Consider the following 115,343-nt stretch of genomic DNA (forward strand, 5'->3'; position numbering starts at 1 on the left):
GACCATCCAAGCAATACGATGAAGTTCAACAAGGCCTCAGGTAGGTAGCCCAAAGAACGGTATTGTTCGATGAATTGCAAAACTGTTTCGTCACGCTTCGACAACTTTTTACCAGTATCACCGTTAATAATCAATGTCATATGCCCAAAGATTGGTGCTTCCCAACCAAAGGCCTCATAAATCATTAATTGCTTAGGAGTATTCGATACGTGATCATCCCCACGCAATACATGAGAAATCTCCATCATGTGGTCATCAACAACAACCGCAAAATTGTATGTTGGCATACCATCAGCTTTTTGAATGACCCAATCACCACCCACAGTTGATGAATTAATTGAAATTTGACCCTTAACAATATCATTCCAAGCATAATCTTTATCCTCAGGGACACGGAAACGAACAACATAAGGCAAGCCTTTTGCTTCAGCATCAGCTTGGAATGCAGCTATTTCTTCATCAGACATATCTGCATATTCATAAACATAGTGTGGTGCTTCCTTTGCAGCAACTTGTGCCTCACGTTCTGCAGCCAATTCTTCTGAGGTTTTAAATGAACGATATGCTAGCCCACGATCCAACAAGTCTTGAATAAGTGGCTTGTAAATTGACAAACGTTCAGATTGACGATAAGGACCATACTTTCCTGGATTAGCTGGCGATTCATCCCAGTCTAAACCAAGCCAAGCTAAATTATCTAACTGTGACTTTTCACCATCAGCAATATTACGCGTCTGGTCTGTATCCTCAATACGGATGATAAATTCACCCTTATGGTGACGGGCAAATAACCAGTTAAATAATGCAGTACGGGCATTTCCAATATGCAAATGTCCAGTTGGTGATGGTGCGTAACGCACTCGAATTTTCTTTTCGGTAGTCTCAGCCATGCTAATCGACACTCCTCTTTATCTTATATTTCTAAATATATACCGACTACTAATATACCGCGCTTTCTCGCACGATTCAATGTGTTCTATTGATTAAATGTTTAATTTTTTTAAATTAACTGTTATTTTTCAATAACCGTACCAAAAATCATACGGCCTGCATCTGTCTGCAAGGCCGATGTCACTTCAACTGTCACTGTTTTTTGTAGATACTTGCGTCCTTCTTCAGCAACAACCATTGTACCATCATCAAGGTATCCAACAGCTTGCTGGCGTTCGGTACCATTTTTTACCAACAAAACAGATAAATGATCACCCACGGCCACACGTGGACGTAGTGCACCAGCTAATTCGTTAATATTCAAAACTTGCACATTTTGAAACTTGGTAACCTTATTTAAATTATAATCATTAGTAACTAAAACACCATTGATATCTTCTGCTAAACGAATTAATTTTTCATCAACTTCAGAAATATCTTCATAGTCACCTTCCCACATTTCAAGTGGCACATTATTGTTTTCACGTAACTCATTTAGAACATCAAGTCCTCTACGACCACGCACCCGCTTTAATGATTCACCTGCATCAGCAATATACTGTAGCTCATAAAGTACAAAGTTTGGTACTAATAGCGTTCCCTCAATAAAGCCAGTTTTAACAAGATCAAGGATACGACCATCTATCAAAATATTGGTATCCAAAATTTTGTAATGATGGTAATTTGTCTCAACCTCCGTCAAAACATCGCCACGACTGATTTCATCTTGTGGACGTACCTTTTTTGTTCGTCCCGTTAGCGTTGGCAACAATTTTCGCCATTCATCAATTCTTGTCGTACCTAATCGGAACCCTAAATACCCCAGTAATGCCATAACGATAACTGGTACCACGCCACTTAAGAAAAAGTTATTCATATGCTGTAAAGGCACAGTGATTACAACCGCAATAACCAATCCAATTAAAGTTGTTAATGAACCAATTAGTAATAATAGTGGCGATTGCTTGTTCAAATAATTTTCAATACGATGAATCATCTGATCAACTGGTCGCCATAGTGGCAAACTTAATAAATAAAAAATAATAGCACCTAGAATAAAATTGACAATAACGTTATTAATCCATACATGGTCCGCTAAATTAAAAATACGCCATACCACTGGAAGTAATGTGATAGCAATTGCCCCACCAGCAAGTAAAAAAATTCCCTGAATGATTCGTTTCCGTAACATATCATACTCCTTTCTGCATTATCCCAATGCGTTTTGTAATGCCTCTGACAAAGTCTTAGTTGGCATAATTTGAATGCCATCAATTCCTGCTAATTGTTCTGACACATGTTGTGGAACAAAAACTCGTTTAAATCCCAGCTTTTTGGCCTCATTTACACGTTCAACAACATTAGGTACGCGTCTAACTTCACCAGTTAGTCCAATCTCACCAATAAACGCATCTGTTGATCGTGTCTCAACATCATTGTAGCTTGAAGCAATCGCAATTGCGACAGCTAAGTCAATTGCTGGTTCATCAAGTTTAACACCACCGGCAGCTCGTACATAGGCATCTTGATTCTGTAGCAACAAGTTAGCTCGCTTTTCTAAGACTGCCATTAACAATGATACACGATTCCGGTCAATTCCTGAAGCTGTCCGTTGTGCATTGCCGAACACGGTTGGCGTCACCAATGCTTGTACCTCAACTAAAATTGGCCGTGTTCCTTCCATGGCCACAACGACTGCTGAGCCACTCGCATCTGCCAAGCGTTCTTCTAGAAAGAGATCAGATGGGTTCGATACTTCAACTAAACCGCCATGTTGCATATCAAAGACACCTAACTCATTGGTTGATCCAAATCGATTTTTAACGGCACGTAGTAATCTAAAGCTTCGCTGATTGTCACCCTCAAAATATAGAACAGTATCGACCATATGCTCTAAAATTTTTGGTCCGGCAATCGCACCTTCTTTGGTAACATGACCAACAATAAAAATTGTAATGTTATTTGTCTTTGCAATTTGCAATAATTCTGCGGTCGTCTCACGGATTTGGGCAACTGAACCAACTGATGAACTGATATCCGGCTCTTGCATTGTTTGTATTGAATCAATGACAACAAATTCTGGCTTAGCTTCATCAATCGCCTGTCTGATTTGCTTCATATCTGTCTCTGGAAACAATAAAAAGTCTGAATCACCACGAACACCTAATCGTTCTGCACGTAATTTAATTTGTGACGCACTCTCTTCACCTGCAATATATAGGACTTTATTTCCCATATTAGCTAGCTGACCAGAAATCTGTAGTAACAATGTTGATTTTCCTATTCCAGGATCACCACCAATCAGTACCATGGAACCAGGGACAATGCCACCACCAAGCACGCGGTTAAATTCCTCATTATCTGTCTTAATACGTGGTGTTTCTTCAATGTTGATTTCATTCAGTCGTTCAACCTTGGCTACTTGACCAGCTAGATTGATTCGTGACTTACGATCCACCTTTTCCGGTTGCATAACTTCTTCGACAAATGTTCCCCATGCACCACAATTAGCACATCGTCCCATGTATCGCTGTGAGACAAAACCACAATTTGAACAAACGAATTGGGTTTTTGTTTTTGCCATAATTCACCCCTTAGTTAATACCAGAGCTACCAAAGCCACCCTGGCGTGTTTTTTTAATCTGTTTTTGGTCATCGTCTGTAACCAGAAATGGCATAAAAATGCCTTGACCAATCCGTTCACCCTTTTTAATTGTCACGTCATGTAGGCCAAAATTAATCATTTGAATAAAAATTTCACCTTCATTTTTAGGATTATCAACATAATCAGCATCAATGATGCCAACCCCATTTGGTAAAATTAATCCTCGCTTCAACGGATTTGATGAACGATTAGCAATCATCAAATACTCATCATCACCCATATAGGCTTTAATACCAGTTGGTACTAGTAATGGCTTGATAATTTTTGATGCTTGTTCGTCACTTTCAGACGTGACGACATTATTATGTCTTATCTGCCATAAAACTTTCAAAAATGGCATCCGCCAAATAGACGGTAATATAAAGTCCTCTGCTGCTTGAAAATCATATCCTGCAGCATGTTCTGTACTTCGACTTGGCAAACTCAAATTAGCGTTTGCATACTTATTAACGACAGCAAATCCTCGTTTCATCACAATTCCTCTCAAATAAATACTTAAGACTAAGTATAACTTAATTTCAAGGAAATTAAAAAGCACCCGTCGAAATAACGCGTGCTTTCAAAACAAACTTAAACTTTATAAGCTATTTTTTGATATTCTGGATTTCTAAAAAAGGCTTGTCGCGCGTAAGTACATACTGGTTTTAATTGTACATTAGCCTTTGTTGCACGATCAACGACTTCTGCCAACATTTGACCTGCAATGCCTTGTCCCCGAAGTTCTGGATCAACATACGTATGATCTATTGACCAAACTGCACCACCCAAAATTTCAGGAAATAATATTTCGGCATCAACAATGCCATCAGTTTCATGAAATAAGCGACCAGGTTCATAAGTAAATTCCATATTGAAACCTCCTGTCCTTATTATAACTGAAAAATGACTACATGACTGTTTTAACTACCTTATCGCACCAACAAAATCCGGTAACCATTTTCTTGAAATAGATTTAATTGTTACCTTTTCTGTAAATACGTCCACTGTCACATACTTACCACCGCCAATGTAAATACCAGCTGTTGTAGGCAACAACGCACTTCCCCAGACTAATAAATCACCTGGTAAGGTCTCAGAAACCTGAAATTGTGTAACAGATTTCATTTGTTCACCAACTTCATGTGGAAACCCTACACCAACGACTTTGTTAAACATGTACTGAATTAAACCACCCGTATCGAATCCTTTATCGACGCTTTGCCCATCCTTTAAGTATGGCACATCAAGTACTTCTTCTAAAACCACCGTCAAACGCTCACAAATATTTTCCATAATCATCTGGAGCATTGTTCTTTGAATACGAGCTCCTGTTGTTTTACGAGCAAAATTAGAAGCAGTAATTTGTACTGGTTTATCTGCAACTGGTGGCTCAAATAAAATCTCTGCATCAGCTTGATCAAAATCATTAAAATGAACGACCCGTCCAGGTTCAATCTTAAATGGCATTTGTCTTTCACTCCTTTAATTATATAAAAAAAGACCCGCTAACGAGTCTCCTTAAATAATGGCTTTTATTGGTGAATGAATCCTGAAACTGATGACGTAGAAATTGTACGTGAATTGTACAACTTACCTGCATAGTTTGCTTCTGAAATTGTGATCGTACCATCTGAATTTACAGAATCAACAACAGCAACGTGACCGTAAGCGCTAGCGCCACCAACACCAGGTGCGAAATATGCTACAGCTCCAACTGACGCTGTACTATTTACAGTATGACCAGCTGCAGTTGCTGATGATGGCCATGCTGAAGCATTACCCCAGTGATTACCGACCCAGCTTAAATCACCCTTAACGTACCACGTGCATTGTCCATATGGATATGTGTTACCAGTTGTATCTGCTGAAACAACATTGTTACTTGCTGTAGAAGTAGCAACCTTTTGTGGTTGAGCTGCGGCTGAACTTGCTGCAGCTAATGATGCGTTTGCTGCTGACGTTGCAGCTGATTGTGCGGCTGCTGAGCTTGCTGCGGCCAATGATGCATTTGCTGCTGACGTTGCAGCTGATTGTGCAGCTGCTGAGCTTGCTGCGGCCAATGATGCGTTTGCTGCTGACGTTGCAGCTGATTGTGCAGCAGCTGAGTTAGCTGCGGCCAATGATGCGTTTGCTGCTGATGTTGCAGCTGATTGTGCGGCTGCTGAGCTTGCTGCAGCTAATGATGCATTTGCTGTTGACGTTGCAGCTGATTGTGCAGCAGCTGAGTTAGCTGCGGCTAATGATGCATTTGCTGTTGACGTTGCAGCTGATTGTGCGGCTGCTGAACTTGCTGCAGCTAATGATGCATTTGCTGTTGACGTTGCAGCTGATTGTGCAGCAGCTGAATTAGCTGCGGCCAATGATGCATTTGCTGCTGATGTCGCAGCTGATTGTGCAGCCACTGAGCTTGCTGCAGCCAATGATGCGTTTGCTGTTGACGTTGCAGCTGCTGAACTTGCTGCTGGGGCACTACTTGCCTGAGTTGCTGAAGCTGTAAGGTTAATTGAATCACCAACATAGATAATTGATGAGGCTTGCAAACCTTGGTTAGCTGACAACAATTCTGACAAAGTCAAACCATTAGCATTAGCAATTGCCCACAAAGTATCACCAGACTTTACAGTGTATGATGTTCCCTTTGCGGCTGGCTTTGTTGCAGCTGAAGATGCTGTTGATTGAGCTGACGTTGCTGATGAACCTGGTAATTCAATCTTTTGACCAGTAAGGATTAGATTTGCGTTAGCAATCTTGTTTGCTGAAACTAATTCGTCAACAGTCACGTGATGTGCGGCTGCTAAAGCATATAGCGTATCTCCAGATTTAACAGTAATAGAGTCAGCTGAAGCAACAACTGAACTTCCAGCCAATGCAGCTGCAGCTCCGGCGGTTGCTAATAGCGTATTTTTTACAGATGCGTGCATATTAAGTACCCCTTCAAACTAATTATTTGTTGTCTATATATTAAATAAGATTTGCCCACGAGAACATTTCTTAAGATTTTCTTTATTTTTACTACAAGCACTATTGTACGTTAGAGACTTTTCAAAAAGTTGCATTTAATGTTTCATTTATGTTACACAACACAAAAAGCTTAATTTCTGCTTTAATTTATGAACTTTGCCCACTCAAAAAATTTCAACGACCTTGTCATTGTACAAAAAAAGACAGCGTTTGTAGTCGCTGTCTATATGATATTTATCTTTTTTTAAACATATTATGAATTTTATAGGGTACTTTTTGTGCCATCTTCAATCTGGATATTGTCATTCACTAGCTTAGTGGTTAATTGCTTAACATCTGGATTATCGAGATAAAAGTCTGCAATTTGATCTTCTAATTGTTCTTGAATAACACGACGTAGTGGTCTTGCTCCCATTTCTGGGTTATATCCCAAATCAACGATCTTTTGCTTAACATCACTAGTAACATCAATGTGCAGTCCTTTTTCTGCAATTGCCGCATTCATGTCAGTAATCATTAAATCAACAATCTTCAACAGATTTTCTTTAGATAACGCATTAAATTCAACAATACCATCAAAACGGTTCAAGAACTCGGGCTTAAAGTATGGTGCTAGACGCTCTAATAGTTGTGATGAACCATGCTTATTTTCTGGATCAAAGCCAACCTTAGTATCCTTAACTCCGGTACCAGCATTCGATGTCATAATAATAATTGTATCTTTGAATGAAACAATATGACCTTGTGCATCTGTTAGACGACCATCGTCAAGAATTTGTAGGAACATATTCATAACATCTGGATGTGCTTTTTCAACCTCATCTAACAAAATCAATGAGTATGGGCGCCGGCGAACTGCTTCTGTCAATTGACCAGCCTCTTCATAACCAACGTACCCTGCCGGAGCACCAATCAACTTTGAGACAGAATGCTTTTCCATATACTCTGACATATCGAAACGAATCATACTATCAGTTGTGCCGAATAATTCTTTTGCCAATTGCTTTGCTGTTTCAGTCTTTCCAACACCTGTTGGTCCAACAAACAAGAAACTACCAATTGGTCGTCCCGTTTTATTAAAGCCAACACGATTACGACGAATAGCACGTGCAATCTTTTCTGTTGCCTCATCTTGGCCAATCACATGCTCTGCCAAATTATCACCTAAATGACGTAACTGTGTTTGCTCTGACTCAGCCAGTTCACCAACCGGAATACCTGTTTTCTCTTCAACGATTTTTTGAATATCCCCCACCGTTACCGTTTGGGCTGCTTCATTTTGTGGTGCCTGTTGCTTAACTGCCTGTAGCTGTAACTCTAAATTATTTACCTGATCACGTAATTGACTTGCTTTTTCATAATCTTCACGTTCGATTGCAGATTGCTTTTGCGCTTCTGTTGAGTGAATTTTATTTTCTAATTCCTTCGGATCTGCAATTTTTACGGACAAATTCTTTTTTGAACCTGCCTCATCAATTAAATCAATCGCCTTATCAGGCAAGAAACGATCTGAAATGTATCGATTTGAAAGGTTCACAGCGGCTTCTAACGCTTCATCCGCATACTTAACCTTGTGATAATCCTCATATCGTGAACGAATACCCTTTAAAATTTGCAGTGCTTCGTCTGTTGAAGGTTCATCAACTTGAACTGTTTGGAATCGACGAGCAATCGCTGCATCCTTCTCAATCTTACGGTATTCATTTAATGTAGTTGCTCCAATTAATTGGAATTCACCACGAGCTAACGCTGGCTTTAAGATGTTACCTGCGTCCATTGAACCTTCACCAGCAGTTCCGGCACCCATAATTTCATGAATTTCATCAATAAAGAGGATAACATCTTCACGCTTCGAAACTTCGTCCATCAATTGTTGCATACGCTCTTCGAATTGTCCACGTACACCCGTTCCTTGAACAAGTGATACCACATCCAATCGAATAACTTCCTTACCTTGTAACTTGCCTGGTACTTTAGCGTTGACGATTGCCTGTGCTAATCCTTCAACAACCGCCGTCTTTCCAACACCAGCCTCTCCTATCAAAACTGGATTATTCTTAGTACGACGATTTAGTACTTCAATAACACGTGCAATTTCATCATCTCGACCAATCACCGGATCAAACTTGCCCTTGCGTGCCATCTCAGTTAGGTTAATACCATATTGGTCAAGTAAACCATTGCCTTGTCCGCTATCGTTTCCACCGTTCCCACGTCCCATCTGTGTACGCGGTCCTTGCTGTGAACGCTGTGCTTGTTGTGTCCTTGCTGCTTCATTGTTCATCATACGAAAAATATCATCAAAACTTGAAAAACCAAATGGATCTTGTGCCATAATTACGGCCTCCTTACAATCTTTTTTATATTCATTACTCCCAGTAGGTCAACATCGCATCTCTTTTGACCTTTATTGACCTTGCTTACATTATCTATATTAGCACTCTAACACCGAGAGTGCAAATATTTTTTATCGTTTTTTAGACAAAAAAAGAATGAATTTTAGTTTGCATTAAAAATTCATTCTCTATCATTATTTTGTTCATTGATTAATATTTAATAACTAATTTACCCAACATATTACCAGCAGAAACTTTTTGTTGCGCATCCTCTACAGTGGCGACTGATAGCCCATCAAGCGTTTGTGAAATGGTTGATTTAACAACTCCTAACGTGACTAGATTTGACAATAATGCCAGAGCATCCCCTTGACTGGCAATATCTTGGCGAGCATTCGTTTTTGCAAACATAAATTCCCAATCTAACGATGCTGCCTTGTTTTTAATTAGACCTACCGGCAAAGGTTGTGTCGATTGTACAATGGCCCCAATATGGCCATAAGTACCAACCAACTCTGCTGCTGCCTCAAAATGTTGATCAAGCGAATGCAGCACAGCAATATAAGGGACTTCATCGAATCCTAAGCGTTTCACTTCAGCCACATAATCTTTACGATGATTAACGACAAAATCAGCGCCCAATTGGTGCACCCATTCAATCGTTTCATCACGTGAAGCACTAGCGATCACAGTCATTCCCAACCACTTGGCTAATTGAATCATAATCGAACCTACACCACCGGCACCGTTAATAATAAGTAGTGCCTTACCAGTTGCAGACCCAGCTGTCATCTTAATACCAAATTTGTCAGCAAGCATTTCATAAGCCGTTAAAAACGTTAAAGGTAATGCGGCTGCTTCGACATCCGATAAATTATCCGGTGCTTTAGCAATTAAGTTCTCATTAACTGCTTCATACTCAGCATTAGATCCGGTACGCCCTAGTTCGCCTGCAAAAAAGACCCGGTCACCAACTTTGTACTTTTTCACCTCACTACCAATTGAAACCACTGCACCTACGGCATCAAAGCCAAGAACACGCTCTTCTTTTGCTGCCATAGCTAACTCAAGCTGTTTAACATCAACTGGATTAACACTAGCAGCAGCCACCTTCACAAGAACATCATAGTTGCCAACACTAGGTAACGGTACGTTCTTTTCCGACAATGGCTCATTTTCGTCAATTGTTGTAACGACCGCCTTCATTAATTCTGTCATATTCATACTCCCTCAATGATAAATATTGAAATTTCTTTACGTACATCATACTATGAACGCCAAAAAATAGCGATAACAACACATTTGAGTATTGTTATCGCTAAATAATGATTAATCTTGTGATCCCTCTGCTGCGGCAACCCCTTCTTTTAGGCCATCCATATCAACATGGTGTTCACGGAATTCTTTATTATTAATTGGTAGATGCAATTCATAATTATCAAAGATTGTTAAATCTCCCTCAAGCTTATCAGCATCAAAACCAAGAACGTGACCACCAAAGGTACGATCATCACTTAGGAAATGCACGTGCCATCCAGCTGCAACAGTTCCTTGGTATAGCTCTGGTGAATAATAACCAATCAATGTACCACTAATATTTGTTTCTTCAAATTCACGTTGTGTTTTTGTAATTTCAGACAATGATGGATATGGGCGTTCCGATTTCGGTGCCGAACGAACTTTCATATAAGCAAAGCTACCTTGCAAAATAACACCAGAAAATGTGTTTTCCAGTTCACGATCATCAATCAATGAGACCATTTCTTTCATATTACCAGCACTAAACTTCACTTTTTCTGAAGAATCACTAGCATGGTGTACTGTTGCAAATGGTACCGTTTTTGCCATATCAGTCACATGATGAATGGTTCCTTCACCATCCATATAATAAACCTCACCATTGGCCATGATCATTTCACCATCAAGACCATCAAATGTACCAATTCCTGTATCCCCATGTTCCTTTAGCTCGGCCAAGGTTGCTGAACCTCCAAGAACCTTGCCCATTAAAGCTGCTAATGTACTATGTTGATATACCGTCGACATTTCTTTGCTTCCTTTCCTTTTCTCAAGAAAAAACGTCCAGAAATCTGGACGCTTTTATTTTTTATTCTGCGTCATCAATTAATTGTGACATCAATTCATAATTATGTGAGTAATCTACTGGAATCTCAACAACAACTGGTCCTTCAGTTGCAAATGCTTCATCCAACACGGCATCCAATTGATCAGGTGTATCTACACGTAATCCCTTAGCCCCAGCTGATTCAGCAAATTTAACAATATCGATATCAGAGAACTTGACACCAGCTGATTCACCACCGTATTTCACTTCTTCTTGGAATTTAACCATATCATAGTGATAATTATCTTGCCAAACGATATGAACTGTATTTAGCTTCAATTGAACTGCTGTGGCCAATTCCATTCCTGAGAAGAAGAAACCACCATCACCAGATACAGAAACTGACTTAGCATTTGGACGAACCATTGCAGCAGCCATAGCCCATGGTAATCCAACACCTAAGGTTTGCATACCATTTGAAATCAAGAAATGACGAGGAACGTATGACTTAAAGTGACGTCCTAACCACAAATAGTGTGAACCAATATCTGATGATAAGGTCATTTCATCTGTCATGTGCGCTTGCAATGACTTAATAATACTCAATGGGTGATTCAAATCTGGTTGAGCAGGTGTATAAGTTGGTTCTGCTGCTGCACGTAAATCAGCCTTTAATGTTGCCAACGTATCTTGAGACTTTGCAGGTAATTCATAACCCTTAATTTGCTCTTTCAAAGCACTTAATGTGTCTGCCAATGTACCAACCAATTGGCGTTCAGGCGTAAAGTGGTTATCAATTTGAACGGCTTGTGTGTCAATCGCTGCAATACGTAGGTTAGCATTCTTGTTCCAGTTACGTGGTTCATATTCAATGGCATCATATCCAACTGTAATAACCAAATCAGATTGTGCCAATAAACGGTCACCAACCTGATTACGGAAGAACCCAATACGACCAAAGAATGTCTGCTCTTCTAATTCACGAGAGATGACACCAGCACCTTGGTATGTTTCCACAACTGGCAAAGTTGTTTGTTCTAGCAATGCATGCAATGCGTGAGTTGTTGCATCATCTGATCCGCGAGCACCAACTAACAAAACCGGTAACTCCGCAGCCTTAACTTGCTCAGCTAACCAAGCAATGTCATCAGTAGCCGCCGCACCAAATGTCGCTGGCTTAACAGCTGGTAATGCATCAATAGCAACTTCAGCTTCATCAACATCTTGTGGCAATGAAACGAAGGCTGCCCCTGGTTTAGGACCATTTGCAGCAGCGAAGGCATTAGAAATGATTTCTGAAATATTATTTGGATCTTGAATTTCAACTGAGTAATTTGTAATTGGCGCAAATAAAGTTGCTGAAGGCGTACTTTGATGCGTTAATCGATACAAATCCTTACGCTGTACCTGACCACCAATCGCCAATACAGGATCATTTTCAGCAGTTGCTGTCATCAATCCAGAAGCCAAGTTACCCACACCTGGACCTGAAGTAACAGCAACGACACCGGTCTTACCAGTGATACGTGAAAATGCTTGTGCCATGAACACAGCATTTTGCTCATGACGAGTAACAATCAACTTAGGTGCTTTGCTCCCCTCTGCTGGATGATCTAGTTTTTCAAACAAACGATCAATCTTAGCCCCAGGAATTCCAAACACCAAGTCAACGCCATGGTTGTTTAAACTGTCGACAACTAAATCGGCACCGGTTTTCTTCTCTTCAGACATGTACTCTACCTCTTTAAATATATTGCAATAAGCATCAATGGTTACATTGTAGCGCGTTCTTAACGTATTTAGTAGTAAAAAACCCGCACTAATTCAGTAGGAATATTAGTTCATATTTTCACAATCCTTACGGTATATGACAATATAACGCTTACACACTTAACGATATTTTATTTAATTTTTTTCAACATGCAAAAAAGCGTTAGACATTTTAAAAAAATGACTAACGCTTTCCGCATCTGTAAACTGGGCATACTGGATTCGAACCAGTGCATGATGGCACCAGAAACCATTGCCTTACCGCTTGGCTAATGCCCAAAAACAACTATTCCATCATACAACATACCCTAAACAAATACAAGCCCAATAATATGAAAAAGTATTTTTTAAAACACAAATCAAAAATGTTTTCAAAAACTACCGTCAATAGTGTTGCATTATATTTTTTGTCAGTGCTTTTTCATCAAATTTAATCATATATTTGAGTATTTCTGTCGCTCGCTCTTCACCTAGTGAAATTAACCAACTATCAAAACGACATTCAATACGGTCTGTTAGCTCCCGCTCGACTTCTTGCCCACGTTTCGTTAAATGCAATAACATTCGGCGACGGTCAGTCACGTCTGCTTCCTGCCAAATATATTGTTTTCGCAACAACATTCGAATTTGTCGTGAAACTGCAGCCCGTGTAACTTGACGCTTTGCCACAATATCAGTCAACGTTAATCCATCATGCTGCGCAATACCTTGCATAATTAAATATTGTTCAAAGGACAAATCATATTGTGCAGCCGGAACCGCTACCATTTCATTTAGGTATTTTATAGTTGATAAATAAGCATTAATGTATTTTGCTACTAAAGGCATTTTTCTTCTCCAAAAGAGTATTTTCGTACTATAAGTTATATTTTATAAAATAAGCAATACTCTTTCAGACTAATTTTTTTAAAAAAAGAGATTAGCACGCGAATTGCCAATCTCTAATGAATTTATTTTATTATTAGCGGACAATCATGACCGTTACTGGTGCATTATTTGCCACGTAACTTGATTGCGAACCAAAATATTTTTCAGTACCTTGCTGTGAATGAGAACCAATCACAACCATATCTGGTTTAACTGCTGGAATAACATCCTTTACAATGACTTCCCCCGGCTTACCTTCAGCAATACGTGTGTCCACATCAGTCACACCGTTTTCAAGTGCCATTTCACGATAACGCTTTAAAGCACGTTGCACATCATCTTCAGCTGCCGTCGTACTCTCTTTTGAGAAAAAGTCAAAAACATTTAATTGACCTTTTTCAAAAATAGAAATAATCGTTAACTTTGCATTGTCCTCTCTTGCTTGATGAATACCGTTAACTAATGCCATTTGGCCAAGATTTGAATCATCAACAGCTACAAGAATATGTTTGAATTGTTTTCCTAATGCCATCTATACACTCCTATTCATATATGATCGTCAAAACAATCAAGCATATTGACTGTTTTGACGTTTACCGATAAATTCCCCGATCATCAGCCTGTTTAATCCACCCAAATTCTTAGCTAGTAAAACCGCCAAACTTGGACCATCACTTTGCTGCAACGGATCCTCTACTGAAAATAACACCATCAGTAAATATGCCTCCTTGTTTTTTGGTACACCTAATTATCTATCTAGCCTCATAAAAAGTAAAGTTATTATCAGGCTTTTATTTCATGGATAATCCTTATACAAAAAGGGTATGGCTTGACAAACAGCTAAAAATAATGTAATTTAGAACAGTTGAAAAAATTAGATTATTACACACTGCCTTCTTTCTAACACGGCGGTGTAAGGGAGGATATAACTATGGCAGTTCCTGCACGTAAAGTTTCAAAGCACGCAAAGCGCACTCGTCGCGGCGGTCAAGGCGGATTAAAGACGCCAGCTATTCACATGAACGAAAATGGTGTTTACGTACGTAACCACCACGTTGCTGCTGATGGCACTTACAATGGTAAGCAAGTTGTTTCACCTAAGTAAGCTCATTTATTAATCTATTTTAAAATAGATAAAAATAAACGATTATTAAGACAGAGAATGGTTCTAACCATTCCCTGTTTTTTTATTTTACCCACTTTTAAGACGCTTCTTCAACTTACTGTAAATAATACCACCCTACCGGCATTAACGCTTAAATCACGTCTTTAACGCCTCTCACAAAGATTATAAATTGCGTGTCATCGAAACTTCAGACTTTTATCTCTATTATATAAAAAACACACGCTAATAATTATTAGCATGTGTTTACTTGATTATCATATTAAATTTCTTGCTTAAAGTCTTCTGGCTTGTATAACTTAAATACCTTAGTAAATAACAAGTCAACAACAATTCCAGCGATGATTGGCACGATTGCCCAAACCAAGATAGCTGGGATAACACCAATTGTGTTCGTTTGGAATGCTTTATCGGCAACGTCACGGACAACAGACTGAATTGGTGAAACAAATCCAATCCAACCAAATCCGGCTGACGTTGGTGTTCCTTGAACATTCAAGAAACTAATTGGCAATGCTGAAATTGCAGCAGCAACCATAAATGAGAATAACATAACTGGCTTCTTAAATACTGAAGGCATCATTCCCTTCATGGCACCTAAGAAGATGGCAACAGTTGTTCCAACTTTGTTAACACGAATTGAGTTAACTAATAGCACAACAGTTGTTGCAACGATACCGACACCAGCGGCTGCAGAACCTAATCCTGACAATGTAATTGCTAAAGCAATACCAACTGTTGAAACAGGTGTAACAATAATAACTGCGAAAGCCATCGCAATAATAATTGTCATTGGTAATGGTTGCAAATCAGTTGCTAATTGCACCATCTTACCAATCCAAGTAGTTACCTCACCAACATAAGGTGCGATTTCCTTACCAATTAAGCCAACGCCACCACCGACAACAATAGGGCTTAAGATAATAGCTAATGAACCAAATCCTCCTAGATATTTAGCAATAAGCCAAATAACGAGAACTCCGATTGCCGCAACGATCATTGCGTTGATAACATCTCCAGCTCCAGCTGCCATATATACAGTACTTGGAGACGTAGTAGTGACACCAGTTATCGGATTCTTAAATCCTGCTGGCACTGAAGCCCACTTGATTGATCCGCAGGCAACGCCAACAGCAATTGCCATAACACCAACGTCTAGTGACTTCATGTTAAATTGCATGGCAATTGCCAAACCAATCAACATTGGAATAAGTGATGAGAATAGCGTCAAAATCGCACTCAGGTCAACAGCCAAACCCATTCCACTTTGTACAAACGGACGAATAACGTACTTCAAAACAGCTGATGGCAAAACACCAATCAAAATACCTTGAGCAGAACCAGACAATACCTTAAAGAAAAAATCTTTAAACTTTAGTTCGTACGAACCGTCAAAAACTGCGCTAGCCATAATATTCAATTACCTTTCTAATGTGACTATGCCACATACCCACTCACAGTAACAAAATCCCACAATCATTACTGTAAAACTAATGATTAATACTTAACTTGGTTTGGTGTCTCTTCACCCTTAATAAAGGCAAGTGAGGCATCCATTGATTGTGTAACCATCTCATAGACAGCCTTAGTTGTATAGAAGGCTGTGTGAGGTGTTACCAAAACATTGTCGCGAGCAATTAAATCTGCAATCTTAGCATCTGGGAATTCTTTACCTGACCAGTCACTGTTAAACAAGCCAACTTCGTTCTCATACACATCCATTGCAAGACCAAAAATCTTACCTGAATTCAAACCATCGATAACAGCATCAATATCCATCAAATCACCACGAGAAACGTTGATCAATACAACATCGTCCTTCATCTTTGCAATTGATTCTGCATTAATCATGTGGTAGTTTTCTGGCAAACTTGGTACATGAAGTGAAATCGCATCAGCTTGTGCGTATAATTCATCTAATGTATCAACGTAAATACCTTCTGCTTCAAGCTCAGGGTTACGGTATACATCATAAGCAACGATTTTAGCTCCGAAGCCCTTCAAGATGTCGATCAACACACGACCAATGTGTCCAGTACCGATAATTCCGAATGTTTGCATGCGAACCTCACGACCAATTGTTGGTGCCCAACGCAAGTCATGGTTAGCAATCTTGTTATCTAATGCTTTTGTTTGACGTAGCACGCGTGCCCCTTGAATAGCTGCGTGTTCAGCAATCGCATTAGGTGAATAAACAGCAACGTTTGAGATTGAGAAGTCAAAACGACGAGCAGTCTCAAAGTCAATGTTATCTGTACCTACATTACGTAGTGACATTTTATTAATGCCCAATTCATGCAAAGCGGTCAACGTTTCAGGTGTGTATGATAGTTGTTGGTAAACATCAACTGCATCTGCGCCTTCAGCTAACTTAGCAGTTTCTGGATCCAATAACTTATCAGTAAAGTCTACTTCTACTTCTGGGTGGTTTGACATCCACTCACGTAGTGCGGCTTGCTCATCTTCTCGAATACCATATGCAAAAATTTTCATTGTTCTTTTCCTCCAAAGCATGTCTTAACACTCTTAATTATAAATACATTTGTGAAGTATTCAACATAATAAACACAAAATCTTCAAATTTGGCGTTTCAATATGGGACAAATCACTTTATTTCTAGTTAAACTATAATATATATTTTTAATTTAAAGCGCTTACACAATGTGCATAGGTTCACAATAAGGAAGTATTAGCTTTTGATATCAAAGCACTTCCCAAGTACAATGATACGGTGTAAATGACTGTTCTGTCAACAAAGAAAGCGCTTACTTAAACTTTGTGAAAAAAGAGGACCTAACCCTGTTAAAAAACAGGGTAAAAGTCCTCTTTGTCAACATTAAATTTTATTTCAAGAGCAAAATTTTCTATGCTTTATCCTTAGCGCTAGTCATAATTTTGTCAATCAAACCATATTCAAGTGACTCTTCAGCATCCAACCAGTGATCACGCTCAGTATCTTTTTCAACTTCTTCAAATGGCTTACCAGTATTATCTGCCAAAATTTGGTTCAACTTCTTACGAGTCTTCAAAATTTCTTCAGCGGCAATGGCAATCTCAGTTTGTTGTCCTTGTGCACCACCTGATGGTTGGTGAATCATAAACTGTGAGTTAGGCAAGATAAAGCGCTTGCCTTTGGCTCCTGATGAAGCTAATACCGAAGCCATTGATGCTGCTAATCCGATCGTAATTGTCTGCACATCGGCACTAATGAAATTCATGGTATCGTAAATTGCCATACCGGCATTAACTTCCCCACCTGGAGAGTTAATATACATATAAATGTCCTTATCTGGATCTTGGGCATCTAAGAATAACAACTGTGCAATAATTGCCGTTGCCATTTGTGATTCAATTTCACCATTAACCATGATAATACGGTCAATTAACAAACGTGAAAAAATATCATAAGAACGCTCACCATGTGATGATTGCTCAATAACATATGGAATTGGTGTCATTTTTTATTTCCTCCTAGTGTTCAAACTCAAGAACATAATATCATTTTATCATTTCGTCAAGAATGGTCAAACTTTATTTAACTAATTACACTATCCTCTTTGGATCTCTTTCGGAATTTGTCCAGTATCCCTAATTTCATCAGCCATTTTTGTCAACTTTCGCAAACGATGATTGACACCTGATTTCGAAATCTCGCCAGACGGGACATATTGTCCAAGTGCAGATAACGGTTCTTCACGGTGAGCCAAACGAACTTCAGCAATTTCACGTAGTTTTTCAGGCAGACGTCCCAGACCAATTTCCTCATCCAAAAACAAAATGTCATCAATTTGTTTTTGACTTGCATTAACCGTCTTATCCAAATTTGCATTTTCAGCATTTACTAATCGATTGACGGAATTGCGCATATCACGAATGATCCGCACGTCTTCCATACGGAACATCGCATTTGTTGCACCAATCACCTTCATCATATCGCCGATCTTTTCTGCTTCTTTTAGATATACGATAAAGCCTGAGCGACGTTCAACCACCTTCGCATTCAAATCAAAACGATTCATCAAGTTCGCTAATTGTGTCGCTTGTTCTTCATATAAAGAGTATATTTCCAAATGATAGCGACTAGTTTCTGGATTATTAACGGATCCTGCCGCCAAAAAAGCGCCCCGTAAATAAGAACGGGCTTTACCTTCTGGCTCTAACCATTCATCAGGTACAGTGGGCAATAGTTCAAAATCTTCGAAGATGTGTAAGTCATCAAGTAATTCACTAACACCTTGCGTAATACGAACAACATACAAATTATTTTTCTTTAATTTCATTTGACGGCGTACAGATATTTCTGATGGCAAACGATAGAATTGCTGCAATAATCCTAATATTCGTCGCGCAGTTGCCGCATTTTCAGTTTGCACATTGAGCGTAAAATGTTGATTTGTTAATCCCAGCGAACCATTCATACGTAACAAAGCTGACAACTCAGCTTTAGCATTATCTGGATTGCTAATTTCTAAGGTGGTTAATTCTTTTTTAACGTCACTTGCAAATGACATTATCGCCACCTCCTCATTCATTTTTTCTATTGTTTTTTCACTAATTGCATAATTAATTGTGCAACCGCATCCCCATCATGGAATGCACCATCATCACGCAAGGCTAGTAAGTCACCCAAAACTGGCTCAGCTCCCAGTGCTTGCACAGCCTCTGGATCTGAATGTACCTGGTATGAAATCTCATTCCAACGTTGCCAATCAATATAGTCCTCAGGCACTGTGCCAGTATTCATAATCACGGCATCAACAATGCGTTCTCCAACATGCTTATTAATCGCCTCAACATGATCCGCATCCGTAAAATTATCTGTCTCACCTTTTTGGGTCATGATATTCGCAATGTACACTACCTTAGCCCGCGTTGCTCGTAACGCCTCGGCAACATTCGGTACCATTAAATTAGGCAACACGCTAGTAAATAAACTGCCTGGTCCAAGCACCACAATATCAGCCTCTAAAATAGCGTTCACAACTTGACTAGGTGATTGTACAGTATGTGCAGAAGATGTTTCTTGAGACGTCACCCAAATATGGTCAATCGCCTTATGTGCTGCTGTTATTTCAGCCTCGCCTGCTAGTTTGGTGCCATCCGAAAAAGCAGCATGTAGTACTAGTGGTTCATTAGCAACTGGATATACATGGCCTTGAACTTGCATGATTTTTGTTAATAACTGTATCCCATCAAAAATATCATGTTCTTTTTCAGCCATCGCCGCAATAATCAAATTTCCTAAGGAGTGATGTGCCAGCATATCATCTTCTGGCTTGAAGCGATATTGGAAGATATCAATTAAACTGGCTGGTAAGTTTGATAATGTCGCAATCACATTTCTAATATCTCCAGGTGGCACCATTTTTAGATAATCACGTAAGGTTCCTGACGAACCACCATCATCAGCGACTGTGATAATCGCCGTTAAATCAGTATCATATTTTTTCAATCCATTTAAAACAACGGGCTGACCGGAACCACCACCAATCACAACGATTTTAGGGACACGTTTAACTGTATATTTTTCTGTCATGATCGGTTACTACTCTCCTTTCGGCGTTCGATATCACGGTGTCGCTCATTGACAACCCAATCCTTCGCTAAATCTTCATGTAAACAATGTGCAAAAGCAACCGAGCGATGTTGCCCCCCGGTACAACCAAATGCCACAGTCAAAGTACTCTTTCCCTCAGCTTTATATTTTGGTAATAGCCACTTTATTTGCTCACTAATGCGTTCATAAAATTCCTTTGCATCATCTGTGTGCCAAACATAATCAGCTACTGCTTTATCTAAACCGGTTAGTTGCCGCAAATCTTCTTGGTAATAAGGATTAGGCAAGAATCTCACATCTAAGACTAAATCAGCATCAACCGCAATACCATATTTAAAGCCAAAGCTCATGACCTGAATTGAAAACGTTCCCGCCTGGTCAGTTTCTGAACCAAAGTGCGCTTGAATATAATTTCGTAATTGTCGTGGTGCGTAATCATCAGTATGAATGATCTCACTTGCTAAGTCACGAATTTTCGCCAGTTTCTCGCGCTCTAATTGGATACCATATAAGGTACCACCTTCACCAGATAAAGGATGTGAGCGTCGTGTTTCTTTATAACGGGCAACTAGTTCACCATCAGAAGCATCGATATAAACAATTTTCAAATCATACTTGTCATAACTATTTTTTCTTAGTTCCCGAACTTCGTGATCTAAGTCAGCAAAAAAACTTTGTGATCGTAAATCAATCATGACAGCTGCACGTTGGATATTTTCTTCATCTGAAATCATTTGCCAAAATTTTGGTAACATTGCAGGTGGTAAATTCTGAACTGTAAAATAACCAAGATCTTCAAATGCCTGAATGGCAACCGTTTTGCCAGCTCCACTCATACCAGTGACTATAACTAATTCTTTTTTGTCCATCTGGTTATCCTCCTCTTAATTTATCTTGTCCATTGTATCATTTTTAAGATACACCCGGGTATTCTCATTAATGAAAAAACTGGTTCCCAAATCTTGAGAACCAGTCAAATACTGTTATTTTTTAGTTGTTTGTCGACTTGCTTCGTGCAATGCTTTCAGTGCACGCTTACGAGTCTTGATATTAGGACTCTTCATTTTACGTCTAGCTGACGCAACATCTAACTTCTCTGCCATGATTGTTACCTCTCAATACATTGAATTTAACTTACAAAATATAAGTATAATACTTAGTGATAAAATTGCAAGCCAAACCTAATTTATTTCTTTTGCTCGTTGCCGATCTCGAACCATAATTGGCCCTAAATATTGTCCAGTGTATGAAGTTGGGGTTGCAGCAATTTTTTCTGGCGTTCCTGTTACCAAGACATTACCACCGCCTTCACCACCTTCAGGTCCCATATCGATCAACCAATCAGCTGTTTTGATGACATCTAAATTATGTTCAATAATCAAGACTGAATTACCACCATCAACAAGCCGTTGCAGAACCTCTAACAACCTAGAAATATCTGCCACGTGCAACCCAGTTGTTGGCTCATCTAGTATATAGAATGTTTTCCCTGTTGATCGACGTTGCAATTCAGATGCCAACTTCATTCGTTGTGCCTCACCACCTGACAAGGTTGTTGCGGATTGACCCAACTTCACATATCCTAGACCCACATCAACCATTGTTTGCAACTTACGGTGAATTTTTGGAATAGCAGCGAAAAAGTCGACCGCTTGCTCCGCAGTTAAGTTCAATACATCCGCAATTGTTAAGCCACGATAAGTCACTTCAAGAGTTTCAGAATTATAACGGGTACCACCACAAACTTCACAAGTCACATATACATCTGGCAAAAAGTTCATTTCAATTTTAATAACGCCATCGCCTTTACATGCTTCACACCGACCACCTTTCGTATTAAATGAAAAGCGTCCTTTCTTGTATCCGCGCATTTTGGCTTCGTTTGTCTGAGCAAATAGTTCTCGAATATCGTCAAAGACCCCTGTGTAGGTCGCTGGATTTGAGCGTGGTGTACGACCAATTGGGCTCTGGTCAATATCAACAATTTTATCAATATTTTCATAACCCGTTATTTTACGGTACTTACCAGGTTTCTCCGAATTATGATTAAGTTCCATTTTCAACGCCCGTTTAAGGATCGTATTAACTAAGGTTGACTTACCTGATCCTGATACCCCAGTCACTACGGTAAACTTACCTAATGGGAAATCAACTTTAATATTTTTTAGATTGTTTTCGGCAGCTCCTGAAATCGTAATCTTCTGTCCATTACCTGGACGACGTGTTTCTGGCACTGGAATAAATTTTTTCCCAGCAAGGTACTGTCCCGTTAACGACTGTGGATTTTCTTCAATTTCAACCGGTGTCCCGGTAGCCATAATTTCACCACCATGTTCACCAGCACCAGGTCCCACATCAATAATGTAATCAGCTGCACGCATGGTATCTTCATCATGTTCGACCACAATCAATGTATTGCCTAAGTCACGCATTTGATGCAACGAATGAATCAAGCGATCATTATCGCGTTGATGTAATCCAATTGATGGTTCATCAAGAACATACATAACACCAGACAAATTTGATCCGATTTGTGTTGCTAAACGAATTCGTTGTGCTTCACCACCTGACAAGGTTCGAGCTGAACGTGACAACGTCAAATATTCTAGCCCAACGTTTTTCAAGAAACGTAATCGATCTTTAATCTCCTTAACAATTGGTGATGCAACTTCTTGATCCTGTTGCCCAAATGACAACTGTTCAAAAAATGATAGCTCATGATCTACTGATTGTTCAGAAACCTGACCAATATTTTGACCACCAATTTTCACAGACAATGCGCCCTCATTTAACCGATAGCCATGACATGCTTGACATGGTAACTCATCCATATAGCTACGCATTTGCTCACGTGTAAAATCAGAATTTGATTCACGATAACGCCGATTAATGTTATTCATCACACCTTCAAAGACAACGTCAACGTCACGCACACCACCAAAATCATTTTCATAATGGAAATGGAATGTTTTTTCTCCCGATCCATATAAAATAAGTTCACGCTGTTCATCCGTTAACTCATCAAAAGGTACATCCATTGGAATATTCCTTGAATCAGCAAATTGACGAAGCATTTCAGGATAATATGATGAAGAAATTGGATTCCAAGCGTCAATTGCTCCCTCAGCTAAAGTCTTACTCTGATCGGGCACAACGCGATCAATATCAACTTCCAATGTGATACCTAAGCCACCACATACTGGACAAGCTCCCAAAGGTGCATTGAATGAAAATAGCTGTGGTTCAAGTTTACCCACTGCAAAGTTTTTTAAGGGTCCAGTGTAGTGGTCTGAATACGTCAACTGTTGTTCTTCTCCTCTAACAACATCCACTGTTACCAAACCTTCTGCTAGCCGCATTGCAGATTCAAAAGATTCAAAAAGTCGTGCCCGTGAACTCTCACGGAGGATAATTCGATCGACAACAATCGCAATATCATGATATTTATTCTTGTTTAAATCAATATCATCAGTCACCTCATGCATTTCACCGTCAACAATAAATCGAACAAACCCCTCCTTTTGAATTCTTTCAAAAGCAGTAGCATGTGAACCACGTTTATGGCGAATAATTGGCGCCAATATTTGTAATCGACTCCCTTCAGGCAATCGTTCTGAAAGATCATTTAACATCTGATCGATCGACTTTTTAACAATCGTACCATCTGCCGCAGGATCTGGTTTGCCAACACGTGCAAATAGTAAACGATAGTAATCATTAATTTCCGTAACGGTTCCTACCGTTGATCGCGGATTTTTTGATGTCGTTTTTTGATCAATTGAGATAGCTGGACTTAATCCATCAATTGCATCAACATCTGGTTTGTCCATTTGTCCCAAAAATTGACGTGCATACGCCGATAAGCTTTCAACATATCGTCTTTGCCCCTCAGCATACAACGTGTCAAATGCTAACGAACTTTTTCCAGAACCTGATAATCCTGTCATGACAACAAACTTATCTCTTGGGATATCCACATCTACGTTTTTTAAATTATGAGCGCGTGCGCCATGAATTTTAATCCAATCATTGACCATAAAACGTCTCCTTTAATCTCGATTATGCTAACTGTATTATACCCCTTTTGACAACCGTATTGTTAATTAAAACTTAATAATACATCATGCCATTAATTTTAACAAAATTTTATTTTATAATTTGCGATATTTTTTACGTTTTTTGGCCACCGACCTTAATTTCACGTATAATGGAGCTTAGTATTAACTATTGGAGGTTGTCAACTCATGAATCACAAGACTGCCAAAGCATGGTCTTTGCGCTGGATTGCACAGCATCTTGCATCTTTTATCCTATTGATTGGTGCTGTACTTGCTGCTGCTGCTGCACTAACAGTGCTAGTTATTGCGGTTGAAGAGGTTATCGCACTTGTCTTTGCACAACGTTTAATTAACACTTACACCAATGTGTATGGCAATGCCTGTACAACTATCGCTTGGCACTTTGTTATCGTATTTTCTCTGGTCACTTTTTGGTCAGCAGTCGATACATTCATTCCAGAACCAACAGAAGAATAATGATAAAAAGCCTATGGAGTTGAAATGCATTCTCCATAGGCTTTTTCATTATCATTTTAAACTAGAAAAACTGTGGTGTTGTTGTCTGATGATTCATTTCTGAAATAAATAAAATATCAAGTTCTTTTGGTGGTACAAAATTATTGCCTGCCAGTAATGCCTGACCGACATTTTGATGAGCTATTTGTTGGCTATAACTTTGCAACGCAGGTAATTGTTCTAATTCACGACTTGTATTTAATTGATGAACCAAATAATGCCCAAACTGACCTAATAATTCAACAGGTAAATCAAGTGGACTTTGCGTGGTCAACATTAAGAACAAACCCACTTTACGCCCTTCTCGAGCAATTCGAAAAATACCATTTGTTGCTAGGTATTCCGTCATTAAGTAACGATGGGCCTCATCAATCAACAAGGTAACTGGCACACTTTGCCGCAATTGTTGCTTTTCACGTAATAATGCCGTTGTTAACAGTGATACAATCACCTGCCCAATTTCTAGGTCATCAGCAAATGAAGAACAGTCAATGACTAAAATTTTGTGGTCACTACGATGACTAGCAAACAATCGTAATAGGTACATTACATCTGTTTGCATATGGGTTGGTTCAATTTCATCCTCTAACGAAGGCATATGAAAGAGCTGTCGGAAACGCCTTTGACTGGTTAACCGTTTAATACGCCGAACTAATGGTAAACATTTTGCAAAACCTGTCTCATCAATCTTTTGACCAATTAAATCAAAATTATCCACTGGCACGGCATATTCCTGTCTTAGTTGCTCAGGAAGCGCTTCTAAATCAACTGGCTGTGGATAGTGATAGAGGCTACGCATGTCCTTTTCAAAAGTGTTCCAAGGACGATCTACCTTTTTGTATATGCCATTTTCATGGACAATATTTTTTTGTATTTTTAAACTGTCCAATGCATCGGACAATTTTTCTTGTATATCATGGTCTGTTACACCAAATAATAAACTCAAATCCTGTCCGGTTAATTTTTCGTAATCAATATATGCGTTATAGCCTAATTTGGCCACAACAGCATTCGGAAGGTGTGTATATTCTCCAGTTGGGTCAATAATCATGGCGGTTTGATTTTGATCCATTAGACCATGCAAAATCGTCATGGCACTTGTTGATTTACCACTGCCAGTTGCCCCTACGATCAATAGATGTTGTTGTAATAGTTTATCTGCTGATACTGTTAGTTCTGCTGATAATGGTATTGATATCATATTTTCACCCTTCTTTGTCATATTAAATCAAACGAATTAAATCCCAAATAACGTTTATCAACCAGATAGCTGCTGTCGCAAAATATAGCCATTTTTCTTTTGTGCGGACACTAAAACCAATAATGCCAAATAAAACAACGACTACCAAGTGGTACCAAATAACCTGATTTATAAACACATCAAATAATGAATAAATCCCCAAAAGTATCATCATCAATGCAAATATGACCAGTACCCACTTACCAATGTTAAATCCTTTTTTCACGCTTTACATTCCTCCAATAAAATCACTAACCTTATGTTACCGTTAGTTACAAAATAATGCGATAGCAACTACTTGCAAATTATTATTTTAAATGCGAAAGTAGGTTTATATTACTAAGGAGGTTTTTTATGTCGATTCCAAATATTACATTAAATGATGGTCACCAGTTACCTAACTTAGGACTTGGAACTTATCAACTAAAAGGAGGCGCAGGATTCCAACAAATTCTCGCAGCAATTAAAAGCGGTTATCGTCTAATTGACTCAGCTACTAACTATGATAATGAAGGAATTGTTGGTAAAGCAATTCGTCATTCTGGCGTACCACGTTCAGAATTCTTCATTACATCAAAGCTACCTGGTAAATATCATGACTATGAAAGCGCGCGGGACGCTATTCAAGAATCACTAGCCCGCATGGGAATTGATTATTTCGATTTATTTATCATTCACTGGCCATTGCCAAAACGCGGTTTATACGTTGAAGCTTGGCAAGCTTTGGTAGATGCACAAAAGCAAGGTCTCATTCGTTCAATCGGTGTATCGAATTTCGAACCTGAGCATCTAGATCGAATTATTGAGGAAACTGGAGTTAAACCTGCTGTCAACCAAATTGAAATTCATCCTTATTGGGTACAAGAAGACAATGTCTTGGAAAACCTACGCCGTGGTATTAAGGTTGAGGCTTGGAGCCCACTTGGCCGTGGTAGCGCAGCTTTGAAGGAACCAGTTATCCAGAAAATTGCCGAAAAATATGGTAAATCAACAAGCCAAATCATTACTCGTTGGCATATTGACCGTGGTATTATCCCGGTTTTGCGCTCATCTAACCCTGCCCACCAACGTGAAGATCTTGATGTCTTTGATTTTGAACTAGAAAATAATGAAATTGCCGCAATCAACGACCTAAATCGCGAAGACGGTCGAATTGATGGTCAAGACCCAAATGAATACGAAGAGTTTGAATGATAAAAAGAGCTGATAAATTTTTGTTTTTGGAAGTGAATATAAGGCGTAAACTCGACGTATTCGCCGTAGCGACTGCGTAGGCGTGTGACATATTGATTGCTTATTTTTGACGGACTGGTAGCTTATCGCGTTTATAAAAAAGCTGATTTGCTGACGTTTTGGAGTCCAATAACTTTTCATTGAAGCTAATAAAAGCACAGATGTTTTGCACCTGTGCTTTTACTTTGCAATTTTACTTTTCATTCATCAACTCACGTACTCGAGCTTGTAATCTTGGTACAATTTCAGCTTCAAACCAAGGATTTTTGCACAACCAGATATTATTTCTTGGTGATGGATGAACGATTGGCATAAATTTAGGTTCAAATTCTTGTGACCGTTTAATAACCGCTGTCATAGTTTCAGATTTTTTAATTGGTAAATAGAAACGTTGTGCATAAGCACCGACCAAAATAATCAATGAAACTTTTGGCATATCCGCTAGCATTTTAGGATGCCATTTTTCAGCAAATCCCTTACGTGGTGGCAAATCACCGCTTTTGCCTTTACCAGGAAAATAGAAATCTAGTGGTAAATTACCAACTTTTCCACTATTGTAAAATTCATCTGAGGTAATACCCATCCATTCTCGTAACCGGTCACCACTTTGATCATTGAACGGAATACCCGTTTGTTCCACTTTTGCACCAGGTGCTTGACCAATAATCAATATACGAACGTCTGGCCCTACTTGATAAACTGGTCCAATGCCCCGTTCAGTGTAGGTCTGATTTTGTTCATCAGCCATAATGGCCTGTTTGATATCCAAAAAATCACTCATTCGTCTAATCCTCTTCTGACATATTTTTTAAATCATCTTCACTATATGGACTCATTCTAGCACGTTGATTAATTCAATGCACTTGACCTACAAATTACAAAAAGTGTCCGTTTACCTCATGCCAAATTATCTTTACTTAACGCCAGTTTAACCAAATCGGATTTGTTATAATAGGAAACAAAGTAACGAAAACAGGAGTAATTTATTATGACTGAAACTATGAATTATTGGATTAAAAATCTCCATCTTGAACCACATCCAGAGGGTGGCTATTTTGTTGAAACTACCCGCAGTAATGAATCACTCGACTTGCCACAAGGAAGCCGTCCACTATTTACCTCAATTATTTTTTTATTGACCGCTGATAATCCTTCACACTTTCATCGTTTATCTTCAGATGAAACTTGGTTTTACCATGCTGGTTCACCACTAATGGTACACTGTATTTTCCCAGATGGTCATTATGAGGCAATTAAAATTGGCCCAAACCTTACAAACGGTGAATGCCTTTCATATACTGTACCTAAGGGCACAATCTTTGGTTCAAGTGTTAGCGATGGTTTCAGCGTTGTCAGCTGTGTGGTAACCCCTGGGTTTGATTACAATGATTTTGAACTTTTTACCCAGTCAACATTAATTAATAAATATCCAGAACATACATCAGTTATTAAACAATTAGCTTATGAAGAGATTCCAAAACAATAAAAAAACAATCAGTGGCTTCTTATTACCACTGATTGTTTTTGTTAGCATCCAGCTGACTTCAACACGCCCGCTGTCTCATTAACTTATAGTTTTGCTTCAATTTCATCAAAAACCTTTTGCGTACCAACACCAGTTAGCAAGGCAACCCCATTGATAACCTTATCTTTAATTGCACTTGGCACCATCGTTGTTGAAACCACAATATCATAATCATCATTTTCGATCGCACTAACTTCATCAGCAATTTTTGACTGCAAGAATTTTACCTGATCAGTCTTGCCAACTGATTCAAGATAATCCTTAATTTTACCTGTTGCAACTGTTGAAGTTGCGATACCTGTTCCACAAACGACCATTAATGACTTTGCCATAATTATATCTCCTTTTTACGAGTAACTTTTTATTCTTCTACTTTTGCAGTTTTCTTGAACTTGTTTAGCCAAATCATCAAACCAAGAACAATGACAAAGACGATAGCCATACCGCTCCATGACATTAGTTTTCCTAAGCCAACAATTAGCAATGTCGTCCAGGCACCACCATCTGACAAAACTGAAATTGATGATGCGCCGTTCATTGCAAAATGCGCTGATTTTGCTGCAGTTGTTAGAAGTGGGGCAATCCAAGATGCAATATACAATGATACGGCAATGTCGATAATCCCACCAACAACAATTCGGAACACGTTACCACCGAATACAGCGGCCATGACAGCTAACATAAATGGAATCGTTGCTAAATCTCCGAATGGTAAGACACGATTTCCTGGTAAGATAACCGCAATTAGTAATGAAACGGGTACCAAAATCAATGAAGCTGACAGTACGGCTTCTTGACCAACAGCCAAGGCTGAATCCATTCCAATATACAAATTACGTCCTGGGAAGTGCTTTTGTACCATGGTGTTTGCTGCTTCTGATATTGGTGACAAACCTTCCATCAAGATAGCTACCATACGTGGCATCAAAATCAAAACAGCAGATGTTGTAATTCCTAAGTTTAATATCTTAGTTAAATCATATTGTGCCAGAGCACCAATAACAATTCCAATAATCAGTCCCATGACAGCTGAATCACCAAAGACACCAAGTTTCTTTTGAATCGTTTCTGGCGTCCAATGAATATTCTTTACACCAGGAATACGATCTAGGATCCAATTAATTGGTAGAGCCAATACGAATCCTGGGGCAGAAGCTCCTTGCGGAAATGAAATTCCCTCTAATCCATAATGTTTTTGAATAGTTGGCGCAGCCAAATCTGCTAAGAAGTAAATCCACATAGCGTGTACAATCATCGTGAACAGACCTAAACCAAAATTATTTGTTGCTGCATAGACTAATGATCCTGAAAATGCAATGTGCCAATAATTCCACAAATCGACATCCAATGTTTTAGTCAGACCAATCACTAACAAGACAACATTCAAAGCAACACCAATTGGAATAGCTAAACTTCCCAATGTTGTCCCATATGAAATAGCTGAAGCTGCTGGCCAACCAACATCAATCGAGTTTAATGATAGACCAAAATTTTTAACCATTGCCTGGGCTGCTGGACCTAAGTTATCCGTCAATAATTTAATAACTAAGTTCAATCCAGTAAAACCAATACCAACCATCAAAGCAGATTTAAAAGCCTTGCCTGGTTTAATACGTAATGCTAGTCCAAAAATAAATAGTAATAGTGGTAAGAATACTGTTGGGCCAGCATCTAATAACCATTTAATCACTCCCATAATTTTCCCTCTCTACTTTATTCCTGCGTTCTTTAATGTTTCAATAATTTCTTCTGCATTTTTTGCTAATAACAATTGCTGTATTTTTGATTCATTTTGAATCAAAGCAACTAAGGTTTGTAGCATACCTAGTTGTGCATGTGCTTCCTTTAGCGCTAACATAAATACAAATTTAACTGGAACTTTTTCACCATCCCCCATTTGTAAAAATGTCACTGGGTCTCGTAATCGTAAGACACCAATTTGATCATAATTAACATGCTCTGCATCTGTATGCGGTATTGCGATACCAATCTTATCTGTTGCCAGCCCAGTTGGAAAGTCAATCTCACGTTGTAAAATGGCTGGTTTGTAAGAGGCTTTAACCGCCCCACTTTCAATTAATCGATCCGCTAATTTTGCGAGTGCTTCTTGATCATCCGTAGCACTTTCGTCAAGTAAAACGATTTTATCTGATAACATTCAAACTCACCTCCTTGATAAATTTTTCTAATGCTTGTTGCGATGTAACTTGTTTTAATTTGATTAGCATTTCTGACTGTAAAAGCTCACCCAATATGCCAGTCAATTGATTATCAGGGTTTTGACTATCAATAACTAAAATTAACGCATATTTTGATTGGGCATTAATAAATGATAATCCTTGGACAGCAAGATTTGGCAGTTCAACATGTGGCATAATCATATCTTCTGCAATCGCTGTACTCCCTAATGCTTCACGTGCCTGCATCACAGCTAACACATCTTTATTATTTAGATTGAATTGGTCAGCAATAATTTCTGCCATTGCAGGTATCGTTGGTAATGTCGCCATTGATAAAAATTTAATTTTAACCATATAACATCTCCTCAACTTTGCGACGATCGCTCTCGTTAAATAATGCACTGACCTGAATAACTGGCGATGCTGGTTGAAAATGAATAGCAACAGTTGAAATAACTAAATCAATCTGCTCAAATTTTTTGAGATTTAACTCATAATCTCGAGCTGAAATTGTGCCAACAATATCAAAATCAGGAAATGCCCGTCGCACCTTAGTCTGCAATAACTGTGCCGTGCCAATTCCTGTGGAACACATCAATAGCACACGTTTTTTCACGCTGGCCTCTTCTAATGCTCTCACAACATATAATGTTAAAAAGCCAATTTCATCTTCCGAGACATCGTACTGTGTTTGTTGCAAAACCTGTTGCACCTGAGAAAATGTTTCTTCATAACTAAAACGAATATCATTCAAAATTGGATTAACGATCAGCATATCTTCCTTCATACGATGAATCATCGGTCGAACATGTCCAATCAGTGCATTACGTAAATTTTCGATATTAACGTGAGCAGGTAAAGGCAATCCATGAATCAAATAATCCACTAACTGACGTGCCTCGTCTTCTTGGCTGTTGTCCAATGTACGATCATATCGTAATCCGACTAAATATAGCATCAGGTTCTCAATTTCCTGACTGTTAATTTCAACATGAGCATATTCACTGATGTTATTAATAACCTGTCGCGCAACCCGTAATAGTAACTCATCATAATGATGATTTATCTCAGTTGGAGTCGCCAATTCAACATTATGCGTCCTAACTCTATCTAATAAAATGTAGAGATGTGAAAAAATATTAACCGTATATGGATCCAAAATCTCAACATCAAGCTCTTTTTCAATCAATGTCATTTGCGAGCTAATAAACGTTTGATCAGTTTTTGAAATATCTGGAAAAATGCCAGCCAACCCTTCAACAACTTGTTGCGTAACGGTATTCTCTAACAAAAAATAATTTAACGCTTTGCGAACTTGTATCTCAGTCCCCACAACTTTTGCTTCACCAGCAGATCGATCAATACTAATGTGAAACGAATGCAACATTTCATTTAAAATGCTTAAATCACGTTGCAATGTTGATTCTGAAATATACAATTTTTCTAACAAATGCCATCGATTTAACCCGTGCGGAAACGAATGCAACAAATTAATCGCTAAATCAAATTGCCGTTGTTCATCTTGCTCAGTTGTCGGCGTTGAAGGGCGATTCTCTCGTAAACGGTATCCACGACCACGTTGTGATTCAACCACTTCCTCTTCTTGATTTAACTTGTTAATCATGCGATATACGGTCTTTTTTGACACATCAAAAGTCTGTGAAATCGCTTGGGCATCAACAAAATCCGTTTGTTGACCCAAAAACATCAATATTTTACTTTCTAAATTATTGGTGCTCATTTTTTCACTTCCCTTCTACAATTTATATTCTATCGTTTATCTGAAAGCGTTTTCTTAATTAAATGGCCATTGCAATGGCCATTTAGTATTGGCTACATTTTAACAAAAATTTGAGCCAAAAAAATAGCATGGCATTTAATCTGCCATGCTATACATTTTACTTTCTTCTTAACGCTAACAAATCATGTGACAACTTAGCTGTTTGACCATATATCTGCTTGTATAATTCATAATATTCATGATACTTTGCAACATTTTCTGGGATTGGTTCATAAGTTTGACCAAAACTCGTAAATGTATTAGCAGCCTCTTGCACACTATCAAACCAACCAAGACCAACAGCTGCTAAGATAGCTGCTCCCATACCAGGACCTTGCTCATTCTGGAGTGCCACAACTTTCGTATCAAAAATATCTGCCTGTATTTGTAACCAAAGCGGCGATTTTGCGCCACCACCAATGGCGACAACTGTATCAAAATTAGCCCCGGCTGCTTCATAAATTTCAAACAAATCTTTGAATGAGTAAATAATTCCTTCCAGCACTGCACGCACAAAATCCGCCCGATTCTGTGTGCCATCAACGCCAATAAAGGCACCACGAATATCGCCGTCACCACGTTCACCAACAATATATGGTGTAAACAATAAGCCATTAGCCCCAATCGTTGATGACTGTGCTGAATCAACCATTTCATTAAATGTTATTTCACTCGCAAAATTCTTCTTAAACCAAGATAGTGAGTAACCTGCTGCTAAAGTCACACCCATTGAATAGAATTTATTTGGAATTGCATGATTAAAGAAAGTTACCTTGCCGTGATAGTTAACATCCGCAGTATCTTCATACTTTAAAACCACGCCTGATGTACCGATTGATGACATCACCATATTGGGCTTTAAAATGGCAGCTCCAATGGCACCCGCTGCATTATCAGCGGCGCCACCAACTACCTGTGTATCAGTTGATAAACCAGAAAATTCTGCATAAGCTGCTGAAATTGCGCCAACGTTATCTATTGATTGAATAATTTCTGGGAACATTGTTGCCGGCAAATCAAACACTTCTTGAACTCGCTTCGACCAGGTTCCTGCAGCTACATCTAATGCGACTGTTCCCGCAGCATCAGATATCTCCATTTGTAATTTACCAGTCATACGATAACGTAAATAATCTTTTGGTGTCACGATTTTATCAATTCGCGCAAATGACTCTGGTTCGTTCTCTTTCAACCACAAGATAGCTGGAAGTGTAAATCCTTCTTGCGCACGATTACGGGTAATATTAATAAATTCATCACCCATTTTTTCATTGATCTCACGTGTTTGTTTAGATGATCGCGTATCGTTCCACAGAATTGCTGGTCGAATGATTTTGCCAGATTTATCCAATGTCACTAATCCGTGCATTTGCCCAGAAAATGAAATGCCTTTAATTTGGTCAGGACTTAAGTGGTCATTCAGAATCAAGCGGACAATAGCGACCGTTGTACCACTCACCCATTCTTCTGGATTTTGCTCACTATATCCTGGCGCAGGTTGTGATAACGGATAATCATATGCCTCTTGTGCAACAATTGTTCCTTGGCGGTCAACAGCGGATACCTTAACTGCCGATGTTCCTAAATCGACACCTAATACAACTTCTTTTGTCATAATTTTTTCCCTATCTTTTTATATAAATAAAACGCTCCAATCAATAATTAGATTGAGGCGTTTTGTCCTGATATTCTGCTCAAATTACTTAAAAGTTGAACCCAAAACAGAATAAATATAGTTATTTAACGTTGCCTTAATTGCCTCAAGGTGTTGTGATTCAACTTTATCAAAGATTTCATCATTCGTCTTATTCAAAATGTAATCTTCAAATGTCTTCAAAGAACCTTTACCATTTTCAAAGTCGGCAAAAATACCCTCATCGAATGAAGCATAGCGATCACGCTTGATGTTCTCTAGGAAGCCATCTTCGTACATCTTCATGGCAACACGGAATCCTGCTGCATATGTGTCCATTCCTGCCATATGTGCATAGAATAAATCTTCAGGCTTAAATGATGCACGACGTACCTTAGCATCAAAGTTCAAACCACCATTTGGTAAACCACCGTTCAAAATAAATTCATACATAACCAAGGTTGATTCATAGATATCATTAGGGAATTCATCAATATCCCAACCTGTTTGCTTATCACCCATGTTGGCATCAAGTGACCCTAACAAACCTGCTTCACGAGCAAAACGTGCTTCGTGTTCATACTTATGACCAGCCAAGTAAGCATGATTACCTTCAATGTTTAACTTAAAGTCCTTTTCCAAACCATATGTTTGTAGGAATGAAATAGTTGTTTGAACATCAGTATCATATTGGTGATCAGTTGGTTCCTTTGGCTTTGGTTCCAACAACAATTGTCCAGTATAACCAATTTCCTTAGCATAATCACGAGCCATCTTAAAGAATGCAGCGATATGGTCTAGTTCACGCTTTGTGTCAGTATTTAGTAGTGATTCGTAACCTTCACGACCACCCCAGAAGACGTATGATTGTGATCCCAAACGCTTAGCAATTTCTAGTGAGTGCTTGATTTGCGCTGCTGAGTAAGCAAAGACATCAGCAAATGGTGTCGTTGCACCACCGGCTAAGAAACGCTTATCTGTGAACAATGATGAGGTGTTCCAAAGTAATTTCTTACCAGTTTCCTTCATCTTTTGTTCAATCTTATCAACCACTTTATCCAAATTAGCATTTGTTTCAGCTAATGTGTTTCCTTGTGGTGCCAAATCACGATCATGGAATGCAAAATATTCTAGTCCCAACTTGTCCATAAATTCAAACAAGTAGTCAACCTTTGCTAAAGCGTGATCCATGTCTTCCATGTCATCAACACCATCAACATCCCATGGACGAACTGCAGTTCCTTCACCGAATGGATCAACTAAGCGCTGATCCATTGTGTGCCAGTATGCAACTGAGAACTTCAACCAGTCCTTCATTGGCTTTGTTTCACCGTTAATTGTAAATTCTTCATCTGGATTGTAAAAGTTATAGCCTTTTGTTGATAAGAAATCCAATCCTTTGTTTCCCCCAACGTAATTTACTTTTGGAAAATCAAATAATTCAGTCATTTTTTCACCCCTGTAATGAATATCTAACTCTTATTTGAGTTAGTCTGTTTTTTGTACCAACCAACTTACAAAGACTATTTTAAACGCGAAGTTATATTTTGGCAACTATTTTCTACAAAAATAATCAACTTGTTTTTGTAAATAAAAAAGCTAACAATTGCATCTCGTTCTACGAGGTTCTAGCAATCGTTAGTTTGTTTAGTTATTATCATTACCTGAAAATACCAAATTGTAGTCATCCAATCCCAATACATGATGGGTTATCATTGAACATGCACCAAGTAAAGTTGCATAATTTGAACGTTTCGTCAGATACAATTCTGGTACCATATCCAGGCTCTTTGTCGTTGTTTGAATTGCTGTAAAAATCTCAGGAATATCTTCCATTAACTTTGAATTAATAAATATTTTCTCTGGTGAAAATGATACGGATGCATTATAAATCACACGTGAAATAGCAGCAATAAACAGATCAACTACCTTCTGGGCATCCTTATCATCATCACGAAGTAATTTTTCAAGTCCCTCACGATCTAGTCCAGTAATATTTTTTTGACGCTGAATACTATCAATAATGGCATCTTCAGAACAGTAATTTTCAACTTTATCAAAATTATATTGATTTTGCTCATCAATATCCGTAAACATCAGTGAACTACCAATTTCACCAGCTGCTCCCTTGAATCCATGGTATAAGTTACGATCCAAAATAATTCCTGCCCCAATACCTTTATGGATACTAACACTTAAAATGTTTTTTTCATTCTGCGCAGCGTTAAAATCACGTTCATAGACAGCAGATAGGTTCGCTTCATTTTCAAGGATAACGGGCACTTGATACTTATCTTCAAATATTTGTTTTAAATCAACATCTTTGACATCCCAAAATGGTGATTTGCTAATTTTATTCTCGTAAACTACCCCATGGATAGAAAATGCAATACCTAATAAGCCATTTTCGGTATCCATGTCAGCATCAATGGTTTGAATTTGTTTATTAATAATGTCGACGATATCAAGAATATCACGACTGTTAATTTCAATCCGTTCGTAGCCTATACTCTCACCATTCAGCAAGTTGGACATAATATGCAAATGACGATAACCTAAATCAACGCTGACTGTGTAACCATACTTATCGTTGATAGTTACTAGAGTTGGCTTGCGTCCGCCCATTTTTGACGCTTCACCACTACCAATTTCTTTTAAATAACCCATCTCATCAACTTCATTATATAAAGTTGTGATAGATGATTTGTTCATCCCCAAATTTCGAGCAATTTCAATTCTAGAAATTGGTGCATTATTAATAACCTGTTGGAGCACTAACCTTAAATTTCCTTGATGAAATGTTTCTTTTTTTGTACCTTCATTCATTATATTTTCTCGTTTCTAACTATTCTAATTCGCTTCATTATATAACTTTATCATACTTCCTAAAAAGAAAAGCTATTAAAAAAGCCAGTGATGAACTGGCTTAAAATTTTTAAATTTGTGATTGATGTTCTTGAGGTACATCAACGACATCAGCACGTTCACGCATTGATTCCTCAATCTCTTCCAAACTACGATTCCGTGTTTCAAAGACATATCTTTGTACAAACCAAATAGCTAGGAAGCAAAGAGCACCATAAATTAAGAATAGACTTCCCGTACCAAAGAAATCAAGTAATGATGGGAACGTTAATGACACCAACGTATTAGCCGACCAATTGATAACACTCGCAAACGAATTACCTAATCCACGAATGTTCAATGGGAATACCTCACCAATCATAACCCACATAACAGGTCCCCAAGTTCCCGAGAAGAATGCGATATAAACGGTTAGTGCAATAACACAGATAACTGCGGCTGTCTGTGAACCACCTGAGAATTTCATTGCAATACTCATAACGACTAACGAAATTCCCATTCCTACCGAACCTATATTCAACATTTTCTTACGATCAATTTTATCCATGATCATAACTGCAACTGCTGTTACAATCACGTTAAAAATTCCAATACCAATGTGAGCAATCAACGCTGCAGATACACCAAATCCAACATCAGTAAAAATCGTCGGTGCATAATACAAGACTGTATTACATCCCATAACTTGTTGGAAAATAGCCAATCCAATCCCAATAATTAAAGCTGGTCTGGTCATCTTACCAAATAGCTCTGCCCATCCACCACTTTTAATATTTGCTGCTTCATGAATATTCACCAATTCCTTATCAACAGCTTGTTGATTCCCTTTGTTCATATTCAACAAAACTTCTTCAGCCTTATCAGCTTGATTTATCTTTACTAAGAAGCGAGGACTTTCAGGTAGTAATAATCCACCAAGGAAAAGAATCACAGCTGGAATAGCTGCAAATCCGAGCATCCAACGCCATCCAGTATATATACCAGAGAACCCATAATTTGTCACGTATGCCACAAATATACCAGTCATAACCATTAACTGGAATAAACTTGAGACAGTTCCACGTTTATCAGCAGGTGAAAGTTCTGCAAGATAAGTTGGAATTAATGCTGATGCAGCCCCAACTGCCATTCCTAAAATAATTCTGGAAATAACTAACGTCCAAAATTCTGGTGAAAATGCTGAGCCAAGTGCCCCAATGAAGAAAATAATTGATGATAGAAGCAGTAACTTTTTTCGACCAAACTTATCAGAAGACGGTCCAATAATTGCTGCACCAAGAACAGCTCCAATTAACACAGCACTAACAACCCAGCCCTGTTGCCAGGAGTTCAATGCCATCTGCTTTTGAATAAATAAAATAGCTCCAGAAATAACACCAGTGTCATATCCAAACAATAGGCCACCTAAGGCACCAAAGAAATAGATAAACCCTGTAGAAATACGTCTCATATTTCCATCCCTCTCTTTTTCGATAGCTAGCAATTTTTTATTTAAGTAAGTTGGTTTTGTACACCAACTATTATAACATTACCGTTAACGATTGCAAGAATACTGATGTAATCGCTTCCAAAAATAAAAACATTTACTCTTATTCTTTATCAAAACAAAGTAGTGTAGAATAGGTCTAACAACATTAGTTAGAATATAACGAAAGGTGTGATATCCATCATGGGAAAACTACAAGTCATTGGTCGATTAGCACGTGTTGCGGCAGCTGCGCTTACTCCTGTCGCTCTAGATGAGGCTACCAAAATTATTAATCGCCATCTCGATAAAAGAAAAGATTATGTCAAAATACCAGATGTGAAATCATTATCTTTAGACGAAGCGACGAAAGTACTTGAACAGTATGAATTCAATTACGCACTGGTTAAAGTGAAGGCTGACGTGAAATATGCCTACAATGATAGTGATACTGTGCTACGTATCCTGCCCAAGGGTGGTGCAAGCGTTGATCCAACCACTTTTGTAAAGATTTACTATGCAGATGAAGAAACAATCCAACAAAGTAATGTTCTATTTAAAAATATGATGGATCAAAAAGTTGATAAGCAGGAAAAACGTCAACAAGCTGTCCGTGACTTGACTGATAAAACAAAACAAGTTGCAACAGATGTTAGTGGTAAATTAGGGCTAACAAAAAAAGACAAGAATAGTGATATTTAAAATTAAAAATAAAGAGACTGACAGCTAAGAATTCCATCTTAACTGTCAGTCTCTTTCAATTACCCAATTTTACGATTAAATTTCTTGAATTCAAATAACTCGTCTATTTGCTTCAAATACTCTGTTGGTATTGTCACATTCAAAGCCTTTAAATTATTTTGTAACTGTTCTGGCTTACTTGCACCAGTAATAACACTGGTAATACGATGATCACGTAAGTCCCAAGCCAACGCTAGGCTAGCTAAATCAGTCCCCAATTCATCAGCGATATTGATTAATTTTTCAACCTTTTCTAGATTCTGTGTTGTCAACAATGCTTGAATTTGATCTTGATAAGTTGCGCGCGATCCAGCCGGAATCTCTTGATGCAATCGATACTTTCAGGTCAACAATCCTTGCGATAATGGTGAAAATGGCACAATACCTAGACCTAGTTTTTCACAAACATCCATCAATTCGTGTTCAATATAACGATCAAACATATTATATTGTGGTTGAACAACTGACATTGGGTGTAAACCACGTGCTTGAATCACTAACTGTGCTTCTAAAATTTGTACGGGTGTCCACTCGCTGACACCATAATATAAAATCTTTCCCTGGTCTACTAAATCACTCAATGCCTGGAGCGTTTCTTCTAAAGGTGTTTCAGGGTCAAAACGATGACAAAAATATAGATCCAAGTAATCTGTTTGCAAGTTCTTTAATGACTGATCAATTGATTCAAAAATATGTTTTCTTGATAATCCACGATCATTAACACCAGATCCAGTTGGAAAATAAACCTTACTTGATATAATCAATTCTTTTCTAGGCAAAGTTTTTAAAGTATTCCCCAAGAATCTTTCTGCTGCACCGCCACTATAAGCATCCGCACAATCAAAAAAATTTACACCATTTTCATACGCTAATTGAATACTTTCAGCGGCTAGCTTCTGGTGATTTTCATCACTGACATCTGTCATCCAACTGCCTAAAGCAATTTCGCTAACTTTCAAACCACTGCTACCTAGGTTGCGATATTTCATGTTTATTTTCTCCCCCGTACTTAACTGTATTGATTGTTCACTTTGGCACTAGTGTAATCTTATATGAACAATTCTACAAGAATAACTCATTATCAACTGATGGATTAATTTTACAGTTTAGTGGTTAAACTTTTCGTATAAATTTATAAAATTTTCGTCTATAACCCTCTTGCGGCTATCATGCAACAAGAGGGTTATTATATTATAATGGTTTCTACATACATAAATTTAATTTCGATAAAAAACATACCGCCACTCAAAGTTATTTCGAGGCAAACTATGACACAAACACAAGCAAAATATCGTAATATCGCAAATAAAATTCTTGCTAGCATTCAAGATGGTACCTATCCTTTGAATAGTTTCATCCCCAAAGAGATGGACTTAGTCGAGCAATTTCAAGTGAGCAGACCAACCATTCGCCAAGCTATCCAAGTACTAGTGAACGAAGGCTATTTAGCACGGCGTAAAAAATTGGGCACTTGGGTAAAAGCAACTAAAATTGAACAAGGCTTCACCCACGTCATTAAAAGCTATTCTGATGAGATGGGAGAGAAAGGCGTTATTCCAAAAACCAAGGTTATTAGTTTGACTAAAATGCCGGTCACACCGGAAATTCAATCCGAGTTACAGCTAACTGACAAGGATACCGTTTTTGCACTAACTCGTTTGCGCTATGCAGATGACAAGCCCATTTTGTTGACAACCTCATATATTCCAACAAAATATATTCCTGATTTTGACCAACACGATTTTGAAAAAGAGTCCGTGCTACACACGTTTGAAAATCATAATCTTTATATGACCCATGCTTCACGAGAATTGGAGCTACTTCGTGCTGACGAAACAACTGCTGCACTATTAGAAATTCCATTAGATGATCCGCTGTTCTACTTCCATACGATTACTTATACAAATCAAGATATTCCTGTAGAATATGCCCTTTCAAAATATCGTGGTGATATTAGTTCTTTTAAGATTGAAATTAATCAATAAAAAAGAGGCCGGTGCGTAGCTAGCTATTATAGACTAAAAGGGGCAATAATCTACCTATTTGATTTCGGTAGATTATTGCCCCTTAAACGTCTTTTGTCACACTCTATTTATCTAAGCCTTAAAAGCTTCATCAATTGCCTTATACTCATCTTCTGTCAGATGAACATCAATTGACTTTGCTAAATCAGTTGCTTGCTCAGCATTACGGGCACCAGGAATAACTAAACCAATATTTGGATTTGCCATATACCATGCCAAAACGGCATGTGTTAGTGTCGCTTCATGTGCTTCAGCAACTTGCTTTAAGACATCAAGACCTTTAATAATTTGATCAAACTTTGCGTCATCTAAACGATCAAACTTGTCACGATCTGCTGCACCATAACGTCCTGTCAACAATCCTGACTCTAGTGGGAAGTAAGGTACGAAACCAATACCATTCTCACGAAGATATGCAAAGCGCTCTTGCTCCTCATCACGATGTGCCAAACTGTAGTAGTCCTCATCAAAGTCAACTTTACCAGTAGCGTTAGCTTCCTTTAATTGATCAAAACTAAAGTTTGAAACACCAATGGCCCGAATCTTACCCGCTTGCTTCAACTTATCAAGCGCTTCTACTGCTGCTAACTTATCAGATGTTTCATCTGGAAAATGAATATAGAAGATGTCAATGTAGTCAGTCTTCAAACGCTTCAAAGATTCCTCAACTGTTTTAACCAAGAACTCAGGACTATTATCTGGCTTATAGTCATTATCTGGATTCTGAGCACCCTTCGTTGCAATAATAATCTTGCTTCGATCATAATCTTGGATAACATCCCCAATAATTTCCTCAGAACGTCCTAAACCATAGACAAAAGCTGTATCCAATACGTTAATCCCTGCATCTAATGCTGCACGAACCAAATCATAACCATCTTGCTCATCTAGATCTTTAAATAAATTGTGTCCACCAACTTTATTAGTCCCCAAACCTAACTTATGTGCAAATTCTAATGTCATATTTGTACTCCCTCTATTCTTATGATTGTGTCATGAAACAAGTGCTTCATTTCACTTACATGTTAACATACTTTTCTTAAGTTAGTAAAAAGAGAGCGTGACAAGAGACGTTTTGAATCCGGTTGTAACGAAGATACCACCGTTTTTGATCGTAGCAAAGCGGCGATCAGGAAGGGTGATATCTCGTTACATTAAGGATTCAGTCTCTTGGAGCGCGTTTATGGAGAGCATGACAACAAGCGCTTAACATTCCGGTCCTACTCTTGAAAGTCTGCCTCTTCCAAAGTTAATAAGGCTTTTTTTCGCGCCAATCCTCCGGCATAACCGGTGAGTGACCCGTCACTACCTACCACACGATGACAAGGAATAAAAATCATAAATGGATTGGCACCAATTGCATGACCGACTGCACGTGATAAGTTTTTTGCTCGTTGTTCATCATCTGTTATCAGACGACAAATCTGTTGATAAGTTACAGTATGACCATAAGGTAATTGCTGTAACGATTGTAACACCTGCTGTTGAAATGGTGTTACTTTAAGTTTAATTGGCAATGTTGCAATATCTGGTGCCTTACCCGCAAAATAATCTGTTAACCACTGCTTGGCTTTTTGTAGCACCAGTGTATCTGATTCTTCTGCCTTGGTTAGGTCGTACTTACCGCCAAAGTGCTTTTGGTTTTCAAACCAGCAGCCTAAAAAAGATTGACCATCACTTAATAATGTTACTTTTCCCAACGGCGTTTGCATGACTTGAAAATATTCCATCCCCGATTACCTCGCTATCTGTTTATTGTTTCTCTTCAATCCGCTGCATTAAATATGCAATAACCTTTCGCACCATTTTTTTGGTTCCCGCATCCAATGAATATGTTAATAGACCTTCAAGTTTAAGAATAACCCACCAGTTAATTAAACGCACGTGATCAACATGTTGACTGACTTGCTCTGGCCAACTAATACATGGTAATAGCATTTTATCAAATCGATCACCGTGTCCAAAAGTATATTGTGTCATCCATAAACTGACAATCTTTGTCGCTACCAATTGTTTAATAAATTTATCTTTATGCTTTGCAATTTGCACCACCGTCCCATCACGAAGCACGACACATGTTCGCATACCTCGTGTTTGGACATTAACAATTTGACGAGCATTAATCCATGTCGTTGGACCACTTTTATAACTAGTGACTGGCACAAATGCATGATTCTGCATCACCCAGCTCCGCATTTGACCACGCAATGCTGGTGGCAATAAACAATAATAAGCTTCTACCTGGTCATGTCGTTTATAGCCTGTTGTTTTTTCTAATTGATCCATTAATCGATTCGTAGAGACTAATGTGCCAACAATCATACCATCTGCATAATAGATTCGTGAAACTGAACGCTGATAGCGATCACGAGCCGCAACGATTAACATCGTCTCATGTGGACAAATATCACTAGCTTCTGAAAGTTGCGACAAAACATCCTGAGAGTAACCTTTTTCTGAAATGATGATTGAATTTGGCATAATTATATGTTCCTTTATTGAAAATCTATGCAATATGATTTATTGATCATTTGCCGTAATAATTTTAAGTGGCGATAATATGTCATACGATGAATTTCCAGACGAATACACCGTTTTGTAACTAAATCATCTGAATATTTCATAAAATCTAATAATAACTGTCTGATTTTTTGCTGGCACACTGATTGATTCAATAGATTTTCAATAATTACCTTTAATTCAGTATTTTCGAATGCTTGTTCCATTTGTACAACTTCAGGTGGTGTAATTATAAAATCATGGCGCTCTTCATATTTTTGATTACTTCGTTGTATATCCCTTAGTCGCCACAATAACCAGCGAAATAAATTTGAATTATTGGTTGGTGCTAACTGATCACCTGCTAATAAGCGCTGTAAAATCAATAATCGCAATTCCTGCCGATAATCATCAAAATTTACATTCCGCCAATCGATATGCCCCATTTTTAAAACACCACCAATGATAGGTTCATATTGCTCCCATCGATTAATAACTTCTGTCGTCATTTGAAACTCCTTTGGTTATATTTTTTGATACCATACCACCCAAGTCGTTCGCCTATCACCAGAGAAAATCCATAAATGACCATAGTACTTAATCAATTACTTATAATGACAACGTTTGGTAATCTCTAATCACCAGATTTTTAGTCCTTTTTACTAGAAAAAAGGGGTAGACAAATAAAAAAACCTCATTTCGTAAAAAATATGACGGATACACATGAAAGTCTATCCGTCATATCATATTTTATTATGAGTTAATCTAGATCCAAAACCGCTTCTAGACTGTAATTATCGTTACCACGAAGTAGCTGTGATACACAGCAACGATTTTCAACTTCTGATACCAATGCACGGGTTTGTGACAATGTCTGCCCTGGAACAGCAACCTGTGCATGAACTAAAAATTCATTATGTCCCTTTCCTCGAACGTATGAAATCTTTGCATGTGCTCTTGGTTCCACATCAATTTTATGTTCTTTCAGAATAACTTCCATTGTCCCTACTAAACAAGTACACAATGACATCCCCAATAATTGTTCTGGATTTGTCCCCGGATTATCATTTAATGGGCTACTTGTCTGCACCTCAATGCTATTTTTAGCATAAGCATGACCATCTAAACCTTCTATATTATACGTATCTGTCGTATATAATGCCTTATCCCAACGCACATCATTTTTCATCTGACTTCTCCCCTTTTATAAAGCATATTACCATTGTAAGCGTTTTCGACAGATAAAACACCTATCAATTAATCAAAATGAAAAAGGTACAACCCTCACCGGAGTTGCACCTCATTAAATGTGTTTTATTGTCTACTTCTTTGTGACATCTCCATTGGCATTCTTAGTAACCTTCATCTCGTTTACTGGAATGTATCCCAACTTCTTTACTGTACTCTTCATTGAATTAGACTTCACAAACTTGATAAATTTTGTTGTGTTCTTGTCAGGTTTCTTGGTCGTATACATATGCTCATATGCCCAGATCGACCACTTATTATCCTTAACGTTCTTCACAGTTGGCTTAACTTTATCAATGGCAAGTGGCTTCAAATTTTTAGCTTGGTCACCAGTTGTATATGAAAACGCTAAGTATGAAATAGCACCTGGTGTCTTAGAAACAATCTTTTGCACCGCACCATTATCATCTTGTTCCTGTGAAGTTTTTGTTGCTTGACCGTCCATCACTTCTTTTTCAAAAGTGAAGCGGGTTCCAGAACCTTGGGCACGATTTACCAGTGAAATGTCTTGATCTTGACCACCAACATCTTTCCAGTTAGTAATTTTACCAGTGAAGATATCACGAAGTTGTGACATCGTTAATGATGACACTTTTACATCAGCATTAACCACTGGTGCAATACCAACAACCGCAACTTTATTATCCTTTAATTTATTTGCCTTGATACCATCTTTTTGTTCAGCAAAAATATCTGAATCACCGATAGTCACATTTCCCTTACCAACCTGGCTAAGGCCGGCACCAGAACCACCACCTTGCACATTCACTGTCACACCTGGGTTTTTATTCCCAAATTCATCAGCTGCCTGTGCTGCTAAAGGTTGTAACGCAGTTGAACCAACAGCAGTTACCTGCTTTGATGAGTCAGCATACACGTTACCGCCCAATAATCCTCCAGCAAAAACAAGTCCCGCTGTACTCATCAAAAATAATCCTTTTTTCATCACAAACTCCTTCTATTGTGGTTTATGTTTATAGTAGTCGCAAAGAGCAGGGTTCACTCACAATTGGCTTTTGGTCATAGCATCGGCGTGTTACTCCTTACGACACTTATTATTTTATAAAAAGAATGTATCGATTTTGCTTGGACTTCATGTGCCTTTCATGTGTATTACGTAAATAATAACGTTACAAACATTTTTTTATGTAAATATAGGCAGATTAAAAATCTCTAAATTTAATTTTTCACACCCCATTTCAAGTTATCACATGGCATAATAGAATAGTTAATAAATAAATTTTTGGGAGTATAGATATGTTAAGTATGGACGAATTGATTCAACAATTAGAAGACATCCGTGATGCCACCTCAGATGTCAAGAAAGTACCCGGTGCACGGACCATCTATTTGGGTGCTGGTTGGTTTTCTGATCGCCAAATAGAAACTTTGTTAGCATCTTACAAAGCTTTGAACAATAATCCAACAATTAGTTATGTTCATGTGCCTTTGTTGAACCAATTTGGTGGTCAAGCGTTTGACGAAAATGGTGATTTTAACCCTGATTTTACGTGGGCAGTGGCAACTTATAATGCTGATATTACTGCTATTCAAAATACAGATGTCACTTTAGGGGTCATTACCGCTGGTAACGAAGATAGTGGTACTGCATTTGAATTGGGCTATGCTGCTGCTTTGGGTCGTCCATCAGTTGCATTCTTTGACGGTGATTGGGAAGCTAAGCCAATCAATTTGATGCCTGCTATTGGACCATCTTCATACGTTCGTTCAACTGATGAATTGGCAACCTTTAACTTTATGAGCATTGCGACTCGTGTTTACGAAGGTAAAATTATTTAATTAGTTATATCCATTTAAAAACATCCCCACGTTGGTAAAAGACGTGGGGATGTTTTTTGGAGAGTATGTTTTATGTCTGTTTTACACTGATATGCTATCAATCACCTACCTAGTTATTTATCAGTTTTCTTACCATTGATAATTTGTTTGATCTTGACGACCTTTGCCAGTTGCTTTATCTAATAGCACACGTTGTTCAAAGTGAGCGACATTATGCTTCGTTGTCTTAACCATGTCGGGGTTAACGGATACATAATCAATACCTTGTTGAATTAGGAATTCCGTAAATTCTGGGTATTGTGATGGCGCTTGACCACAAATTGAAACAGTCTTGCCATCTTTATGAGCGGCTGTAATCAAATGGGCAATCGCACGTTTAACAGTCAAATTACGTTCATCAAATAATGATGCGACAGTATCATTGTTACGATCTAACCCAAGTAATAGCATGGTTAAATCATTTGAGCCAATTGAGTACCCATCAATAAATTGATTAAACTGGTCAGCTAAAATAATGTTAGCTGGAATTTCAGCCATCATATAAAATTTAAAGTCAGCTGAACGTACTAGACCGGCGTCTGCCATAATGTCTGTCACCTTTTTGGCTTCAGAAACCGTTCGTACAAATGGCAACATGACATTCAAGTTAGTTAGACCAAATTCTTCACGCACCTTTTTCACAGCAGCTAGCTCAAGTTTGAAAGCTTCAATAAAGTTAGGGTCGTAGTAACGTGATGCACCACGCCAACCTAATAGATCCGCTGGTTCATGTGGTTCAAACTCTTCACCACCCTTTAGATTACGGTATTCACTAGACTTGAAATCTGATAAACGTAATACAACTGGCCGTGGGTTCATAGCACGTGCTACTTTACTGATACCTTCAGCTAACATATCAATAACTTGTTCAGACTTGCCTTGCTTAATCAAATATAGTGGATGCTCGTGAATGTAGCTTGTCCAAATAAACTCTTCACGCATCAAGCCAACCCCATCAGCAGGTAAGTCAGCATATTTTTCTGCTAAGTCAGGATCACCCAAGTTCATCATGACCTGAGTTGCTGTTGGTGCAAAATATTCAGCTGGTGCTGCGCCTTCGCTAGCAACAGCAGTTTGTTGAGCTGGTGCCAAAATTGATTGCACTTCACCTTCATAAACAATGCCGTTCTTAGCATCGACCGTAATAACATCACCAGTCTTTAATACATCCATTGCCGCAACACCACGACTGGTGGTACCAACAAGACAAGGAATTTGCATTTCGCGTGAAACAATAGCTGCATGACAAGTCCGACCACCATTATTTGTAATAATCGCTTTAGCTTTCTTCATGACAGGGACCCAATCAGGTGACGTCATTGCTGTTACCAAAATTTCACCAGGTTGGAATTGATCAATATCTGCTGGATTTTCAATAACATGAACTTTACCAGTTGCTACACCTGGACTAGCTGGTAACCCTTTAACAAGCACTGTTTGATTTTCATTGGCAGCCATATGTTGTTCCTCTTTCTCTATTGATTGATTTTTGTTTTTCTGTGACCAAACCGTCTCTGGACGTGCTTGAACTAGCCACAATTTATTTGTTTTTTCATCTAACGCAAATTCCATATCCATGTAGCAACCGTAATGCTTTTCAATGGCTTTGGCGTAACCTGCTAACTCCACAACTTGGTCATCGGTTAATGAAGGTTGGTTAGCTTGTTCTGTTGGAATTGTTTGCTCTGCAACACCACCATCAGGTAAACGTTTCAAGGCAATATTTTTAGTGGTCACATCTTTAGAAACAATCTCCAGCGTTTCCTTATCCACAATGAAATCATCCGGCGTTACTGTTCCCTGAACAAGATATTCACCTAATCCCCAAACACTGTCGACAATAATTTTGGTATCATCCCCAGTACCAACATTCACTGAGAACATAACCCCTGATGCTTTAGAAAATACCATCATTTGAATCGTTGCAGATAAAGCAACTTGGTCATGTGGGAAATTCTGCTTATGGCGATAATAGGTTGCACGTTCTGTATATAGTGAGGCAAAACACTCTTTAATTTTTTGTACGACGTCATCTGCACCCTGAATGTTCAAGTATGACTCTTGTTGACCAGCAAAAGATGCGTCCGGTAGATCTTCAGCGGTTGCACTTGAACGAATGGCAACGAATGGTTGTGCCTCACCAACTTTTTCTGCTAATTCAGCGTAAGCTTGTTGAATTTCATCAACTAAGTCTGTTGGCATGTCGCTATCAATAATGATCTGGCGAATCTTAGCACAGACCTCGTGTAATTCTCTAGAATTTTCATAATCATGAATACTGTCTAGGAGTGCTTTAATTTTATCAGTTGCCCCTGTCCGATTCATGAAGTCACGATACGCATGGGTCGTTGTTGCAAAACCATACGGTACCGGAACGTCCGTCGCAGAAGTCAGTTCACCTAAAGAAGAAGACTTTCCGCCAACTAAATCCACATCAGTACGATGTAATTGATCAAACCATAAAATATTAGCAGTTTCTCTATTTTCCATGAAAATATCTCCTTAATAGCTAAATATGCAACCGCTTACTTAGCAATTTAAATTAAAAGGTCGTTTTACCGACCTACTTCGTACTTGATGAAGTTCTTTACTTTCAACTTTTTATCTGTTCACTTGAGATAATCATTTATGAATCCGCTTACCACTCATGAACAAATTTATTGTAACGGAGGTTTGAACAAATGTAAACACATTATTTGCACTTTTGTTCAAACAATTAAGAAAATGCTCCAAATTGTGATATAATTTACATAAATTCAACGGGGAGCATCTAATCAATATGGTCAATACAGCAACTACCAATAAAACGCAGACAGCATTAGAAATTTGCCATTTATACTATGAAGATGGCTTAAGTCAAAATGAAATTGCTAAAAAATTAAAAATTTCACGACCAACAATTTCTCGGTTTTTAACTTACGCCAAGGAAAATGGACTGGTCCAAATAAAAATTATGGATCCTAAACAAGATTTAAGTTTGTTACAAATGCAACTTAAGAAAAAATATCAGTTAAAAGACGTTTTGGTAGCTGAAAACTTCATTGACGATACCCAAATCATCAATGAAAAAATCGGAAAATTAACTGCTGAATACCTTAATCACATCGTTCAGGACAACGATATTATCGGCATCAGTTGGGGACGTACTTTAAACGCCGTTGCCGCTAATCTCATTCCAAATGAACATCATAATGTGAAGGTCGTGCAGCTTAAAGGTGGTATGTCAGAGTCAGACCTTAGTGACTACGCCAACGATATTAATCGTAAATTCGCCCAAGCATTTCATACAAACACGATTAATTTACCCCTACCAACATTTCTCGACAATGCAATCACCAAAGATATTGTCATTAAAGATAAATTTATTCATCAAATTTATGAAACGGGGATGCAAAGCAATATTGCTATTTATACGACTGGAACCGTTCAAGATCACGAAGAATTATTCGGTCTTGGCTATCTAAACCATCCTGAAATTGATTCACTACATCAACGGGCAGTTGGTGATATCGTATCGCGTTTTATTGATGAAGAAGGACATATTGTTAATCCTGAGTTGGATGATCGGACAATTGGCATTGACTTGGAAAACTTGCGTCAAAAAGATTATTCAATTTTAGTTGCTGGCGCTAAAAAGAAATTGATTTCTATTCATGGTGCCTTAACTGGTCGCTACGCCAACGTCCTGATTACAGATAAACAAACAGCTGTCGACTTATTAGATAAATATTGACCATATAAAAACAGCGTCGTTGTGGCAAACTACGACGCTGTTTTTATGTTATCTATCTTGATTACTTAAACTAAATCATCTACCTTATAAGTCACATATCCTTCATAATAATAGGACTGATCGATGCCTTTTAAGAAAACCTCTCGCTCATCAACTTTATCGGTCAATGCATGTTTAATGATGTATTTCAATTCAATATCTTTAATTGGGCTACGAGCCATTGCCAATAAGTAATCTTCTTTTTCAATCTTTGACCAATCAACAACTTTTGATAATGTTTGACGTAAGATAAGATCTAGCCAAATTCGCATACTTCGACCGTTTCCCTCTCTAAACGGGTGAGCCACATTCATTTCAACATACTTTTCAATAATCTCATCAAACATTGTTTGGGGAAGTTTATCAATATATGCCAATGCTGGTCGCAAGTACATGACAGGTGCAAATGCAAAACTATCCTTTGCTAAATTTACCTGGCGAACCTCCCCTGCAAACTCATAAATATCTTTAAATAAATACTTATGAATTGCTGCAAGGCCATTAAAAGTTCCCACTTCAATTTTGCTAATATCGCCCTGATCATATAATTGTTTTGCTGCCTTTTTGGTAATTTTTTCCTCAACTCTAGCTAGTTCAGCAGAGTTGGTAATGCCTAATTTATTTTTCATCACCATTTGAGAGCTCCATTTTTCTACTAACAAATCACACATTCAATACAGTCTTCTAACGATATTATACATGATTAGGGTAACATCCTGGCTTACACAAAAACAGCGTTACCACAAAAAGCAACGCTGTTTTCTATTTCAATTTTTATTTTAATAATGTAGTCATATAGTTCATAAAACGCTCTAAGTAGAAAGGTACATCAACATCAATTGCTGCATAATTGTTAATATGTTCATCCTTCAACTTATCTAGATCACCAATCGTGCGACCATCGTCAGGGGTTACTGTCATATTAAGTGGCAACAAAGTGACAAATTTTGGATCAACCGCAACACCGACTGCTAACGGATCGTGTAAAGCAGCCCCGTTTTTATTAATATCAAGGTCGTAATAGGCATCGATATAATAATCAAAGATGTCAGCCAAGACACGACCTTTTTCCGTTCCCAAATCACGCCACTGCTGTGTTTCTTTTTTGGTCAATAGCGTTCTCAGTGTAACATCTAATCCCACCATCACAAGGTGCTTTGCATGTTTAAATACATAATCTGCGGCCGCCACATCTTGATTAATATTTGCCTCAGTATATGGTGTCACATTACCAGGGACAGTTAATGCACCACCCATTAATGTGATATTACCAATCAATTGTTCAATTTCTGGGTCTTTTTTAAAAGCAGCCGCAAGATTGGTTAGCGGACCAGTCGGTACCATGACTAAATCATCTTGATACTGATGAGCAGCTTCAATAATGAAATCTACGGCATGTTGCTTTTCAACAGAGCGAGATGCTTTTGGCACATCAACATTACCAACACCATTTTCACCATGGATGGCTTTTGAAATTGCCATTGTTTCAAAAGAATCCGTAGTTGATGAATGTGCTTCACCCAGAAAAACTGGTACTTCTGGTGCATCTAACAAAGCTAGTAAATTCAAGCTATTTTGTGCTGAATTTTCAACTAATGTATTGCCATATGAAGAAACAATACCAATCAAATCAGCATCTGGCGTTGCCAACGCATAAGCAATAGCCAATGCATCATCGACGCCAGTATCCAAATCTAGGATCATCTTTTTCTTTGCCATGTTTTTCCCCTTTACTTTGGCATTCTTGCAACTTGCTTAATAAACCACTCATTAAACATCTTTGCATCAATATCAACACCCACATTTGCATTGTGGGTACCTGGCTCATGCCATCTGTTTTGAATATCTGCAACTGTAGCCCCGATGGCTGGTCCGTCGGTTGCCACTTCGATATTCATTGGTTCTGTCGTAATTAATTCTGGATCAAGCGCATAAAGTATCGTGTTCACATCATGCATTGGCTTGCCACCTTCATGCACATCCCCATAAGCAGAAATAATCTTATAAAGCATGTCACCCGACTTACCCATTTCCTTGATTTTTCCTACTGTTTCAGCAGTAATTAATGCTTTTAAAGTCACATCCAGACCAATCATCGTTTTTTCAATTGGTGCTGCAAAAACAATTTTAGCGGCATCCGGATCAGTGAACACATTAAACTCAGCGACCGAACTACAATTTCCACCTGAAATACTACCACCCATCAAAATCAAATGTTCAATTTTATCTAAATCATTTGGATATTTTTGAATAAACTGGGCAATATTTGTATACGATCCGGTGGCAATCAAGGTTATTTTTTCAGCTGACTGATTAATCGTTTGATGAATCGCTTCAACAGCTGGTAAATCAATGGGTTTCATTTGCGGTTCTGGAAAATCATAACCAGGCATTCCCGAACTACCATGGATTGCTGATGCATCAGCAAATGCCTTTTTTAATGGGGCTTTTGCACCCATGGCAACTGGAATATCCTTATTAAAAAAGGTCAATAACTTCAGCGTGTTGTTCGTTGTCTTATCTACTGAGACATTACCAGCAACCGTTGTGATCAATTTAACATCTAAATCTGGATGATTAATGGCAACTGCAATCGCTGCTGCATCATCAATTCCTGGATCCATATCTAATATGACAGATAGCATGACAAGTTTCCCCCTTGAATAATTTATTATACTAACTGATGATTACCAAACAAACATACCAGCTGTAGCAGCTGAAAGTAATGAAACTAGCACACCAGACAACAGCATGTATCCAACACGTGAGCTGATGTATTCGTTCTTTTCTTTGTTGACCAACCCCTTAAAGGCACCAAGAATCATACCAATTGTACCGAAGTTAGCAAAACTCGTTAGGAACACTGTCATAACAATTCTTGCGTGTTCGCTAGAGAACAATCCTTTGTTGGCCATAATTGACTTTGAAACCTCACCCATAACAACGAATTCGTTGGTAACCAACTTAGTTCCCATAAATTGTGCAATATGGAATGCGTCCTGAACATTGAAGCCTAACAACCAAGCAAATGGGAACATGATAACCCCAAAAATATTCTCAAGTGTCAACCAGTGGAATCCAGTTAAACTGAATAGTTGGTCAATCAATGCGGCAAGGGCAACGAAGGCAATAACTGTTGCGGTAATGATCAAGATCAACTTACCAGCACCAAGAATTGAATCACCTAAGAATGAGAAGAATGGCTCTTTCTTACCATTTTCTGAATCGACCTTAACAATGACATCATCTTCAGGTGCAACCTTTGTTGGATTTAAAATAGCTGAAATAACAATTGCGCCTAAAATATTAAGCGGAACAGCTGTCAAAACATATTGACCTGGCACCATTTGTGTATATGAACCAATAATGGCTGAAGTCACACAGCTCATCGACATCATCGCTAACGTAAAATTACGACGTGCTGACATGCTCTCTAATTGATTCTTTGAAACAGCCAATACCTCTGTATTACCAAGAAACATCATTTCAATTGAGAAGAATGCCTCAAACTTTGGTTGACCAGTAATAAAGGTCAAAGCCTTTCCAATCCACTTAATGATCCAAGGTAGAATTCCAAAATAAGTTAAAATATCAAACAATGGCACAACTAACAAAATAGGTAGCAATGCCGATGTTACGAAATTAGGACCACCATTATTTGCGGTTAGCCAATCTGGCAAAGCAAACGCAATTCCCTTTGAAGCAACAGAAACTAACCAATTAAAGCCATCGGCTGCTCCTTGGACGGCAATTTGTCCTGCTTTGAATTGGGTAAAGAACCAGGCTAAGAATACCTCTAGCACAAGAACAATACTAACGGACTTCCATTGAATGTTCTTTTTATCATTAGAAAATAGATAGGCAACCCCGACAAAAACAAGGATACCTAACATGTTAATAGCAATTAACATTTTGTTTACCTCACAAAATTAATTTTTCTTTATTAAAACATTTAACTATGATAATATGATACCTGTGAATGAGTAAAACGTTTTACCAAGTATTAGTATAACAGCGTCTCGTTATTTTTGAAAGCGCTTTCTGTCGTTATTTGTTTTTTGGTGGTCAATCATACCACTAAAAAATGCTTTCAAAATATACGCGAACGCAAGCTATTCAACAATACTTGGGTTTTGATACCATAATTGCCCAACTATTTTTTAGTAAAAGATAATTTTTAAATTCTTTAAATATAGAGGGATAGAAAAATGCAAAATGTTGTTATTATTGGCAGTTTAAACATTGACGTATTACAAAAACTAGATCGCTTACCTACTGTTGGTGAAACACTCAGCATTAACAGTAAATCAACTAACTTTGGTGGCAAGGGAGCAAATCAGGCAGTTGCTGCCGCTCGCCAAGGTGCAACCGTGTCCTTCATTGGAGGTGTCGGCGAGGACCCAGAAGGCCGCTCATATATTGACCTACTCAATGAAGAAGGTATTCATACCGATGCCATTTACACGAAATCAGTACCCACCGGTACCGCCTATATCATGCTCGAAAAAAATGGCCATAACACAATTTTGGTATACGGTGGCGCAAACATGGCACTATCCATGACAGATATTGATCAGGCACAAGATTTAATTAAACATGCTGATGTCGTGGTCGCACAATTAGAAGTTCCACAAGACGCTATCAAAAGGGGGTTTGAATTAGCGCATCAATATGGAGCAAAAACAATCCTAAATCCTGCACCTGTCACAGATTATGTTGATCCTGACATTTTAAAAAACACTGATTTATTGGTACCGAATGAGACTGAAGCAGCTGCCCTACTTGGCTTAGAGCCAACAACAGACTATGAAGAGCTAGTTGATCGGACATCATTATTCAAAGATAAATTGGCAATAGAAAATGTCATTATTACCCTTGGCGAACACGGTGCCTTCTATGCAATCCATGGTAAGCCAGGGCTAATCAAAAGTTTTAAAGCTGATGCAATTGATACGACAGCCGCTGGTGACACTTTCATTGGTACAATTGCTACCACACTAGCTGCCGACCTATCTAATATTGAAGAGACTTTAAAAAAAGCTAGCATTGCAAGTAGTATTGTCGTTTCACGACCTGGTGCCATTCCTGCCATTCCTTATCAAGATGAAATTGTCGCGAAATTATCATCAAATAACTAAGGAAGTATATAGACATGAATATTAATTTACAGAAAAAGAGCGCTGCACAAGCAGCTGTTGACTATATTGATGATGGCATGATCGTTGGACTAGGTACGGGTAGCACGGCAAACTACTTTATTGAAGCTTTAAGTAAAAAAATACAAGCCGCCAACTGGCACTTAACTTGTGTGACAACTTCTACAAAGTCACAACAACTTGCTGAATCCTTGGGCATACACGTTGTTAGTATTGATGATATTGATCACATTGATGTAACCGTCGATGGTGTTGATGAATTTGATCCACAATTAAATGGCATCAAAGGCGGCGGTGCAGCACTTTTGTTTGAAAAAATTGTTGCACTAAACTCTAAAAAAAATATCTGGATAGTTGATACCTCCAAAAAAAGTGATAAATTAGGTAGCTTTTTACTCCCTATAGAAATTATACCATTTGGTTCTGTGCAACTGTTTACAAAGCTAAGTCAAATGAACTTACAACCACAATTCAGATTGGACGATCAAAACCAGAAAGTGTTAACTGATTCCAAAAATTATATTATCGATGTTGACATCAGTCATGTCACCGATATTCACAAATTAGCTGATACCCTCAAATCATTGACAGGCATCGTAGAAAACGGTCTATTCCTTGATCTTTGTCATACAGTGATTATTGGTGGCAAGCATATTGAGAAGATTGACAGGTAAATTATGCTATATATTTTAAGTCTGTTCGCTGGACTTGTTTTAGCTGTCCAGAATCCTTATAATGTCAATCTTGGTAAACAATTAAACTCCCCTATTCTTGCGGGATTCATGACATACATCATTGGTACTATTGAATTTCTTATCGCTCTGTTTGTACTAAGAATTAATGTTATCTCTGTTTTGTCAGAAACTTTTCAGAAGGGATTTCCATGGTTTATTGGTGGTGTCCTAGGGGCAATTTATATTACAAGTATCATTATCCTTTTCCCAAAATTAGGTCCAATTAAAGCAGTGATTTATCCAACCCTTGGTCAAGTCACTTCTGGTATTTTAATTGATGCAATGGGTTGGTTTAATGTCCAACAAAGCCCACTAAATATGGTTAAAATCATTGGCCTTGTGCTACTCATTATTGGTGTGATTTTGAGTGCCTATACTCCCAAGGTAAATAAGTTAAAAGATGTTAATTCTAACAATTGGTTACTCTGCATTTGGGGATTCGTTGCTGGTATCCTATCAACAATTCAAGGAATATTTAATGGTAATCTTGGGACGTTACTCCATGAAACAGCTGAATTCCAAAATTCAGCTGCATTGACCGCCTCAATTGCATCATCGTTTATCGCATTCTTATTTGGTACATTATTACTCTTAATCGTTGTTAGCGTAAATCGAGAACTCACACCTGGTAAATTTATATCCGGGGTTCGGTCTGGTACAGCATGGGCCGCATCTTCAATGGGCGCATTTTTTGTCCTATGCATGACTATTTTAAATCCAACAATTGGACCCGGTTTAACAGTCAGTTTGAGTATTATTGGACTAATGATTGGTTCAATCATCATTGAACATAACGGTTTGTTCCAAGTTTCCAAAAATAAAACAACCCGACTGAAAATAATCAGTGTCGCAGTCTTCACTATCGGTATCATCATCATTAAAGTTGTTGGTTGATGGTTATTTAAAATGCTCCATAATTGTTAGACAAAAAGCCTAACAATTATAGAGCATTTTTTTATTTCTCTAAATGTGAATGTTTTGAAGTTTCGAGCATGCGAATGTAAACCAATAAACTGACTAAAATTGCGAAGGAAACATAGAAAAAGAAAATATTTTCGTGACCGATACTCTTCGTCCATAGCGCAACATATTCAACAGTGCCTCCAAAGATGGCAACAGTTAAACCATAAGGTAAGCCAACACCTAACGCTCGAATTTCAGTTGGAAACATCTCTGCCTTTACTATGGCATTGATTGATGTATAACCACTAACAATCAACAATCCGCCCAGCATCAATAGAAAAGCCATTATCGGACTTGAAAAATATTTCAAACCAATAAAGATTGGCACCGTTAGCAAAGTTCCCAAAATACCAAACCAATATAACAACGGCTTACGTCCGATTTTATCCGAGATAGCACCAAACAATGGTTGGATTGCCATAAAGATTAGCAAGGCCAAAAAATTGATTGCTGTCACTATTCGATTTGATAAACCAAGAGAATTAATCATGTACTTTTGCATATAGGTAGTGTACGTATAAAAGGCAATCGTACCACCAAAGGTCAGACCAACAACCGTTAACACTTGCCCCGGATATTGCATGAGTATTCGTAATGAACCACGTGACGACTTATCCTTTTGCTTCGCCGTATTTTTAAATTGTTGCGTTTCATTCATTGATAAACGAAGATAAAGCACTAAGATTGCTCCCAATGCCCCAATCACAAATGGAATTCGCCAGCCCCAAGCTTGTAGCGCTGATTCATTTAAGAAAAATTGCAAAAGGCCTTGAATAGCAAGGGCTGCAAGTTGGCCACTAATTAATGTGACATATTGGAAAGATGCGTAATAACCACGCCGGTTTGACGAGGCCATTTCTGATAGATAGGTTGCTGAAATACCATACTCCCCACCTAGTGAGAGTCCTTGGATCATACGTACCAAAATTAAAATTGCGGGTGCAAAAATACCAATCGTTTTATAACTAGGAATCAGTGCAATAATCATGGAACATGTTGCCATAATTGTTACTGATAACGTTAGCGCTGCACGTCGCCCACGAACATCAGCATACTTTCCCATGAACAGGCTTCCTAATGGGCGCATTAAGAAACCAACAGCAAAGACGCCTGCCGCACTCAATAGTTCCGCAGTCTGATTAGTACTTGGAAAAAAAGATGGTGCGAAATAAACTGTAAATGATGCGTAAATGTACCAATCGAACCATTCAATCATATTACCTAAGGAACCTTTGATGATATTAGCAGTGATTTGCCGTTGGCTAAAGTTTTGCATGTCTGGTCGCTCTCTTTCTCATATAATTAATTTGTTTTTAATAATAGTCACATATAAACGCGGTGTCAACCAAGTTATAAGACTTATTAATATCATATTTCATTAATAATAAATTCAAAAAACCACCGTATAATCATGAGCACTTTTCGCGCTGTTGATTATACGGTGGTTTAAATTAACCTTTTCGACCATCTGCAATTGTGTCTAAAATATGTGAATTACTATTTAATACCACATTAATTTTGTCTGCTAATAAAGGTATATCAGTTGTCGCCGTTTCCCAGATATCTATTGGTGACATGGTGCCATAAGCATGTGCAAAAAGATTCCGCATACCACGTATGGCATGCCAACAAATATCCCCAAATAATTCTTTAGCATCTTCTGATAAATTTAAAGTCTGCTCAGCAAATTGATAGATAGGCATCGATAAAGCATTGAAGAAAACAAAATCATGTATAAACTGATTATAATCATTTCCAAATCGTTCTATGGTTACTGCTACTTCATTAGCATATTGAGTTAATAAATTCATGACATCACGGTTTGTTATTCGATTATTATGCACCATAAAGCATAACCTCTGTTGAATGAACATTATCAATGTATTTTTGATTTCGTTCCTTTACAATTGGCACATCAAAGCTTTCTAACGGTACAATATCGACTTTCTTATTCAAGGCACGTTCCAAATCTAATTTAAAAGAAGACATTCGAAGCAACCCATGAACAGTTGATCCCTCACGTTTATAAACAATATCAATGTCGCTATCTTCATTTGCCTCTTGTCGAGCATATGATCCATACAGATAAACTTCAGAAACTTGATATTTCTCAGCAATTGGCTTGACTAATTCAGCAATTTGTTCGATTGAATAAATCATCCTTCTCTCCTTACTGGGGCAATGTCATCATAAATCTAAATGTTTCATCCTAATTATCACATAAACATTAATTTTATCCCACTGCAAAATGCTAAATCATTTTATCTAAAATTTAAATTATTCTATTGCAAAAATTCACGGGCAATTTTTTGATAAATTTCAATCAACGCTAGGTAACTACTAATGGTCGTGTATTCATTGAGTTGGTGTGAAGATTTGTCTCCATCAGCACCCAAAATCACTGTTGGCAGACCTGGATTATTCTTCACAAAAACACTGGCATCAGTTGCACCATTCATCGTCAATAAATCAACTTGACGGTCTGTAAACGTTTCTTGTGCTGCTTGTTTGACGATTTGAATAAAACCATTATCACTTGCTGTTTCGACTGGTTCAAAATTATGAATAATTTCCAAAGATAGTTGGGCATCATATTGCTGATTTAGTTCGGCCACAGCTGCTTCAATTTGCGCAATTACCTGTTGATTATCAAACGCTTGAGTGGGACGAATATTACCTAATAATTCAGCAGTAGCTGGGATAGTGTTAACCTGCTCACCACCGTGAATGACTGTAATACTGTGCTGTACCCGTCCCAAGTAAGGATCTTCTGGAGTATCTGCAAAAAGATCTTTTTCTAAATTAATATAATTTACCAAACCTTGAATGGCATTAATCCCCTGGGCTGGTCGTGAGCTATGCGCCGCTTGACCACGACTTGTAATGCGGTAATTAAAACTTCCTGAATGAGCAAAAATAATTTGACCATCTGTAGGCTCACCAATCACCAGTGCATCAGCATCATCAATGACGTGTTGCTCATTTAAACGATATGCACCAGGCGTACCAAACTCTTCGCCTGCTGTCGCAATAAAACGCAGGGTCCCATTTAATTCAACAGCAGGGTTTTCAGCTAATTCAATTAAGGCGATCACTTCAGCGGCCAAGCCACTCTTCATATCCGCTGCCCCACGTCCATAAAGTTTATCACCAATTATCTGTGCACCAAATGGTGGTTGTTTCCAAGCTGATTCATCATCAATTGACACCGTGTCTTGGTGGCCCGAGAATACCAAAACCTTCTGATCAGCATTTTTACTGCCAATTTCAGCTTGTAGATTTGCTCGTTTATCGCCAAATTCATCAATGGTTGCCTTAATGCCATGTTCAGCAAATACCTGTTGTAGATATGTCGCAACTGCTAACTCATTACCATTGACGGTATTGATACTAACCAAATCCTGCAAGATTTTAATTTTATCTGCTTTTTCCATAATGACATCCCCCATTAATTACATCTGTTTCACTACTAGATATTTTCCAAACAAAAAAGCCTCCGCCCCTTATTCAAGGACGAAAGCTTCGCGTTACCACCTTAATTTGTACTCTTTTTACAAACAGTACCTCAATCACTTACTCAGTTAGCAAGTGAGACTATAACGAGTCTACCCGTAACCATTGCTTGCACAATGATTAATGCTCAGAGCTCATCTTCGTTTCTTTTCATTTGCGGTCTTTTCAGCTAACGACCTTCTCTGGACAAATTACTTAGAAAGTACTCTTCTCTTCATCACAATTTTCTAATAATTATCTAATAAAGAAATTACTCTCTTTGGCGGTTGTTTGCAAGTGGTTTTTATAATTAACACAAACTAATTTCGTCAAAACACACCTTATCGATACGCATTAAGTAGATTCTGCAATTCTGCTTGTGCAGCCTGGTCTTCTGACACTTTAAAAGTATACGATGGACCGTATGGATTTTTTTGTCCGTCATCGGTATATTCAGCGAACCCAGCTGCTAAACTTGCATCCCCTTCAGCCAATTTTAGTTCATATACCTTGCCGTTATCACCAAGCATATACTTCGTAATTGGCTTACTCATTTCAGCTTTGTCACCATAACCACCAGCGATCGACACTACGACATCATCTTGCCGACCAGTAGATCCATCCTTCATTGTTAGGAAAACACAGCCACCGATTGCATGGATTGGAAAGGCTGACGGACCTGGATTATTTTGATCTTGTACTTGAATCTCACCATCCGTTGTATTAGCGTACCAATCTCCTGTCCCGGCTGCACCATGATCAAAATACCAATCGGTCACTGCCATATTGCCAACCTTTGCACGTCCAGCTGCCCAATTCAAAAAGGCTGCATTAACAGCCTGCTTCTGTGCTGTCGTTAATTGAACTGGTTCATTAGTCGTTGGTTCTTCAGAACTGGAAGAAGCCGAAGATGTTGTCGATGATTCACTCACACTTGAGGATGTTTGGTGTGAACTAGACTTTTTCTCGCTAGTTGCTTTCTTTTTATCTGCACTATCCATTTTTTTAGATAGTGAACTATTTTTAGCTCGTTCTTCCTTTAGGTCTCTATCTTGTGACTGTTGGTTAACGTACAACATACCACCTGCCCCGAGACCAATAGCTACTATGACAATAATCGTTCCTATCCAAGCGCCCTTACTCATTTGAAATCTCCCCTTTGATTACAATGGTATATGAAAATTATAGCATTATATAGGCAATTCCTTTATTTGGAGGGTCTATGGGTAATACGCTTTAAAACTGTCCATAATAAAAAGCCACCAAATATATCAAAAAATTTAGTAGCTAATATTGTTTGATAATTATTGCAGAGATGTAATCTAGTTTTCCCAGATTAACTAACTCGCTCTAACAAGTCCTTTTTAATTTGAGCTTCTTTTTTCTCAAACTTTGAATAAGTTAACATGATGGCAGCACCAATCATAAAGCAGATTGCTGGTAACCAAATAAATGAGAACTTAATACCTGCTAATGCAGATGCAGTTTGTTGTTTATGAGCAACATAACCAGCAGCGGCCATAATCTTAGAAGGTAAGAAACCTCCTAGTCCTGATCCCATCTTGATGCAGAAAGCACTACCGATTGCTGTCAAGAAGCCCGCTGAACGGATACCGTTCTTCCATTCACCATAGTCAACTGTATCTGACAACATAGCAAATGGCATTGATACAGCGATTCCCGTACCGATTGAAGTGAAAATCCATGCAGCCGCAATTAACGCAAAATTGCTACCAACAAATCCCATTAGAATTTGACCAAGCGATGCGATTGAAAAACCAATAATCAAAGTTTGTCCCTTTGAGAATTTTCTAACCATAAATGGAATCAAAATGTTTCCAACGACTTGGAACAGAACCAATCCATTTAGTAATGATGCATAATTTAGATGTCCTAAATTATATTGTGCATAATAGATAACTGTTGATGTACGTACTGTATTTCCCAACCAGTACATCACATTGGCCAAAACAATAATAACCCATGGCCAATTCCCACGCATTGCCTTAAAACTGTCTTTGATTGGAATACTTTGTACTTCTTGAGGACCTGAATTAACTTCTTGTGTCTTTGCAAAAGCGAAGATGAACATCAATAGTCCAATGACAGAGTAGACAGCAGCTGTAATTGCAAACCCTTTTTGGTCATTACCACCACCAAAGAAAGCAACCAATGGTAAAGTAAATGAAGCTGTCACGAAGTAACCAATATTACCACCAACCATACGGTAAGAATTCAATTTCACTCGTTCATCTGAATCATTACTCAAATTAGGTAAAATTGAAGTAATTGGTGTTGAAATACCTGTATAAATAATTTCCGTGATTAAATATGTTACCAAGGCATAGATACCTTTTTGTGCCGCAGATAAATCTGGTGACAAAAATGATAGCGTCAAAAAGATTGCAAATGGTGCAGCAAGCCACAAAAACCATGGGCGACTTTGCCCATACTTAGAATGTGTATGATCAATAATCAATCCCCAAATTGGTGCATCTAATGAATCAATCACTCGCGCAACCAGTAAAATCGTTCCAGCTGCACCGACAGAAATACCAAACACATCAGTATAGAAGTATAAAATGAAACTTGTTAGTGTACAGTAAAGCAAATTTCCTGCCGTGTCAGTACTGGCATAAGCTAGGATATTTGTCAGGCTTAATTTTTTTTGCATTATGTTTCCCCAAAATTATTTTTTATAAGTGGCGCGATATGTCTTAGGCGACATCCCCGTCATTTTTTTAAACTGATTTGTAAAAGAGATATAGTTTTCAAATCCGACTAATTCGGCAATATTCTTAATCAACTTGTTAGTGTGAATCAAATATTGTTTGGCCGTTTCAATACGAATTTCTTCTAAAAGTTCTATTGCCGTTTTCCCATAGACTTTAGTCATCACACGGGCAATATAGTTAACATGCAGATGAAATTCATCAGATAAGCGATTATTATCAATATGTTCAGCTAAATGTTCAGCCAAGAATAGGTGAACTTTTTCTGCTAGCATGGTGACACGATCTTTTGAAATACCACGAGTATCAATATATTTAAGAAATTTTAAAAATAATTCTTCTGTATACCAGATACTGTCAATTCGACTACTTTCGGTACTGTTTTGAATTTCATTTAGTAAATCAAAAATCAAATTTGGCTCAGTAATTTCACCTAGTTTTGGTAATTGCAATGTATAGGATTTTTGATGAAAATGTAATTCTGGAATCGGCAATTCAGATACAAAGCGCATTGGAAAATTACTTTGTTGCCATCTTGAAGTCGTATAGATATGCATCCAGAAAAAACTTGTTTCCTCTTCGCAAGGTTGCCAAGAATCGTGTTCACCATTTGGTAGAAGGATAAACATTTCATTTGCATGAATTGTGTACTTTTTGCCATCTTCACGTAAAAATAACGCACCTTTCTTGACGAAAATTAAATCAAAGAAGCCAATATTATATCGATGATCATGGCTTTGTCCTGCTTTAAACGTAATATAATTTCCTTCGATAAAACTAGGAAATGGTGGCATTGAAATCGAAATAATTTGTTGATCCATCCTTTTTCCTCCGATACATCACCAAAATTAGTCACTGACTCATTATTTATTTATATCAAATAAGTAATTATCAGCCGAAGTTACTTCTGATAACTGTCGTGTACCAGTCTCATCAATCAACCAAAATTCCTTTTGATATGGTGCAAAACTAATAATGTTAATCTGATCTCCAACTTTCTCATAGGTACCATTAATGACTGACCAACTATCATTTTGATGAATCAAATAAGTTCTTTGACCGATACCATCTAGGTAAGCGACTAGTTCCTCACCCATATCCCAATCTGGTGTTTCGTTCGCACTGTTAAATAACTTAGCAAAGATACCACCATCTGAATAGAATGTTGATTGACCAAAACGGTTACGTGATAGATCAGGTCGATTAAGGTGCGGACCGGCAACTGCATATGTTGATGCAGCCATCCCCTCGCTTAACTTTGTCGTGGCCACTGAGTTTGTATCATAGCAATACATAATGGCCGCTGTTGCACGATAACTAGCATCCAAATATGCCGTATCTTTTAGTGCTTCATAAACTTTAAAGGTTGCTGCAGCTGTTACGCCACCCCAGAGCGAATGAATCATATAAGCTAATGCTTCCCACCAGCGATCTGGATTTTGTGCTCTAAAATCATTTGAATAACCAATGTTTGCTAATAGTAATTGACCATATGTCTCAGCACCATTAACAAAGCCAGCTTCACTTAAAGCACCAGCAGTTGGACCAAAGCCAGCATTATCAAAGTAGTGCTCAGTAATCGCTGCTTGATAGCCTAAACGATCATCGTCTAACTTTTTGGTCACTTGCTGCCATAGGTTATTGATTTTGTCATAATAATCAGTTAACCCATGCGACTTTAACTTTTTAAGCAAATCCTGAATGTATAGGAAGTAAACTCCTAACATTTGTGCTTCTTCTTTACCACGCGCTGTTTCATGCAAATCAGGATTGACCCGTAACATAAAGACATCGGCTGCCCATTGTAGATACTCTTCTGATGAATTCAGTAATAGCGTCTCATCATCAAACTCTGATAATAGCAGGAATAAATGCGCAATGTATTCAAAATCCATGCAGCGATAGAAATCACCATACAAATTACTTGGTTGTCTGAAATTACCATCTGTGAACCATTTTGGTCGGACATAGTTCACCGCACTTGCTTCAACTTGTCTGACTTGTTGCTGGTCTAAAGCACCCATCAAGTTTTTCTTCAAAACTAAACTTAACTTACCTAATGATTCACCCTGATTCGAAATCGGCGTAAATGCATATGGTACTTCTCCACCTGCGCCTTGGTAAAGTTCTTCCGAAATATACTGCACACGGCGATCAATAACTTCATTTAATGGCGTCATCACGTTCAGCACAACTGCATCTTGCGTACCATCTGCAAAATCAAAAGTAATCTGATGCTCGCCCAAAACCGTTGGTTTAAAATCTACTTGATAGTGATCTGATGATTGTTGGAATTTTAGTTCAGTTGTTTGTTGCCCGTTTTCACCAGCAATGGCTGTTACGCCAACTAATTCATGACCGTTGCCTGCAATGGTCAAATAACTTGGTTGATTAACAACATTTAGCGGTTGATATGAAATAGTTGGTTGTCCAACTTCACGTGCTTTTTGATAAAAATCTTTCTTAGAATCGTTTGGTTGCATGACATAATGCCACAATTTCGTTTCATTTGCTTTGATGATGATTGGATTTTTGTCATAAATCCAATCATTATTTTCAAAATCTTCATCATAACCACCAGCTAGGATTAACTGATGGAATAACATACCATCCAAAGACGGTGAAACATTTTCAAAAAACAAATTGTTATAAGCCGCATAGGTTCCAACTGATAATGTTTTTCCTGCTGTTTGGTAAATACCCAAATTACCTGATTGATTGTCACGCCGTACTGCATTGATTTTTGTAAAATCACGCGAAATTGATGGGTAAACTGCCGCCGACTCATGAATATTTTTGGCAACATTTTTGGCACGGAACATCACATAAGCAAGTGATAACCAGACACCGAAGTTATTAATTGTTAGTTCGTCAGTTGTTAGATTTTTTAGACTGATTTCCCAATCTAACTGATTATCATCAGCTAAATCATAGATAAAAATAACTTGTACTTTTTGCTGTAAATTATAGGTAACGACTGCCCGACTTGAATCACTTGTTATTGTTGGTTCTAAATCATGACTATTAATTTTTTGTCCATTGATAGTAATCGTAAACTCACCAAATAATTTATCTGATTCATCAAAATCTGTTTGTTTCAGATATTGATTATCAATAACCCAATTCATTTGATAAGGATCATCTTTCATGACTAATGATTCTACATAACCGCGGGGATGCACCTGCAATCGCAGTTTATTATTCTCCATTGTTTAACTCCTTAAGCCTTTTTAACTAAGCTACCCTTGTAGTTTAACACGTGAATGAGACCGCTTACATTACCTATATACAACTAAAAGTTATAGAATTTCACACAAAAAAACTCCAAAGGATCGGTTGATTATCACAATCTTTTGGAGAATTTTTATAGAAGCAATTCGTAAATGAAATTGCACTCATTGTTTTTAGCTAAAATTACTCATTTTAATAGTTTTTAAATTTATTATGGGTTTTTCTGTCCTAAACATACTAATAGAGCTTTTTATTTAAAAAGTTTATTACTGCACCATATAAGTTAGCATCATTTTGAAAATGACAATTATCAATCACTGGCATGATATCATCTGTAACATTATCTGCTAATAATTTAGCCAGTCTATTTTTAATTTCACTTGCTAACTCGGCGCGTGCGGATATACCACCACCCAAAATAAATGCATCAAAATCAAAAGAAACCTGTAAATTATAAATTCCCTCTGCAATCCGATCATACATATTATTAATAATGTTTTTAGCTAGTGGATTACCATTTTCTGCTAAAGTAAGTAGCTCCTGTCCATCTTTAATTTTTCCGTTAGGTGCTTGTTCATTATAGGCTTTCACGTTTTTAATAAGTGTAGCAGAATTACTTAATGTTTTCCCATTCTTATCTTTCATAAAACCAAACTCGCCACCAGATAGATGAACACCTTTATAAAGTTGCTTATTAATAAATACCGAACCGCCTATACCAGTACCAATAATGACAAATGCAACATTATTAAAATTTTTGCCAGCACCTAAATTAATTTCGCAAATGCCTGCACAATTTGCATCATTTTCAATTGTCACTGGCCTTTTTAAGGCTTGTTCCAATTCATCAAAAATTGGTCGGTTGTGAATATAAGGTACCGCACTTTCATTTCTTATTACTCTATCTTTAATATCCACAACACCAGGTGCACTAATTGCTACACCTTCAATATCATCCTCGATATATTTTTTCATCTCTAAAATCAAATCATCAAATGATTGTGGTGTATTAAATGATGCCTTTTTAACTAGCTGTTTATCCAGAAATAACCCTGTCTTAACTGTTGTACCCCCAATATCAAATGCTACTAATTTCATTTTTCCCCCTAAAATTAAACTACGATATCTTATTTAGCGTAAATAACTCCCCTTTTTTGTATCACATATGTAATTTAACTTTGTTCGCAAAATATGTCCATTACACATGTTTCAAAATCTTAAGATTGTTTACGAAGTTGAAAAGGTGTCAAACCATATTGTTCTTTAAATAATTGTGTACCTAACTTTATATTTGTAATGCCATTATCGTGAAAAATATCCTGAATCGTCTTCTTGGTTGTTAATACTTCATGATGAACAAAATTTAACCTAACACCATAGACATATCTTTTTAATGAAATACCTGATTGTTGTTTAAAGTATCTCGATAAATAATCAGGATGGTAGTGATATTTTTGGGCTAGACTACTAACAGTTAATTTTTCACGATAATTTTCATGAATATCTGCAAAAATCTCCTTGAGTCGATTATCTTCAACAATTTTTTCATTACTTTTTAAAACTGCATAATTCGTTATTAATTCATACATTGTCAGCATCAATAGTCCACTAAATTGTAATAAGTAACCTGCCTGTTTGGATTCATATACTCTGGTCATCTTTAATAACATGTTAACAACATCCTCGTACACTTTATCCTCTGATTGTTTATTAACATTTGGTACCTCAAATACTAGTTGATCACTATTTGTCCAAAATCTATTCAAATATTCAATTGGGATCTGTAAAACTAAAGACTTGTTCTCTGAATTTTTTGACGAATGAATAATTCCTGATCCAATCACAATGAATTGATTTTCAAATAATGTTATTGAATTACCATCATAGTAAAAAGTCACTTGTCCTTCCAACACAATAACTATTTCAATATGCACGTGCCAATGAACTGGCTTAAATCCAGCTGCTTCGTCTGATAAAAAAACTCGAACTCCTACATCGGCATTATCAGTAATGATTTCATGTTTTGATTGTTTCATACTCATTCAAACCACCCCAGATTAATTAAAAATAAAGGAATCCGCCTATCAAAATCGACAGACGGCTTTCCTATTTCAATATTAAACACGTTTCCATACTGGTAGAGCTAAATAGTCATAGTTTTCTGCAAACCATTGTCCATTTTCTCCTACCTCAATTTGACGACCATCTAGAACATGTTCCCACTTACCTGATGGCAAATAATAATCTACATCACCACTTTCACTCATAATCGGAGCAACTAAAATTTTACTTCCTAACATATATTGACGATCTAATGGCGCACAATTAGCATCCTCAGGAAATTCCATATACATCGGTCTCATTAATGGAATACCAGCTGCCACTGATTTTTTCGCTTCCGCATAAATATATGGCATTAAATCTTGCTTGAGATGTGTGAACCTACGAGTGACCTCAACCGCCTCTTCATCAAATAGCCAAGGAACTCGATATTGTACATTACCATGATAGCGAGAATGAGATGATAGTAGCCCAAATTGCGTCCATCTCTTATAAATAGAAGGTGAAGCATTCTCTTCAAAACCACCAATATCATGTGACCAAAAAGTAAATCCAGATGAAAGGAAACTTAAACCACCGCGTAGCGTATCTGCCATTGAGTGGAACTGTGACAGATTATCTCCACCCCAATGAACAGGAAATTGTTGACCACCAACAGTTGCCGCGCGTGCGAATACAACTGCCTCATCATCTCCTTTTTCTCGCTTAAGTAGATCAAACACTGCCTTATTATAGCGATGAGCATAATAATTATGCTCACCCTCTGCACTATTCCCATTATAGAATATAGCATCATGCATTGGGATACGCTCACCGAAATCTGTTTTGAAGCAATCCACACCCATATCCAGCAGCTTCTTTAATAAACCAGTATACCAAGTCACTGCTTCTGGATTTGTAAAATCAACCGTAGCCAGCCCTGGTTGCCATAAATCCCATTGCCAAACATTGCCATCAGCATGCTTAATAAAATATCCTTTTTCTTTTCCAACCTTGAATAGTGGTGATTTTTGCGAAATGTACGGATTAATCCAGACACATACTTTCAACCCCTTATCATGTAATCTTCTAATTAATCCTTCAGGATCAGGAAACTGTTCTTTATCCCATTCAAAATTACACCACTCAAATCCCTTCATCCAGAAACAATCAAAATGAAAAACAGATAATGGAATATCACGATCTAACATGCCATCTACGAACTTCATAACTGTTTCTTCAGAATAATCTGTAGTAAAGGATGTAGATAACCATAAACCAAATGTCCATTCAGGTGGTAATGTTGAACCACCAGTTAACTTATTATACTTTCCTACAACATCTTTAGGTGTATCTCCTGCTATAACATAGTATTCTAATGACTCACCACGAACAGAAAAGCTGACACGATCAACGACCTCACTGGCTACTTCAAAACTTGTTGGTCTGCTCTCATTAACAAAAACGCCATAATATGTTCCTGGATTCCCAGCTACACCAGGCTTTCCGGCAATATAGAATGGAATTGATTTATATGATTGCTCTGATCCTGTCCCACCATCTTGATTAATTATATTAATTGTTTGCCCATTTTTAACGAAAGCTCCAAAGCGTTCACCAAATCCATATACATTTGTGCCTGGTAATAAACTAAGTTGTTCACGCATAAAGTGATCTGCACATTTTACTTGTCCTTGAGGTAATAAACTTTGCGCTCCAATTACCGTGTTTGGATGCATTACCTCACCTAATTTTTGTCCACTCAGATCAGTAATAGAGGCTTGTGCCTTAAATTCAGAACCTGTAATACGTTTTCCTCTATAATTAAAATTAACATTAAACTTATTTTTCAAATTAATTTGAATTTCTAAATCTCCACTTGTTAACGTTGCATAATCATCCGAGACAGTTGACTCCACCTCTGTATTTGATGTCTTCAATTCATATAGTGGATCTTTTTTATCATCATCAAAATGTTTTAATTCCACTCCAATAATATCCTTACCTGGAGAAAATACAGAAATTGTTGAGTTTCCAACATCTAACATATCGCTTCGTGAATTAATTTCATGATAAGCAGCATATACTTTTAATTCATCCGATGAACGGCTACTTTCAGACTGATCTACCTTAACTGCTTCGTATACTTGTAGCGGTGAATTAATAATATATTGATCTTTTCCTAACCAATAACCATTTGAAAATTTCATAAGACTCCCCTTTTGTATCTGATACTAATAAACCAATGAATTTAATTGCATATAAGATTTTTTGAAAACGTTTTCATTATTTATGATAGATAACTTAATTATGACAAGCAACCACTTTTAGATCATCAATCAGAAAAAGCCAAATGAAAAGTAAGATTTATACCTTTTCTGTCGAATAACTATTTATTTACTAAAAAATCGTGTTATATCGTGGATTAATGAATAAAATAAATTACTTGTAAGCATTAAACAACCTGACTATTTTCAAAATTTTATAAAAAGGCACAAATCTGACCATTCACCTGGTCTTTTCTGATTGAAACCTTTTAATTAGTTGCCTGTACAAGACAAGTTATTTACTATAATTTATGAAAACGTTTTCAAAAGCTATTGTAATCAATTTTATAATTTAGAATTTTTCTAATTATCATAAAAAATGAGAGAATAAGAGGATTTTATTATGAAAGCACATGCTTCACGTGATTTAGGAAAAAATATGGTACCTTGGAAGGAGAGGTTCTCATACAGTTTAAGTGACTTTGCTTGTAATTTATCTTTTCAAATGGTGGGTACTTATTTGATGATCTTTTACACCGATACTTTTGGTATCAGTGCAGCAGCAGTAGGTACATTGTTTTTTGTCGCACGAATCATTGATGCAATTGATGGTCCATTCTGGGGAATTATGATTGACCATACACATACTAGATGGGGGAAAAGTAGACCTTATTGGTTATGGTTTGCAATTCCTTTTGCCATTTTCTGTGTTCTTGTATTTACAACACCAAATCTTGGTATTACAGGAAAAATAATTTGGGCATATATCACTTATATTGGTGTAGATGTACTTTATTCAGCAGTTAATATTCCAATCACTTCAATTTTGCCATCATTAACAACCAGTTCTCAAGAACGTGTAACACTATCTACAATTCGTCAATTTATGGGAACAGCTGGTGCAACAATCATAACTGGTATCACTTTAACAATGGTTGCCTTTTTTGGTAATGGATCGACAACTAGCTCACGTGGTTGGTTTATATGGGCATTAATTGTTGCTATCATTGTTGTCTTTTTGTTTTGGATTGTTTTCAAGAATACGAAAGAACGGGTACAGACAAAATCATCTAAACAATCACTACCAATTAAGGAATCACTAAGAGCATTAAAGCGTAACTGGCCATGGGCTATTGTTATTTTCATTAACTTTGTTTACTGGATGGGAATGCAAACACGCTCACAAGTAACGGTTTATTTCTTCAAATACAATATGCATAATGCTGGACTAGCATCATTTATTCTTAGTCTTCAAGCTGTTGCATTAATCGCAGTTGTTCTAACACCACTAACTTCACGTGCTATCGGTAAAAGAAACACAATGTTATTAGGAATGATTCTGGCAATTGTTGGGCAACTATTATTAAATGTTGGTGCTCATAACATGAGTGTTTCTATTATTGTCATCGCAACTATTATTGGATATTTAGGTACTGGTTACGTTTCAGGATTAATTGCCGTTATGTTGGCTGATGCCGTTGATTATGGCGAATGGATTAGTGGTGTACGTGCTGAAGGAATTGTTACTTCATTCTCGAGTTTCAGTGCTAAATTGGGTATGGGTATCGGTGGTGTTATTACTGGTTGGATCTTATCAACAACCGGATATGTCGCCAATCAAGCACAATCCGCCACAGCATTAAGGGGAATTGAAACAAGTTATATTTGGGTACCAATTATTGGATTTGCACTTTCAGCTATTTCGCTTCTATTCTATCGGGTTGATGGTCTAGAAGACAAAATGCAAAGCGACCTTTCTATTAAACATGCCAAAGAAAATGAACAAGATTAATACTTAAACATTATTAATTATAATAATTGTACTATAGCGTGAAATTTTTAATTTCACGCTTTTTTACATGTTTCTTTCAATAAAAAATGGTCGAGAATTTTGTTTAACACCTAATTCCCAGCCATTTTTATAATCAAATTTCAAAACTTTAACTATTTAACATCATTAACTTTTCTCTCAATTTGTCGTTCACCGCATAGACATACAATCCATGTACGCCACGTGTCAACAAAACATTCACAACATTCTTCAAATATTTTTTATTTTCTTCGTTATCATAGCTGCCATTAATTTTACGAATTTTTTGATGATCACATGATTTGTCAGCATCAATATCTAGTGAATTAGTTTCTTCATTCCATATTATTGACGGACCTAAAATCACACCAACATAGTTCAGGTCAATGCCTTGTACAGTAAAGTCACTACCAATTTCACCAATACTCATATCAATTTCCTGCCAAGGTATTTGTTTAGCCTGTGCTACTTGTACTTCCGGAAGTTCTAAATTCCATGGTAAAGTTTCATTACCAAACTCAACATACCAGTATTTATCATTATTTTTGGGTCTTGAACCTTGTGAATACTGCCAATCATAGGTCGCCACTAATCGACTTAATCCAAACTGATCATTTTTCGATTCAATTTCATGTCTAAAATCACTAGCATCTTCAAAAAAGCGAATGTCATATGCACCGTCTTCGGGTGGTGTGACCATTGAATTTCCACTGAAATGTGCAAAATTCTCAATCCATTTTAAAGTAGCCGGATTGGCTTCAATTCGCCATTGTTCATTCAAGTTTACTGTAAGTGTATTTTTACCATTCACAATTTCAAGCAATTCTGGATTATCATCAATTTTTGCACGTGCTGAAACCAGTTGGTTTGGATCATAAATTAAAACTAAGGTATTCGCTAATTTATGCAATGCCATTAAATCTGGTTCCCACTTAGCTTTATTGATACGACCATAGTTTCCACTCCACAGTAAATGTGCCTCGTCAACTAATACTACATCCGTTTTTATCCCCTTTGTAATGAATGTCGATACATCCATGACCGCATCTTTGCCCATGTTTAGCTTCTTTGCAATTTGTTCATATGTACGACGTTGTTGTTCATGTCTCACCAATAAAACTACAGATGACTGATGTGTAGTTTTTCCACCTGCTTCTACAACTTCATATGGGTCTTTCCATATATCATAAAATAGTTGTGACATTAATACTGTTTTACCTGATCCTGCTAATCCTTGAATTTTAATAACTTCATGTTGATTATCTTCCGATAATGTCTGCGCAATTTTATCTGAAATTATATTCTTCGCCTCTTGTTGTTTCGTACTCAACGTCTTAAAAGGACTATTAGCGAACAATGCAGAGTTGCGAACTTCCTCTAAACTTGATACAACATCTTTCTTCTCTAGTTGATTCCAAATTTCGGGAAAAATCCCTTCTCTATAAGCATTACGCTCATAGAAGTCTATGGATAAACCATTATTACGACCATTATAAATTTTTATAAATTTCTTATCACCCAATAATGAATCCATAAACATTTGTTCCAACTCTAGGGTGGCAGATTTATTAAACTTTGGATGACCAATGATATATAATTCTTCTTTATCATCATCAGCATCATTTTTAATTGCGTTCAATTTATCATTTTTTGCATTCAAGTGTTCATTGGTTCTTCTAATAATTGAGCTAGCTTCACCAACATATGCTAGTTGATTGACTCTACTAGTGTATTTGTCCTGCTTTTTTCCCACACCTAAATAAAGTGTTGGAAATTTTGTCAATACTATTTCCCCTTCAGTATACTTAAACTCATCTATTCCTTTCTTAGAATAATCAATAGACTCTATTCTTAAATTATTATTATCCAAAAAGCCAAACACTGTTAAAATTTCTTTTGCATCAAATTTCAATAGTTTAAAATATTGTGTCAATAAACTATTTGGAATACTTCTTTTGTTATTTTCCCAATTCTGCACAGCTTGTCGTGTAACATTTAATCTATGTGCAACATCTTCTTGTGTAAGACCGATTTTTTCTCGTTTTTCTTTTATTAATTTATGTAGTTCCATAACTTAATTATCCCAAAACAAAAAAATATACAAAGCAACAAATTGTTGCTTTGTATATTCACTCAATTGCAAAAAACTCCCAAGTCGGCAAAACCAACTTGGGAGTCATTTTTGTATTCGGATCTTTGACAATCCAACAAAGTGTAATAGTAAATATTAACGCTTTGAGAATTGTGAAGCCTTACGAGCTTTCTTAAGACCTGGCTTCTTACGTTCCTTCTTACGAGGGTCACGAGTAAGTAGACCAGCCTTCTTCAATGAAGCGCGGAAGTCAGGATCAACAGTCAATAGGGCACGGGCGATACCGTGACGGATTGCACCAGCTTGACCTGAGAAACCACCACCATCAACGTTAACCAAAACATCGTAGTTTCCTAGAGTTTCAGTAACGTTAAATGGTTGCACCATAACCTCACGCAAGTTAGCGAAAGGAATGTATTGTTCTGCTGAACGACCATTGATCGTGATAGCACCGTTACCAGGTACCAAACGTACACGAGCAACAGAGTTCTTACGACGGCCAGTTCCAGAGTATTGTACTTGAGCCATGATTAAACTATTCTCCTTTCGTTAATTAAATAAGGTTGGTGATATCCAACACTTCAGGGTTTTGAGCTGCGTGTGTGTGCTCTGAACCAGCAAACACGTGTAGCTTCAAAGCTTGTTGGTGACCAAGAGTACCCTTTGGCAACATACCTTGAACTGAAAGTTCGATCAAACGTTGTGGGTTCTTCTCGCGCAAGTCACCTGCTTGACGCATCTTCAAACCACCTGGGTGATTTGAGTGGTGGTAATAGATCTTGTCAGTGGCCTTCTTACCAGTCAAAGCAACCTTACCAGCGTTGATAACGATAACGTTATCACCAGTGTCGATGTTTGGTGTGTAAGTTGGCTTGTTCTTACCACGTAAGATTGATGCTACGACAGTTGACAAACGTCCCAATGCAATATCAGTTGCATCAACGACGTACCACTTGCGATCGATCTCACCTGGCTTTGCCATATAAGTTGTACGCATGGAAAATTTCCTCCAGTTTTCTGTTTGTTTACTTTACCAATAATTAAAAAGTCGTACCAGGACATTCCCATTTGTGGTTGGTAAACAATACCGAGTTCTATCTTATCCTGTTTTACAGGAATAGTCAATGAAATGTCCTTGACAACTTGATGTTTTTTTAATATTTAACATCCATTAAATATAATCCTTGGGCTGGGGCCGTAAATTGCGCTTGTTGTCGGTCTTTTACTTCAAATAAACGCTTGATATCATCTACTGGACGCACCCCATTACCAATCTCTAACAAGACGCCGACCATGATACGAATTTGGTTATATAAAAAGCCATTCCCTGAGAATTCAAACCATATTTCTTCTTCCTCAGGTTTAACCCACATTTTTGCAGAATAAACCGTGCGCACCGTTGTTTTTTGTTGATAACCAGAAGCCACAAAGCTTAACCAATCATGCTCACCAACATAATCACCGATGGCTTGCTGCATCAGTTCTGGATTTAAACGGCGATGCCAATGACCCGTATAATTACGCTTAAATGGGTCAATATACTCACTCGTTGAAAAGCGATAAAAATAGGTTTTATCATGAGCATTAAACTGGGCATGGAAGTCATCACTGACCTTCTCAACTTTTTTAATACCAATATCGTAAGGCAGCATCGTTGATAGCCCCTTTCGAACGGCGTCAGCTGGAATATCAAATGGCAAATCAAAATGTGCCACTTGCCCCTTTGCGTGCACGCGAGCATCCGTCCGACCAGAACCTTGCACACGAATATGTTCGGCTGGATTCTTAGCCATTTTATTGACCACTAATTCCATTTCTGCCTGCACAGTCCGCTTATTAGGTTGTACTTGCCAACCAAAAAAATCAGTCCCATCATAAGCAATGGTTGCTTTATAACGTGGCATGTTTTAAATCCTTTCTACATCATCCAACGCGTTGCAATCAATGCAATCGTGAAGATAACAAATCCAATCATGGCAACAGTATCTTGGGTATGCCAAGTTAAGATACGATACTTTGTTCGATGGTCACCACCACGATAACCACGTGCTTCCATCGCATCCCCCAACTCAATAGCACGCTTAATGGCGTTCACAAATAAAGGAATCAACAAGGGCACAAATGATTTAATACGTGCCATAAGACTACCCTCATTAAACCGCACACCACGTGCTCGTTGTGCATTCATAATACTCTGAGCCTCATCCATTAACGTTGGGACGAAACGTAGCGCAATCGATAGCATCAAAGCTAATTCAGAAACTGGTAAGCCCAATTTCTTAAACGGCTTCAATAAACTCTCCATTCCGTCAGCAACGGCTAATGGCTGAGTCGTTAATGTCAAAATCGTTGAAAACATGATAATCAACATGAAACGAACAAACACGACAATACTATTGATTACACCATCAGTTGTGATGGTGATAAATGCCCAGTGCACCAAGACATCCCCAGTCTGAACAAAGAACAGTTGGAGTAATGTCGTAATGAACATCAATAAGACAAGTGGGCGTAACCCACGTAAGAAGACACCAATGCCTAGTCCCGTCATCATAATTGCCAGCAATGTAAAGACCGCTGCTAGTGCATAACCAATGACATTGTTCGCAAAGAAAACAACAAAGATGAACGCAATACTTAGTACCAATTTAGTACGCGCATCTAGCCGATGGATCCATGAGTTACCTGGCATATAGCGACCAATAATCATATTACTAAACATGATCCACCTCCCCATTTAATCGGGCAGCTAATTGATCAACCAATTGATTGATGTCTAACACATCATGTAATTGAACACCTTTTTCTGCCAAGGCATCCGCAAACTGTTTAGCTGCGGGTACATCTAACTGCTTTTCATGTAACCAATTTTCATCAGCAAAAATGGTAGCTGGTGAACCTGATTTAACAACCGTCCCATGTTCAAAGACCACCACATGATCAGCATATTGGGCAACATATTCCATTTGATGCGTAATCAGTACCACCGTAATTTGTCGTTCTTTTTGTAAATCAGTAAACAAAGTCATTAATTCACGTTGTCCTTGTGGGTCCAGACCCGCTGTTGGTTCATCTAGAATCAATAAATCTGGTTCCATGGCAATGACACCCGCAATTGCCACACGACGCATTTGACCACCTGATAATTCAAATGGTGAACGTTCATACAAATCGGCTGAAATACCGACTTTTTCTAAAGCAACTTTGGCAGCTGCCCGTGCCACTTTATCTGATGCCCCAAAATTTTTAGGCCCAAACATCACATCTTTAATGACTGTTTGTTCAAACAGCTGCGCTTCTGGGAACTGAAAGACTAAGCCAATATGTGCACGCAATTCATTGAGTTCTTTTAATTTTGTCTCAGCGGTCACAACTTGATTACCCATAGTGATTTTACCAGTTGTTGGCAAAACTAATCCATCAAGGTGTTGCACCATTGTCGATTTACCAGAACCCGTGTGACCAATCACAGCTGTAAATTTACCATCTGGAATTTCAAACGAAACATCATGCAGACCTGGTGTCGCGAACGGTGTATTTGGTTGGTAGGTAAAACCTACTTGGTCAAAATTGATTGCCATAACCACGTTACCAGCCCTTCCGTTGTCAAATATTCATTAGGGACGCTAATTCCCCGTACCCGTAGTTGTTCCTTTAACTGTTCAGCGAATGGTACTGCCAGCCCAAAACGTCGTAATTGATCTGCATTCGCAAAGATTTCTTCTGGTACACCTGTTTCCATAAGTTCACCATCATTGATAACCATGACACGATCAGCACTTGCTGCTTCATCAATATCATGGGTAATCGAAATAACCGTTAAGTCATCCCCCATACGTGCTTTCAATTCATGGACTAATGCAATCATCTCACGACGCCCTGTTGGATCTAACATAGCCGTTGCTTCGTCTAAAATTAAAATTTTAGGTTGTAAGGCCAACACTGATGCAATCGCCACGCGTTGCTTTTGCCCACCTGACAAGCGAGCTGGCTCACGATCAGCAAATGGCGCCATCTGCACTTCGGCTAAGGCAGCATCCACCCGTTTAATCATTTCATCACGTGGTACGCCACGATTTTCCATACCGAATGCCACATCATCTGCCACCGTAGCGCCCACAAACTGGTTATCGGGATTTTGAAAAACCATCCCAACCATGTCACGGATCGTCCACATATTTTCCTCAGTGGCAACAACATCATTCACTTTAATTTCACCCTCAGTTGGTGCTAGTAAGTAATTTAATAATTTTGCAAAAGTTGATTTACCGGATCCATTATGACCGATAATCGCAACCCACTCACCTTTATTGATTGTTAATGATAAATCACGTAAGGCAGGTACGTCACTATTTGGATATGCGTAAGTCACATGCGACAACGATATAATTGGCGTCATGTCCGCGCCTCCTTTTTATTTTCTCATACCTATAATCATAACAAATTACTAGTCAATATGCTTTGAAATGTTCAATTTCATCTTATTTTATCAGCCATAACCAAGTTTGACACGGTGCACACCCCCCGATAGAATTAAACTATTAATTCTGGTCGATGGGCTAGTTAATGAGGAGCAACTATGTCAGATATTGATTTAACACGTTCAGCTGATTATCGTAACGTGACTGATTTTTATAAAGGCAAAACTGATGATGAGATTCGGGCATCATTAGATATGCATCGTGGTGAGATGATTTCCATTATGCAAAATCTTAGCCATGATTTTAACAAGGCGTCTGCCGTTCGTAACAGCAATGCCTTTGGTATGCGCAAGTTAATTTTTTTGAATCCCGAAAACCCAGCAATTCCAGATGCAACAGAAGGTATCAAAAAATGGGATCGACGTGGCTCATTAGGTACGCAAAACTACGAACATATCGAACATCACCGCATTATTGATTATCCAGCCATTTTTGAGCAACTTCATCAAGAGGGTTACACGATTTACGCCGTGGACAATACCCTTGGTTATGACCCACAGTCGCTGTATGATATGCACTTCCCAGCTAAATCAGCCTTTCTATTTGGTGAAGAAAAGCTCGGTTTGGCTGACGACCTGATCAATGCAGCTGATGCAATGGTGTATATTCCACAATATGGCAGCGTGCGCTCAATCAATGTTGGTGTCGCTCATGGTGTCATTGCTGCTTTCTATGCATCACAGCATCAGCCAAAATTGTCATAAACAAAAAAATTACTGGTGACTTTTAATAAAGTCATCAGTAATTTTTATTTTTAACAGATTACTTGTGCATGTCGTTATAGTGTGACTTTGCTTTACCATACCATGATGCACCTAGTGAACGCTCTAGGAATGGTGTTACCCAGTAGTCTAATCCGATTGTACGTCCGGCACCATTCATTAAGGCAAGTGAGGCAAATGGAATCAACAAGGCAGCTACCGTCACACCGGTACCAGCAAAGACCATTACCAAACCAAAGATGAATCCAACGAATGCGGCGATTGATGTTAGGAAACCAAAGACAAGTAACCAACCAACGATCGTTGCAATCATCCCAGCACCACCACCAAGGGTTGCACCTAATGAAATCCAAGTAATTCCCATGACGATACGCAAAGGCACTGACCACAAAACGTTTCCGACACGTGACGTCCAACCAAAGAATGGGTTACGTCCATTTGGTGTACGGAAGAATTCATCCAATGTGTATTGGAACATGTGGTACCCACTTGAGATTTGCATGAAGAAGTAGAAGTTGATAATGTGCTTGAACATGTTAGCGATAAAGCCAGTTACAGACCAACCATCCTTACCAATCTTCATATTACCAAGTTGTTGTACAACACCAACCGTGTAGTGTGAACCGATTGAAACGGCATATCCTTGGTAGTGACCCTTAAACTCATGACGCTCACCAGTTTGACCAGTTACATCGTAAACGACGTTTGGTACAACAGTGTTAGCGGCTGATTCTCCACCTTCAACTGTTTGTGGTGTCCAACCGGCACGAGGATTATTAGGATCTGCAAGTGCAGGCTCTTGATAAGCTGCCACGTCACCCGCAACATAGATGTCTTCTTCACCCAAAGCACGTGAGTACTCGTCGGCTAGGAAACGACCACCAGGGCCTTGTTGCAATCCCCACTTAGCACCTTGTGGCTTAGCCTTAACACCGGCTGTCCAAACCAAAGTCTCAGTTGGTACCTCTGTACCATCCTTCAATAGTGCGGCATGCTCCTTAACCTCAACAACACCAGCTGACTTACGCAACTTGATGCCGTGGTTGATCATGTATTGCTCACCCTTGTCGGCTAGCTTACGATCTGACAACATATTCAAAATTGTTGGCACAGCTTCGATAACTTCCAACTTAATTTCTGATTCATCCAAGTTGTTTGCACGAGCTAATTCACGACGTTGTTCAATCAGTTCACCAGCTAATTCAACACCAGTAAATCCTGATCCGACAACAGCAATTGTCAACTTTGCCTCACGTAATGCTGGGTCAGTCTCCATCGCTCCTTCACGGATAACTTCTTCGATGTGTGCACGTAATTTAACAGCTTCTTCAAATGACCATAGCGTGTAACCATACTCTTCAACACCAGGCGTACCAAATGTATTTGTCGTACCACCAGTTGCGATAACCAATTTCTCATAAGTGAATTCACCTTCAGATGTCTTGATTACCTTTGCTGACTTGTCGATGTCCTCAACATTAGCCGTCACGATTTTCACATTTGATTGGTGCTTAAATAATGTTCCCAAATCAAATTGCACGTGCTTTGGCTCGACACGCTTCGTTGCAACTTCATGTAACTCTGTCATGTAAGTCATAAATGAGTGACGATCAATCAATACGATTTGATAGTCGGTGTTCTTTAGTCTTTTAGCCAATTTACGCGCAGTGAATACACCGGAAAAGCCGGCCCCTACTACAACGATGTTCTTGCTAGCCATATTAAATCTCCTCAATAAAAATTCCTACAAAACCAATAAATTAATAAGTCCAATGATACATTGTATCGTTGAATACCCGCTTTGTAAACCTAGTTACCCAGAATGTTAACCGGATAGCTAATTTTCTCACAATTCCATTATAACAATTTTTCTGGAAAAGAATCACAAATATGTCACAAATATCGTACAGTTATTCAAGTAAACAAAAAAACACATTAACTAGTTTAAAAACCTAATTAATGCGTCTATTACTTATTGATTTATTTTGCTAACATACCGTCATGAATTTTGTCGATATTCCACTTAACCATGTCGTAGTATGTGTCACCTTGCGTACCCTTCTTAGCCAATGAATCCGTATAAATTTTTGAATAAATTGGCAACTTTGTTTCCTTTGATACTTGCTTCATTGACTTGGGTGAAACTGAACTTTCAACAAACAATGACTTAACGTCTGACTGATCAATCTTAGCTAGTACTTGTTTCATCTGTTCAGGTGTACCTTGTGCTTCAGTGTTGATTTCCCAAATAAATGCTGGTGTAATCCCGTATGCTTTCGAGAAATATTTAAAGGCACCTTCTGATGTCACTAATAAGCGTTGCTTTTCTGGGATATCTGCAAACTTACTTTGTGCTTCTTTATGCAATTTTGCTAACTTTTCAACATATGCATCTGTCCGCTTTTGATATGCTTTTGCGTGCTTTGGATCCTTATCTTGTAGCACACCACTAATCATATTGACATACTTTATCCCATTGTTAAGATCTAACCAGGCATGCGGGTCAGTTTCATTTTCCTTGCCAGATTCAGTCAAATACATTGGTTTTACATGTTTTGAAGCAGCAAATACTTCTTTATCATCACGCTTATTAGCTGTCTTGGTTAACTTACTGAACCAGCCGCTTCCCCCGGTCTCTAGATTCAACCCATTATGGAATAATACGTCTGCTTCGGTTGCTGCCGCAATGTCATCAGTCGTTGGATCATACTCGTGCGGGTCTGTGCCACGTTTAACAATACTGTAAACTTGAACATGCTTACCACCAACTTGTTCAACCATATCTTCTAAAATAGAATTTGTTGTCACGACCCGCAACTGCTCGCTGGCAGTTGACTTTTGTTCACCACGGCCATTGACGAAGAAAAAAATACCGCCACCGACAACTAGTAAAGTAACGATAACAATACTAAGCTTTTTTAACATTTTTAACTCCTAACTTGGCAAGAATACCTTGCTTTGGGGCAACAACAAATGAAACCAAAAAGATAATGGCTGCGACTAACACAATTGCTGGACCAGATGCCCAATTCATTGTGTATGACAGATATAACCCAACGATTGAAGCTAAGGCACCAACACCAGAAGAGACAAATAACATGTGTACCAAACGATTTGTCCATAGGAACGCCGTAGCAGCTGGTGTGATTAACATTGCAACAATTAGAATGATACCAACTGTTTGTAAAGCTGATACGGTTACTAATGTCAAAATAATCATTAAACCATAGTGAATAATACTCGTATTCAAACCGTATGATTTTGCAAATACTTCATCAAATGAGGTAATTTGCAACTCTTTAAATAAGACGAAAATAAAAATGATAACAATCGCCAAAACAATAAATGTTGACAATAGATCTGAATCAGAAACTGCCAAAACATTCCCGAATAAAATATGATGCAAGTTTGTTGATGATTCTGCCATTGAAATTAGAATAAATCCTAATGCAAAAAATGCTGAAAAAACAATCCCAATAGCCGTGTCATTCTTTAGCTTACTATTTGAAGCAACAAAACCAATCAATAATGCTGCAATAACACCAAACGTTGTTGCACCAATCATCAGGTTGACACCCAACATGTAAGCAACGGCCACTCCAGGTAAGACAGAATGAGAAATCGCATCACCCATTAATGACATACCACGTAAAATAATAAAACTGCCAATGATTCCTGACATAATACCAACCATAATGGCCGCCATCAGCGCACTTTGTAGGAAGTTATAATGTCCTAATGCATGCAAAAATTCAATAATACTTTTCATATTAAGCACCTGCAATCTTATTGAAGAGCACGGCACTTAAATCAGCAGAAAACGCACGTGTCATATTCTCCTGAGTGTATACCGTTGAGACGGGACCATGAGCAATCACACCATGATTCATAATCAATAATTCATCAAAGTAGGCAGCCACTTTGTTTAAATCGTGATGCACAACGATAATTGTTTTACCTGCATTACGCCAGCCACGTAAAACATTCATAATTTCTTCTTCAGATTTCATATCAATACCGACAAATGGTTCGTCGAGAATCACAACATCAGCTTGTTGAACGATTGCTCGCGCAACAAAGACACGCTGTAATTGACCACCTGATAATTCACCAATTTGACGATTTTTAAATTCGACTAAATTGACTTGTTTTAAAGCATCAATTGCCAATTCCCTTTCTTTTCGACCAGGGCTTTTGAATAATCCTAACTTGCCATACGTGCCCGTTAAAACCACCTCAAAAACACTGATAGGAAATGTTAAATCAAGTGCCGCACGTTGCTCAACATAAGCAATTTTTTGACGCACTCGATTAATGGGTGTCCCACTTAAAGTAGCATTACCAGAGCGGCGGACTAATCCCAGAGCACCCTTGATTAAGGTTGACTTACCAGCGCCATTTGGTCCAATTATCCCTGTAATTTTCCCTGATGCAAAATTAACAGATAAATCTGTGAATACTGGTACATTGCTGTAAGCGACGGTTAAGTCGTTGATTTGCAGCATAAATATATCTCCTGATTCATAAAATATTTTCGTTGTTTTAAAAATATATTTTTCTTAAAACAACTTATTCATCATAATAAATTTCATAAAACTAATCAATATATTTTCTTAAATGAAAAATAACTGTAAAGACATCTCAACTTTGTAAATTTTGTTGCACAAGAAAGAGCGTGACAAAAGTTGTTTTGGAGCCGGTGTGTAACGTGATTTGCGCTATTTTTGGCCGTAGCAAAGCGGAGGACAGGAATAGCGCAAATCACGTTACATTGAGGCTTCAGACTTTTGGAACGCGTTTATGCTATCAAACTTTCATGCTGATAATTAATACATTTTTTGCAAAAAAAGATTGGAACAATTTCCTTTGTTCCAATCTCCTTATGAAATTAAAATATATTGAAAAGAAACAAATCCTTATTTTGCTAATTCACGATAGGTTTGTTTTGATAACTTTTCGATTAAATTAATCCCATCTTCTTCTATATCACTACCATTCGTCAAGACAGCAATGACATAATCCGCTTGCTTGTTTTTAATGTGCCCAATACTATTAACGATCCATCCATCATCATCTGGTAACCAACCATTTTTTAAGGCCATCTTCGCATCAGATGGTACACCAGCAGTAATTCCCCAACGTTGACTAGGTTCTACCTGACTCATCAACTTCTGCGCGAACTGTTGCGAATTTGATGACAAAATATTACTTCGATAGAAAATATTACGTAACAAGGTTACCTGATCAGGAGCTGTTGTTGTTGAGCTACCCCAGGCTGCAACATCCATTTTAGAATCATTCATTGATAAGGCATTAAATAAATCATCAGGCGCAGCATAACCACCCATTTGATATAACAAATTTGTCGTTGCGTCATTGTCACTATCTTCAATCATAGCTGTGGCTAATGTTTGCTGATCGTCTGTCAATGTCTCATTAGCAGCTTCGTGCTGACTTAATAGGTTCGCCAAAACAGACACCTTCACAACGCTTGCTGTCGGAAAGGTATCTTGATTGCTATCACGCAATGTTATCAACTGCTTATGTTTTTGATCATAAACAGCAATATCGACGTTAACTTTTTCTCCCTTTAATGATTTTTGCCATGATTGTGTGAGATTTTTTTTATAATCAATTTTTTTCATCTTAGGTGTAATGGTTCTCATAATTTCTTTATGATGTGGCCACACGATAGCAATAATACCAACAGTAAAAATTGCTGCAATGGCCAGTGATAACCACTTCATCTTTTTCTTCTTAGGGTTTTCTTCACGCGAGCGTAACCCTCTCATATTTTTATTATTCATATCTAATAGTATACGACAACATTCAGTAAACAGTGTTAACCAATTGTCTTATATTCTTGGCAATTATGTCATGTATGTATCAAAACCGTTTGCTATTAGTAACGTCATATCACTTTCAAACCAAATTTACTTACAATACAAAAAAGCTACTTGTATACACAAGTAGCTTTTTTAAGTCATTTCTGACTGCTAAACCGAATAAAATTACTTTACAGTAACTGCGGCACCAGCTTCTTCAAGCTTTGCCTTCAATTCGTTAGCGTCGTCTTCTGAAAGACCTTCCTTGATGATTGAAGGTGCATCGTCAACAAGACCCTTAGCGTCCTTCAAGCCCAAACCAGTTGCTTCACGAACTGCCTTGATAACCTTAACCTTAGCAGTACCTGCTGAAGTCAACTCAACGTCGAATTCAGTCTTAGCAGCGGCGTCACCACCAGCTGCACCAGCAGCTGCAACAGGGGCAGCAGCTGAAACACCAAATTCTTCTTCGATAGCTGAAACCAAGTCAGCCAAGTCCATGATCGTAGCTTCCTTCAATGAAGCGATGATTGAATCCTTATCAAATGCCATGATAAATAATCTCCTCTTAATATTTGCTTTTTGCAATTTTAATTTTGGGCAATGCCCGATAGTTTAAGCTGTGAATCTAAGCGATTGCTTAGGCTTCAGCTTCTCCCTTTGCGTCTGATACAGCTTTAACTGCATAGGCAAAGTTGCGAACAGGTGCTTGCAATGTTGACAACAACATTGATAGCAAACCGTCGCGGTCTGGCAATGAAGCGTACTTATTGATTTCGTCAATAGATACGATATTACCATCGATGAATCCACCCTTGATTTCCAAGGCGTCGATATCATCAGCATACTTCTTCAAAACACGGGCAGGTGCGATTGCATCGTCGGCTGAAAAGGCAACAGCTGAAGGACCAGCAAATAGGTCGTTCAACTCTGACAAATCAGCAGCTTCTGCGGCGCGAGTCAAGACTTTGTTCTTGATAACACGTAGCTCAACACCTTCTCCACGTAATTCAGCACGCAACTTGTTTGATTCCTCAACAGTCAAGCCACGAACGTCAGCAACAACGGCAGACGTTGCGTTCTTGAACTTGTCAGCAACTTCGGCAACTTGTTGTGCTTTAACAGCAATGGTTGCTTCACTCATGGTATAATGTTCCTCCTGTTTAGATTTTGATTCTTACCAAAAGACCCCCAGTACATACTGCACCGGGGGTCAAAAGTCGCTTTCGCGTTTTTTCACTTCCTCGGCGGGATATTGAGTCTTACGACACCTGCGTCTTAGGTAGAATCGATTTATTACTTCAACTACTTTAACAGGTAGTCGAGGAAGTGTCAACAGATGCTTCGACTATTTTTTAGAATAATCTAAATTATAGTGAAGAAATGTCGATGTTCACAGCAGGACCAAATGTTGAAGCGATTGATACGTGTTGTACGTATGTTCCCTTAACAGCGGCTGGACGTGAACGCAAGATAACAGCAGCCAATGACTTGATGTTTCCTGCAAGCTTGTCAGCATCAAATGATACCTTACCAACTGGTACAGCAACGTTTCCGTCACGATCAGTACGGTAAGTAACCTTACCTGACTTAGCTTCTGAAACAGCCTTAGCAACGTCAAACGTAACAGTACCAGTCTTAGGGTTAGGCATCAATCCCTTAGGTCCCAAGACACGTCCAACACGTCCAACTTGTGCCATCATATCTGGTGTTGCGATTGCAACATCAAAGTCTAACCATCCACCTTGGATATGTTGTACCAAGTCAGCGGCTCCGACAACATCAGCACCAGCTTCTTCAGCTTCTTTAGCCTTATCACCTTGTGCAAAGACCACAACAGTTTGGTCCTTACCAGTACCGTTAGGCAAAACAACGGCACCACGCAATTGTTGATCAGCTTGACGCGTATCAACGTTTAAGTTAAATGCAATTTCAACAGTTGCATCAAACTTGGCAAAGTCAATTTCCTTTACCAATGCAGCAGCTTCCTCAACAGTGTACAACTTGGCACTGTCAACTTTTTCAGCAGCTGCTAAATAATTCTTACCATACTTAGCCATGGTAGCTATTCCTCCTTGCAAACGCGGTCAAACGGTCATTGACCTCCCGCTTGATCTTGCTTAGTTTCCTATGCGATCCGTACGTTACTTGTTTAATTAGCCTTCAACAGTGAAGCCCATTGAACGAGCAGTACCTTCAATCATGCGAACAGCTGCATCTACGTCAGCTGCGTTTAGATCTTGCATCTTAGTTTCTGCAATTTCACGAACTTGTGCTGCAGTAACTGTAGCGACCTTCTTCGTGTTAGGCTCACCAGAACCCTTTTCAACACCAGCGGCCTTCTTCAAAAGAACAGCTGCTGGAGGAGTCTTGGTAACGAACTCGAATGAACGATCTTCATATACAGTAATAACTACAGGGATTAGCAAACCGCCTTGGTCGGCAGTACGAGCATTAAACTCCTTTGCGAATCCCATGATGTTAACACCAGCTTGACCCAAAGCAGGTCCAACTGGAGGTGCAGGTGTTGCCTTACCGGCTGGAATCTGCAACTTAACAATACTTGAAACTTTCTTAGCCACGATTGTTTCCTCCTTCGTGTTTGTGGTGTAAATGGCGCGTTTCGATTTACGCCTCCCACATATGTGCCTAATAACAACACATACTAAATTATAATAACAAAACACTCAGCTTATAGCAAGCTAAGTGTTCAAGTTTTTTATATTTATTTAACTGGCTTGATGTCGTTAAATGAAATTTGTGTTGGTGTGTCACGACCAAACATGTTGATCAAGATGGTTACTTCTTGATGTTCATCATCAATGGCTGTAATTTCACCTTCTTGACCTGCAAAACTACCTGAGACGACATCAACTGAATCACCAACGACAACATCCAAGTGTTCAACTTTACGTTCAACTAAGTTCATTCGTGCCAACATATCATCAACTTCTTCTGGTAGCAAAGGCACTGGCTTTGAACCACCACCGTGAGAACCTAAGAAACCAGTCACGCCTGGTGTATTACGAACAACGTACCAAGCTTCGTCAGTCATGATCATTTCAACCAAAGCATATCCTGGGAAATCATTTTCTTTAACAATCTTTGTCTCGCCGTCTTTTTCAACTTCAACTTCTTGTTCTGGCACCAACACACGGAAAATATAATCCGTCATACCCATTGTTTCAATACGTGATTCCAAATTTGACTTCACACGATTTTCGTATCCTGCATATGTGTGCAAAACATACCATTGCTTATCGAACGACTCAGTTGCCATGATTGCCTCCTCAGACTAATTGACATAAATTTTTGTAAATTAAAAACCCTCCAAAGTTGAGGGTTTTATCTGCTAATTGATAGCTATAGTATAGCGCATTTTGTTTACTTAGACAACCAAGTAATTCCCTGTTCAAATACCCAGTCAGCGCCCCCAAAGATAAGCGCAAAGGCTAATCCGGTAAACACAACGATCGTTGTATTATGGACATTCTCACTAAAGGTTGGCCAAGTAACTGTATGCATTTCTTTAATAACACTTGATATAAACTTCATCTGTAAACCTCTGTTCGATGCTCTTACATTGTTTCTCGATGCAACGTGTGATTACCACAATACTTGCAAAACTTTTTTACCTCTAAACGTTCAACACGAGTAGGCTTTTTAACAACCATGTAATTTCGTGAACCACAAACACTACATGCTAAAGCGACTTTTTTCACTGCCATTTGGCGCCACCGCTCTTCCTAATTTCTATTTTCGTACCATAAAGTGTAACACTTTTATTAGTAAACAGCTAGTTGTTTTTCATTTCTAGCTGATAGAGGTGGTGCCATTTACGACGAATGCCATAACACCATGACCGCGAGCGCTGAATACGTTGTGCTGCTTCTGCCATCCCGTAACCTTGCACCAGCCAAAAGACTAGTTCACGTTCTTTACCGGGAAGTGTCACATACCATTCCAAAATAAACGACATCAAATATTGTTGATGACTCTCAAAGCGTTCGCAAGCGGTCTCTGTTTCATAAGGGACAATCGTTTCCTGTAAAACAGGCACTTGAAAATCCAGTACACGGTATTCATTACGCCAAAGTTGCACAACATGGGTTTGTAAAGCTTGCTTGTAGTAAAGTGTCAGTGCTGCCCAGGTCCGATTACGCAATAATCGTAGGGTTTTATGCAAAACGACCCGACATTCGTGCTGCCAGTCAATTGGCTGCGATCGAACACGTTGTTGTTGATAGGTCTTCCAAATTAGTCCCTCAAATTCATTGAGAATGGCTTGAAATGCTATCTCATCCCCAGATTGGGCAGGCAAAATTAAATTCACTCGTTTATCACGCACAGGATTCACCCTTTCCTTACTAATGTAAGAAAAGCATACTGTAGATCCCGGTAAATTGTCACACTTATGCAGTACAAAACAACAAGCATCCACGTAAATATGTTATTAATACATATTTTTTTATGCTAATGGATGACGGCTATTGTAACCTTGATAAATAAGTAGACTGGCTGCCACTGAAGCATTCAAACTTTGCACATGGCCAATCATTGGAATGGTCAAGGTTTCATCAACAGACTTTTTCAATAGTGGTGAAATGCCCTTACCTTCATTGCCAATAATTAATACCGTTGCGCCTTTGGCATCCCAACGTCGATAATCGTTACCATTCATGTCAGTACCAAATACCCAAACACCACGTTCTTTTAGTTGTTCAACTGTTTGCACCAGATTTGTCACCCGCGCAACGGGTACATGTTCAATGGCACCAGTTGAAGTTTTGGCAACAACTGACGTTAACTGCACTGCCCGCCGCTTTGGAATAATAATACCGTGGACACCTGCAGCATCAGCCGTTCGCATGATTGAACCAAGATTATGTGGATCCTCAATTGAATCTAACACTAAGAAAAATGGTGCTTCATCTTTTTCTGCTGCTTTAGCAAACAAATCATCAATCGTTGCATATGCATAGGCTGCAATTGATAACACAACTCCCTGATGATTTTCGCCATTAGTTAATTCATCAAGTTTTGCCTTTGGCGCATCTTGCATGACCAAACCACGTTTTTTAGCTAAGCTTGCCAATTCATTACGTGCTTTATCAGCCAAGCCGGTCTGCAACCAGACTTTATTGATTTCTGTTTGGCCTTTTAATGCCTCAACGGCTGCATGATGTCCGTAGACAAATTCTGCTTGATTTTCACCTTGTGACTCATGTTGTTGCGCTTGATGTTGTCGCTTGCCACCGGTTTGCTTTTTATTATTTTGTTGTCCCATGATTAACCGTTCGCCCACTTTCCACTTGTTTATAAATCCATGAAATTAGCTCTTCTAAGCGTTCTGTCTGATTACTAGCACCTAAATAACCAATGACTGCTTCGAAACCAGTTGAAATTCGGTAGGTAACAACGTCCGTGTTCTTAGCCTTGGTATGTGAATTAGCATTACGTCCACGTTTAAAATATTTTTGTTCCGTTTCGGTATAAATTCCTTCTGCTTCGATTAACGCATATAATGCCGCATGTGCCTTAGCTGAGACATACTTCTTTGATTCACGTTGTAATTTAGCTGGCTTGGTGATGCCTTTTGCTAGTAGGTGTTGTCGAATGTAAACCTCATAGACAGCATCCCCATAATACGCTAAATCCAGCCCATTTAATTGTTCATAATTTATCTTCTCGTTCATGTTTCCTATCATACCATTTTATGCGTAAAAATTGGACATAAACTCTTTGCTGACTATTCAAGGGTTCTGTGCCAGTTAGTAATCATCGTTAATTCATCTGCGGTGATTTCACCAGTTTGTTGGGCAACCTGAATTAAGCTAGAAAAATTAGTGAGTGATGAAAAAGGCGTGGCTGCTTGGGCAAAGTTCATCGTTGCGGCGGGTAATTCATAAGAGAAAATAGCTGCAACTCCCAGCACTTCACCACCAGCAGCTTTTGTCGCCTTCACAGCGCCCAAAACAGAACCCCCTGTCGAGATTAAATCATCAATTAGGACAACTTTTTGTCCGGCAGCCAGTAAACCTTCAATTTGCTTCCCAGTCCCGTGGTCCTTGGGCTTTGATCGGACATAGATCATTGGTAAATCTAATTTTTCAGCAACCCATGCTGCATGGGGGATACCAGCAGTCGCAACACCGCCAATCACTTCTACATTTGGGTATTGTTCTTTAATTAAAGCAGCAAGACCATCAATAATAATGCGACGGGCGTCTGGAAAAGAAATTGTCTTGCGATTATCTGTATAAATTGGACTTTTAATACCTGATGCCCATGTAAATGGATCATTCGGTTGTAATTTGATTGCGGCAATATCTAATAAAGATTTGGCAACCGCTGTTTGGTAATCTACCATTTTTCACCTCTTATGAAATTCTGTCACTACTTGTTCATATGTTGCAACGGGATCCAGTGCCTGAGTAATTGATCGTCCAACGACAATCCCATTTGCACCTCGTTGCTGTGCTTGGGCGGGTGTCATGACGCGACTTTGATCACCTTGTTCGTCGCCTAATAGGCGAATACCTGGTGTAATCGATAAAAATGACTCACTGGTCGCACCATGAATCGCTTGTGACTCATATGCTGATGAAATCACACCAGCCAGGCCTGACTTTTGAGCCAGTTGTGCCAGATGAATAACCGAATCATTCAACGAAACTGCCAGTTGTTGCGTGGCTTGTAATTCGTCTTCAGTGAATGAAGTTAATTGCGTAATTGCTAATAATTTTGGTCCTTTAGTCTGTGTCAATGTTGCTTCTTTAGCTGCGGTCATCATGCGAATACCACCAGCAGCATGCAACGTTAAATAATCCACCCCAAGTCGTGCAATATTCTTAGTCGCTTGGCCAACTGTATGTGGAATATCATATAATTTCAAATCAAGAAATACTGTATAGCCACGTTCCTTCAAGGCAGTGACAAATGCTGGTCCTTCACGATAAAACAATTCCATACCAACTTTCACTGCTAATTGTTGATTTTTTGGAAATTGATCCAGAAAACGCCACGCTACTGATGCTTCAGGAAAATCCAAGGCAATAAAAACTGGATTTAAAGTATTCATGATTGCTCCTTTTTAATGGTCTGCCAGTCATGTTCATTCTCTGGTAATGCACATAATGAACTAGTGACGTCACTCACCTTATCAAAATGATATTTATCTAGCGCTGCAGGCAAAGCATCGATCAATTTAGGCAGGCATAACTTATCAATGCTATTCATGACCCCGACCTGGACAGCCGATGCGCCTGCCATCATTAATTCAAGAGCATCGTCAATCGATGACACTCCGCCAACACCGATAATCGGAATATGAACAGCTGATGCGGCTTCCCAAATTAATTCTACGGCCAATGGATGCAGTGCTTCACCAGATAAGCCACCCTTACCGCGATATAAACGTGCGGAACGACTTTGCAAATCTAAGCTCATACCAACGAGCGTATTAACCATCGTCAAACCATCAGCACCAGCATTTTCAGCAGTAACTGCCAATGGTTTAATATCCGTAACATTTGGTGATAATTTGGCATAAATGGCCTTTGTAGTCACTGCACGTACGGCACTCACAACTGAATGAATACCTGACTCCGTAACCCCAAATGCACGTCCACCTTCATCAACATTTGGACATGATAAATTCAATTCAATCGCATTAATTGCTGGTAATTCGTCGATAATTTTAGCCAATTGCACAAATTCATCAACCGTTGCACCTGAAATTGATAACATCTTTGGTAGGTCGGGTAATTTTGCTGCCAATTCTGGTAAAAAGTCTGCTTTTACGGCTGCAATACCTGGATTAGCCAATCCAACTGAGTTTAAAATACCTGCTTTTGTGTTCACAATCCAAGGTTGTGGATTCCCTGTGCTTGGTGCTAAAGTAGTCGTTTTTAACACTAAAGCACCTAACTTATTGAGGTCAAAGTCATCCATATGGTCAAGACCATAATAGAAAGCCCCCGAGGATGGCATAAATGGATTCTTAAGCTTTAGACCTGGTAAAGAAACTGCGTAGCGTTCATTATTCATGTGCTAATTCTCCTTTATTATCATGTTATGCCGGGGTAATCGTAAATGCTTGTGATTCAAGCACACTTAATAGCGCCTTCACCGTATCAAAAGCGGTAAATAAAGGCACCGCATTTTCGATAGCTGCATTACGAATCAAACGACTATCGTTGACAGTTGCCACATCCTGATGCGTTGAATTAATCACTAACTGTAAATCACCTTGGCTTAGTGCAGTCACCGCATTATGATTCGTTTCACTGATTTTATCGAGAACCTGCACATGTAATCCGTGCTGCATCAGATACTCACCGGTTCCGGCAGTTGCAAATAATTGGAATCCCAGTTCATTAAAACGTTGGGCTAAGGTCAGCGCTTCAGCCTTGTCTTCATCAGCAATGGTGAATAAGACATTCCCTTCATGTGGTATTTTAATGTTTGAAGCCACAAAGGCTTTGTAAAGCGCCTTTTCAAAAGTCTTATCTGACCCCATGACTTCACCGGTTGACTTCATTTCAGGACCTAGTAAGGAATCAACCGCTGGTAACTTCGTGAATGAAAAAATAGGTGACTTCACATGAACCATTGTCGATTCGGGAACTAAACCAGTTGTGAATCCCATATCAGCTAACTTTTCACCTAACATGACCCGTGTCGCTAGCTGTGCCAACTTCAAATGGGTAACTTTGGAAATGAATGGTACAGTTCTTGAAGCTCGTGGATTAACCTCAATCACATAGGCAGTATCTTCATGAATGACAAACTGAACATTCATCAAGCCAATCGTATCCAAACTCTTAGCCAAAGCAATTGAGGCGGTAATAATTTCCTGTTTAACCTTATCAGACAACGTTTGCGTTGGATAAACCGACATTGAGTCACCAGAATGGACACCAGCTCGTTCGATGTGTTCCATAATTCCTGGTATCACAACCGTCTCACCATCAGATAACACATCAACTTCCGCTTCAGAGCCGACCAAATATGAGTCGATCAAAACGGGATGATCATGTGAAACTTGTACAGCACGACCCATATAATCTTGTAACTCTGCCTCATTATTAACAATTTCCATTGCACGGCCACCGAGCACATATGAAGGGCGTACCAAAACTGGATAGCCAACTGTTTCTGCAGCATGTAGCGCTTCGGCAATCGTCGTCGCTGTTTTACCCATTGGTTGTGCCAAAGCTAACTGCTTAATCACTTGATCAAATTCTTCACGATCTTCTGCGCGATTTAGGTTTGCCACACTAGTCCCCAAGATATTTACACCAGCACTAACAAGTGGCTCGGCTAAGTTAATGGCTGTTTGACCACCAAATTGCACAACAACACCTAATGGCTGTTCTAGATGCACCACATTCAAGACGTCTTCCAACGTTAATGGCTCAAAATACAACTTATCAGAAACTGAAAAGTCTGTTGAGACCGTTTCTGGATTTGAATTCATAATAATCGCTTCATAACCAGCTGCCTGAATGGCTTTTACTGCATGAACTGTTGCATAATCGAATTCAACACCTTGACCAATTCGAATCGGACCTGAACCCAGAACCAGCACACTTTGCTTATCAGTCACGACTGATTCATTCTCTGTCTCATACGTTGCATAATAATAAGGTGTTTGTGAAGCAAATTCTGCTGCTACCGTATCAACCATTTTATAGACAGGGTGAATAGCAGCATCTACCCGGAATGATGCCACTTCTGCGGCTGACCACTGCCAAATGTCAGCAATTGTCTGATCAGCAAACCCATTTTGTTTTGCTTGTTGCAAGACCTGTTCATCACCAACATGCGCTACCAAGTTTTCTTCGATTTCGATAAGATGTAGAACCTTATCTAAGAAGAAATAGTCAATCGCTGTGCGCTGATGGATTTCATCTACCGAAATGCCACGACGTAATAATTCACCAATCATAAACAAACGATCGTCGCGTGCCGGCATTAGATCGGCAAGTAATTTTTCGGTTGAAATTTCTGGAAAATTAATATCCCGTAAACCGATTGCTCCAATCTCTAATGAGCGCACTGCCTTATTCATCGCCTCTTCAATATTGCGCCCAATCGCCATCACCTCGCCGGTAGCCTTCATTTGCGTACCCAAGTAACGATCAGCTGTTGCAAATTTATCAAATGGCCAACGAGGAATTTTAACAACAACGTAGTCTAAAGCTGGTTCAAAAGCTGCCTTGGTCGTCCCAGTGACCGGATTGATAATTTCATCCAATGTTAAACCAACCGCAATTTTAGCTGCCATCTTCGCAATGGGATAACCCGTTGCTTTTGATGCCAATGCTGAAGAACGTGAAACACGTGGATTAACTTCAATAATGTCGTAGTTAAATGAATTTGGATCCAAGGCCATTTGAATATTGACCCCACCTTCGATTTTCAAAGCTCGAATAATCTTTAATGCTGCATCGCGCATCATTTGTAGTTCACGGTCGGACAATGTTTGTACTGGCGCCACCACAATTGAATCCCCTGTATGGATACCAACTGGATCAAAATTTTCCATTGAAGCAACAATCAAAGCGTTATCGGCTGCATCGCGCATCACTTCAAATTCAATTTCTTTATAGCCCGCAATTGATTGCTCAATAAGCACTTGTGTCACTGGTGATAATTCCAAACCATTCGCCGCAATTGCCTGCAATTCAGCTTCATTATTTGCAATCCCGCCACCAGTACCACCTAATGTGTACGCTGGTCGAACAATAACTGGATAACCATTTGTTTCAGCAAATGATAAGGCTTGTGCAACTGTGACAGCAATCATTGATTCAGGGACAGGTTCATTTAAGCGGGTCATTAAGTTTTTAAACGCTTCACGATCTTCTGCTTCTTCAATTGCTGATAATTTTGTACCAAGTAAGATAATGCCTAACTCATCCAAAATTCCCGTTTCAGCTAGCTGCTTAGCCATATTCAGGCCAGTTTGACCACCAAGCGTTGGCAAGATTGCATCAGGACGTTCTTTACGTAAAATTCGTGATAAAAATTCTACCGATAATGGTTCAATATAAACTTCATCGGCAATTTCACTGTCAGTCATAATTGTGGCTGGATTTGAATTTACCAAAACAACTTCATAGCCTTCTTCTTTAAGTGACATCGCCGCTTGAGTACCTGAATAATCAAATTCGGCAGCTTGACCAATAATAATCGGACCTGAACCAATCACCAAAATTTTGTGGATATCTGTACGTTTAGGCATGTTGTTTTTGTCCTTTCTTCGTTGCGACAATCATTGCGAGGAAGTCATCAAATAAATATTCTGCATCATGCGGACCAGGGGCTGCATCTGGATGAAATTGTACGGAAAATGCTGGCCGATTCTTCAAACGGAGTCCTTCAACTGTGTGGTCATTAATTTCCTCATGGGTAATTTCTAGATTTGTACCAATGATTGATTCAGCAGCAACTGCATAGCCATGGTTTTGCGATGTGAAATCAATCTGATCTTTCACCAAATTTCTCACTGCATGATTAAAGCCACGGTGACCAAATTTTAATTTGTAGGTTGTGGCACCATTCGCTAGTGCAAATAATTGGTGGCCCAAACAAATACCCATTAGCGGCAATTTCGCTTCTAACTCGCGAATAACCGGTAAAATGTGCGCAACTGATTCAGGATTTCCTGGCCCATTTGAAAGCAACACCCCATCCGGATCCATATCCAAAATTGTCTGTGCTTCAACATCAGCAGGAAATACCATCACATTAACGCCACGTTTTGCTAATGAACGGAGAATTGAATTTTTTAATCCGAAGTCAATCAAAGCAATTGATAAGCCTTCAGTTGGATTGACATAAGTCGTTTTCGTTGTCATTTTGGCAACTTCATTCGTGATTGGTTGAATATCTTGTAGGTTCGCAACAGTTTCATCAGTTACTTCATCAACAATTGCTGCCTTCATAACACCATGCTCACGAATTTCCTTGGTCAAGGCTCGTGTATCGACGCCAGTAATACCTGGTAAATCCATCTTTTCAGCCCACTCTGCTATAGACATTTGTTGCCGCCAGTTTGATGGTCGTCGTGCGATTTCGTGAGCCACAATTGCTGTTGCGGTGGGCTTTAGTGATTCATAATCATCACGATTGATACCATAGTTACCAATTAGCGGATAAGTAAATGTCAATATTTGGCCAAAATAAGAAATATCAGTCAATGATTCTTGATACCCGGTCATACCGGTATTAAAAACAATTTCGCCTGCAACAACTTTTGCTGAACCAAAACCTTCGCCGATATAAACTGACCCATTTTCTAAAACAAGATAACGCTCCATGTTTTCCTCCTATGCCTCATAAGCAATCTGACCGTCAACGACCGTTAATAAGGTTTGTCCATAAATCGTTGCGCCGATAAATGGTGTGTTAACACCTTTTGATGCAAATTCATCTGCTGTAACCGTATGTTCGTGATCAATATCGAATAATGCCATATCTGCTGGTGCACCAATAGTTAATTCATGATTGCCTGGTAGTTTAAATGCCCGACTTGGTTGGACAACCATCCAGTTCAATAACTGTTCCAAAGTGGCAATCCCTGATTTTACAAAATGCGTGTACATCAATTGAAAACTCGTTTCAATACCAGTAATTCCGAAGGCAGCGCCAATAAATGAACCTTGCTTTTCTTCGCGACTATGTGGTGCATGATCGGTGGCTATCATGTCGATCGTGCCATCCAATAAGCCAGCAATGACTGCTGCTCGATCAGCTGGTGTCCGCAGTGGCGGGTTCATCTTAAAGTAGGCATTGTCACCTGTAATATGGGTCTCATCGAGTAATAAATGATGAGGTGAAACTTCAGCAGTAACGCGCACACCCTGTGATTTTGCAAAGCGAACTAAGTTAACTGATTCTTTCGTTGAAATATGAGCGACATGGTAATGCACCCCTGTTGCTTTTGCGATAACTAAATCTCGTGCCAGTTGCGACGATTCTGCCAATGGATCAATACCAGGTAACCCCAATTCTCGTGAACGTTTGCCCAAATTCATCACACCACCATGCACAAGTGATTCATCTTCCACATGCGCAACTAATGGTCGATTAACCTTGGCAGCTGCTTGCATTGCAGTCAACATCGTTGCAGCCGTTTGAACCCCTTTACCATCATTTGTAAAGGCAATGGCACCATCTGCTGCTAAAGCAGTCATATCACTCACATCTTCGGCTGTTAATCCTTCCGAAATGGCGGCATATTGGTAAATATGGACCCGCCCATTTGCTTCATTGTTAGCTTTGATTTGCTGAAACGCCGCCTGTGTTGCTGGTACCGGGTTAAGATTTGGCATTGCCAGTACGGTCGTAAACCCGCCACGAGCTGCTGCCAGTGAGCCCGTTGCGACCGTTTCTTTATAGGCAAAGCCCGGTTCACGGAAATGCACGTGAACATCAACCAATCCTGGTGTTAACAAGGCGCCATGCGCATCGATTGTACGTGTAGCTGGTGTGGTTACTTTATCAGCAATTTCAACAATTTTGCCGTCATCGATCAAGACATCCTGCATCTTTAACTCATTATCATGAATCAAGTGGCGGGCATTTTTAATTAGTAATTGTCCCATCTTATTGTTCCTCCATTAATGCGCTCAAGATGGCCATCCTTGCATAAACACCATTTGCCATTTGGGTGAAAATTCTTGATTTATCAGCTTCAACCAGATCATCAGCAATTTCAACATCCCGATTAACTGGTGCTGGATGCATAATAATTGCGTCATCTTTTAACTGGTTATACCGTTCATGTGTTAATCCATACTGTTGGTGATAATCAGCCACTGAAAATGTTTGATTCTCAGTCATTGCTAAGCGCTCATGCTGTACACGTAGCAACATCAGGACATCAATTTCGTTCAAATCATCATCCAATGATTGATAGGTACCATATTGATCAAAATCAGCTGGATACCAAGTTGTTGGTCCGGCAAAACTAACCGTAGCACCTAAACGGTTGAGAATCTCTGCGTTTGAACGAGCCACTCGTGAATGGGACAAATCTCCCACGATACGTACTTTCAGACCCTCAAAGTAACCAAACTGTTCATAAATGGTTATCAGATCCAAGAGACTTTGTGATGGATGTTGCCCATTGCCATCTCCAGCATTAACTAACTTTGGCATTAAGGGTGACTGTTCCGCTATCAACGGAACGTACCAGTCATTGATATTGTGACGTAGCACAACCACATCTACGCCGATGGCGCCGAGTGTCTTCAACGTATCGCTTAATGTCTCCCCTTTTTGTGTGGAACTTGTCTGTGGATTAACGATAATCCGAGACCAACCTAACTGGCTCTCAGCCATTTGAAAGCTACTAGCAGTTCGTGTCGAATTTTCGAAAAACAAATTGGCAACATGCTGCTTTGTCCGCGGAACAGTCTTTTCCTTCGTCTTATAGGCTAAACTTGTCGCAATTAGCGACGTTATTTCTGACGTTGATAAATCATTCAAATTCACAAAATTCTGCATGTTATCTCCTTATTGATGACACAAAAAAAGCCTTACGAATCCAGTGATTCCTAAGGCTTGCTCATTCAATCGTTGATGCAGTTATCCCATGCTAGGTTACCCACTCATCAATTAACGTCACCTTTATTAGCCTCACTGGACTACATTTAAAAGGTATTTATGATTGGGTTTAATATAGCACGCTTATACCATTTAGTAAACAGTTTAACAGTTTTTAAAAAATCGTTAAAACGTTTAATGAACTGATATCAACGCATAAAATATTTTTAAAAAATTTGTTTGATCTATTCATCAAGTACATCATGAATTGTAATGATACCAACAACTTCACCGTCATCTTCAACAACTAAGTTAGAAATATTGTGTGAGGCCATCTTCTTCCAAGCAACACTATTACGTTTATCAACATCGATACTAATGAATCCCTTGGTCATGTAATCAGCTGCCGTTGATTTCTTAACCATGGATACCTGCAACATCTTCTTACGAATATCACCATCAGTCACGATACCAACGACTTTGCCATCTTCATCCTTTACCAAGGTCATGCCAACACCAAAATCACTGATTCGATAGATGACATCATTGATTGGTGTGTTGACATTGACATACGGAATCTTGGTGTGCATTACATTTTTAACCGTTTGCAACAACAATTTTCCAATTGAACCACCCGGATGATACAATGCAAAATCGTCACGCGTAAATTCTTTTTCTTTTTGCACGGCAATCAATAAAGCATCCCCAACAACTAATGTTGCTGTCGTTGAACTTGTTGGCGCTAATTTGGTTGTATCTGCCTCAACCGCAACATCAACAATTAATGGATAGGTTGAATTTTGCGCTAATGTTGAATCAGATGCCCCGGTTAAGGCCACAGTCTTGAGATCATCCCCAAAAATTTGCTTGAGGGCAAAAAAAGTTTGAATGACTTCTTGCGTTTCACCACTATTAGAGACAAAAAAAACCAGATCATCTGCTGATACTCGGCCTAAATCTCCATGAAAAGCATTTCCAGCATCAATAAAGAAACTAGAAACCCCAATAGATGAAAATGAAGCTGCAATCTTCTCAGCAATAATTCCTGATTTACCAATTGCAATAAAAATTAAACGTCCAGTTGTATCTAGAATTTCTTCCACGACCTGGTCAAAACTCTCATCTAGTTCATCACGTACTTTTTCTAAGGCCGTAATTTCAGTATTGAAAGTTTCTTTCGCATCATTATAGTAAGTCTTCATCTGCATACACCGCCTTGTTTTCAAGATTTTGATGGAACAATCGATTAGCTTCTTCTAAAATAGGTCGTGCCTTTGATAGATATAGCTGACTGTCCTGATCTGAAATAGCCTTTGGTGGATTTGGATGAACTTCGGCAAAGATACCATCAATTCCGATTGATAGCGCTGCACGCATCAATGGGAAAACATAGTCACGATTACCACCAGAGTGATTACCGTAGCCACTTGGAATCTGGACTGAATGCGTTGCATCAAAGATAATTGGGTATTCTGTCTGACGCATCTGAATGAGGCTAGTCATATCAACAACTAATTGATGATAACCAAACATTGTACCTCGTTCAGTCACCAGAATATGCTCATTTTGAGAAGCAACCTTATCCACAGCACTTTGAATATCTTCTGGTGCCATGAATTGCGCCTTTTTAATATTAACAACGCGACCAGTCTTAGCAGCAGCTAGCAACAAGTCTGTTTGACGACTTAAGAATGCTGGAATCTGCAAAACATCTGCTACCTCAGCAACTGGTGCACACTGATATGATTCATGCACATCAGTCACGATTGGCACATTATAATCTTCCTTAATTTTACGTAAGACTTCGAGGCCCGCCTCCATACCGGCACCTCGATCTGATGAAATGGAACTTCGATTTGCCTTATCAAACGATGACTTAAAGACATAATTAATTCCTAACTCATCAGTTATCTTTTTTAGCTCCTCGACAACCTCGGCACAAGTCTCATAAGATTCTATGGCACATGGTCCTGCTAGTAAAGTTAAACGATCGTCCTTAAAGCCGTACTCATGAAATACATCACTAATCTTTGGCATAAATTTTTCCCCCGTTCTAAACTAGTACATCTAAAAAGTAATATTAAAGATTATTAATTTTTTAATATTATATGCTTTTTGCAGTTACTTTTCAGCTTTGAACTCTTATAGTCAGGTTTTTAGTGCAGAAAAAAATCGGCTAATTCCTTATTTATCAAGGGATTGACCGATTATAAATTTAATGACAAAAACTGCCATTTTTTATTAAGCTTGGACCACATGACGAACATATGGGTCATCTGAGAAGCCTTGCTCAAGAATAATTTTTGACCATTCTTTTGCTGAGTGGAGACTGTGATCTTTGTAATTACCACATTCCTTAGCCACCGTTGCTGGCACATCGTCCCAAGTGATATCATCACGGATTTTACGTAAGACGCGCGTGAATGTTTCGGCAACTTGAGTTGGTGTGTAATCTACCCAACTGATAATGTGAAAACCAGTACGACAACCAAATGGTGAAATATCAATAATACCATCTAATTCATCACGAACTAAGCTGGCAAATAAGTGCTCTAATGTGTGCACCCCGGCCGTTTCGATTGCAGTCTCATTTGGCTGTGTCAAACGCAAATCATAATTGACGATTTGTCCCCCATTTGGTCCTTGTTGCGTCTCAATTTTGCGCACGTAAGGTGCCTTTACCTTTGTATGATCCAATGTAAAACTTTCAACTTCTGCCATGTTTAAATCCCTCCTAAATGAATCTTTCTTTTCCCCACATTCGTCATTATAACAACAAACAAAAACGTCCCGCAATCATCTCTGATTACGGGACGTTACCACGTGTTACCACCCGAGTTCGATAAGCCAAGCTTACCCTCTAAACGTTATAACGAGCGACCCCGAATGGCACTAACAATCAAGTTCATGTCATTATGACTCCAAGACCATCTTCTAGCAAAATCGTTACTAGTTTCCACCACCCACTAGCTCTCTACAAACGATCAAACACTATACTCATCTCTTCTATGTCGATACGCCTATGCTAAATCTTCCGTCACGCGGTGTCAACAAAAAAATTAAAAAATTTTTTTATAATTTTTGTGGCTGTCGCTTACTTACGATGCCAACGTGTACCTTGTGGGGTATCTTCCAGAATAATTCCTTGTTCGGCCAATGAATCTCTGATTTCATCAGAACGCGCGAAATTCTTGTTTGCACGTGCATCGTTACGTTCTTGAATGAGTGTCTCAATATCATCATCTAGCAATTCATCATCTGATAAACCATCAACCCCAAAAATACTCATCAGCACAGCAATTTTGTCCAAAATAAAGTTTACCGTATCCTGGTAAACCACCTCGGTTGCAGCATATTGATTAGCTAAATCAACAAGTTCATAGATTGCCGTTAAGGCATTGGGTGCATTAAAGTCATCATCCATCGCTGTATTAAACTGCGCAACTAATTTACTTGCTTTGTCGTCGATTAAGGACTCGTCACCAGCAACCGCATCCGTCAGACGGAATGCTAAATTACGATATCCCGTACGAATACGATCTAAATTGTGGGCAGCTTGTGTCATATTACTTTCTGAATAGGCAATTGAGCGGCGATATTGTGTCGTTGCCATAAAGAAACGTAAGACCATTGGATCATCAATTTGCTGTAATAAATCATGAACGGTTACGAAATTACCCAAAGACTTAGACATCTTTTCATTTTCGTCGCCCACAGTAACAAAGCCATTGTGAAGCCACTCATTGACAAACTTTTCACCTGTATGTACTTCACTTTGCGCAATTTCATTTGTGTGATGCGGAAACGCTAAATCGATGCCACCGCCATGAATATCAAAGTGATTACCTAAATATTTTGTCGACATCACTGAGCATTCAATGTGCCAACCTGGACGGCCTTTGCCCCATGGTGACTCCCAAGCAATCGCGCCATCACCATTCTCACCCTTCCAGACCGCAAAGTCCATTGGATCCTCTTTGCGCTCTAGTTCTTCATCATTCAAGCGACCAGCTGCATTAGATGTCATTTCTGCCAAATCTTGGTGTGCCAGCGCACCATAATTGTGGAATTTCTTTGCACGATAATAGACATCCCCAGCTGATTCATAAGCATATCCTTTATCAATCAAATCGGCTACGAAATCGATGATCTCGGCAATATGTTCGGTTGCTCGTGGACGAACCGTTGCCGGCTTAATATTTAAAGCTGCTGTATCTTCATTGAAGGCAGCAATATATTTATCAGCTAATTCTGGTACCGTAATTCCTTGTTCGGCTGCTGCCTTAATCATTTTGTCATCAACATCCGTGAAGTTTGAAACATAGTTTACTGTGTAACCACGATATTCAAAATAACGGCGAATTGTATCAAATGCAATGGCAGAACGCGCATTCCCAATATGAATATAGTTATAGACAGTTGGTCCACAGACGTACATATTGATTGTGTCATCATGTATTGGGTGGAATGGTTCCTTTGCCAACGTCATTGTATTGAACATTTTAATCATATTCGCGTCCCTCTCTCTTAAAAAATCATTTTTATATCGCCTAAATCAATCTTTTGTCTATTCTCTAGGCTTACACAAGTATTTTACCATAAATTTCATAACTTCTAGAATGACTATCAGATAGGCATTAACAAGAGTATCTCCTGATCATCCTCATTTCTCTTACTTGGATAGAACTAATATAAAAGTTACAATTGACCTTGAAACAATGTCATGCACTTCTAGTCTAGGGGGATTATTCAACATGTATCAAGCAAACGAAAATCGATACAGCAACATGATTTACAATCGTGTTGGTAAAAGCGGTCTCAAACTTTCAGCATTTGGTTTAGGACTATGGCACAATTTTGGTAGTGTCGATCCACTTGAAAACCAACAGGCAATTATTCATCAAGCATTCGATTTAGGCATTACTTACTTTGACTTGGCAAATAATTATGGTCCAGTACCTGGTAGTGCTGAAAAGAACTTTGGGGAAATCATGGCCCATGATATGCATGCCTATCGTGATGAATTGGTAATTGCTAGTAAAGCTGGTTACGAAATGTGGAATGGCCCTTATGGCAATTGGGGATCAAAAAAGAGTATCATTGCCAGTGCTGACCAAAGTTTGCGGCGACTACAATTGGACTATGTTGATATTTTCTACTCACATCGTCCGGATCCTGAGACGCCAGTTGAAGAGACGGCATTAGCACTTGATCAACTCGTTCGTTCAGGCAAAGCATTATATATCGGTATCTCTAATTATTCTGGTGAACAAACCCAGGCAATTATCGACGTCTTTAACGAATTAAAGACACCGTTTATTATCCATCAACCCCGCTACAATATGTTTAATCGTCAAATCGAGTCTGATTTGTTACCTGTATTACGTGAAAATGGTAAGGCGGCGGCAGTATTTAGTCCCCTTTCACAAGGATTATTGACAGATAAGTACTTACATGGTGTGCCAGAAAATTCGCGGGCTGCCAAGTCAACAAGCCCTTTCCTTCACCCACAACAGGTTGAAGCCACGATCAAGACAGTCCAACAATTAAATGACGTTGCGCAATCACGGCAACAAACACTAGCTGAAATGGCGCTTGCTTGGAATCTACGTGAACCAGAAATTGCTAGTGTTATTATTGGTGCCAGTCGACCAGAACAATTGGTTGATAATGTTAAAGCCCTTGATAACCTCACTTTTAGTGATGAAGAATTAGCAAAAATCGATGATATTTTAAGCCAGCAACCATTAGTTGACTGGAAAGCACATTAAGCACAAAAAACGGCTGAGGCATTCTACCTCAGCCGTTTTTTGTGCTTAATGTATTAATCGTAATCTTGTAATTTTGATAGCGCAAACGCGTTCCAAAAGTCTGAAGCCTCAATGTAACGCAATTTACGCAATTCCTGTCCTTCGCTTTGCTACGGACAAAAATTGCGCAAACCACGTTACACACCGGCTTCAAAACAACTTTTGTCTCGCTCTTTTTGTTTTATCGCCACCACTGATCAAATACGGTCACTGGTTGACGACGCTTATGTTCTGTTGATGTGTATAGTCGTTCAATTTGCAATGCATCTGCTTCAGAAACTTCTTTACCTTCCAAGTAATCATCAATTGCATCATAAGTCACACCTAATGCAACTTCGTCTGGTTGTCCTGGACGCTCTTCTTCCAAATCAGCCGTCGGTACTTTCTCATAGAAAGTAGCTGGTGCACCAAGGTATGCCAATAATTGGCGACCCTGTCGTTTATTCAATCGATACAATGGTGTGATATCAGCCGCACCATCCCCGAACTTTGTGTAAAAACCAGCTAAGGCCTCCGCTGCATGATCAGTCCCGATGACAACACCTTTATAAGCAGCAGCCACGCCATATTGCGCAATCATCCGTTCGCGAGCTTTAATATTTCCCTTATTGAAATCAGTTACAGGCACCCCTGCAGCTTCTAACTCATGAACAACGCCAAGAACAGATTCTTCAATATTCACAGTCACTGTTTTATCAGCTTCTTGCCATTTGATTGCTGCCAACGCATCTGATTCATCAGCTTGTTCATTGTATGGTAAACGCATGGCAATAAATTGATACTCGCCATCCCCAGTTTCTTCACGTAACTGTTCAACCGCAAATTGCGCCAGTTTACCTGCTAATGTCGAATCTTGTCCGCCCGAAATACCTAAAACAAGTGTCTTTAACCCCGTCTGCTTAAGATAGTCTTTTAACAGTGTGATTGACCGTTTGATTTCAGTCGCCGGATCAATTGTTGGTTGAACACCTAATGTTTCAATAATTTCTGCTTGTAATGGTCGCATGACAGATTCCTCCTATAACTTGATAACTTACTTCTATTCTTCCGTTTGATCAATGTGATCAACATACTCTCGTGTTGCTTTGATCAAATTAACCTTATGATCCCAAGCCGCTTGTGATAAGTCAACTGGATATTCTTGTGGATTCAAATCACGACGGTATTCTGAATATAATGAATCGATATGTCGTTTTGCATATTCACGCACATCATCTAGCGCTGGCAAATCATAAACTAATTCACCATTAACAAACACATCCTGTAAAACAGGTCGTGCAGTATAATCAACCACCGTCTTATTCAGATATGTGTAGCTGGGGTGGAACATATATAATCCGTTTGGCAAATTCTGAGGATCCTCATCCCACAAAGCCACATAATCACCTTGTGACTTACCATCAGAATTACGTGTAATGCGCCACACTTGCTTTTGACCTGGTGTTGAAATCTTCTCAGCCGTACCAGAAATTTTGATTGTATCAGTCATGTTACCATTTTCATCTTCAATGGAAACGACCTTGTAAACACCACCCAAAGCTGCTTGATCATAAGCGGTAATTAATTTTGTACCGATACCCCAAGTATCAATCTTTGCATCTTGGAATTTCAAACTTTTGATTGTTGATTCGTCTAAATCATTTGATGCCACAATTGAAGCATCCTTGAATCCTGCCTCATCAAGCATCTTACGCACACCCTTTGAGACATAAGCCAAATCACCTGAATCAATGCGGACACCAATAAAGTTGATTTTATCACCCATCTCCTTAGCAACCCGAATCGCTGCAGGAACACCTGAACGCAACGTATCATACGTATCAACTAAGAACACAACATCATGATGCGTTTCAGCATATGCTTTAAATGCATCATAATCATTGCGATAAACTTGTACTAAACTGTGTGCATGCGTCCCAGAGATTGGAATGCCAAATAACTTACCCGCACGCACATTTGAAGTTGCGTTGAAACCACCAATGTAGGCAGCACGCGTTCCCCAGATAGCTGCATCCATTTCCTGCGCACGACGTGAACCAAACTCCATTAAGGTTTGATTGCCAACTACCGAACGAATTCGTGATGCTTTCGTGGCAATCAAAGTTTGATAATTAACAATATTTAATAGCGGCGTTTCAATTAATTGGGCATCAAATACAGTTGCTTCAACTTGAACGATAGGTTCATTATTAAAAACAATATCCCCTTCATGCGGCATACGTACCGTACCCTTAAACCGCCAATCTTTCAAATAATCTAAAAACTCTTCGTTAAATTCACCTGTTGAACGTAAATATGCCAGGTCACTTTCAGAAAAATGTAGATCACTTAAGAAGTTGACCAATCTTTCTAAACCCGCAAAAACAGCGTAACCATTTTTGAAAGGCATTTTACGGAAATACATCTCGTAAACTGCTTTACGCTCATGAATACCCTTCATAAAATATGTTTGCATCATTGATAATTGGTATGCATCAGTGTGTAGTGCCAAGCTATCATCTGGATATGCTAAAGACATAACAAATAACTCCTTGTTTTATTTATTAACTAGTATTTTACCACAAAAACAAGGGTGTAAAGTCAGTCCTGTTTATCTCGCTAGTGGTATACTAGTGAGATGTTTTCATCAAAAAATATGAAAGGAACTCACATCATGATCAATCAGCAGTACCCCGTTAAAGAATCACGACGCACCGGTATGTTGCTAGCGGCTACAGCCGGATTTATTGATTCCTATACTTTTTCAGCTCATGACATGCGTTTTGCTAGTTTTCAGAGTGGTAATTTACTACAAGTTGGTTTAAATGTTGCTGGTGGTAAGTGGCTACATGCAACCATTTATTTTTGGCCAATTTTTGCCTTCCTATTGGGCTCAGCATTTAATCAAGTTTTAAAAGCTTATACTAATAAATCACTGCGGTCTCATACATTATCTGCATTAATCGTTGAATTTTTTGGTCTCTTATTAGTCGCTATTTTAGAATTGCAATCCGTTTCAGCCAATATTATTCTGCCATTATTAGCATTTTTTATGGCCATCCAAGCGGATACATTCAATAAAATTCACGGTATGGCTTATATGACCATTTTGAGTACTGGTAACTTACGTACATTTAGTAGTGGCATAACGAATTGGCTAATTTATCATGATGAAATGGCCTTTCGTCGTGCGGTTCGTGTTGGTCCAGTCATTCTAGCATTTTTCTTTTCAGCGATTTTGGCTTACTTTGCCATTCATTTCTTACACCAAGCAGCACTTTTTGTTGCGCCACTATTTTTACTTGGTGTAATTATTTTGGTTAATCATGAAGAAAAATTTCAAAAAGGTATTGACACATCAAATAACATCCACTAAAATACGGTTTAGTATTTCAGAAAGATAAACAAGTTGATCAGGAAAGTAAATTAACTGTGATTCGCCTAGAGAGACAGCATTTGGTGGAAGTTGTTCGAAGACACATTAATTGAAAATGGCCTGTGATTGGCATTAATGAGTAGCAAGTCTATAAATTAATGACGGAATGGTCTACGTTAACAGACACACGAATCGGCAAAGCATCATTTCGCTCACTGCCCGCTCGTTGCTAAGGTCTTAATCAGTAATGATTAAGGTGAAGTAGAATGGTAACACGAGACTCGTTTCTATTAGATTATGTCAATAATCGAGATAGGGACGAGTCTTTTTTTATTCCTATTTTTCTGAAATACAATCAAATCAGGTATTAGTACTTAATAAGGAGAATTAGGATTATGAATAAAGGGTTAAAGATTGGTGCCGTATTAGCAGTTAGTGCATTTGCAGCTGGAACGATTGCCCCAGTTACTGCAAACGCTGCTTCAAAGAAGACTGTGACTGTTGGTATTGTTGGTACAAGTGATAAGAAACTTTGGGATCAAATCAACAAAACAACACAGAAGAAATATAATTTAACAGTGAAGACAAAGGTTTTCACCGACTACAACCAACCAAACAAGGCAGTAGCTGATGGTTCACTTGACTTGAATGCTTTCCAACACGTTGACTTCTTAAGCAACTGGAACAAGTCAAATGGTAACAAGGTTAAGGCTATTGGTAAGACATTTATCACTCCTATTCGTCTTTACTCAGAGAAACATAAAGATGTCAAAGACTTCAAGAAGGGTGATACAATTGCTGTTCCTAACGATGCCACTAATGAAGGTCGTGCATTGACTTTGCTACAATCAGCTGGTTTGATTAAATTGAAGAGTGGTGTGTCTGCACCAACGCTTAAGGACATTAAGACCAACAAGCTCAACTTGAACTTTAAAGAAGTTGCTGCTGACCAAGGTCCATCAGCATTGAAGTCTACTGATGGTGCTGTTATTAATACTAACTATGCGCAAGAAGCTAACCTTAAGTTGAGTTCAGCAATTTATGTTGAGCCTGTTAACAAGGATTCAAAGCAATGGATCAACGTCATTGGTGCTCGCAAGAGTGATGCCAACAAGAAGGCCTACAAGGAAGTTGTTAAAGCTTACCAAAGTAAGCAAACAAAGCAATACTTGAAGGACACTTGGGGTAAGGCTGAGATTCCAGCATGGGATATCAAATTAAAGTAATTTAAATATAGCCATCCAGGCTGAGGTGCAAAATGTCTCAGCCTGATACATATCAAGAGTAGGAGAAGAATATGGCTGTCATTTCATTAAAAAATATCAATGTCACTTTTAAACAAAAAAAGCGTGAAATCGTTGCGGTTCAAAACGAAACGATTGAAATTGAGAAAGGTGATATTTACGGTATTGTTGGGTACTCAGGTGCTGGTAAATCAACATTAGTACGGACGATCAATTTATTGCAACGCCCCACAAGTGGTTCAGTAACCGTTAATGATACCGACATGTTGCAATTATCACCTAAGGAATTGCGCGACCAACGTAAAAAAATCGGTATGATTTTTCAACACTTCAATCTAATGAGCGAGTTGACCATTTTTGGTAACGTTGCACAACCCTTAAAGCATTCCAACTTATCAAAGTCTGAGAAAAAAGCAAAGGTCGACAAGCTACTTGGTTTAGTTGGTCTTGCAGATCGTGCAGAAAACTTTCCCAGTCAATTATCTGGTGGACAAAAGCAACGTGTTGCCATTGCTCGTGCCCTAGCGAACGATCCTGAAATTTTAATTTCTGACGAAGCAACGTCTGCCCTAGATCCAAGAACAACTAATCAAATCTTGAGCTTGTTAAAAAAATTAAATCAAGAATTGGGTCTAACCATTGTCTTAATTACGCATGAGATGCAAGCCATCAAAGAGATTGCCCATAAGGTTGCGGTTATGGAAGATGGTAAAATTATCGAACGTGGATCGTTGCTGGAGATTTTTACCAATCCACAACAACAACTAACTAAGGACTTTATCAATACTGCGACTAACTTGGATGAAGCAATTGTTAAAGTTAACGAGTTACTAGAGACACAGCCATTGACCGCCGATGAGGAACTTATTCAGATTAGCTATGTTGGTGCTGATACTGCCCAACCACTACTATCAACTATATTTGCTGATTTTGGTGTCACAACAAACATTCTTTATTCGAATATGGAAATATTGACACAAACCCCAGTCGGCATTGCTATCGCTATTTTCAAGGGAACTGAGTCACAACGTGCAACTGCCAAAGCAAGTTTTACAGATCATGGGGTTGCAATTACTGAATTACAAGGAGGTGCCCGCTAATGATTGAATGGATCAAAGAATACATGCCAAATGCCTATGGACTAGGTTGGTCAGGTGACTATGGCTGGGGCATTGCGATTTGGCAAACCATATACATGACAGCTGGTGCTGCTATAATCGGTGGTATCATTGGTCTCTTATTTGGTATCGGCCTTGTATTAACAGCTGATGATGGGATTGCTCCTAATCGGACGACCTTCCAAATTCTAGACAAAGTTGTTTCAGTTGGTCGTGCCATTCCATTTATCATCATGGTGGTGGCATTTTCACCATTAACCCAGTTGATTGTCGGAACAACTATCGGAACAACGGCTGCCCTTGTCCCCTTATCACTCGGTGTTTTCCCCTTCTTTGCTCGTCAGGTACAAGTTGCCTTACTTGGTGTTGATAGTGGAAAAGTTGAAGCCGCTCGGTCTTTCGGTGCGACAAACTGGGATATTATTTCAGACGTCTATCTACGTGAAGGTCGTGCTGAATTGATTCGTGTTTCAACAGTTACCCTCATTAGTTTAGTAGGTTTAACTGCCATGGCCGGTGCTATCGGTGCTGGTGGACTTGGTACAACAGCTATTGTTACTGGTTACCAACGTTTCCAAAATGATGTGATGTGGTTAGCAACAATTATTATCTTGCTATTTATTGTTCTTATCCAATTTGTGGGTGATTTGTTAGCCAAACATGCTCGTCATAATTAATATATTTTTATAAAAAAAGTTGGGACAAAAGAAATTGTCCCAACTTTTTTTATAAAATATATTAGTTATTAGCATGACGATAGCATAAACGCGTTCCAAAAGTCTGAAGCCTCAATGTAACGCAATTTACGCCATTCCTGTCCTTCGCTTTGCTTCGGCCAAAAATGACGCAAACTACGTTACACACCGGCTTCAAAACGACTTTTGTCTCGCTCTCTTTTTTCTAAAAATCAAATCGCATAATAATTTTTTCCAGGTTTACGCGTTTTCTCGACGATAACAAAGTTACCAACTTGTTGTCGGATACGCACTGTATCACCTAGATTTAAATCAATACCCCGATACTGGAAATGACGACCGTTAATAAGCAGTCGATCCAACGTGAAGTTACTTGGTGTTAGATGTATCGTCATGCCAGTTGTATTCACGTTACGTTTTTGTTGCATTTTTTGTCCCCCCGAACTGATCTTTCTCTTAGTATATACTAGCATTGTCAGCTCGTAAATCATTTATCATCTATCTTGTTCATTTTTGCACAAATTACATCATTCTGCAAACTTATCATTAACCTTAACCTCATTTTGGAATTATAATAGACGTGAAAGCGTATACCATCTATTAATTTTGTTCAGTTATTTTTACTAAGAAGGTGAAAGATATGCAGACAGATTTTAATTTAGATGAAATTCTGAAAAGTAATGCTGATCAAGTTTTAGGCATCCTACTCGCCAGTACCAATGGCTTAAATACTGATGATGTCAAACAACGTCAGGAGCAGTATGGTCCAAACGTTCTTGAAAAAGCACATCAAACGCCACTAATTATTACATTTTTACAAAACTTCACAAGTATGATGGCAATCTTACTTTGGATTGCTGGAGGCATTGCCTTTATCGCTGGATTAACAGAATTAGGAATTGCCATTTGGCTTGTTAATCTGATCAACGGCATTTTTAGTTTTTGGCAAGAATTTCAAGCTGGTAAAGCAACTGCAGCATTAAATAAATTAATGACCACAGAGACTTTAGTCCTAAGAAACGGCCAACAAAAAATGATACCCACCGATCAGCTGGTACCCGGCGATATCGTTATTTTAAATGAAGGTGATCGTGTGCCAGCTGATATTCGACTATTAGATGCATCGGGTATGCGTGTTGATCAATCTACCCTAACTGGGGAAGTTAATCCCGTTTCAAAAAATACTGCAATTGCAACAGATATTTCGAATCATGCTGCTGTGCACAACATGGTTTACATGGGGACTTCACTCATGCAAGGTCATGGTCGTGGTGTTGTCGTGACAACTGGTATGAATACTGAATTTGGTAAGATTGCTCGGTTAACACAAACTGTGCATGAGAAACTTAGCCCACTACAAAAAGAATTAAATATTTTGACAAAGCAACTTTCACTACTAGCAGTTGGTATTGGTATCATCTTTTTCTTCTGCGCTGTCTTTTTCGTTCACTATCCAGTCGTTGCTTCATTTATTTTTGCTTTAGGTATGATTGTAGCCTTCATTCCAGAAGGACTGCTTCCTACGGTAACCTTATCCTTAGCAGGCGCTGTTTCAAACATGGCTCGTGAACATGCATTAATTAAAAAACTAGCCAGCGTCGAAACCCTTGGTTCTGCAACGGTCATCTGTTCTGATAAAACCGGAACACTTACGCAAAATGCGATGACTGTTGCTCACCTCTGGACTAATGTAGACTCATACCATGTTACCGGAGAAGGTTATCAACCAAATGGTAAAATTTTCAAAGGTGGGACCGCTTTAAAAGGTAATGATGAACCCGTTTTGAGAGAACTATTGCTTGGTGGCTTGTTAACTGATAATGCGATGATTAAAGAAAATGCTGATAACACTTTTCAAATTATTGGTGACCCGACTGAAGATTGCTTAGAAGTCGTAGCCCAAAAAGGTGGTTTAAATGTCAAAGTGCTCCGCCAAAGCCACCAAAAGGTTGATGAACTACCCTTTAATTCTAACCGTAAGATGATGACCGTTAAAGTACAAGCTAATCAATCAGAAACATTTAATGTCTACAGTAAAGGTGCTCCCAATAAAGTTTTGGACAACTGTACAACGTACCTCACCGTAGATAAGCAGATTAAGCCATTAACTGACGATATTCGCCAAAAAATTATGGCAGCTAATGAT

111 protein-coding genes, 1 tRNA gene, 1 pseudogene and 4 other annotated features (2 of these 117 only partly in view) are annotated in these 115,343 nt (G+C 38.6%); of the genes and pseudogenes, 19 read left to right on the forward strand and 94 right to left on the reverse strand.

Features of this window, described 5'->3' with window-relative positions; genetic code table 11:
- The 15 genes from gltX to QRX23_RS07560 form a co-directional block, all read right to left on the reverse strand.
- Positions 1-890, reverse strand: the 5' portion of a protein-coding gene (gene gltX, locus QRX23_RS07490; protein WP_330155184.1) for a glutamate--tRNA ligase. It extends 607 nt beyond the left edge of the window; only the first 890 of its 1,497 coding nucleotides appear in the window; the start codon lies at positions 888-890; its stop codon lies beyond the left edge, outside the window.
- A gap of 122 nt (positions 891-1,012) precedes the next feature.
- Positions 1,013-2,122, reverse strand: a complete 1,110-nt coding sequence (locus QRX23_RS07495) for a PIN/TRAM domain-containing protein (RefSeq protein ID WP_330155185.1) — start codon at positions 2,120-2,122, stop codon at positions 1,013-1,015.
- Between the two features lie 18 nt (positions 2,123-2,140).
- Entirely contained in the window at positions 2,141-3,514 is a 1,374-nt protein-coding gene (gene radA / locus QRX23_RS07500; protein WP_040760502.1) for a DNA repair protein RadA, read from the reverse strand.
- 10 nt (positions 3,515-3,524) lie between these two features.
- Positions 3,525-4,067: a dCTP deaminase/dUTPase family protein gene (locus QRX23_RS07505; protein ID WP_330155186.1), complete on the reverse strand. Its 543-nt coding sequence runs from the start codon at positions 4,065-4,067 to the stop codon at positions 3,525-3,527.
- A 98-nt stretch (positions 4,068-4,165) separates the two neighbouring features.
- Positions 4,166-4,444, reverse strand: a complete 279-nt coding sequence (locus tag QRX23_RS07510; protein WP_330155187.1) for a GNAT family N-acetyltransferase — start codon at positions 4,442-4,444, stop codon at positions 4,166-4,168.
- 54 nt (positions 4,445-4,498) lie between these two features.
- Entirely contained in the window at positions 4,499-5,041 is a 543-nt protein-coding gene (locus QRX23_RS07515; RefSeq protein WP_330155188.1) for an NlpC/P60 family protein, read from the reverse strand.
- A 65-nt stretch (positions 5,042-5,106) separates the two neighbouring features.
- A complete protein-coding gene (locus tag QRX23_RS07520) occupies positions 5,107-6,495 on the reverse strand; it encodes a LysM peptidoglycan-binding domain-containing protein (RefSeq protein ID WP_330155189.1) in 1,389 nt (462 codons plus the stop codon).
- Positions 6,496-6,797: 302 nt separating this feature from the next.
- Positions 6,798-8,870 (reverse strand): ATP-dependent Clp protease ATP-binding subunit, encoded by a 2,073-nt coding sequence (locus QRX23_RS07525; RefSeq protein WP_330155190.1) that lies wholly within the window; start codon positions 8,868-8,870, stop codon positions 6,798-6,800.
- Positions 8,871-9,081: 211 nt separating this feature from the next.
- Entirely contained in the window at positions 9,082-10,089 is a 1,008-nt protein-coding gene (locus QRX23_RS07530; RefSeq protein WP_330155191.1) for a zinc-binding alcohol dehydrogenase family protein, read from the reverse strand.
- 111 nt (positions 10,090-10,200) lie between these two features.
- The gene (budA, locus tag QRX23_RS07535; RefSeq protein WP_330155192.1) at positions 10,201-10,917 is read right to left on the reverse strand and encodes an acetolactate decarboxylase; all 717 of its coding nucleotides are present in this window, start codon (positions 10,915-10,917) and stop codon (positions 10,201-10,203) included.
- A gap of 61 nt (positions 10,918-10,978) precedes the next feature.
- Positions 10,979-12,667 carry an acetolactate synthase AlsS gene (gene alsS / locus QRX23_RS07540; protein ID WP_330155193.1) on the reverse strand — a complete coding sequence of 563 codons (1,689 nt, stop codon included), beginning with the start codon at positions 12,665-12,667 and terminating at the stop codon, positions 10,979-10,981.
- A 246-nt stretch (positions 12,668-12,913) separates the two neighbouring features.
- A tRNA-Gln gene (locus QRX23_RS07545) sits at positions 12,914-12,985 on the reverse strand.
- 105 nt (positions 12,986-13,090) lie between these two features.
- On the reverse strand, positions 13,091-13,534 hold the full coding sequence (locus QRX23_RS07550) for a MarR family transcriptional regulator (RefSeq protein ID WP_002827841.1): 444 nt from the start codon (positions 13,532-13,534) through the stop codon (positions 13,091-13,093).
- A 133-nt stretch (positions 13,535-13,667) separates the two neighbouring features.
- Positions 13,668-14,105: a universal stress protein gene (locus QRX23_RS07555; protein ID WP_002827842.1), complete on the reverse strand. Its 438-nt coding sequence runs from the start codon at positions 14,103-14,105 to the stop codon at positions 13,668-13,670.
- A 36-nt stretch (positions 14,106-14,141) separates the two neighbouring features.
- Positions 14,142-14,285: a hypothetical protein gene (locus QRX23_RS07560; protein WP_002827843.1), complete on the reverse strand. Its 144-nt coding sequence runs from the start codon at positions 14,283-14,285 to the stop codon at positions 14,142-14,144.
- Between the two features lie 219 nt (positions 14,286-14,504).
- Here QRX23_RS07560 and rpmF point away from each other — a divergent pair, with 219 nt between their 5' ends.
- Complete coding sequence (rpmF, locus tag QRX23_RS07565) at positions 14,505-14,678, forward strand: 50S ribosomal protein L32 (protein ID WP_002827844.1); 174 nt, start codon at positions 14,505-14,507, stop codon at positions 14,676-14,678.
- A 280-nt stretch (positions 14,679-14,958) separates the two neighbouring features.
- On the opposite strand, the gene QRX23_RS07570 is transcribed toward rpmF, so the two are convergent.
- The 8 genes from QRX23_RS07570 to uvrA all read right to left on the reverse strand — a co-directional run bounded on the left by QRX23_RS07570 (position 14,959) and on the right by uvrA (position 24,290).
- A complete protein-coding gene (locus QRX23_RS07570) occupies positions 14,959-16,107 on the reverse strand; it encodes a PTS sugar transporter subunit IIC (RefSeq protein ID WP_330155194.1) in 1,149 nt (382 codons plus the stop codon).
- Positions 16,108-16,193: 86 nt separating this feature from the next.
- Complete coding sequence (locus QRX23_RS07575) at positions 16,194-17,189, reverse strand: D-2-hydroxyacid dehydrogenase (RefSeq protein WP_040760506.1); 996 nt, start codon at positions 17,187-17,189, stop codon at positions 16,194-16,196.
- A 371-nt stretch (positions 17,190-17,560) separates the two neighbouring features.
- A complete protein-coding gene (locus QRX23_RS07580) occupies positions 17,561-18,154 on the reverse strand; it encodes an ATP-dependent Clp protease proteolytic subunit (RefSeq protein WP_002827847.1) in 594 nt (197 codons plus the stop codon).
- Between the two features lie 90 nt (positions 18,155-18,244).
- Positions 18,245-19,207 (reverse strand): DNA-binding protein WhiA, encoded by a 963-nt coding sequence (gene whiA, locus QRX23_RS07585; protein ID WP_040760509.1) that lies wholly within the window; start codon positions 19,205-19,207, stop codon positions 18,245-18,247.
- Between the two features lie 26 nt (positions 19,208-19,233).
- A complete protein-coding gene (locus tag QRX23_RS07590; RefSeq protein WP_330155195.1) occupies positions 19,234-20,232 on the reverse strand; it encodes a gluconeogenesis factor YvcK family protein in 999 nt (332 codons plus the stop codon).
- Positions 20,229-21,122, reverse strand: coding sequence for an RNase adapter RapZ (rapZ, locus tag QRX23_RS07595; RefSeq protein WP_330155196.1), 894 nt, complete (start codon positions 21,120-21,122; stop codon positions 20,229-20,231). Before rapZ ends, QRX23_RS07590 begins: the two co-directional genes overlap by 4 nt.
- 114 nt (positions 21,123-21,236) lie before the next feature.
- The gene (locus tag QRX23_RS07600) at positions 21,237-21,356 is read right to left on the reverse strand and encodes a putative metal homeostasis protein (protein WP_002827852.1); all 120 of its coding nucleotides are present in this window, start codon (positions 21,354-21,356) and stop codon (positions 21,237-21,239) included.
- Between the two features lie 78 nt (positions 21,357-21,434).
- Positions 21,435-24,290: an excinuclease ABC subunit UvrA gene (uvrA, locus tag QRX23_RS07605; RefSeq protein ID WP_330155197.1), complete on the reverse strand. Its 2,856-nt coding sequence runs from the start codon at positions 24,288-24,290 to the stop codon at positions 21,435-21,437.
- A 207-nt stretch (positions 24,291-24,497) separates the two neighbouring features.
- Here uvrA and QRX23_RS07610 point away from each other — a divergent pair, with 207 nt between their 5' ends.
- Positions 24,498-24,788 (forward strand): hypothetical protein, encoded by a 291-nt coding sequence (locus QRX23_RS07610; protein ID WP_330155198.1) that lies wholly within the window; start codon positions 24,498-24,500, stop codon positions 24,786-24,788.
- Between the two features lie 61 nt (positions 24,789-24,849).
- On the opposite strand, the gene QRX23_RS07615 is transcribed toward QRX23_RS07610, so the two are convergent.
- Both QRX23_RS07615 and QRX23_RS07620 read right to left on the reverse strand, forming a co-directional pair.
- The gene (locus QRX23_RS07615) at positions 24,850-26,028 is read right to left on the reverse strand and encodes an ATP-binding protein (protein WP_330155199.1); all 1,179 of its coding nucleotides are present in this window, start codon (positions 26,026-26,028) and stop codon (positions 24,850-24,852) included.
- Between the two features lie 22 nt (positions 26,029-26,050).
- Positions 26,051-26,293: a hypothetical protein gene (locus tag QRX23_RS07620; RefSeq protein ID WP_330155200.1), complete on the reverse strand. Its 243-nt coding sequence runs from the start codon at positions 26,291-26,293 to the stop codon at positions 26,051-26,053.
- Between the two features lie 128 nt (positions 26,294-26,421).
- Between QRX23_RS07620 and QRX23_RS07625 the strand changes: the two genes are divergently transcribed.
- On the forward strand, positions 26,422-27,261 hold the full coding sequence (locus QRX23_RS07625) for an aldo/keto reductase (RefSeq protein WP_002827858.1): 840 nt from the start codon (positions 26,422-26,424) through the stop codon (positions 27,259-27,261).
- Positions 27,262-27,493: 232 nt separating this feature from the next.
- Here QRX23_RS07625 and QRX23_RS07630 read toward each other — a convergent pair whose 3' ends face one another.
- Complete coding sequence (locus tag QRX23_RS07630; protein WP_330155201.1) at positions 27,494-28,081, reverse strand: uracil-DNA glycosylase family protein; 588 nt, start codon at positions 28,079-28,081, stop codon at positions 27,494-27,496.
- Between the two features lie 207 nt (positions 28,082-28,288).
- Here QRX23_RS07630 and QRX23_RS07635 point away from each other — a divergent pair, with 207 nt between their 5' ends.
- On the forward strand, positions 28,289-28,786 hold the full coding sequence (locus QRX23_RS07635; RefSeq protein ID WP_330155202.1) for a cupin domain-containing protein: 498 nt from the start codon (positions 28,289-28,291) through the stop codon (positions 28,784-28,786).
- An 83-nt stretch (positions 28,787-28,869) separates the two neighbouring features.
- Here the strand turns inward: QRX23_RS07635 and QRX23_RS07640 are convergent, their stop codons facing one another.
- The 9 genes from QRX23_RS07640 to QRX23_RS07680 all read right to left on the reverse strand — a co-directional run bounded on the left by QRX23_RS07640 (position 28,870) and on the right by QRX23_RS07680 (position 38,733).
- On the reverse strand, positions 28,870-29,157 hold the full coding sequence (locus tag QRX23_RS07640; RefSeq protein ID WP_330155203.1) for a PTS sugar transporter subunit IIB: 288 nt from the start codon (positions 29,155-29,157) through the stop codon (positions 28,870-28,872).
- A gap of 29 nt (positions 29,158-29,186) precedes the next feature.
- Positions 29,187-30,521 (reverse strand): PTS galactitol transporter subunit IIC, encoded by a 1,335-nt coding sequence (locus tag QRX23_RS07645; protein WP_150191435.1) that lies wholly within the window; start codon positions 30,519-30,521, stop codon positions 29,187-29,189.
- A gap of 12 nt (positions 30,522-30,533) precedes the next feature.
- Positions 30,534-30,983 (reverse strand): PTS sugar transporter subunit IIA, encoded by a 450-nt coding sequence (locus QRX23_RS07650; protein WP_330155204.1) that lies wholly within the window; start codon positions 30,981-30,983, stop codon positions 30,534-30,536.
- A complete protein-coding gene (locus QRX23_RS07655) occupies positions 30,970-31,359 on the reverse strand; it encodes a hypothetical protein (RefSeq protein ID WP_330155205.1) in 390 nt (129 codons plus the stop codon). The genes QRX23_RS07650 and QRX23_RS07655 overlap by 14 nt, the downstream gene beginning before the upstream one ends.
- Positions 31,352-32,746, reverse strand: a complete 1,395-nt coding sequence (locus QRX23_RS07660) for a BglG family transcription antiterminator (protein WP_330155206.1) — start codon at positions 32,744-32,746, stop codon at positions 31,352-31,354. The genes QRX23_RS07655 and QRX23_RS07660 overlap by 8 nt, the downstream gene beginning before the upstream one ends.
- Before the next feature lie 157 nt (positions 32,747-32,903).
- Complete coding sequence (xylB, locus tag QRX23_RS07665) at positions 32,904-34,400, reverse strand: xylulokinase (RefSeq protein WP_330155207.1); 1,497 nt, start codon at positions 34,398-34,400, stop codon at positions 32,904-32,906.
- Between the two features lie 84 nt (positions 34,401-34,484).
- Positions 34,485-35,867 (reverse strand): xylose isomerase, encoded by a 1,383-nt coding sequence (gene xylA / locus QRX23_RS07670; RefSeq protein ID WP_330155208.1) that lies wholly within the window; start codon positions 35,865-35,867, stop codon positions 34,485-34,487.
- Positions 35,868-36,065: 198 nt separating this feature from the next.
- Positions 36,066-37,244, reverse strand: coding sequence for an ROK family protein (locus QRX23_RS07675; RefSeq protein WP_330155209.1), 1,179 nt, complete (start codon positions 37,242-37,244; stop codon positions 36,066-36,068).
- A 109-nt stretch (positions 37,245-37,353) separates the two neighbouring features.
- Complete coding sequence (locus QRX23_RS07680; protein WP_330155210.1) at positions 37,354-38,733, reverse strand: sugar porter family MFS transporter; 1,380 nt, start codon at positions 38,731-38,733, stop codon at positions 37,354-37,356.
- Positions 38,734-38,952: 219 nt separating this feature from the next.
- Here QRX23_RS07680 and QRX23_RS07685 point away from each other — a divergent pair, with 219 nt between their 5' ends.
- Complete coding sequence (locus QRX23_RS07685; protein ID WP_330155211.1) at positions 38,953-39,450, forward strand: PASTA domain-containing protein; 498 nt, start codon at positions 38,953-38,955, stop codon at positions 39,448-39,450.
- A 59-nt stretch (positions 39,451-39,509) separates the two neighbouring features.
- Here the strand turns inward: QRX23_RS07685 and QRX23_RS07690 are convergent.
- Positions 39,510-40,478 (reverse strand): annotated as a pseudogene (locus QRX23_RS07690) (aldo/keto reductase family protein).
- Positions 40,479-40,757: 279 nt separating this feature from the next.
- Between QRX23_RS07690 and QRX23_RS07695 the strand changes: the two are divergent.
- The gene (locus QRX23_RS07695; RefSeq protein WP_330155212.1) at positions 40,758-41,474 is read left to right on the forward strand and encodes a GntR family transcriptional regulator; all 717 of its coding nucleotides are present in this window, start codon (positions 40,758-40,760) and stop codon (positions 41,472-41,474) included.
- 111 nt (positions 41,475-41,585) lie between these two features.
- Here QRX23_RS07695 and QRX23_RS07700 read toward each other — a convergent pair whose 3' ends face one another.
- The 6 genes from QRX23_RS07700 to QRX23_RS07725 all read right to left on the reverse strand — a co-directional run bounded on the left by QRX23_RS07700 (position 41,586) and on the right by QRX23_RS07725 (position 46,206).
- A complete protein-coding gene (locus tag QRX23_RS07700) occupies positions 41,586-42,476 on the reverse strand; it encodes an aldo/keto reductase (RefSeq protein ID WP_330155213.1) in 891 nt (296 codons plus the stop codon).
- Positions 42,477-42,733: 257 nt separating this feature from the next.
- Positions 42,734-43,243 carry a methylated-DNA--[protein]-cysteine S-methyltransferase gene (locus tag QRX23_RS07705; RefSeq protein WP_330155214.1) on the reverse strand — a complete coding sequence of 170 codons (510 nt, stop codon included), beginning with the start codon at positions 43,241-43,243 and terminating at the stop codon, positions 42,734-42,736.
- Between the two features lie 22 nt (positions 43,244-43,265).
- Positions 43,266-43,994, reverse strand: coding sequence for a hypothetical protein (locus QRX23_RS07710; RefSeq protein WP_330155215.1), 729 nt, complete (start codon positions 43,992-43,994; stop codon positions 43,266-43,268).
- 14 nt (positions 43,995-44,008) lie between these two features.
- On the reverse strand, positions 44,009-44,521 hold the full coding sequence (locus QRX23_RS07715) for a hypothetical protein (protein ID WP_330155216.1): 513 nt from the start codon (positions 44,519-44,521) through the stop codon (positions 44,009-44,011).
- Positions 44,522-44,772: 251 nt separating this feature from the next.
- The gene (locus QRX23_RS07720; protein WP_330155217.1) at positions 44,773-45,201 is read right to left on the reverse strand and encodes an OsmC family protein; all 429 of its coding nucleotides are present in this window, start codon (positions 45,199-45,201) and stop codon (positions 44,773-44,775) included.
- A 132-nt stretch (positions 45,202-45,333) separates the two neighbouring features.
- The gene (locus QRX23_RS07725) at positions 45,334-46,206 is read right to left on the reverse strand and encodes a phosphate ABC transporter substrate-binding protein (protein ID WP_330155218.1); all 873 of its coding nucleotides are present in this window, start codon (positions 46,204-46,206) and stop codon (positions 45,334-45,336) included.
- Between the two features lie 311 nt (positions 46,207-46,517).
- Here QRX23_RS07725 and QRX23_RS07730 point away from each other — a divergent pair, with 311 nt between their 5' ends.
- Positions 46,518-47,060: a nucleoside 2-deoxyribosyltransferase gene (locus QRX23_RS07730; protein ID WP_330155219.1), complete on the forward strand. Its 543-nt coding sequence runs from the start codon at positions 46,518-46,520 to the stop codon at positions 47,058-47,060.
- A gap of 129 nt (positions 47,061-47,189) precedes the next feature.
- Here QRX23_RS07730 and ppsA read toward each other — a convergent pair whose 3' ends face one another.
- Complete coding sequence (ppsA, locus tag QRX23_RS07735; RefSeq protein ID WP_330155220.1) at positions 47,190-49,589, reverse strand: phosphoenolpyruvate synthase; 2,400 nt, start codon at positions 49,587-49,589, stop codon at positions 47,190-47,192.
- Between the two features lie 289 nt (positions 49,590-49,878).
- On the opposite strand from ppsA, the gene QRX23_RS07740 reads away from it, so the two are divergent.
- On the forward strand, positions 49,879-50,832 hold the full coding sequence (locus QRX23_RS07740) for a sugar-binding transcriptional regulator (RefSeq protein ID WP_150191449.1): 954 nt from the start codon (positions 49,879-49,881) through the stop codon (positions 50,830-50,832).
- Positions 50,833-50,897: 65 nt separating this feature from the next.
- Here the strand turns inward: QRX23_RS07740 and fic are convergent, their stop codons facing one another.
- The 4 genes from fic to QRX23_RS07760 all read right to left on the reverse strand — a co-directional run bounded on the left by fic (position 50,898) and on the right by QRX23_RS07760 (position 54,782).
- Positions 50,898-51,506 (reverse strand): protein adenylyltransferase Fic, encoded by a 609-nt coding sequence (fic, locus tag QRX23_RS07745; RefSeq protein ID WP_330155221.1) that lies wholly within the window; start codon positions 51,504-51,506, stop codon positions 50,898-50,900.
- Between the two features lie 139 nt (positions 51,507-51,645).
- Positions 51,646-52,590, reverse strand: coding sequence for a nucleoside hydrolase (locus QRX23_RS07750; RefSeq protein WP_330155222.1), 945 nt, complete (start codon positions 52,588-52,590; stop codon positions 51,646-51,648).
- An 11-nt stretch (positions 52,591-52,601) separates the two neighbouring features.
- Complete coding sequence (gene rihC / locus QRX23_RS07755) at positions 52,602-53,516, reverse strand: ribonucleoside hydrolase RihC (protein WP_330155223.1); 915 nt, start codon at positions 53,514-53,516, stop codon at positions 52,602-52,604.
- Positions 53,517-53,558: 42 nt separating this feature from the next.
- On the reverse strand, positions 53,559-54,782 hold the full coding sequence (locus QRX23_RS07760; RefSeq protein WP_330155224.1) for a NupC/NupG family nucleoside CNT transporter: 1,224 nt from the start codon (positions 54,780-54,782) through the stop codon (positions 53,559-53,561).
- Between the two features lie 297 nt (positions 54,783-55,079).
- On the opposite strand from QRX23_RS07760, the gene rbsK reads away from it, so the two are divergent.
- Genes rbsK through QRX23_RS07775 form a run of 3 tightly spaced genes read left to right on the forward strand, consistent with a single transcriptional unit; the run spans position 55,080 to position 57,655 of the window.
- On the forward strand, positions 55,080-56,009 hold the full coding sequence (gene rbsK, locus QRX23_RS07765) for a ribokinase (protein WP_330155225.1): 930 nt from the start codon (positions 55,080-55,082) through the stop codon (positions 56,007-56,009).
- Positions 56,010-56,023: 14 nt separating this feature from the next.
- The gene (gene rpiA / locus QRX23_RS07770) at positions 56,024-56,701 is read left to right on the forward strand and encodes a ribose-5-phosphate isomerase RpiA (RefSeq protein ID WP_330155226.1); all 678 of its coding nucleotides are present in this window, start codon (positions 56,024-56,026) and stop codon (positions 56,699-56,701) included.
- Positions 56,702-56,704: 3 nt separating this feature from the next.
- Positions 56,705-57,655 carry a DMT family transporter gene (locus QRX23_RS07775; protein WP_330155227.1) on the forward strand — a complete coding sequence of 317 codons (951 nt, stop codon included), beginning with the start codon at positions 56,705-56,707 and terminating at the stop codon, positions 57,653-57,655.
- Positions 57,656-57,716: 61 nt separating this feature from the next.
- Here QRX23_RS07775 and QRX23_RS07780 read toward each other — a convergent pair whose 3' ends face one another.
- The 11 genes from QRX23_RS07780 to yicI all read right to left on the reverse strand — a co-directional run bounded on the left by QRX23_RS07780 (position 57,717) and on the right by yicI (position 71,429).
- On the reverse strand, positions 57,717-59,000 hold the full coding sequence (locus QRX23_RS07780) for an MFS transporter (protein ID WP_330155228.1): 1,284 nt from the start codon (positions 58,998-59,000) through the stop codon (positions 57,717-57,719).
- A gap of 175 nt (positions 59,001-59,175) precedes the next feature.
- Positions 59,176-59,535, reverse strand: a complete 360-nt coding sequence (locus QRX23_RS07785) for a HepT-like ribonuclease domain-containing protein (RefSeq protein WP_330155229.1) — start codon at positions 59,533-59,535, stop codon at positions 59,176-59,178.
- Between the two features lie 25 nt (positions 59,536-59,560).
- A complete protein-coding gene (locus tag QRX23_RS07790; RefSeq protein WP_150176645.1) occupies positions 59,561-59,884 on the reverse strand; it encodes a nucleotidyltransferase family protein in 324 nt (107 codons plus the stop codon).
- Between the two features lie 122 nt (positions 59,885-60,006).
- On the reverse strand, positions 60,007-61,158 hold the full coding sequence (locus tag QRX23_RS07795) for an ArgE/DapE family deacylase (protein ID WP_330155230.1): 1,152 nt from the start codon (positions 61,156-61,158) through the stop codon (positions 60,007-60,009).
- A 72-nt stretch (positions 61,159-61,230) separates the two neighbouring features.
- Positions 61,231-61,464 (reverse strand) — a binding site (T-box leader).
- A 93-nt stretch (positions 61,465-61,557) separates the two neighbouring features.
- Positions 61,558-62,361, reverse strand: a complete 804-nt coding sequence (locus tag QRX23_RS07800) for a hypothetical protein (RefSeq protein WP_330155231.1) — start codon at positions 62,359-62,361, stop codon at positions 61,558-61,560.
- 191 nt (positions 62,362-62,552) lie between these two features.
- Positions 62,553-63,890, reverse strand: a complete 1,338-nt coding sequence (locus QRX23_RS07805) for an MFS transporter (RefSeq protein WP_330155232.1) — start codon at positions 63,888-63,890, stop codon at positions 62,553-62,555.
- A gap of 15 nt (positions 63,891-63,905) precedes the next feature.
- Entirely contained in the window at positions 63,906-64,769 is an 864-nt protein-coding gene (locus QRX23_RS07810; RefSeq protein ID WP_330155233.1) for a helix-turn-helix domain-containing protein, read from the reverse strand.
- 42 nt (positions 64,770-64,811) lie between these two features.
- Positions 64,812-67,157, reverse strand: coding sequence for a hypothetical protein (locus QRX23_RS07815; RefSeq protein ID WP_330155234.1), 2,346 nt, complete (start codon positions 67,155-67,157; stop codon positions 64,812-64,814).
- Between the two features lie 259 nt (positions 67,158-67,416).
- A complete protein-coding gene (locus QRX23_RS07820) occupies positions 67,417-68,277 on the reverse strand; it encodes an ROK family protein (RefSeq protein ID WP_150222111.1) in 861 nt (286 codons plus the stop codon).
- A gap of 119 nt (positions 68,278-68,396) precedes the next feature.
- Positions 68,397-69,221 (reverse strand): AraC family transcriptional regulator, encoded by an 825-nt coding sequence (locus QRX23_RS07825; RefSeq protein ID WP_330155235.1) that lies wholly within the window; start codon positions 69,219-69,221, stop codon positions 68,397-68,399.
- Between the two features lie 75 nt (positions 69,222-69,296).
- Complete coding sequence (gene yicI, locus QRX23_RS07830; RefSeq protein WP_330155236.1) at positions 69,297-71,429, reverse strand: alpha-xylosidase; 2,133 nt, start codon at positions 71,427-71,429, stop codon at positions 69,297-69,299.
- Positions 71,430-71,889: 460 nt separating this feature from the next.
- Between yicI and QRX23_RS07835 the strand changes: the two genes are divergently transcribed.
- A complete protein-coding gene (locus QRX23_RS07835; protein ID WP_330155237.1) occupies positions 71,890-73,278 on the forward strand; it encodes a glycoside-pentoside-hexuronide (GPH):cation symporter in 1,389 nt (462 codons plus the stop codon).
- Between the two features lie 148 nt (positions 73,279-73,426).
- Here the strand turns inward: QRX23_RS07835 and QRX23_RS07840 are convergent, their stop codons facing one another.
- The 7 genes from QRX23_RS07840 to QRX23_RS07870 form a co-directional block, all read right to left on the reverse strand.
- Entirely contained in the window at positions 73,427-75,367 is a 1,941-nt protein-coding gene (locus QRX23_RS07840; protein ID WP_330155238.1) for a DNA/RNA helicase domain-containing protein, read from the reverse strand.
- 156 nt (positions 75,368-75,523) lie between these two features.
- Entirely contained in the window at positions 75,524-75,916 is a 393-nt protein-coding gene (gene rpsI, locus QRX23_RS07845; RefSeq protein ID WP_002827907.1) for a 30S ribosomal protein S9, read from the reverse strand.
- Between the two features lie 25 nt (positions 75,917-75,941).
- A complete protein-coding gene (gene rplM / locus QRX23_RS07850) occupies positions 75,942-76,385 on the reverse strand; it encodes a 50S ribosomal protein L13 (RefSeq protein ID WP_002827909.1) in 444 nt (147 codons plus the stop codon).
- A gap of 157 nt (positions 76,386-76,542) precedes the next feature.
- The gene (gene truA, locus QRX23_RS07855) at positions 76,543-77,292 is read right to left on the reverse strand and encodes a tRNA pseudouridine(38-40) synthase TruA (protein WP_140836375.1); all 750 of its coding nucleotides are present in this window, start codon (positions 77,290-77,292) and stop codon (positions 76,543-76,545) included.
- Positions 77,293-77,306: 14 nt separating this feature from the next.
- Entirely contained in the window at positions 77,307-78,110 is an 804-nt protein-coding gene (locus tag QRX23_RS07860; protein WP_330155239.1) for an energy-coupling factor transporter transmembrane component T family protein, read from the reverse strand.
- Positions 78,103-78,969 (reverse strand): energy-coupling factor transporter ATPase, encoded by an 867-nt coding sequence (locus QRX23_RS07865; protein WP_330155240.1) that lies wholly within the window; start codon positions 78,967-78,969, stop codon positions 78,103-78,105. The genes QRX23_RS07860 and QRX23_RS07865 overlap by 8 nt, the downstream gene beginning before the upstream one ends.
- Entirely contained in the window at positions 78,945-79,787 is an 843-nt protein-coding gene (locus tag QRX23_RS07870; RefSeq protein WP_330155241.1) for an energy-coupling factor ABC transporter ATP-binding protein, read from the reverse strand. The genes QRX23_RS07865 and QRX23_RS07870 overlap by 25 nt, the downstream gene beginning before the upstream one ends.
- 180 nt (positions 79,788-79,967) lie before the next feature.
- On the opposite strand from QRX23_RS07870, the gene QRX23_RS07875 reads away from it, so the two are divergent.
- A complete protein-coding gene (locus QRX23_RS07875; protein WP_330155242.1) occupies positions 79,968-80,573 on the forward strand; it encodes a TrmH family RNA methyltransferase in 606 nt (201 codons plus the stop codon).
- A 58-nt stretch (positions 80,574-80,631) separates the two neighbouring features.
- Here QRX23_RS07875 and QRX23_RS07880 read toward each other — a convergent pair whose 3' ends face one another.
- From QRX23_RS07880 to cysS, 26 genes are all read right to left on the reverse strand, one after another.
- The gene (locus tag QRX23_RS07880; RefSeq protein WP_330155243.1) at positions 80,632-82,311 is read right to left on the reverse strand and encodes an NAD(P)/FAD-dependent oxidoreductase; all 1,680 of its coding nucleotides are present in this window, start codon (positions 82,309-82,311) and stop codon (positions 80,632-80,634) included.
- A gap of 260 nt (positions 82,312-82,571) precedes the next feature.
- Positions 82,572-83,516, reverse strand: a complete 945-nt coding sequence (locus QRX23_RS07885; protein WP_330155244.1) for a metal ABC transporter solute-binding protein, Zn/Mn family — start codon at positions 83,514-83,516, stop codon at positions 82,572-82,574.
- Complete coding sequence (locus QRX23_RS07890; RefSeq protein ID WP_131473258.1) at positions 83,500-84,360, reverse strand: metal ABC transporter permease; 861 nt, start codon at positions 84,358-84,360, stop codon at positions 83,500-83,502. Before QRX23_RS07890 ends, QRX23_RS07885 begins: the two co-directional genes overlap by 17 nt.
- A 1-nt stretch (position 84,361) precedes the next feature.
- Positions 84,362-85,096: a metal ABC transporter ATP-binding protein gene (locus tag QRX23_RS07895; protein ID WP_040760524.1), complete on the reverse strand. Its 735-nt coding sequence runs from the start codon at positions 85,094-85,096 to the stop codon at positions 84,362-84,364.
- A gap of 411 nt (positions 85,097-85,507) precedes the next feature.
- On the reverse strand, positions 85,508-86,383 hold the full coding sequence (locus QRX23_RS07900) for a serine hydrolase (protein ID WP_330155245.1): 876 nt from the start codon (positions 86,381-86,383) through the stop codon (positions 85,508-85,510).
- Positions 86,384-86,602: 219 nt separating this feature from the next.
- Positions 86,603-86,968 carry a 50S ribosomal protein L7/L12 gene (rplL, locus tag QRX23_RS07905; protein WP_002827923.1) on the reverse strand — a complete coding sequence of 122 codons (366 nt, stop codon included), beginning with the start codon at positions 86,966-86,968 and terminating at the stop codon, positions 86,603-86,605.
- Between the two features lie 88 nt (positions 86,969-87,056).
- Positions 87,057-87,560: a 50S ribosomal protein L10 gene (gene rplJ / locus QRX23_RS07910; RefSeq protein ID WP_330155246.1), complete on the reverse strand. Its 504-nt coding sequence runs from the start codon at positions 87,558-87,560 to the stop codon at positions 87,057-87,059.
- Positions 87,561-87,589: 29 nt separating this feature from the next.
- Positions 87,590-87,717, reverse strand: a sequence feature (ribosomal protein L10 leader region).
- Positions 87,718-87,786: 69 nt separating this feature from the next.
- Complete coding sequence (rplA, locus tag QRX23_RS07915) at positions 87,787-88,476, reverse strand: 50S ribosomal protein L1 (RefSeq protein WP_330155247.1); 690 nt, start codon at positions 88,474-88,476, stop codon at positions 87,787-87,789.
- A 96-nt stretch (positions 88,477-88,572) separates the two neighbouring features.
- Positions 88,573-88,998 (reverse strand): 50S ribosomal protein L11, encoded by a 426-nt coding sequence (rplK, locus tag QRX23_RS07920; RefSeq protein ID WP_002827926.1) that lies wholly within the window; start codon positions 88,996-88,998, stop codon positions 88,573-88,575.
- 143 nt (positions 88,999-89,141) lie between these two features.
- Positions 89,142-89,696 (reverse strand): transcription termination/antitermination protein NusG, encoded by a 555-nt coding sequence (gene nusG, locus QRX23_RS07925; RefSeq protein WP_002827927.1) that lies wholly within the window; start codon positions 89,694-89,696, stop codon positions 89,142-89,144.
- A gap of 104 nt (positions 89,697-89,800) precedes the next feature.
- On the reverse strand, positions 89,801-89,971 hold the full coding sequence (gene secE / locus QRX23_RS07930; RefSeq protein WP_002827928.1) for a preprotein translocase subunit SecE: 171 nt from the start codon (positions 89,969-89,971) through the stop codon (positions 89,801-89,803).
- 23 nt (positions 89,972-89,994) lie between these two features.
- Positions 89,995-90,144 (reverse strand): 50S ribosomal protein L33, encoded by a 150-nt coding sequence (gene rpmG, locus QRX23_RS07935; protein ID WP_002827929.1) that lies wholly within the window; start codon positions 90,142-90,144, stop codon positions 89,995-89,997.
- A 68-nt stretch (positions 90,145-90,212) separates the two neighbouring features.
- Entirely contained in the window at positions 90,213-90,764 is a 552-nt protein-coding gene (locus QRX23_RS07940; protein WP_330155248.1) for an RNA polymerase sigma factor, read from the reverse strand.
- 120 nt (positions 90,765-90,884) lie between these two features.
- Positions 90,885-91,721, reverse strand: a complete 837-nt coding sequence (rlmB, locus tag QRX23_RS07945; protein ID WP_330155249.1) for a 23S rRNA (guanosine(2251)-2'-O)-methyltransferase RlmB — start codon at positions 91,719-91,721, stop codon at positions 90,885-90,887.
- Positions 91,687-92,112 (reverse strand): Mini-ribonuclease 3, encoded by a 426-nt coding sequence (locus QRX23_RS07950; protein ID WP_140836398.1) that lies wholly within the window; start codon positions 92,110-92,112, stop codon positions 91,687-91,689. The genes rlmB and QRX23_RS07950 overlap by 35 nt, the downstream gene beginning before the upstream one ends.
- Positions 92,113-92,165: 53 nt before the next feature.
- Entirely contained in the window at positions 92,166-92,786 is a 621-nt protein-coding gene (gene pyrE / locus QRX23_RS07955) for an orotate phosphoribosyltransferase (RefSeq protein WP_330155251.1), read from the reverse strand.
- A 3-nt stretch (positions 92,787-92,789) separates the two neighbouring features.
- Positions 92,790-93,497: an orotidine-5'-phosphate decarboxylase gene (pyrF, locus tag QRX23_RS07960; protein ID WP_330155252.1), complete on the reverse strand. Its 708-nt coding sequence runs from the start codon at positions 93,495-93,497 to the stop codon at positions 92,790-92,792.
- On the reverse strand, positions 93,494-94,465 hold the full coding sequence (locus QRX23_RS07965) for a dihydroorotate dehydrogenase (protein WP_330155253.1): 972 nt from the start codon (positions 94,463-94,465) through the stop codon (positions 93,494-93,496). The genes pyrF and QRX23_RS07965 overlap by 4 nt, the downstream gene beginning before the upstream one ends.
- A 25-nt stretch (positions 94,466-94,490) precedes the next feature.
- The gene (carB, locus tag QRX23_RS07970; RefSeq protein WP_330155254.1) at positions 94,491-97,667 is read right to left on the reverse strand and encodes a carbamoyl-phosphate synthase large subunit; all 3,177 of its coding nucleotides are present in this window, start codon (positions 97,665-97,667) and stop codon (positions 94,491-94,493) included.
- On the reverse strand, positions 97,660-98,745 hold the full coding sequence (locus QRX23_RS07975; RefSeq protein ID WP_330155255.1) for a carbamoyl phosphate synthase small subunit: 1,086 nt from the start codon (positions 98,743-98,745) through the stop codon (positions 97,660-97,662). The genes carB and QRX23_RS07975 overlap by 8 nt, the downstream gene beginning before the upstream one ends.
- A gap of 9 nt (positions 98,746-98,754) precedes the next feature.
- A complete protein-coding gene (locus QRX23_RS07980) occupies positions 98,755-100,032 on the reverse strand; it encodes a dihydroorotase (protein ID WP_330155256.1) in 1,278 nt (425 codons plus the stop codon).
- A 1-nt stretch (position 100,033) separates the two neighbouring features.
- A complete protein-coding gene (locus QRX23_RS07985) occupies positions 100,034-100,936 on the reverse strand; it encodes an aspartate carbamoyltransferase catalytic subunit (RefSeq protein ID WP_330155257.1) in 903 nt (300 codons plus the stop codon).
- A gap of 284 nt (positions 100,937-101,220) precedes the next feature.
- A complete protein-coding gene (locus QRX23_RS07990; RefSeq protein WP_140836411.1) occupies positions 101,221-102,177 on the reverse strand; it encodes a KpsF/GutQ family sugar-phosphate isomerase in 957 nt (318 codons plus the stop codon).
- The gene (kdsA, locus tag QRX23_RS07995) at positions 102,161-103,012 is read right to left on the reverse strand and encodes a 3-deoxy-8-phosphooctulonate synthase (RefSeq protein WP_330155258.1); all 852 of its coding nucleotides are present in this window, start codon (positions 103,010-103,012) and stop codon (positions 102,161-102,163) included. Before kdsA ends, QRX23_RS07990 begins: the two co-directional genes overlap by 17 nt.
- Positions 103,013-103,216: 204 nt before the next feature.
- Positions 103,217-103,696 carry an S-ribosylhomocysteine lyase gene (locus QRX23_RS08000; protein ID WP_002827944.1) on the reverse strand — a complete coding sequence of 160 codons (480 nt, stop codon included), beginning with the start codon at positions 103,694-103,696 and terminating at the stop codon, positions 103,217-103,219.
- Positions 103,697-103,781: 85 nt separating this feature from the next.
- Positions 103,782-103,993, reverse strand: a binding site (T-box leader).
- A 76-nt stretch (positions 103,994-104,069) separates the two neighbouring features.
- Entirely contained in the window at positions 104,070-105,485 is a 1,416-nt protein-coding gene (gene cysS / locus QRX23_RS08005; protein ID WP_330155259.1) for a cysteine--tRNA ligase, read from the reverse strand.
- A gap of 244 nt (positions 105,486-105,729) precedes the next feature.
- On the opposite strand from cysS, the gene QRX23_RS08010 reads away from it, so the two are divergent.
- Entirely contained in the window at positions 105,730-106,746 is a 1,017-nt protein-coding gene (locus QRX23_RS08010) for an aldo/keto reductase (protein ID WP_330155260.1), read from the forward strand.
- Positions 106,747-106,966: 220 nt separating this feature from the next.
- Here the strand turns inward: QRX23_RS08010 and nadE are convergent, their stop codons facing one another.
- Together nadE and QRX23_RS08020 are read right to left on the reverse strand one after the other, a co-directional pair.
- A complete protein-coding gene (nadE, locus tag QRX23_RS08015) occupies positions 106,967-107,791 on the reverse strand; it encodes an ammonia-dependent NAD(+) synthetase (RefSeq protein WP_330155261.1) in 825 nt (274 codons plus the stop codon).
- Between the two features lie 33 nt (positions 107,792-107,824).
- Positions 107,825-109,303, reverse strand: a complete 1,479-nt coding sequence (locus QRX23_RS08020) for a nicotinate phosphoribosyltransferase (protein WP_330155262.1) — start codon at positions 109,301-109,303, stop codon at positions 107,825-107,827.
- 99 nt (positions 109,304-109,402) lie between these two features.
- Here QRX23_RS08020 and QRX23_RS08025 point away from each other — a divergent pair, with 99 nt between their 5' ends.
- From QRX23_RS08025 to QRX23_RS08040, 4 genes are all read left to right on the forward strand, one after another.
- A complete protein-coding gene (locus QRX23_RS08025) occupies positions 109,403-110,140 on the forward strand; it encodes a YoaK family protein (protein ID WP_330155263.1) in 738 nt (245 codons plus the stop codon).
- 24 nt (positions 110,141-110,164) lie between these two features.
- Positions 110,165-110,432: a binding site (T-box leader), on the forward strand.
- Positions 110,433-110,535: 103 nt separating this feature from the next.
- Positions 110,536-111,366, forward strand: a complete 831-nt coding sequence (locus QRX23_RS08030) for a MetQ/NlpA family ABC transporter substrate-binding protein (protein ID WP_330155264.1) — start codon at positions 110,536-110,538, stop codon at positions 111,364-111,366.
- A gap of 71 nt (positions 111,367-111,437) precedes the next feature.
- Positions 111,438-112,484: a methionine ABC transporter ATP-binding protein gene (locus QRX23_RS08035; RefSeq protein WP_330155265.1), complete on the forward strand. Its 1,047-nt coding sequence runs from the start codon at positions 111,438-111,440 to the stop codon at positions 112,482-112,484.
- Entirely contained in the window at positions 112,484-113,179 is a 696-nt protein-coding gene (locus QRX23_RS08040) for a methionine ABC transporter permease (RefSeq protein ID WP_140836422.1), read from the forward strand. Before QRX23_RS08035 ends, QRX23_RS08040 begins: the two co-directional genes overlap by 1 nt.
- A gap of 230 nt (positions 113,180-113,409) precedes the next feature.
- Here QRX23_RS08040 and QRX23_RS08045 read toward each other — a convergent pair whose 3' ends face one another.
- Positions 113,410-113,625: a hypothetical protein gene (locus QRX23_RS08045; protein WP_330155266.1), complete on the reverse strand. Its 216-nt coding sequence runs from the start codon at positions 113,623-113,625 to the stop codon at positions 113,410-113,412.
- A 212-nt stretch (positions 113,626-113,837) separates the two neighbouring features.
- On the opposite strand from QRX23_RS08045, the gene QRX23_RS08050 reads away from it, so the two are divergent.
- A protein-coding gene (locus tag QRX23_RS08050) for a cation-translocating P-type ATPase (protein ID WP_330155267.1) crosses the window boundary here: on the forward strand, positions 113,838-115,343 show its 5' portion. The gene runs 1,254 nt beyond the window's last position; 1,506 of the gene's 2,760 nt are visible here — the first part of the coding sequence; it begins with the start codon at positions 113,838-113,840; the stop codon falls past the right edge of the window.

Origin of the sequence: Weissella paramesenteroides, from assembly GCF_036327715.1 — a bacterium.
In the GTDB taxonomy this organism is placed as follows: domain Bacteria; phylum Bacillota; class Bacilli; order Lactobacillales; family Lactobacillaceae; genus Weissella; species Weissella paramesenteroides.

Coding starts and splice junctions, on each gene's coding strand:
- QRX23_RS07495 (WP_330155185.1), bottom strand. CDS start 2,122: ATGTTACGGAAACGAATCATTCAGGGAATTTTTTTACTTGCTGGTGGG.
- radA (WP_040760502.1), bottom strand. CDS start 3,514: ATGGCAAAAACAAAAACCCAATTCGTTTGTTCAAATTGTGGTTTTGTC.
- QRX23_RS07505 (WP_330155186.1), bottom strand. CDS start 4,067: ATGAAACGAGGATTTGCTGTCGTTAATAAGTATGCAAACGCTAATTTG.
- QRX23_RS07510 (WP_330155187.1), bottom strand. CDS start 4,444: ATGGAATTTACTTATGAACCTGGTCGCTTATTTCATGAAACTGATGGC.
- QRX23_RS07515 (WP_330155188.1), bottom strand. CDS start 5,041: ATGCCATTTAAGATTGAACCTGGACGGGTCGTTCATTTTAATGATTTT.
- QRX23_RS07520 (WP_330155189.1), bottom strand. CDS start 6,495: ATGCACGCATCTGTAAAAAATACGCTATTAGCAACCGCCGGAGCTGCA.
- QRX23_RS07525 (WP_330155190.1), bottom strand. CDS start 8,870: ATGGCACAAGATCCATTTGGTTTTTCAAGTTTTGATGATATTTTTCGT.
- QRX23_RS07530 (WP_330155191.1), bottom strand. CDS start 10,089: ATGACAGAATTAATGAAGGCGGTCGTTACAACAATTGACGAAAATGAG.
- budA (WP_330155192.1), bottom strand. CDS start 10,917: ATGTCGACGGTATATCAACATAGTACATTAGCAGCTTTAATGGGCAAG.
- alsS (WP_330155193.1), bottom strand. CDS start 12,667: ATGTCTGAAGAGAAGAAAACCGGTGCCGATTTAGTTGTCGACAGTTTA.
- QRX23_RS07550 (WP_002827841.1), bottom strand. CDS start 13,534: ATGCCTTTAGTAGCAAAATACATTAATGCTTATTTATCAACTATAAAA.
- QRX23_RS07555 (WP_002827842.1), bottom strand. CDS start 14,105: ATGGCATTAGGAAAACAATTCAAACATATTCTTGTAGCTGTTGATGAT.
- QRX23_RS07560 (WP_002827843.1), bottom strand. CDS start 14,285: ATGGTGTTATTTTCAGTAGAGGATCCGTTGCAGCAAAGTGATGGTCCA.
- rpmF (WP_002827844.1), top strand. CDS start 14,505: ATGGCAGTTCCTGCACGTAAAGTTTCAAAGCACGCAAAGCGCACTCGT.
- QRX23_RS07570 (WP_330155194.1), bottom strand. CDS start 16,107: ATGGCTAGCGCAGTTTTTGACGGTTCGTACGAACTAAAGTTTAAAGAT.
- QRX23_RS07575 (WP_040760506.1), bottom strand. CDS start 17,189: ATGAAAATTTTTGCATATGGTATTCGAGAAGATGAGCAAGCCGCACTA.
- QRX23_RS07580 (WP_002827847.1), bottom strand. CDS start 18,154: ATGACACCAATTCCATATGTTATTGAGCAATCATCACATGGTGAGCGT.
- whiA (WP_040760509.1), bottom strand. CDS start 19,207: ATGTCATTTGCAAGTGACGTTAAAAAAGAATTAACCACCTTAGAAATT.
- QRX23_RS07590 (WP_330155195.1), bottom strand. CDS start 20,232: ATGACAGAAAAATATACAGTTAAACGTGTCCCTAAAATCGTTGTGATT.
- rapZ (WP_330155196.1), bottom strand. CDS start 21,122: ATGGACAAAAAAGAATTAGTTATAGTCACTGGTATGAGTGGAGCTGGC.
- QRX23_RS07600 (WP_002827852.1), bottom strand. CDS start 21,356: ATGGCAGAGAAGTTAGATGTTGCGTCAGCTAGACGTAAAATGAAGAGT.
- uvrA (WP_330155197.1), bottom strand. CDS start 24,290: ATGGTCAATGATTGGATTAAAATTCATGGCGCACGCGCTCATAATTTA.
- QRX23_RS07610 (WP_330155198.1), top strand. CDS start 24,498: ATGAATCACAAGACTGCCAAAGCATGGTCTTTGCGCTGGATTGCACAG.
- QRX23_RS07615 (WP_330155199.1), bottom strand. CDS start 26,028: ATGATATCAATACCATTATCAGCAGAACTAACAGTATCAGCAGATAAA.
- QRX23_RS07625 (WP_002827858.1), top strand. CDS start 26,422: ATGTCGATTCCAAATATTACATTAAATGATGGTCACCAGTTACCTAAC.
- QRX23_RS07630 (WP_330155201.1), bottom strand. CDS start 28,081: ATGAGTGATTTTTTGGATATCAAACAGGCCATTATGGCTGATGAACAA.
- QRX23_RS07635 (WP_330155202.1), top strand. CDS start 28,289: ATGACTGAAACTATGAATTATTGGATTAAAAATCTCCATCTTGAACCA.
- QRX23_RS07640 (WP_330155203.1), bottom strand. CDS start 29,157: ATGGCAAAGTCATTAATGGTCGTTTGTGGAACAGGTATCGCAACTTCA.
- QRX23_RS07645 (WP_150191435.1), bottom strand. CDS start 30,521: ATGGGAGTGATTAAATGGTTATTAGATGCTGGCCCAACAGTATTCTTA.
- QRX23_RS07650 (WP_330155204.1), bottom strand. CDS start 30,983: ATGTTATCAGATAAAATCGTTTTACTTGACGAAAGTGCTACGGATGAT.
- QRX23_RS07655 (WP_330155205.1), bottom strand. CDS start 31,359: ATGGTTAAAATTAAATTTTTATCAATGGCGACATTACCAACGATACCT.
- QRX23_RS07660 (WP_330155206.1), bottom strand. CDS start 32,746: ATGAGCACCAATAATTTAGAAAGTAAAATATTGATGTTTTTGGGTCAA.
- xylB (WP_330155207.1), bottom strand. CDS start 34,400: ATGACAAAAGAAGTTGTATTAGGTGTCGATTTAGGAACATCGGCAGTT.
- xylA (WP_330155208.1), bottom strand. CDS start 35,867: ATGACTGAATTATTTGATTTTCCAAAAGTAAATTACGTTGGGGGAAAC.
- QRX23_RS07675 (WP_330155209.1), bottom strand. CDS start 37,244: ATGAATGAAGGTACAAAAAAAGAAACATTTCATCAAGGAAATTTAAGG.
- QRX23_RS07680 (WP_330155210.1), bottom strand. CDS start 38,733: ATGAGACGTATTTCTACAGGGTTTATCTATTTCTTTGGTGCCTTAGGT.
- QRX23_RS07685 (WP_330155211.1), top strand. CDS start 38,953: ATGGGAAAACTACAAGTCATTGGTCGATTAGCACGTGTTGCGGCAGCT.
- QRX23_RS07695 (WP_330155212.1), top strand. CDS start 40,758: ATGACACAAACACAAGCAAAATATCGTAATATCGCAAATAAAATTCTT.
- QRX23_RS07700 (WP_330155213.1), bottom strand. CDS start 42,476: ATGACATTAGAATTTGCACATAAGTTAGGTTTGGGGACTAATAAAGTT.
- QRX23_RS07705 (WP_330155214.1), bottom strand. CDS start 43,243: ATGGAATATTTTCAAGTCATGCAAACGCCGTTGGGAAAAGTAACATTA.
- QRX23_RS07710 (WP_330155215.1), bottom strand. CDS start 43,994: ATGCCAAATTCAATCATCATTTCAGAAAAAGGTTACTCTCAGGATGTT.
- QRX23_RS07715 (WP_330155216.1), bottom strand. CDS start 44,521: ATGACGACAGAAGTTATTAATCGATGGGAGCAATATGAACCTATCATT.
- QRX23_RS07720 (WP_330155217.1), bottom strand. CDS start 45,201: ATGAAAAATGATGTGCGTTGGGATAAGGCATTATATACGACAGATACG.
- QRX23_RS07725 (WP_330155218.1), bottom strand. CDS start 46,206: ATGAAAAAAGGATTATTTTTGATGAGTACAGCGGGACTTGTTTTTGCT.
- QRX23_RS07730 (WP_330155219.1), top strand. CDS start 46,518: ATGTTAAGTATGGACGAATTGATTCAACAATTAGAAGACATCCGTGAT.
- ppsA (WP_330155220.1), bottom strand. CDS start 49,589: ATGGAAAATAGAGAAACTGCTAATATTTTATGGTTTGATCAATTACAT.
- QRX23_RS07740 (WP_150191449.1), top strand. CDS start 49,879: ATGGTCAATACAGCAACTACCAATAAAACGCAGACAGCATTAGAAATT.
- fic (WP_330155221.1), bottom strand. CDS start 51,506: ATGGTGATGAAAAATAAATTAGGCATTACCAACTCTGCTGAACTAGCT.
- QRX23_RS07750 (WP_330155222.1), bottom strand. CDS start 52,590: ATGGCAAAGAAAAAGATGATCCTAGATTTGGATACTGGCGTCGATGAT.
- rihC (WP_330155223.1), bottom strand. CDS start 53,516: ATGCTATCTGTCATATTAGATATGGATCCAGGAATTGATGATGCAGCA.
- QRX23_RS07760 (WP_330155224.1), bottom strand. CDS start 54,782: ATGTTAATTGCTATTAACATGTTAGGTATCCTTGTTTTTGTCGGGGTT.
- rbsK (WP_330155225.1), top strand. CDS start 55,080: ATGCAAAATGTTGTTATTATTGGCAGTTTAAACATTGACGTATTACAA.
- rpiA (WP_330155226.1), top strand. CDS start 56,024: ATGAATATTAATTTACAGAAAAAGAGCGCTGCACAAGCAGCTGTTGAC.
- QRX23_RS07775 (WP_330155227.1), top strand. CDS start 56,705: ATGCTATATATTTTAAGTCTGTTCGCTGGACTTGTTTTAGCTGTCCAG.
- QRX23_RS07780 (WP_330155228.1), bottom strand. CDS start 59,000: ATGCAAAACTTTAGCCAACGGCAAATCACTGCTAATATCATCAAAGGT.
- QRX23_RS07785 (WP_330155229.1), bottom strand. CDS start 59,535: ATGAATTTATTAACTCAATATGCTAATGAAGTAGCAGTAACCATAGAA.
- QRX23_RS07790 (WP_150176645.1), bottom strand. CDS start 59,884: ATGATTTATTCAATCGAACAAATTGCTGAATTAGTCAAGCCAATTGCT.
- QRX23_RS07795 (WP_330155230.1), bottom strand. CDS start 61,158: ATGGAAAAAGCAGATAAAATTAAAATCTTGCAGGATTTGGTTAGTATC.
- QRX23_RS07800 (WP_330155231.1), bottom strand. CDS start 62,361: ATGAGTAAGGGCGCTTGGATAGGAACGATTATTGTCATAGTAGCTATT.
- QRX23_RS07805 (WP_330155232.1), bottom strand. CDS start 63,890: ATGCAAAAAAAATTAAGCCTGACAAATATCCTAGCTTATGCCAGTACT.
- QRX23_RS07810 (WP_330155233.1), bottom strand. CDS start 64,769: ATGGATCAACAAATTATTTCGATTTCAATGCCACCATTTCCTAGTTTT.
- QRX23_RS07815 (WP_330155234.1), bottom strand. CDS start 67,157: ATGGAGAATAATAAACTGCGATTGCAGGTGCATCCCCGCGGTTATGTA.
- QRX23_RS07820 (WP_150222111.1), bottom strand. CDS start 68,277: ATGAAATTAGTAGCATTTGATATTGGGGGTACAACAGTTAAGACAGGG.
- QRX23_RS07825 (WP_330155235.1), bottom strand. CDS start 69,221: ATGAGTATGAAACAATCAAAACATGAAATCATTACTGATAATGCCGAT.
- yicI (WP_330155236.1), bottom strand. CDS start 71,429: ATGAAATTTTCAAATGGTTATTGGTTAGGAAAAGATCAATATATTATT.
- QRX23_RS07835 (WP_330155237.1), top strand. CDS start 71,890: ATGAAAGCACATGCTTCACGTGATTTAGGAAAAAATATGGTACCTTGG.
- QRX23_RS07840 (WP_330155238.1), bottom strand. CDS start 75,367: ATGGAACTACATAAATTAATAAAAGAAAAACGAGAAAAAATCGGTCTT.
- rpsI (WP_002827907.1), bottom strand. CDS start 75,916: ATGGCTCAAGTACAATACTCTGGAACTGGCCGTCGTAAGAACTCTGTT.
- rplM (WP_002827909.1), bottom strand. CDS start 76,385: ATGCGTACAACTTATATGGCAAAGCCAGGTGAGATCGATCGCAAGTGG.
- truA (WP_140836375.1), bottom strand. CDS start 77,292: ATGCCACGTTATAAAGCAACCATTGCTTATGATGGGACTGATTTTTTT.
- QRX23_RS07860 (WP_330155239.1), bottom strand. CDS start 78,110: ATGTTTAGTAATATGATTATTGGTCGCTATATGCCAGGTAACTCATGG.
- QRX23_RS07865 (WP_330155240.1), bottom strand. CDS start 78,969: ATGGCAATCAATTTTGACCAAGTAGGTTTTACCTACCAACCAAATACA.
- QRX23_RS07870 (WP_330155241.1), bottom strand. CDS start 79,787: ATGACGCCAATTATATCGTTGTCGCATGTGACTTACGCATATCCAAAT.
- QRX23_RS07875 (WP_330155242.1), top strand. CDS start 79,968: ATGTCAGATATTGATTTAACACGTTCAGCTGATTATCGTAACGTGACT.
- QRX23_RS07880 (WP_330155243.1), bottom strand. CDS start 82,311: ATGGCTAGCAAGAACATCGTTGTAGTAGGGGCCGGCTTTTCCGGTGTA.
- QRX23_RS07885 (WP_330155244.1), bottom strand. CDS start 83,516: ATGTTAAAAAAGCTTAGTATTGTTATCGTTACTTTACTAGTTGTCGGT.
- QRX23_RS07890 (WP_131473258.1), bottom strand. CDS start 84,360: ATGAAAAGTATTATTGAATTTTTGCATGCATTAGGACATTATAACTTC.
- QRX23_RS07895 (WP_040760524.1), bottom strand. CDS start 85,096: ATGCTGCAAATCAACGACTTAACCGTCGCTTACAGCAATGTACCAGTA.
- QRX23_RS07900 (WP_330155245.1), bottom strand. CDS start 86,383: ATGAGAGGGTTACGCTCGCGTGAAGAAAACCCTAAGAAGAAAAAGATG.
- rplL (WP_002827923.1), bottom strand. CDS start 86,968: ATGGCATTTGATAAGGATTCAATCATCGCTTCATTGAAGGAAGCTACG.
- rplJ (WP_330155246.1), bottom strand. CDS start 87,560: ATGAGTGAAGCAACCATTGCTGTTAAAGCACAACAAGTTGCCGAAGTT.
- rplA (WP_330155247.1), bottom strand. CDS start 88,476: ATGGCTAAGTATGGTAAGAATTATTTAGCAGCTGCTGAAAAAGTTGAC.
- nusG (WP_002827927.1), bottom strand. CDS start 89,696: ATGGCAACTGAGTCGTTCGATAAGCAATGGTATGTTTTGCACACATAT.
- secE (WP_002827928.1), bottom strand. CDS start 89,971: ATGAAGTTTATATCAAGTGTTATTAAAGAAATGCATACAGTTACTTGG.
- rpmG (WP_002827929.1), bottom strand. CDS start 90,144: ATGGCAGTGAAAAAAGTCGCTTTAGCATGTAGTGTTTGTGGTTCACGA.
- QRX23_RS07950 (WP_140836398.1), bottom strand. CDS start 92,112: ATGAACGAGAAGATAAATTATGAACAATTAAATGGGCTGGATTTAGCG.
- pyrE (WP_330155251.1), bottom strand. CDS start 92,786: ATGGTAGATTACCAAACAGCGGTTGCCAAATCTTTATTAGATATTGCC.
- pyrF (WP_330155252.1), bottom strand. CDS start 93,497: ATGAATACTTTAAATCCAGTTTTTATTGCCTTGGATTTTCCTGAAGCA.
- QRX23_RS07965 (WP_330155253.1), bottom strand. CDS start 94,465: ATGAATAATGAACGCTACGCAGTTTCTTTACCAGGTCTAAAGCTTAAG.
- carB (WP_330155254.1), bottom strand. CDS start 97,667: ATGCCTAAACGTACAGATATCCACAAAATTTTGGTGATTGGTTCAGGT.
- QRX23_RS07975 (WP_330155255.1), bottom strand. CDS start 98,745: ATGGAGCGTTATCTTGTTTTAGAAAATGGGTCAGTTTATATCGGCGAA.
- QRX23_RS07980 (WP_330155256.1), bottom strand. CDS start 100,032: ATGGGACAATTACTAATTAAAAATGCCCGCCACTTGATTCATGATAAT.
- QRX23_RS07985 (WP_330155257.1), bottom strand. CDS start 100,936: ATGCAGAATTTTGTGAATTTGAATGATTTATCAACGTCAGAAATAACG.
- QRX23_RS07990 (WP_140836411.1), bottom strand. CDS start 102,177: ATGAAGACTTACTATAATGATGCGAAAGAAACTTTCAATACTGAAATT.
- kdsA (WP_330155258.1), bottom strand. CDS start 103,012: ATGCCAAAGATTAGTGATGTATTTCATGAGTACGGCTTTAAGGACGAT.
- QRX23_RS08000 (WP_002827944.1), bottom strand. CDS start 103,696: ATGGCAGAAGTTGAAAGTTTTACATTGGATCATACAAAGGTAAAGGCA.
- cysS (WP_330155259.1), bottom strand. CDS start 105,485: ATGATTAAAATGTTCAATACAATGACGTTGGCAAAGGAACCATTCCAC.
- QRX23_RS08010 (WP_330155260.1), top strand. CDS start 105,730: ATGTATCAAGCAAACGAAAATCGATACAGCAACATGATTTACAATCGT.
- nadE (WP_330155261.1), bottom strand. CDS start 107,791: ATGCGACCATTACAAGCAGAAATTATTGAAACATTAGGTGTTCAACCA.
- QRX23_RS08020 (WP_330155262.1), bottom strand. CDS start 109,303: ATGTCTTTAGCATATCCAGATGATAGCTTGGCACTACACACTGATGCA.
- QRX23_RS08025 (WP_330155263.1), top strand. CDS start 109,403: ATGTTTTCATCAAAAAATATGAAAGGAACTCACATCATGATCAATCAG.
- QRX23_RS08030 (WP_330155264.1), top strand. CDS start 110,536: ATGAATAAAGGGTTAAAGATTGGTGCCGTATTAGCAGTTAGTGCATTT.
- QRX23_RS08035 (WP_330155265.1), top strand. CDS start 111,438: ATGGCTGTCATTTCATTAAAAAATATCAATGTCACTTTTAAACAAAAA.
- QRX23_RS08040 (WP_140836422.1), top strand. CDS start 112,484: ATGATTGAATGGATCAAAGAATACATGCCAAATGCCTATGGACTAGGT.
- QRX23_RS08045 (WP_330155266.1), bottom strand. CDS start 113,625: ATGCAACAAAAACGTAACGTGAATACAACTGGCATGACGATACATCTA.